The organism is Paenibacillus flagellatus, from assembly GCF_003217775.1.
Classification (GTDB): domain Bacteria; phylum Bacillota; class Bacilli; order Paenibacillales; family NBRC-103111; genus Paenibacillus_AB; species Paenibacillus_AB flagellatus.
The window spans coordinates 345,868-459,177 of the sequence record NZ_QJVJ01000003.1; the positions used below are offsets into that span (position 1 = coordinate 345,868).

Annotated in this window: 111 protein-coding genes, 1 tRNA gene, 1 pseudogene and 2 riboswitches (2 of these 115 cut by a window edge); of the genes and pseudogenes, 29 read left to right on the top strand and 84 right to left on the bottom strand. The window is 60.3% G+C overall.

Features of this window, described 5'->3' with window-relative positions:
* The 16 genes from DLM86_RS08090 to DLM86_RS08165 all read right to left on the bottom strand — a co-directional run.
* Positions 1 to 898 carry the 5' portion of an ABC transporter permease gene (locus DLM86_RS08090; protein WP_110839480.1) on the bottom strand. The gene continues 14 nt to the left of window position 1, outside the view, so only the first 898 of its 912 coding nucleotides appear in the window; the start codon lies at positions 896 to 898; the stop codon falls past the left edge of the window.
* A 12-nt stretch (positions 899 to 910) separates the two neighbouring features.
* On the bottom strand, positions 911 to 1,837 hold the full coding sequence (locus DLM86_RS08095) for an ABC transporter permease subunit (RefSeq protein WP_110839481.1): 927 nt from the start codon (positions 1,835 to 1,837) through the stop codon (positions 911 to 913).
* Positions 1,838 to 1,920: 83 nt separating this feature from the next.
* On the bottom strand, positions 1,921 to 3,522 hold the full coding sequence (locus tag DLM86_RS08100; protein ID WP_110839482.1) for a glutathione ABC transporter substrate-binding protein: 1,602 nt from the start codon (positions 3,520 to 3,522) through the stop codon (positions 1,921 to 1,923).
* Between the two features lie 90 nt (positions 3,523 to 3,612).
* On the bottom strand, positions 3,613 to 4,617 hold the full coding sequence (locus DLM86_RS08105) for an asparaginase (RefSeq protein ID WP_110839483.1): 1,005 nt from the start codon (positions 4,615 to 4,617) through the stop codon (positions 3,613 to 3,615).
* A 44-nt stretch (positions 4,618 to 4,661) separates the two neighbouring features.
* Positions 4,662 to 5,819, bottom strand: a complete 1,158-nt coding sequence (locus tag DLM86_RS08110) for an ROK family transcriptional regulator (protein WP_110839484.1) — start codon at positions 5,817 to 5,819, stop codon at positions 4,662 to 4,664.
* 291 nt (positions 5,820 to 6,110) lie between these two features.
* Positions 6,111 to 7,448 carry an MFS transporter gene (locus DLM86_RS08115; protein WP_245954410.1) on the bottom strand — a complete coding sequence of 446 codons (1,338 nt, stop codon included), beginning with the start codon at positions 7,446 to 7,448 and terminating at the stop codon, positions 6,111 to 6,113.
* Positions 7,449 to 7,589: 141 nt separating this feature from the next.
* On the bottom strand, positions 7,590 to 8,399 hold the full coding sequence (locus DLM86_RS08120) for a helix-turn-helix domain-containing protein (RefSeq protein WP_211326501.1): 810 nt from the start codon (positions 8,397 to 8,399) through the stop codon (positions 7,590 to 7,592).
* 182 nt (positions 8,400 to 8,581) lie between these two features.
* Complete coding sequence (locus DLM86_RS08125; protein WP_110839485.1) at positions 8,582 to 9,004, bottom strand: VOC family protein; 423 nt, start codon at positions 9,002 to 9,004, stop codon at positions 8,582 to 8,584.
* Positions 9,005 to 9,413: 409 nt separating this feature from the next.
* A complete protein-coding gene (locus DLM86_RS08130; RefSeq protein WP_110839486.1) occupies positions 9,414 to 9,965 on the bottom strand; it encodes a pyridoxamine 5'-phosphate oxidase family protein in 552 nt (183 codons plus the stop codon).
* Between the two features lie 118 nt (positions 9,966 to 10,083).
* A complete protein-coding gene (locus DLM86_RS08135) occupies positions 10,084 to 10,383 on the bottom strand; it encodes a spore coat protein (protein WP_110839487.1) in 300 nt (99 codons plus the stop codon).
* A 12-nt stretch (positions 10,384 to 10,395) separates the two neighbouring features.
* Entirely contained in the window at positions 10,396 to 10,596 is a 201-nt protein-coding gene (locus tag DLM86_RS08140; protein WP_110839488.1) for a hypothetical protein, read from the bottom strand.
* Between the two features lie 41 nt (positions 10,597 to 10,637).
* Entirely contained in the window at positions 10,638 to 11,774 is a 1,137-nt protein-coding gene (locus DLM86_RS08145) for a zinc-dependent alcohol dehydrogenase (RefSeq protein ID WP_110839489.1), read from the bottom strand.
* 19 nt (positions 11,775 to 11,793) lie between these two features.
* A complete protein-coding gene (locus DLM86_RS08150; RefSeq protein ID WP_110839490.1) occupies positions 11,794 to 12,156 on the bottom strand; it encodes a spore coat protein in 363 nt (120 codons plus the stop codon).
* Between the two features lie 21 nt (positions 12,157 to 12,177).
* Positions 12,178 to 12,384 (bottom strand): spore coat protein, encoded by a 207-nt coding sequence (locus DLM86_RS08155; RefSeq protein WP_110839491.1) that lies wholly within the window; start codon positions 12,382 to 12,384, stop codon positions 12,178 to 12,180.
* 139 nt (positions 12,385 to 12,523) lie between these two features.
* Entirely contained in the window at positions 12,524 to 13,375 is an 852-nt protein-coding gene (locus DLM86_RS08160; RefSeq protein ID WP_110839492.1) for an NAD-dependent epimerase/dehydratase family protein, read from the bottom strand.
* Entirely contained in the window at positions 13,372 to 14,310 is a 939-nt protein-coding gene (locus DLM86_RS08165; protein ID WP_110839493.1) for a DMT family transporter, read from the bottom strand. Before DLM86_RS08165 ends, DLM86_RS08160 begins: the two co-directional genes overlap by 4 nt.
* A gap of 137 nt (positions 14,311 to 14,447) precedes the next feature.
* Here DLM86_RS08165 and DLM86_RS08170 point away from each other — a divergent pair, with 137 nt between their 5' ends.
* Positions 14,448 to 15,794: an aminotransferase-like domain-containing protein gene (locus DLM86_RS08170; RefSeq protein WP_110839494.1), complete on the top strand. Its 1,347-nt coding sequence runs from the start codon at positions 14,448 to 14,450 to the stop codon at positions 15,792 to 15,794.
* An 82-nt stretch (positions 15,795 to 15,876) separates the two neighbouring features.
* Here DLM86_RS08170 and DLM86_RS08175 read toward each other — a convergent pair whose 3' ends face one another.
* The 6 genes from DLM86_RS08175 to DLM86_RS08200 form a co-directional block, all read right to left on the bottom strand.
* Complete coding sequence (locus DLM86_RS08175; protein ID WP_110839495.1) at positions 15,877 to 16,806, bottom strand: DUF6612 family protein; 930 nt, start codon at positions 16,804 to 16,806, stop codon at positions 15,877 to 15,879.
* A 143-nt stretch (positions 16,807 to 16,949) separates the two neighbouring features.
* On the bottom strand, positions 16,950 to 17,450 hold the full coding sequence (locus DLM86_RS08180) for a hypothetical protein (RefSeq protein ID WP_110839496.1): 501 nt from the start codon (positions 17,448 to 17,450) through the stop codon (positions 16,950 to 16,952).
* A 253-nt stretch (positions 17,451 to 17,703) separates the two neighbouring features.
* A complete protein-coding gene (locus DLM86_RS08185) occupies positions 17,704 to 19,038 on the bottom strand; it encodes an MFS transporter (protein WP_110839497.1) in 1,335 nt (444 codons plus the stop codon).
* Positions 19,039 to 19,119: 81 nt separating this feature from the next.
* Positions 19,120 to 19,716 (bottom strand): SLOG family protein, encoded by a 597-nt coding sequence (locus DLM86_RS08190; protein WP_110839498.1) that lies wholly within the window; start codon positions 19,714 to 19,716, stop codon positions 19,120 to 19,122.
* Between the two features lie 226 nt (positions 19,717 to 19,942).
* A complete protein-coding gene (locus DLM86_RS08195; RefSeq protein WP_245954417.1) occupies positions 19,943 to 21,142 on the bottom strand; it encodes a metallophosphoesterase family protein in 1,200 nt (399 codons plus the stop codon).
* A gap of 178 nt (positions 21,143 to 21,320) precedes the next feature.
* Entirely contained in the window at positions 21,321 to 22,205 is an 885-nt protein-coding gene (locus tag DLM86_RS08200; protein ID WP_110839500.1) for a DMT family transporter, read from the bottom strand.
* A 121-nt stretch (positions 22,206 to 22,326) separates the two neighbouring features.
* On the opposite strand from DLM86_RS08200, the gene DLM86_RS08205 reads away from it, so the two are divergent.
* Both DLM86_RS08205 and DLM86_RS08210 read left to right on the top strand, forming a co-directional pair.
* On the top strand, positions 22,327 to 23,232 hold the full coding sequence (locus DLM86_RS08205; protein ID WP_110839501.1) for a LysR family transcriptional regulator: 906 nt from the start codon (positions 22,327 to 22,329) through the stop codon (positions 23,230 to 23,232).
* Complete coding sequence (locus DLM86_RS08210; protein ID WP_110839502.1) at positions 23,229 to 26,567, top strand: DEAD/DEAH box helicase; 3,339 nt, start codon at positions 23,229 to 23,231, stop codon at positions 26,565 to 26,567. The genes DLM86_RS08205 and DLM86_RS08210 overlap by 4 nt, the downstream gene beginning before the upstream one ends.
* Before the next feature lie 87 nt (positions 26,568 to 26,654).
* Here DLM86_RS08210 and DLM86_RS08215 read toward each other — a convergent pair whose 3' ends face one another.
* Both DLM86_RS08215 and DLM86_RS08220 read right to left on the bottom strand, forming a co-directional pair.
* Positions 26,655 to 28,046 (bottom strand): MFS transporter, encoded by a 1,392-nt coding sequence (locus tag DLM86_RS08215; protein WP_110839503.1) that lies wholly within the window; start codon positions 28,044 to 28,046, stop codon positions 26,655 to 26,657.
* Positions 28,047 to 28,238: 192 nt separating this feature from the next.
* Complete coding sequence (locus tag DLM86_RS08220) at positions 28,239 to 31,493, bottom strand: OmpL47-type beta-barrel domain-containing protein (protein ID WP_110839504.1); 3,255 nt, start codon at positions 31,491 to 31,493, stop codon at positions 28,239 to 28,241.
* Between the two features lie 218 nt (positions 31,494 to 31,711).
* Here DLM86_RS08220 and DLM86_RS08225 point away from each other — a divergent pair, with 218 nt between their 5' ends.
* Positions 31,712 to 33,100: an extracellular solute-binding protein gene (locus DLM86_RS08225; protein ID WP_158289389.1), complete on the top strand. Its 1,389-nt coding sequence runs from the start codon at positions 31,712 to 31,714 to the stop codon at positions 33,098 to 33,100.
* Positions 33,101 to 33,158: 58 nt separating this feature from the next.
* On the opposite strand, the gene DLM86_RS32030 is transcribed toward DLM86_RS08225, so the two are convergent.
* From DLM86_RS32030 to DLM86_RS08310, 18 genes are all read right to left on the bottom strand, one after another.
* A complete protein-coding gene (locus tag DLM86_RS32030) occupies positions 33,159 to 33,323 on the bottom strand; it encodes a hypothetical protein (RefSeq protein WP_158289390.1) in 165 nt (54 codons plus the stop codon).
* A gap of 101 nt (positions 33,324 to 33,424) precedes the next feature.
* Positions 33,425 to 33,573: riboswitch (cyclic di-AMP (ydaO/yuaA leader) on the bottom strand.
* Between the two features lie 166 nt (positions 33,574 to 33,739).
* Positions 33,740 to 34,072 (bottom strand): DUF4870 domain-containing protein, encoded by a 333-nt coding sequence (locus DLM86_RS08230; RefSeq protein ID WP_110839506.1) that lies wholly within the window; start codon positions 34,070 to 34,072, stop codon positions 33,740 to 33,742.
* A 214-nt stretch (positions 34,073 to 34,286) separates the two neighbouring features.
* Positions 34,287 to 34,979, bottom strand: coding sequence for an ankyrin repeat domain-containing protein (locus DLM86_RS08235; protein WP_245954419.1), 693 nt, complete (start codon positions 34,977 to 34,979; stop codon positions 34,287 to 34,289).
* A 103-nt stretch (positions 34,980 to 35,082) separates the two neighbouring features.
* Positions 35,083 to 35,385, bottom strand: coding sequence for a DUF6509 family protein (locus tag DLM86_RS08240; RefSeq protein ID WP_110839508.1), 303 nt, complete (start codon positions 35,383 to 35,385; stop codon positions 35,083 to 35,085).
* Positions 35,382 to 37,352: an ATP-dependent DNA helicase gene (locus DLM86_RS08245; protein WP_110839509.1), complete on the bottom strand. Its 1,971-nt coding sequence runs from the start codon at positions 37,350 to 37,352 to the stop codon at positions 35,382 to 35,384. Before DLM86_RS08245 ends, DLM86_RS08240 begins: the two co-directional genes overlap by 4 nt.
* 68 nt (positions 37,353 to 37,420) lie before the next feature.
* A complete protein-coding gene (locus DLM86_RS08250; RefSeq protein ID WP_110839510.1) occupies positions 37,421 to 38,239 on the bottom strand; it encodes an alkaline phosphatase family protein in 819 nt (272 codons plus the stop codon).
* A 239-nt stretch (positions 38,240 to 38,478) separates the two neighbouring features.
* A complete protein-coding gene (locus DLM86_RS08255) occupies positions 38,479 to 40,344 on the bottom strand; it encodes a heparinase II/III domain-containing protein (RefSeq protein ID WP_110839511.1) in 1,866 nt (621 codons plus the stop codon).
* 245 nt (positions 40,345 to 40,589) lie between these two features.
* The gene (locus DLM86_RS08260) at positions 40,590 to 40,883 is read right to left on the bottom strand and encodes a Dabb family protein (RefSeq protein ID WP_110839512.1); all 294 of its coding nucleotides are present in this window, start codon (positions 40,881 to 40,883) and stop codon (positions 40,590 to 40,592) included.
* Between the two features lie 114 nt (positions 40,884 to 40,997).
* Positions 40,998 to 42,353: a sulfatase family protein gene (locus DLM86_RS08265; protein ID WP_110839513.1), complete on the bottom strand. Its 1,356-nt coding sequence runs from the start codon at positions 42,351 to 42,353 to the stop codon at positions 40,998 to 41,000.
* Positions 42,354 to 42,440: 87 nt separating this feature from the next.
* Positions 42,441 to 43,973 (bottom strand): type 2 periplasmic-binding domain-containing protein, encoded by a 1,533-nt coding sequence (locus DLM86_RS08270; protein WP_110839514.1) that lies wholly within the window; start codon positions 43,971 to 43,973, stop codon positions 42,441 to 42,443.
* 38 nt (positions 43,974 to 44,011) lie between these two features.
* A complete protein-coding gene (locus tag DLM86_RS08275; protein ID WP_158289391.1) occupies positions 44,012 to 44,875 on the bottom strand; it encodes a carbohydrate ABC transporter permease in 864 nt (287 codons plus the stop codon).
* Between the two features lie 11 nt (positions 44,876 to 44,886).
* A complete protein-coding gene (locus DLM86_RS08280; RefSeq protein WP_245954423.1) occupies positions 44,887 to 45,831 on the bottom strand; it encodes an ABC transporter permease in 945 nt (314 codons plus the stop codon).
* A 153-nt stretch (positions 45,832 to 45,984) separates the two neighbouring features.
* Positions 45,985 to 48,282, bottom strand: a complete 2,298-nt coding sequence (locus tag DLM86_RS08285; RefSeq protein ID WP_110839516.1) for a helix-turn-helix domain-containing protein — start codon at positions 48,280 to 48,282, stop codon at positions 45,985 to 45,987.
* A gap of 179 nt (positions 48,283 to 48,461) precedes the next feature.
* Positions 48,462 to 50,138, bottom strand: a complete 1,677-nt coding sequence (locus DLM86_RS08290) for an ABC transporter substrate-binding protein (RefSeq protein WP_245954425.1) — start codon at positions 50,136 to 50,138, stop codon at positions 48,462 to 48,464.
* A gap of 41 nt (positions 50,139 to 50,179) precedes the next feature.
* Entirely contained in the window at positions 50,180 to 51,076 is an 897-nt protein-coding gene (locus DLM86_RS08295; protein WP_110839517.1) for a carbohydrate ABC transporter permease, read from the bottom strand.
* A gap of 24 nt (positions 51,077 to 51,100) precedes the next feature.
* Positions 51,101 to 52,069 (bottom strand): ABC transporter permease, encoded by a 969-nt coding sequence (locus tag DLM86_RS08300; RefSeq protein WP_245954427.1) that lies wholly within the window; start codon positions 52,067 to 52,069, stop codon positions 51,101 to 51,103.
* Positions 52,070 to 52,206: 137 nt separating this feature from the next.
* A complete protein-coding gene (locus DLM86_RS08305; protein WP_158289392.1) occupies positions 52,207 to 54,522 on the bottom strand; it encodes a helix-turn-helix domain-containing protein in 2,316 nt (771 codons plus the stop codon).
* A 184-nt stretch (positions 54,523 to 54,706) separates the two neighbouring features.
* Positions 54,707 to 55,054: a winged helix-turn-helix transcriptional regulator gene (locus DLM86_RS08310; protein ID WP_110839520.1), complete on the bottom strand. Its 348-nt coding sequence runs from the start codon at positions 55,052 to 55,054 to the stop codon at positions 54,707 to 54,709.
* A gap of 190 nt (positions 55,055 to 55,244) precedes the next feature.
* On the opposite strand from DLM86_RS08310, the gene DLM86_RS08315 reads away from it, so the two are divergent.
* Together DLM86_RS08315 and DLM86_RS08320 are read left to right on the top strand one after the other, a co-directional pair.
* Positions 55,245 to 55,970 carry a MerR family transcriptional regulator gene (locus DLM86_RS08315; protein WP_110839521.1) on the top strand — a complete coding sequence of 242 codons (726 nt, stop codon included), beginning with the start codon at positions 55,245 to 55,247 and terminating at the stop codon, positions 55,968 to 55,970.
* Positions 55,967 to 56,584: a TVP38/TMEM64 family protein gene (locus DLM86_RS08320; RefSeq protein ID WP_110839522.1), complete on the top strand. Its 618-nt coding sequence runs from the start codon at positions 55,967 to 55,969 to the stop codon at positions 56,582 to 56,584. Before DLM86_RS08315 ends, DLM86_RS08320 begins: the two co-directional genes overlap by 4 nt.
* A 4-nt stretch (positions 56,585 to 56,588) precedes the next feature.
* Here DLM86_RS08320 and DLM86_RS08325 read toward each other — a convergent pair whose 3' ends face one another.
* The 15 genes from DLM86_RS08325 to DLM86_RS08395 all read right to left on the bottom strand — a co-directional run bounded on the left by DLM86_RS08325 (position 56,589) and on the right by DLM86_RS08395 (position 73,535).
* Positions 56,589 to 57,329, bottom strand: a complete 741-nt coding sequence (locus DLM86_RS08325; protein WP_245954429.1) for a C40 family peptidase — start codon at positions 57,327 to 57,329, stop codon at positions 56,589 to 56,591.
* Positions 57,330 to 57,462: 133 nt separating this feature from the next.
* Positions 57,463 to 58,578, bottom strand: a complete 1,116-nt coding sequence (locus DLM86_RS08330; protein WP_110839523.1) for a Ger(x)C family spore germination protein — start codon at positions 58,576 to 58,578, stop codon at positions 57,463 to 57,465.
* On the bottom strand, positions 58,559 to 59,656 hold the full coding sequence (locus DLM86_RS08335) for a GerAB/ArcD/ProY family transporter (protein ID WP_110839524.1): 1,098 nt from the start codon (positions 59,654 to 59,656) through the stop codon (positions 58,559 to 58,561). The genes DLM86_RS08330 and DLM86_RS08335 overlap by 20 nt, the downstream gene beginning before the upstream one ends.
* A 17-nt stretch (positions 59,657 to 59,673) precedes the next feature.
* Positions 59,674 to 61,035, bottom strand: a complete 1,362-nt coding sequence (locus DLM86_RS08340) for a spore germination protein (RefSeq protein ID WP_110839525.1) — start codon at positions 61,033 to 61,035, stop codon at positions 59,674 to 59,676.
* Between the two features lie 176 nt (positions 61,036 to 61,211).
* The gene (locus DLM86_RS08345) at positions 61,212 to 61,577 is read right to left on the bottom strand and encodes an ArsR/SmtB family transcription factor (protein WP_110839526.1); all 366 of its coding nucleotides are present in this window, start codon (positions 61,575 to 61,577) and stop codon (positions 61,212 to 61,214) included.
* A 236-nt stretch (positions 61,578 to 61,813) separates the two neighbouring features.
* Positions 61,814 to 62,716, bottom strand: a complete 903-nt coding sequence (locus DLM86_RS08350; RefSeq protein ID WP_110839527.1) for a dihydrodipicolinate synthase family protein — start codon at positions 62,714 to 62,716, stop codon at positions 61,814 to 61,816.
* 50 nt (positions 62,717 to 62,766) lie between these two features.
* Entirely contained in the window at positions 62,767 to 63,684 is a 918-nt protein-coding gene (rbsK, locus tag DLM86_RS08355; protein ID WP_110839528.1) for a ribokinase, read from the bottom strand.
* A 65-nt stretch (positions 63,685 to 63,749) separates the two neighbouring features.
* Positions 63,750 to 64,709, bottom strand: a complete 960-nt coding sequence (locus DLM86_RS08360; RefSeq protein ID WP_110839529.1) for a phosphoglycerate dehydrogenase — start codon at positions 64,707 to 64,709, stop codon at positions 63,750 to 63,752.
* Complete coding sequence (locus tag DLM86_RS08365) at positions 64,709 to 65,539, bottom strand: carbohydrate ABC transporter permease (RefSeq protein WP_110839530.1); 831 nt, start codon at positions 65,537 to 65,539, stop codon at positions 64,709 to 64,711. Before DLM86_RS08365 ends, DLM86_RS08360 begins: the two co-directional genes overlap by 1 nt.
* Positions 65,540 to 65,556: 17 nt before the next feature.
* Entirely contained in the window at positions 65,557 to 66,429 is an 873-nt protein-coding gene (locus DLM86_RS08370; RefSeq protein WP_245954431.1) for a carbohydrate ABC transporter permease, read from the bottom strand.
* 70 nt (positions 66,430 to 66,499) lie between these two features.
* Positions 66,500 to 67,837 (bottom strand): ABC transporter substrate-binding protein, encoded by a 1,338-nt coding sequence (locus DLM86_RS08375; RefSeq protein ID WP_110839531.1) that lies wholly within the window; start codon positions 67,835 to 67,837, stop codon positions 66,500 to 66,502.
* A gap of 286 nt (positions 67,838 to 68,123) precedes the next feature.
* Positions 68,124 to 69,782 carry a response regulator gene (locus tag DLM86_RS08380; protein ID WP_110839532.1) on the bottom strand — a complete coding sequence of 553 codons (1,659 nt, stop codon included), beginning with the start codon at positions 69,780 to 69,782 and terminating at the stop codon, positions 68,124 to 68,126.
* 15 nt (positions 69,783 to 69,797) lie between these two features.
* Positions 69,798 to 71,486: a sensor histidine kinase gene (locus DLM86_RS08385; RefSeq protein ID WP_110839533.1), complete on the bottom strand. Its 1,689-nt coding sequence runs from the start codon at positions 71,484 to 71,486 to the stop codon at positions 69,798 to 69,800.
* Positions 71,483 to 72,808: an ABC transporter substrate-binding protein gene (locus DLM86_RS08390; RefSeq protein ID WP_245954439.1), complete on the bottom strand. Its 1,326-nt coding sequence runs from the start codon at positions 72,806 to 72,808 to the stop codon at positions 71,483 to 71,485. Before DLM86_RS08390 ends, DLM86_RS08385 begins: the two co-directional genes overlap by 4 nt.
* Positions 72,809 to 72,983: 175 nt before the next feature.
* Complete coding sequence (locus DLM86_RS08395; RefSeq protein ID WP_110839534.1) at positions 72,984 to 73,535, bottom strand: DUF1697 domain-containing protein; 552 nt, start codon at positions 73,533 to 73,535, stop codon at positions 72,984 to 72,986.
* Positions 73,536 to 73,711: 176 nt separating this feature from the next.
* On the opposite strand from DLM86_RS08395, the gene DLM86_RS08400 reads away from it, so the two are divergent.
* The 4 genes from DLM86_RS08400 to DLM86_RS08415 all read left to right on the top strand — a co-directional run bounded on the left by DLM86_RS08400 (position 73,712) and on the right by DLM86_RS08415 (position 76,560).
* Complete coding sequence (locus DLM86_RS08400; protein ID WP_110839535.1) at positions 73,712 to 74,161, top strand: hypothetical protein; 450 nt, start codon at positions 73,712 to 73,714, stop codon at positions 74,159 to 74,161.
* A gap of 113 nt (positions 74,162 to 74,274) precedes the next feature.
* Positions 74,275 to 75,462 (top strand): MFS transporter, encoded by a 1,188-nt coding sequence (locus DLM86_RS08405; protein WP_110839771.1) that lies wholly within the window; start codon positions 74,275 to 74,277, stop codon positions 75,460 to 75,462.
* A 238-nt stretch (positions 75,463 to 75,700) separates the two neighbouring features.
* On the top strand, positions 75,701 to 76,189 hold the full coding sequence (locus DLM86_RS08410) for a C40 family peptidase (protein WP_425453948.1): 489 nt from the start codon (positions 75,701 to 75,703) through the stop codon (positions 76,187 to 76,189).
* A gap of 149 nt (positions 76,190 to 76,338) precedes the next feature.
* Complete coding sequence (locus DLM86_RS08415; RefSeq protein WP_110839536.1) at positions 76,339 to 76,560, top strand: spore germination protein; 222 nt, start codon at positions 76,339 to 76,341, stop codon at positions 76,558 to 76,560.
* A gap of 93 nt (positions 76,561 to 76,653) precedes the next feature.
* On the opposite strand, the gene DLM86_RS08420 is transcribed toward DLM86_RS08415, so the two are convergent.
* The gene (locus tag DLM86_RS08420; protein ID WP_110839537.1) at positions 76,654 to 77,112 is read right to left on the bottom strand and encodes an Hsp20/alpha crystallin family protein; all 459 of its coding nucleotides are present in this window, start codon (positions 77,110 to 77,112) and stop codon (positions 76,654 to 76,656) included.
* Between the two features lie 129 nt (positions 77,113 to 77,241).
* On the opposite strand from DLM86_RS08420, the gene DLM86_RS08425 reads away from it, so the two are divergent.
* The 8 genes from DLM86_RS08425 to DLM86_RS08460 all read left to right on the top strand — a co-directional run bounded on the left by DLM86_RS08425 (position 77,242) and on the right by DLM86_RS08460 (position 80,742).
* The gene (locus DLM86_RS08425; protein ID WP_110839538.1) at positions 77,242 to 77,484 is read left to right on the top strand and encodes a spore germination protein; all 243 of its coding nucleotides are present in this window, start codon (positions 77,242 to 77,244) and stop codon (positions 77,482 to 77,484) included.
* Positions 77,481 to 77,705, top strand: a complete 225-nt coding sequence (locus DLM86_RS08430) for a spore germination protein GerPB (protein ID WP_110839539.1) — start codon at positions 77,481 to 77,483, stop codon at positions 77,703 to 77,705. Before DLM86_RS08425 ends, DLM86_RS08430 begins: the two co-directional genes overlap by 4 nt.
* Before the next feature lie 32 nt (positions 77,706 to 77,737).
* Entirely contained in the window at positions 77,738 to 78,331 is a 594-nt protein-coding gene (gene gerPC / locus DLM86_RS08435; protein ID WP_110839540.1) for a spore germination protein GerPC, read from the top strand.
* A gap of 6 nt (positions 78,332 to 78,337) precedes the next feature.
* Positions 78,338 to 78,517 carry a spore gernimation protein GerPD gene (locus DLM86_RS08440; protein ID WP_110839541.1) on the top strand — a complete coding sequence of 60 codons (180 nt, stop codon included), beginning with the start codon at positions 78,338 to 78,340 and terminating at the stop codon, positions 78,515 to 78,517.
* Between the two features lie 15 nt (positions 78,518 to 78,532).
* Complete coding sequence (locus DLM86_RS08445) at positions 78,533 to 78,916, top strand: spore germination protein GerPE (protein WP_110839542.1); 384 nt, start codon at positions 78,533 to 78,535, stop codon at positions 78,914 to 78,916.
* 128 nt (positions 78,917 to 79,044) lie between these two features.
* Positions 79,045 to 79,785 (top strand): MOSC domain-containing protein, encoded by a 741-nt coding sequence (locus tag DLM86_RS08450; RefSeq protein ID WP_158289393.1) that lies wholly within the window; start codon positions 79,045 to 79,047, stop codon positions 79,783 to 79,785.
* A 131-nt stretch (positions 79,786 to 79,916) separates the two neighbouring features.
* Positions 79,917 to 80,021: riboswitch (guanidine-I (ykkC/yxkD leader) on the top strand.
* Positions 80,022 to 80,087: 66 nt separating this feature from the next.
* Complete coding sequence (locus tag DLM86_RS08455) at positions 80,088 to 80,426, top strand: DMT family transporter (RefSeq protein WP_110839544.1); 339 nt, start codon at positions 80,088 to 80,090, stop codon at positions 80,424 to 80,426.
* Position 80,427: 1 nt separating this feature from the next.
* Complete coding sequence (locus DLM86_RS08460; RefSeq protein WP_110839545.1) at positions 80,428 to 80,742, top strand: DMT family transporter; 315 nt, start codon at positions 80,428 to 80,430, stop codon at positions 80,740 to 80,742.
* 97 nt (positions 80,743 to 80,839) lie between these two features.
* On the opposite strand, the gene DLM86_RS08465 is transcribed toward DLM86_RS08460, so the two are convergent.
* The 13 genes from DLM86_RS08465 to DLM86_RS08525 all read right to left on the bottom strand — a co-directional run bounded on the left by DLM86_RS08465 (position 80,840) and on the right by DLM86_RS08525 (position 91,612).
* Entirely contained in the window at positions 80,840 to 81,229 is a 390-nt protein-coding gene (locus DLM86_RS08465; protein WP_110839546.1) for an MmcQ/YjbR family DNA-binding protein, read from the bottom strand.
* Positions 81,219 to 82,031: a DUF429 domain-containing protein gene (locus tag DLM86_RS08470; protein ID WP_110839547.1), complete on the bottom strand. Its 813-nt coding sequence runs from the start codon at positions 82,029 to 82,031 to the stop codon at positions 81,219 to 81,221. The genes DLM86_RS08465 and DLM86_RS08470 overlap by 11 nt, the downstream gene beginning before the upstream one ends.
* A gap of 47 nt (positions 82,032 to 82,078) precedes the next feature.
* Positions 82,079 to 82,864 (bottom strand): arylamine N-acetyltransferase family protein, encoded by a 786-nt coding sequence (locus DLM86_RS08475; RefSeq protein ID WP_110839548.1) that lies wholly within the window; start codon positions 82,862 to 82,864, stop codon positions 82,079 to 82,081.
* A 100-nt stretch (positions 82,865 to 82,964) separates the two neighbouring features.
* Positions 82,965 to 83,819 carry an undecaprenyl-diphosphate phosphatase gene (locus DLM86_RS08480; protein WP_110839773.1) on the bottom strand — a complete coding sequence of 285 codons (855 nt, stop codon included), beginning with the start codon at positions 83,817 to 83,819 and terminating at the stop codon, positions 82,965 to 82,967.
* Positions 83,820 to 83,824: 5 nt separating this feature from the next.
* On the bottom strand, positions 83,825 to 84,439 hold the full coding sequence (locus tag DLM86_RS08485) for a DedA family protein (protein WP_110839549.1): 615 nt from the start codon (positions 84,437 to 84,439) through the stop codon (positions 83,825 to 83,827).
* Between the two features lie 17 nt (positions 84,440 to 84,456).
* Positions 84,457 to 86,409, bottom strand: a complete 1,953-nt coding sequence (locus tag DLM86_RS08490; RefSeq protein ID WP_110839550.1) for an FtsX-like permease family protein — start codon at positions 86,407 to 86,409, stop codon at positions 84,457 to 84,459.
* A complete protein-coding gene (locus DLM86_RS08495) occupies positions 86,384 to 87,154 on the bottom strand; it encodes an ABC transporter ATP-binding protein (RefSeq protein WP_110839551.1) in 771 nt (256 codons plus the stop codon). Before DLM86_RS08495 ends, DLM86_RS08490 begins: the two co-directional genes overlap by 26 nt.
* 73 nt (positions 87,155 to 87,227) lie before the next feature.
* Positions 87,228 to 88,235, bottom strand: a complete 1,008-nt coding sequence (locus DLM86_RS08500; RefSeq protein WP_110839552.1) for a sensor histidine kinase — start codon at positions 88,233 to 88,235, stop codon at positions 87,228 to 87,230.
* Positions 88,232 to 88,930: a response regulator transcription factor gene (locus DLM86_RS08505; RefSeq protein WP_110839553.1), complete on the bottom strand. Its 699-nt coding sequence runs from the start codon at positions 88,928 to 88,930 to the stop codon at positions 88,232 to 88,234. Before DLM86_RS08505 ends, DLM86_RS08500 begins: the two co-directional genes overlap by 4 nt.
* Before the next feature lie 140 nt (positions 88,931 to 89,070).
* Positions 89,071 to 89,952 (bottom strand): ATP-binding cassette domain-containing protein, encoded by an 882-nt coding sequence (locus DLM86_RS08510; protein WP_110839554.1) that lies wholly within the window; start codon positions 89,950 to 89,952, stop codon positions 89,071 to 89,073.
* Positions 89,949 to 90,272 (bottom strand): GntR family transcriptional regulator, encoded by a 324-nt coding sequence (locus DLM86_RS08515; RefSeq protein WP_425453950.1) that lies wholly within the window; start codon positions 90,270 to 90,272, stop codon positions 89,949 to 89,951. Before DLM86_RS08515 ends, DLM86_RS08510 begins: the two co-directional genes overlap by 4 nt.
* 108 nt (positions 90,273 to 90,380) lie before the next feature.
* Positions 90,381 to 91,112: a hypothetical protein gene (locus DLM86_RS08520; protein ID WP_110839556.1), complete on the bottom strand. Its 732-nt coding sequence runs from the start codon at positions 91,110 to 91,112 to the stop codon at positions 90,381 to 90,383.
* A 5-nt stretch (positions 91,113 to 91,117) separates the two neighbouring features.
* The gene (locus tag DLM86_RS08525; RefSeq protein WP_110839557.1) at positions 91,118 to 91,612 is read right to left on the bottom strand and encodes a small multi-drug export protein; all 495 of its coding nucleotides are present in this window, start codon (positions 91,610 to 91,612) and stop codon (positions 91,118 to 91,120) included.
* Between the two features lie 171 nt (positions 91,613 to 91,783).
* On the opposite strand from DLM86_RS08525, the gene DLM86_RS08530 reads away from it, so the two are divergent.
* From DLM86_RS08530 to DLM86_RS08545, 4 genes are all read left to right on the top strand, one after another.
* Complete coding sequence (locus DLM86_RS08530) at positions 91,784 to 92,383, top strand: sigma-70 family RNA polymerase sigma factor (protein ID WP_110839558.1); 600 nt, start codon at positions 91,784 to 91,786, stop codon at positions 92,381 to 92,383.
* Positions 92,367 to 93,041, top strand: a complete 675-nt coding sequence (locus DLM86_RS08535) for a DUF4367 domain-containing protein (protein WP_110839559.1) — start codon at positions 92,367 to 92,369, stop codon at positions 93,039 to 93,041. The genes DLM86_RS08530 and DLM86_RS08535 overlap by 17 nt, the downstream gene beginning before the upstream one ends.
* On the top strand, positions 93,038 to 94,519 hold the full coding sequence (locus tag DLM86_RS08540) for an ABC transporter substrate-binding protein (protein WP_110839560.1): 1,482 nt from the start codon (positions 93,038 to 93,040) through the stop codon (positions 94,517 to 94,519). Before DLM86_RS08535 ends, DLM86_RS08540 begins: the two co-directional genes overlap by 4 nt.
* A gap of 194 nt (positions 94,520 to 94,713) precedes the next feature.
* Entirely contained in the window at positions 94,714 to 95,772 is a 1,059-nt protein-coding gene (locus DLM86_RS08545; protein WP_110839561.1) for a cation diffusion facilitator family transporter, read from the top strand.
* 101 nt (positions 95,773 to 95,873) lie between these two features.
* Here DLM86_RS08545 and DLM86_RS08550 read toward each other — a convergent pair whose 3' ends face one another.
* From DLM86_RS08550 to rpoD, 7 genes and pseudogenes are all read right to left on the bottom strand, one after another.
* The gene (locus tag DLM86_RS08550; RefSeq protein WP_110839562.1) at positions 95,874 to 96,686 is read right to left on the bottom strand and encodes an SDR family oxidoreductase; all 813 of its coding nucleotides are present in this window, start codon (positions 96,684 to 96,686) and stop codon (positions 95,874 to 95,876) included.
* Positions 96,687 to 96,786: 100 nt separating this feature from the next.
* Positions 96,787 to 97,752 (bottom strand): hypothetical protein, encoded by a 966-nt coding sequence (locus tag DLM86_RS08555; RefSeq protein ID WP_110839563.1) that lies wholly within the window; start codon positions 97,750 to 97,752, stop codon positions 96,787 to 96,789.
* Between the two features lie 16 nt (positions 97,753 to 97,768).
* Positions 97,769 to 98,764 carry a hypothetical protein gene (locus DLM86_RS08560; RefSeq protein ID WP_110839564.1) on the bottom strand — a complete coding sequence of 332 codons (996 nt, stop codon included), beginning with the start codon at positions 98,762 to 98,764 and terminating at the stop codon, positions 97,769 to 97,771.
* Positions 98,765 to 98,844: 80 nt separating this feature from the next.
* Entirely contained in the window at positions 98,845 to 99,699 is an 855-nt protein-coding gene (locus tag DLM86_RS08565; RefSeq protein WP_110839565.1) for a helix-turn-helix transcriptional regulator, read from the bottom strand.
* A gap of 131 nt (positions 99,700 to 99,830) precedes the next feature.
* Positions 99,831 to 100,019 carry a hypothetical protein gene (locus DLM86_RS08570; protein ID WP_110839566.1) on the bottom strand — a complete coding sequence of 63 codons (189 nt, stop codon included), beginning with the start codon at positions 100,017 to 100,019 and terminating at the stop codon, positions 99,831 to 99,833.
* A 118-nt stretch (positions 100,020 to 100,137) separates the two neighbouring features.
* A complete protein-coding gene (locus DLM86_RS08575; RefSeq protein WP_110839567.1) occupies positions 100,138 to 100,383 on the bottom strand; it encodes a hypothetical protein in 246 nt (81 codons plus the stop codon).
* 25 nt (positions 100,384 to 100,408) lie between these two features.
* A pseudogene (rpoD, locus tag DLM86_RS08580) lies at positions 100,409 to 101,350 on the bottom strand (RNA polymerase sigma factor RpoD); the annotation flags it as partial.
* Between the two features lie 396 nt (positions 101,351 to 101,746).
* Between rpoD and DLM86_RS08585 the strand changes: the two are divergent.
* Positions 101,747 to 102,973: a M50 family metallopeptidase gene (locus tag DLM86_RS08585; RefSeq protein WP_110839568.1), complete on the top strand. Its 1,227-nt coding sequence runs from the start codon at positions 101,747 to 101,749 to the stop codon at positions 102,971 to 102,973.
* A gap of 278 nt (positions 102,974 to 103,251) precedes the next feature.
* Entirely contained in the window at positions 103,252 to 104,421 is a 1,170-nt protein-coding gene (locus tag DLM86_RS08590) for a HesA/MoeB/ThiF family protein (protein WP_110839569.1), read from the top strand.
* 289 nt (positions 104,422 to 104,710) lie between these two features.
* Here the strand turns inward: DLM86_RS08590 and DLM86_RS08595 are convergent, their stop codons facing one another.
* Positions 104,711 to 106,069 carry a DHA2 family efflux MFS transporter permease subunit gene (locus DLM86_RS08595; protein WP_170143700.1) on the bottom strand — a complete coding sequence of 453 codons (1,359 nt, stop codon included), beginning with the start codon at positions 106,067 to 106,069 and terminating at the stop codon, positions 104,711 to 104,713.
* A 233-nt stretch (positions 106,070 to 106,302) separates the two neighbouring features.
* Here DLM86_RS08595 and DLM86_RS08600 point away from each other — a divergent pair, with 233 nt between their 5' ends.
* Both DLM86_RS08600 and DLM86_RS08605 read left to right on the top strand, forming a co-directional pair.
* Positions 106,303 to 106,917 carry a TetR/AcrR family transcriptional regulator gene (locus DLM86_RS08600; RefSeq protein ID WP_110839570.1) on the top strand — a complete coding sequence of 205 codons (615 nt, stop codon included), beginning with the start codon at positions 106,303 to 106,305 and terminating at the stop codon, positions 106,915 to 106,917.
* Positions 106,918 to 107,085: 168 nt separating this feature from the next.
* Complete coding sequence (locus tag DLM86_RS08605; RefSeq protein WP_110839571.1) at positions 107,086 to 107,400, top strand: metal-sulfur cluster assembly factor; 315 nt, start codon at positions 107,086 to 107,088, stop codon at positions 107,398 to 107,400.
* A gap of 91 nt (positions 107,401 to 107,491) precedes the next feature.
* On the opposite strand, the gene DLM86_RS08610 is transcribed toward DLM86_RS08605, so the two are convergent.
* Positions 107,492 to 108,235, bottom strand: a complete 744-nt coding sequence (locus DLM86_RS08610; protein WP_110839572.1) for an AAA family ATPase — start codon at positions 108,233 to 108,235, stop codon at positions 107,492 to 107,494.
* Positions 108,236 to 108,340: 105 nt separating this feature from the next.
* Here DLM86_RS08610 and DLM86_RS08615 point away from each other — a divergent pair.
* From DLM86_RS08615 to DLM86_RS08625, 3 genes are all read left to right on the top strand, one after another.
* Positions 108,341 to 108,417, top strand: a tRNA-Asp gene (locus DLM86_RS08615).
* 131 nt (positions 108,418 to 108,548) lie between these two features.
* Positions 108,549 to 109,511, top strand: a complete 963-nt coding sequence (gluQRS, locus tag DLM86_RS08620) for a tRNA glutamyl-Q(34) synthetase GluQRS (RefSeq protein ID WP_110839573.1) — start codon at positions 108,549 to 108,551, stop codon at positions 109,509 to 109,511.
* 149 nt (positions 109,512 to 109,660) lie between these two features.
* The gene (locus tag DLM86_RS08625; protein WP_110839574.1) at positions 109,661 to 110,182 is read left to right on the top strand and encodes a hypothetical protein; all 522 of its coding nucleotides are present in this window, start codon (positions 109,661 to 109,663) and stop codon (positions 110,180 to 110,182) included.
* 27 nt (positions 110,183 to 110,209) lie between these two features.
* Here the strand turns inward: DLM86_RS08625 and DLM86_RS08630 are convergent, their stop codons facing one another.
* The 4 genes from DLM86_RS08630 to nagA all read right to left on the bottom strand — a co-directional run.
* Positions 110,210 to 111,952 carry an SDR family NAD(P)-dependent oxidoreductase gene (locus DLM86_RS08630; RefSeq protein ID WP_158289394.1) on the bottom strand — a complete coding sequence of 581 codons (1,743 nt, stop codon included), beginning with the start codon at positions 111,950 to 111,952 and terminating at the stop codon, positions 110,210 to 110,212.
* A complete protein-coding gene (locus tag DLM86_RS08635) occupies positions 111,949 to 112,653 on the bottom strand; it encodes an HAD family hydrolase (RefSeq protein ID WP_158289395.1) in 705 nt (234 codons plus the stop codon). The genes DLM86_RS08630 and DLM86_RS08635 overlap by 4 nt, the downstream gene beginning before the upstream one ends.
* A 198-nt stretch (positions 112,654 to 112,851) precedes the next feature.
* Positions 112,852 to 113,031: a hypothetical protein gene (locus DLM86_RS08640; RefSeq protein WP_110839577.1), complete on the bottom strand. Its 180-nt coding sequence runs from the start codon at positions 113,029 to 113,031 to the stop codon at positions 112,852 to 112,854.
* A 56-nt stretch (positions 113,032 to 113,087) separates the two neighbouring features.
* Positions 113,088 to 113,310, bottom strand: partial view of an N-acetylglucosamine-6-phosphate deacetylase gene (gene nagA, locus DLM86_RS08645; protein WP_110839578.1) — the end only. 962 nt of this gene lie beyond the right edge of the window; 223 of the gene's 1,185 nt are visible here — the last part of the coding sequence; its start codon lies off the right edge, out of view — the gene reads right to left on this strand; it ends in the stop codon at positions 113,088 to 113,090.

A 113,310-nucleotide genomic window follows, 5' to 3' on the forward strand; every position in this document is an offset into this window, starting at 1 on the left:
TGGGATCGAGAGCATCGCGGAGTCCGTCCCCTACCAGGTTAAACGCAAGCACGGTTAAAAAGATCGCAATTCCGGGAATATATACGATATGCGGAGCGATGCTCAAATAATCCCGGCCCATGCTGAGCATGGCGCCCCAATCCGGCTCGGTCGGCTTCGCGCCCATCCCGAGAAAGCTGAGCGAAGATGCGGCCAATATCGCGCCGCCGATTTTCATCGTGACGTTGACGATGACGCTGGGTACCGTCTCCGGAAAAATATGTTTCCAGATGATGCGTCCGTTTTTGGCGCCCATCGATCGGGCCGCTTCAACGAATAGCGTTTCTTTCGCAGACAGCGTCACGCTCCGGATAATCCGGGCGAACGACGGCGTGCCGAATACGGCGACCGCGATGACCACATTGGACAAGCCCGGTCCGAGAATGGCGACGATGCCGATCGCGAGCAGCAAGTCGGGAAACGAGAACAGCACGTCGCTGCTCCGCATGATGAGCCGGTCCCACCAGCCGCCGTAATAGCCGCTCAAAAGTCCGAGAATCGTCCCGAAAATCGCCGCGATCAAAACGGCGCTCAAGCTGACCGCAAGCGTCAGCTGCGTTCCGTCGATCAGACGGCTCAATATATCCCGGCCGTATTCGTCCGTGCCGGCCCAGTGAGCGGCCGAAGGAGGCGCCATGAGCGCGTCGTAGTCCGGCTCGTTCGGGTCGAACGGCGCAAGGTACGGGCCGAATAAGGCGACGATCGCCAGCAATACGATGAAGATGCCTGCCGCGAGCGACAGCCTCTGCTTGCAAAACTTGCGGAAAAATTCCGCCGCGCGGCCCTTGGCCGGCTTAGCCTGTTGCACGTCTCCGGGCCCGGAGGAACCGGCCCCCGCAATCGTCGAATTGTCGTTCATCGCTATCTCCTCCTAGCTCGACGCATACCGGATTTTCGGATTCAGTACACCGTACAGCAGATCGACGATCAGATTGATCAAAATAAATTGAGTGGCGAACAGCAGCAGCAGCGCTTGAATAACCGTATAATCCCGGAACGCGATCGAATCGACCAGCAATCTCCCGAGACCCGGAATGCTGAATACGGTTTCCACCATAACCGAGCCGCCCAGCAGGAAGCCGAATTGAAGTCCGGCGACGGTGACGACTTGAATCAGCGAGTTGCGCAGCGCATGGCGGCCGACGACGACGAATTCCCGCAGCCCTTTCGCCCGTCCCGTCCGAATGTAGTCCTCTCTCATCGTCTCCAGCATCGACGAGCGGGAAAACCGAGCCAGCATCGACATAATGCCAGCGCCTAGCGTCAGCGACGGAAGAATGTACGATTTCCAGGAATCGATGCCGCCGGTCGGAAACCAGCCGAGCTCGACCGAGAAAATTTGAATGAGCACGAGTCCGAGCCAGAAGCCGGGAACGGAAATGCCGGAAATGGCCGTCAGCATGCCGACGTAATCCGGCCACCGGTTCCGGTTCACCGCCGAGATCGTGCCGATGAGCAGCCCGATGACGAGCGCCCAGCCGAGACTCATGAACGTCAGGATGAGAGTCGGCATCAGCCGGCTGTGCAGCATGTCGGATACCGGCAAGCCGGAACGCAGCGAGCTGCCCAAATCGCCGTGCAGCAGGCGGCCCATATAATCGAGATATTGCTGCCAAAGCGGCAAGTTCAGTCCGAGCTGCTCGCGAATGCCGTTAATTTCTTCCAGCGTGGCGTCCTTGCCCGCCACAAGACGCGCCGGATCGCCGGGGATCAAGTGAATGAACATGAACACCAGAACCGATACGACAAACAGAAGCGGAATGACGCCAAGAAGTCGTTGCAACGCGTATCTGCCCAACGCGTGAGCCTCCCTTCGTGTCCATAAAAAACAAGGGCCGTTCCGCAGCAACTTTCCGAAACGGCCCCGTTATCATACGACGATTATTGCTTCACTTCGGCATCGCGAACGCTGATCGAGCCGTCCGGGAATACCTTCACGCCGTTCAAGTAGGCGCGTTTGCCCGAGATGACTTGGTCGACTCCCATGAACGCCCACGGCGCGTCTTCCCAAATTTGCTTCTGGATGTCCGCGTAGATCGAGCCGGCTTGCTTCGGATCGACCGCCTTGTTGGCGTCGGCGATCCATTTGTCGACGTTCGCGTTTTTGTAGTAAGCCGTGTTCGCTCCGGCCGGAGGGAACATCTCGCTGCTGAACAGGCCGCGCGTCGCGCCGTCCGCGTCGCCGGACGACGGGGACCAGCTGACGTACCACATTTGGATTTTCGCCTCTTGCGGCGTCTTGGCCGAGTTGATTTGCTGCGACAGCGTGCCGCCTTCCATCGACTTCACTTCCAGCTTGATGCCGACGAGCGCGAGCTGCTGCTGGATGAACTGCATGCCTTTCATCGTTTCGGAGTCGTTCTCGCCCCAAATTTCCGCGCTGAAGCCGTCCGGGTAGCCCGCTTCGGCAAGCAGCTTTTTCGCTTTGGCCACATCGTAATCGTAGCCGGCTTGCTTGGAGTAGTATTGCGTTTTGGACGACATCGTCGAGTCCAGCTTCGCGCCGAGCCCGGATTTGACGACTTTAATGTAAGCGTCCTTGTTGATGGCGTAGTTGATCGCTTGGCGAACCTTCACGTCGTCGAACGGCTTCTTCATCGTGTTCAGCGTTACGTAGCGCACGATCGTCGAATCGATCTTGTCGACGACGATGTCCTTCTGTCCTTCCACCTCGGATACTTGCTCGGTCGGCATCGGATAGATGAAGTCCGCTTCGCCCGTCTTCAGCATCGCGATCCGCGAGCCGTTTTCCGGTACCGGCTTGAACGTAATGCTGTCGACCTTCGGCAGCTCTTTTTGGCGGTAGTCGGCGTTTTTCACGACGACGAGACGGTCGCCCTGTACCCATTCCTTGAATTTGAACGGACCGGTTCCTACCGGGTTTTTGCCGATGTTGTCGCCTTGCTCCTTCAGCGCCTTCGGGCTGACCATGAGCGCCATCGCCATTTTGTTCAGGAACGCGTTGTACGGCTCGCTGAGCGTGATGACGACCGTTTTGGCGTCGGAAGCCGCCACGTTGGTCACTTTCGCGAAGCTTTTGCGCAGCTTCAGGTTGTTTTTCTCGTCGCGAATCCGGTCCAGGTTCACTTTGACCGCTTCGGCGTTGAAATCGGTGCCGTCGTGGAACTTGACGTTATCCTTCAGCGTGAACGTGTAGGTCAAGCCGTCGTCGCTGATTTTGTACGAATCGGCCAGCACCGGCACGACATTCATATTTTCATCGAAGCCCATCAAGCCTTCGTACATCGTTCTGGCCCCGGTAATCGAATGCGTGTCGCTCGTGTTGTGGGGGTCCAGCGTAATAAAGTTGGCGTTGATGGCGATGACGATATCTTTATTGTTTTTCGATACCGTCTTCGTATTCTCGCTCTTGCCGGCGTCGGCCGCATTGTCTTGGCCGCCTTTGCCGCCGCAGCCTGCCGCGACCAGCGCGATGGCCAGCATCATCAGCAGGATCGACCCCAATCTTCCTTTGCCTTTCATTCGGTTCACTCCCCTAAGATGTTGTTATTTAGAATGCCCCTTGTCCCGGATTCGCTTGCCAATCGGGATGCCGGAGGTTATTCTCGTTGTTCAGGCGTTCCATTCGAATACCGCTCGGCGATGACCGACTTCCGTCCCGCCGTCGTTGACGATCGTATTCGGTACGAGCTCGTACAGCCGGTCGATCGTCTCCCGGTTGCCGTATTGGAGCCGTTCCAATATGGAAGCGATGATGCACGGCCATACTTGCTCGGAGCCGTCGGACACTTTCAGGGAAATGCCGATCCGTTCCTTGCGCAGGCCGATGCCATAGACGCCCTTCGCCCCGCCCTTGGCGGACAAGTTCGGATCCTTGAGCAAGGCCGAGCAGACGAACCGCGTATCGGCGATCATATCCGGGTGCTCGTTCATGAGCTTGGCCATTCGGGCCGCCGCCTCCCGCGTAGCCGCATCTTCGATGAGGTCGGGACAGGCGAGCTTCAGGAACGAGTAGCCGATTTTATGAAGAGGGAGCGCGAAGATCGGCAGTCCGCAGCCGTCGACGCCTTGCGGAATCGACGATTCGGGCACTTCGGCGATGTAGGCGAGCGCCTGCACGATCTCCTTCTGCACCGGATGCTCCGGATCGTAGTACGAGCTCTCGTCCCAGCCCATATGCTTGCAGAGCGCCAGCAGGCCGGTATGCTTGCCCGAGCAGTTGTGGAATATTTTGCGCTTCGCTTCATGCGCCCGATGCCGCTCCGCCTTGGCGTCTTCGTTAAGCGGGTACGTCGCGCAGCAGTGAAGCTGGCGCTCGTCGATGCCGATTTTGCGCATCATCGATTCCAGCGCATCGATGTGGAACGCTTCTCCCCGGTGCGACGCGGCGAACAGCGCGGCTTCATGGCCGGCCAGCCCGTACGCCTCGTCGATGCGACGCTTCATGACCGGAATCGCCTGGAACGGCTTGGCGGCCGACCGCAAAAAAGTGAGGTGCTCGGGATCGCCCGCCGAGTACAGCAGCCCGCCGTTCTCGTCGACGACGGCGATCGCTCCGTAATGCACGTTCTCCAGCACGCCGCCCCGATATTCTTCAACCAATGGTGTAAAACGCATCTTGTACCCTCCTCGTTATCGATGAGCCTTGCCCGTCGACCCTTCTACTCCAGCGCGAAAAAGCAATTTTGCGACATCAGCCCGGAGCCGATGACGACGCCTTGTCCGCTCAGCTCGGACGGGCGAATCGCAAACGTCCCCCGCAGCGGCTCCCAGACGAACCGCTTGATGCAAAGCTCGGCTACTTCCTCGTAGATCTCGGGAAATTTGTCCGTCAGCTCGCCGCTCATTATAACGGTGTCCGGATTGTGCATGCATACGACGTTATTGATCGTGATGGCCATGTACATGAGCGCTCGGTCGACCAAGTAAACCGCCCATCGTTCTCCCGCGCGTCTCGCCTCGAACAGCTCCTCGATGGTGCGGACCGGGCGTATTTTATTCGCTTCCGACAGCAGCGAGTGGATATTAATGTACGTTTGCAGGCAGCCCGCCTTCCCGCAGTCGCACATCATGCCGTTCGGGTCGATCGTCGTATGGCCGATTTCGCCGGCGCTGTTCGTCTTCCCTCGATCGATTTCTCCGTCGACGATCAGGGCGGAGCCGACGCCGTTGCCGAAGCCGAGCATCGCGGTCCGGCTCGAGCCGATGGCGGCGCCCTTCAAATGCTCCGCAAGCGCTTTCACCTTGAGCTCGTTGTCGATGGCCACCTCGTAGCCGGTTATCGCCTTCAACTTTTCGGCGAGAGCGACGTTTTTCCAGCCGAGCTGGACGGAAAAGACGACAACCCCCTTCTCGTTGTCCACGATGCCGGGAAGTCCGACGCCGATGCCGATCAATCGGCCGCAGTCGATTTCGTTCGACTTCGTCAGCCGGTCGATCTCGGCGCCGATCCTCTCGAGCGTCGCGTTGACGCTTTCATCCGTCGCCCGGGCGTAGTCGGTTTTCGCGACGACGTTCCCTTGAATATCCACGATGCCGATATGGATCCGATGCCGGTCCAGCTCGACGCCCACGGAGAGAACGGCCGCGTCGACCATCGCCAGCAGCGTCGACTTGCGTCCCAAACCGGCGGACACCTGCTCGGTTTCGAGCAGGTACCCCTCCTCGGTCAGCTCGGCGACGATCCGGCTTACCGTCGTGGGGCTCATTCCGGTTTGCTTGGCGATGGCTGCACGAGATATCGGCTGCTGGCTTTTGATGATTTCAAAAACCGTGAGGCGGTTTTGCCGCTTCATAAAGTCTTGATCGTGCTTTTTCATCAGAATCGCTCCATTATTTTCACCAATGAATTAAATAATTCATTTTTGAAGTGGATTATCGTGGAAATTCACCCTAATGTTAAGAATTTGTTTTGTTTTCGCATTTATATTCTCCAGTGATATTAATAATAGGGGATGCGGCGAGAGGATGTCAACACCAAATGAAAGCGATTTAGATTGGGAATTGCTTCCGGCAGGTCGACGATGGAAAGGAATGGAGCCGTTTGGGCCGTCAAAATAAAAGAAGGCTTCCGCTATAAAACGGAAGCCCTCTTGAACCGTACCCGCAGGTCACGCCGGCTTGTGCGCCGGCTGCGGCGCTTTTTTGCCGAACGATGCGAAATAGAGCAGCGCGCTCGCTGCAACGACGAAGCTTAACAACAAAATCAAATTACCGTATAAGTACGCGTTGGCGTTCGCCAGCAGCGGATGAAGCGGAAACGCGAACACCTCCCGCTCCATCGCCTTCGCGACAAGCGCCGTCACGACTGCTCCGGAAATCGTCGACGTCATGTTGAACAGCCCCATGCCGACGCCGATCTGGGGACCGGGCAATATTTGCGTGACACTCTCCGTCAACGCCGTCTGTACGAAGGAAAAACCGATATACATCAGGATAAGCGCGACGCCGATGTACCATACCCATAGCCCGATCGCGGACGATTGAAGCAGCAAGCTCGTCGCGACCAAGGCGAGCCCCACGTACACGACGAAATGGCTCCCCCGCTTCACCGTCAAATTGCCGGCGACCCGTCCGAAGACGACGGCGCTGATCGCGCCCGGGAACATGACGAGACCGATGCTTTCCGTGTCGAGTCCGTATAGGTTGCTGAGCATGAGCGGGATGACGAACATGACCGACATGACGGTGCCGAAGATGAGAAAGCCGATGAACAGCGCGTTCCGGTAGCGCGCATTCGCGAACAGGGACGGCTCGACGAACGGTTCCTTCGCCCGGCGAATATGGACGATAAAGACGATTAGCGCGAGAAGTGCGGCGAGCAAATAGAGCAAGTTCGTCTCCGTCGTGAACAAAATGACCATCGAGACGACGACGCCGAGCAGCACCGCGCCGATGACGTCCAGCTTGCCGGATCCGCGGTCCTCCGCCGGCAAAAGCTTCCGGAAAAACGGAACGGCTACGATGACGGGCAGCGGGACGAGAAACAGAAACGACCAGTGGAACGAGCCCGCGACGTATCCGCCCAGCACCGGACCGATCCCGACCGCGAACGATACCGTCGACGTAATGACGCCGAACAGCCTCCCCCGCTCTTCCGCCGTGAAGAAGCGGGCTACCATGACGAAGACGAGCGCCGGGATGGCGGAGCCGCCGGCCCCTTGAATCGCCCTCGACAAAATAACGGCGGGATACCACGCTTGCAGGACGAACCCGAGCAGCGACCCCGCGCTGTACAGGACGATGCCGATCGTGATCAGCTTCTTGACGCTGAACATGTCGGACAGCTTGCCGAAGATGACCATCCCCATGCCGAACGCGATGAAAAAAATCGTCACCACCCAGCTGACGCCGGAGGCATCCAGCCCGAACTGCTCGGCGATGTTCGGCGTCGAGACGTTGAATACCGATTCGTTCAAAACGGCGAAAAAAATGACGTAGTAATCCACAGCACGCTCTTCTTCACGCCGGGATCGGTTGCCGCGGGTGCGGAGCGGCTTTCCGCAACATTCATGATTATGCTTCCTTTCCGATTGGGTTAGGTTCTTTAAACCTTTCCCATTGTAGCACCCGTTGCGGAACCGGGTTTCTTATCGATTGCTATTGTGCTGGCCGATCCGGCTCACCCGATTGATGAAGTTGTTCATCAACAGCGGCAGCGAGATCAGAATCGGCGGATCGTCCTGCCGGGGCGGGTGCAGCGTGACAATCTGATAAGGGACGGGCGCTCGGGCTCCGACGACGATCGGCTCCCTCGAACGAGTGCGCAGCGTAGCGTGCGGGAGCAAAAAATCGAGCGCCTTCATCCCCCAGGCAACGGACGTCGCCATCAAATAATAAACGCCCGGCTTGACGTTCGTAAATCGAAACTCCCCCAACGACGACAGCAGCGTTCCGTATAAGGGAAGCCCTTCCGGGATCGGCTTCGGAAACAAGCCGATCAGCACGACGCCGTCGAACGGCACTTCGGCCCGCACGGTTCCTTCGACCGTTCCGTGCTGGGGCACGTTCGGGCGCATATCCGACCAATCGTCCAACGACTGCAGCGCGCGAAACAGATTGTCCGCCTTCTTCGCCGAGTTGCGAAAGTCGGAGGGCGTGACGCCGACCCGTTCGGTAAACCGGGTCGTGAACGTGCCCAGGCTTTGCTGGCCGATCTCGAGTCCGATGTCCCGGATGCTCAGGTTCGTGCGCAGCAGCAAATCCTTCGCCTTTTGCAGCCGGAGCGACGATACGTAATATTGAGGGGACAAGCCGATTTTCTCCTTGAAAATGCGGGCGAAATGGTACTGGCTGTAAGCGACGTGGCTCGCCAGCTTGGAAAGCGTGATCGGCTCGTGAATATTTTGATGGATGAAAGCGATGGCCTCGTCGATCTCCGAATAACGGTCCGTAATGATCACTCTTGCACCTTCCTAACCATCCGAATCGATCTGAGAACAATTGTTCGCATCCATCATATCACATGTTCAGCCGGATTAGAATGCATCATACAACTATTTCCAACGCCCGCCGCCCCTCCGGATGAACGCGGAAAGCCCGTTCGCCGAGGCGGGACGGGCTTTCGCGGTTCGCGGGAGATTCAGTCCCGCTTGGTGAAAATTTGGAAGACGACGCCGAACTTGTCCGTCACGACGCCGAAGCCGGGGCTGAAATACGTCGGTTGCAGCGGCATATCGACACGACCGCCCCGGCTCAACGATTCGAACAGCCGTTGCGAACGGGCGACGTCGGCCGTCGAAATACAGACGCACACCAGGCTTCCCGGCCGCTCGGACGATTCCGTTTCCGAATCGGCCACGAACAGCTCCGCGTCGCCGACTTTCAGCACGGAGTGAGCTACCCGGCCTTTAAGGGAGTCCGGCATCGGACGTTCCGGGTCGGCCGGCGCGTCTCCGAACGTCTGCTTGAACACGACTTCGGCTTCGAGCGCCTGCTCATAGAAGCGGATCGCTTCCTCGGCCTTTCCGTCCAACTGGATAAATGGGGTCAATGTCAACGTCATGACGAATCCTCTCCTTTTTTTCATACCTTTTTCGGTTACAGGTTCAGTGTAGCCGATGATAGTGACAAGGCCTGTCATGGATTATGAAATAAATCGTTAAGATTCGGGACAACGGTTTATAACAGCACCCCACCATTTTCTTCCTCGTACCCAAATGGATTTTATCCAATGACGAACCTTCTTCGGCGGGCAAGACCGGGATTGGATTCATCCGGTAGAGTTGTCCCCAAAAGGCGAAATGGAGCCGGTTGGCCGCCATTCTGCCGGTCATGTTCCAATGGCCCCCTCGTTCAGCTTCCCTTCGAGTTCATTTTTTGGATGGATTTCGGTCGGATGCACACGATGCGATGATACGCGAAAACGTGCGAAGGACCCGCTCCGCTTTCGCGAAAGCGAGTCCTTCGCCTCGTCACTTCAACCCCAGCGGGGTCGGCAAGCCGTCGATGCTCGACGCGTTTTTTTGTTCGCGGTACCGGACTAGCCCTTCCTCCCCTTTTTGAATCGCCCAACGGGTCAACGTATCCCGCTCGCCGCCGTACTCCATGAACGGCACGGCGTATCCGCATGACGTCTGCACTTTATGAACGTCGACAGAGACGATTTGTCTCGCTCCCGGCAGGGGCGGGAATAGCGGGAAAAGCGACTCCCATTCGGGGGAATCGGGCAGGTGGACCGAACCGGTTCCATACAGTCTCATAATGTTCGGCGGTCCTTCGAACGCGCAAAACATGATCGTGATTCTTCCGTTCTCGAGCAGATGCGCGCTCGTCTCGCTGCCGCTACCGGTCAAGTCCAAATAAGCGACCCGGTTGGCGGACAATATGCGCAGCGAATCGTAGCCTTTCGGCGACAAATTGACGTGCCCTTCCGCGGAAAGCGGCGCCGTCGCCACGAAAAACAGATGCTGCCTGCGGATGAACGCCTCGTGCTCGGGCAGCAGGGCGGCGAATTGTTTCCCCATACTCCGTCTCTCCTTTTGCGACTCCGATTGGTGATGCGCATGCGGACGATCCGATACCATTATAATACAATTCGGCCGGATCGTGGACGGAATCGCGTACGGAGAGCCGCCTTTTCCGTTACGGGGAAGGAATGGCCAGCGCCGTTTTCGCGTTTTGAAGGTCGAGCCGGATTTGTTCCGGTACGTCGCGTGGGATATAGAACCGCTTCCTAACCACATAGTCGGTCAGCTGTCCGTACAGCTCGATCGCCTCCTCGAGCTGCCGGGCCAGCACCTCCCGGATGTCGGGCGAAGCCGTCTCGGTCAAGGCGACGGCGTAATTGTGGACTCCCGATTTGGCCGCGATCAGCATGTCCATCGCGATGACCTGGTCGGTCAGCGTATCGACGCCCATCAGCCGTTCGATTATCGTATTCATATACCGATCCTCCTATTGGACCGTCTTCGCGAGCAATCCGGTCAGCTCCTGCAGCTGTCTCGTCGACACGTCGACGTCCTGCTCCATGATCGCCTTGAGCTCGGGGTCCGACACCAGCATGTGCATCGTTTTCGACTTCGTCATGCAAATCGTCTTGAACGCAACGATCTCGTGCAAATCCAACGTTTCGTGCAAGGCGTAATGATCGGTCATCGTCGAATCGCCTCCTTTTCCTTCGTACCGCACGACGGGAGCTACGGCTTGAGCACCACTTTGATGCAGCCGTCCAGCTTGCCGTCGAACAGCTCGTACCCTTTCTTCGCTTCGGACAGCGGGAGTACGTGGGTGATGACGTCGCCGACGTCGACCTTGCCTCCCGAGATCAATTCGTACAGATAAGGCATGTAATGGATGACCGGCGCCTGCCCCGTCCGAATATTGACGTTGCGCTGGAAAATGTCGCCGAACGGAAACCCGTTGTACCGCATCCCGTATACGCCCGTCACTTGAATCATGCCGCCTTTGCGGACGGCTTGCGACGCCGTGACGAGCGCGCCCATGGCGCCGCCGTGCAGCTTCAGACCCGACGCCAAAAATTCGAGCGGCGTCATTTTGCCGTCCATGCCGACGCAGTCGATGACGACGTCCGCCCCGCCCTTCGTCATTTCTTTCAGATGATTGCCGATGTTTTCCTCCGACTCGAAATTGACGATTTCGACGTTGTTCGTCCGTTTGGCGTGGTCCAGCCGATATTGGACGTAATCGACGGCGATCACCCGCTTGGCTCCTTTCAGCCACGCGAATTTCTGCGCGAGCAAACCGACGGGACCGCAGCCGAGCACGATGACCGTGTCGCCGTTCTTTACGCCCGCATTGTCGACGCTCCAGTAAGCGGTGGACGCCGCATCGGAGATCAGGCACAGCTTTTCGTCCTCGACCTCGCAATTTTCCGGCAATTTGAACGGAGTAAAGTTGGCGTACGGCACCCGCAAATATTCGGCTTGCCCTCCCGCATAGCCGCCGGCCGTCTCGGAATAGCCGAAATAAGCACCGATCTCGCCGTGCGGATTCGAGTTGTCGCATTGGCTTTCAAGCTGGTGCGTGCAATAGTAGCAATGTCCGCAGCTGATCGTAAACGGTACGATGACCCGGTCGCCCTTCTTCAAATTCGCGACTTCCGGTCCCACCTCCTCGACGACGCCCATCGGCTCGTGCCCGATAATGTAATCGGTCGGGAAGTTCGGGATCATGCCGTGAATGAGATGGAGATCGGAGCCGCAAATCGCCGTCGTCGTCAGCTTGACGATGATGTCGTCCGGTTTTTCGATTGTCGGGTCCTGAACTTCTTTGACTTGCACGTTTTTGATGCCTTGGTACGTTACGGCTTTCATCGGTCGGGCTCCTCCGTCGTCATTTGTTGGGCGTCGCGAACGTGCCGAGTCTGGACGTATCGTCGGGGAACAGCTTCATCTCGGCGATTTTGAGCGTGGTGTCGGCCGCGTTCAGGTCCAGCTCCAGCTGCTCTCCCACGTCATAAGCGCGGAGCCATCCTCTTTCCGTCATGAGCCGGCTGATGTCCTCGTGAAGCCGAAGCGCCTCGCGAAGCTGCCGGCGCACGACCTCCCGGGCTTCGGGACTGACCGTCTCCGTCAAGGCGAACGCACAGTTGCGGACCCCGCTCTTGGCCGCCAGCAAAAATTCCATGGCGAACGTCGCGTCCGCTCGGTGCGGCATCCCTTCGGCGTTGATCGGGTCCAAATAATCGTTGTTCATGGTCGGAACGTGCACCTCCGTTTATTGGATGGGCGCTTTCGGATACAACTGCTGCAGCTCCCGAATCGCTTGCATCGACTGCTCGACGTCTTTTTGCATGAGTGCTTTTAAATCTTTGTCGAAAACGATTCCTTGCATGAGCTTCGATTTGGCCAAGCAAATCGTCTTGAAGTTCATCAGCTCGTGAATTTCCATCGTTTCGTGCGGAGCCAAAGCGGGCTGATTCATACGGTCACCTCCGTTTGATCGACATCGGTATTTTCACCTAAACGTGGGGCGTTATACCGCAACATCACCCGGAAAAAGAGAAAAGACCTTATGCCGTTTCCGAACGACAATAAGGTCTGAAGTTGAAAAACGTTCCGGGTCAGCCGAGCCGATCGCGGAACCCCGTTCGCCATGTGGCTGCCTCGGGTACCCAACCGTATCGCCGCGCCTTCGCATTGGAGGCTCCGCGCTCGCCCCGGTTGGCTCCGCCTCGCGCGTCGGGGAAAGGCGCCCCCACCGCCTCGGCGAAAACCGGCAGCCAGTCGGTACCGGGGGCCGGCTCGTCGTCGACGACGTTCACCGCCCCGGACGGCCAATCGAGCGCAAGGCGGGCGGCGCGGGCCGCGTCCGCCACGTGCACGAACGAGCTGACGCCGTCCGTCGCGGCCAGCTCGCCGCGCCGTGCTTGTTCGGCGAACAAGCCGTCCTTCGCATACCACGTCCCCTCCCCATAGAAGAGACCGTAACGGAGAATGACATGCTCCGGCATCTCCGCCGTTTGACGCTCCAGCGCATATACCCCTTCGACCGTCGCTCGGCGCGGAGGCGGAGCGTCCAGATCGAGCGGCTCCTCTTCCGTCGCCGGCCCTTCGCCCGGCGCATACGCCCATGAGATGCTTTGCGCGATCATTTTGCGTACGCCCGCGGCAAGCGCCGCATCGACCAGGTTTCGCGTGCCGACGGTGCGGATGTTCGCATTCGCCGCGAAATCGCGGTCGCCCAGTGCGGTCAGCTGATGAACGACCGCCTCCGGCTTCGCCTGCCGGATCGCCTCGAACAAGGCGTCCCGATCGTATACGTCGACCTGTACGGGGCGCGCCCCCATTTTCTCGAGTACCGGCGCCAAGGCCGGGTTGCGGATCAAGCCGACGACCTCGTGCCCCGCTTCAACCAGCATCGGCACGAGCGCCCTTCCGATGACGCCGCTTGCGCCTGCCACAACAATGTTCATCCCGTTTTTCCCCTTTCCATAATCGTTTCTTCCGCCCTGCTTCGCGTCCGAACGCGGATGCCCAGTACGCCTCCGATAATAAGCGCGGCGCCGACGATATGATAATAGGCCAACCGCTCGTCCAGAAACACGATGCCCGCCGCGATCGATACGAAATTGCCCAGGTTGACGAACAAGCTCATGGCGGTCGCCTCCAGCTTGGACAAGACGTAATTGGACAGCAGCGAGGAGACGAGCGACGACAGCAGCCCGATATACAGTATCGACACGACGAAGCCGGGCTCGGCCAACGGCCCGAACAGCTCCCGCATCGTCCCGGACGCCGCGTGCTTGGCGACCGCCAGCGCGTCGAAGCAGATGCAGCCGATGAGCATCATCATGAAGCTCATCTCGACGGCGGAGTAGCCGTTCCGCATGAAACGCGCCATTACGTTGTACGACGACAGCAGGACGGCCGACAGCAGCATCATGACGATGCCCGCCAAGCTCGTGCCGTGCAAGGACGCACCTCCCATGACAAGAATATAGACGACGCCTCCGACCGAGCACAGCACGGACAGCTTTTGGACCCACGACGTTTTTTCGTTCAGTGCGATCGAGGCGAGGACGAGCGTGAATATCGGCACGGAAGCTTGAAAGATGCCTCCTTCGGACGAAGCCATCCGTTCGAGCCCGAACGCCTGAAAGCCGAAAAAGGCGGTCGGGTATACGAGGCCGATCGGTACAAGCCGCAGCCATCGGCGCCATTGCCATTGGAGCCGGACCCGGCCGATCAGGACGGGAATGCCGATTGCGGCGAACGACACGGTGAACCGGTACGCCAGCGTGTCGATCGGATCGGCGTATTGCAGCGCCACTTTCGTAAACAAAAAGGAAAAACCGATGATAAGCGAGTATAATAGAGCCAAACCGTATATGGCGCGTTGTCCGCCCATGCGATGTCCGCCTTTCGTATTCACGGGGTTGTCAAGCCGGCCGGCTTATGGATTCAAGCATAAGGGTGGCGGAGTCGCCGTTCAATTGAAAAATAGCGAAACTGTACCGGTACAGTTCGTCGATGGGAGTGAAACGAATGAACAAATATGCCGAACTGATGAACGAAATCGAGCGGCGGATCGAGGACGGATCGATTCGCGGCGGGCAGAAGCTTCCGTCGATCCGCGATCTGTCGGACCGATACGGCTGCAGCAAAAGCACGGTCGTCCGCGCTTATGCGGAGCTGGAGAAACGCCATGTCGTCTATTCCGTTCCGCAAAGCGGATATTATGCCGTCTTGAAACGGGTCGAGGCGGACCGCCGTACGGAGACGCCGGTTCTCGACTTCTCTTCGCCCGCGCCCGACCCCGAGCTGTTTCCTTACCTGGATTTTCAGCATTGCCTCAATAAGGCGATCGATACGTACCGACATCATCTGTTTACGTACGGCACCTCCCAGGGTCTTCCGTCGCTGCTCGCCGTGCTGGTCAAACATTTGGCGGACTATCAGGTATTCGCCCGTCCCGGCCAAATCGCGATCAGCTCGGGCGTCCAGCAGGCGCTGTCGATATTGTCGACGATGCCGTTCCCGGGCGGCCGAAGGACCGTTTTGCTGGAGCAGCCGAGCTACCGGATTTTGATCGAGCTGCTCGGGCTGCACGGCATCCCGGCCCAAGGCATCGTCCGCACCGAAAACGGCATCGATCTCGACGAGCTGGAGCGACTGTTCCGCACGGGCGACATCAAGATGTTTTATACGATTCCGCGCTTCCACAACCCGCTCGGCACGTCGTATGCGGAGAAGACGAAAAAGGCGATCGCCGAGCTCGCCGAACGCTACGGCGTCTATATCGTCGAAGACGATTATTTGGCCGACCTGGAAACCGATTCGAAATCCGATCCGATTCACGCGTACGCGCCGTCCCGCGTCGTTTATTTGAAAAGCTACTCCAAAATGCTGTTCCCCGGGCTTCGGGTCGGCGTCGTCGTCCTTCCTCCGGAGCTGCAGGAGACGTTCGCCTTGTACAAGCGGCTGTCCGACATCGACAGCTCGATGCTCTCGCAGGCGGCTCTCGAAATTTATATTCGAAGCGGCATGTTCGAGCGGCGCAAGCAAGCGATCCTCGCGTCCTACCGGGAACGCCTCGCGCGGCTGAACGAAGCGCTGGACGCCTGCAACGATACGAAGGACGTCCGCCACGCGCGGGTACGCGCCGGCGTCCATACGCACATCGAGCTTCCGGGGAGGGTCCATCTCCCTACGCTGTTCGACCGGCTGTACCGGCAAAAGCGGATCGTGCTGAAAGGGATCGACGCCGGCTATTTGGCCTCGTTCGAGAAACGCCCGATCGTGAAGCTGAGCATTACGCAGGTGGCGGAGGACCGGATCGCGGACGGCGTCGCCGCGATATTCGACGAGATCCGCAAGTTTAAGAGCCGGTAACCCGACGTTTCGATCCGTCATCGGAAAACAAAAAAAGCATGGAACGAAACGTCGTTCGTCCCATGCTTTCGCCGCTTCCGGCTTACTGCGCCGCACCTACGGGCTTCGCTTCGAGCGCTTCCTTCGGCACCGCGATTTCCTTGATATTGTTGTAGCCGGTATACGTGCCGTCGATTTGCTGCACGAGCTTCACCGTTTGGCCTTGCACGTCCATATCGAGGTCCATGCTGACGTTCATCGTTTTCGGATAAAACGTCTTTTTATCGATGCCGAACGCGTATTCGACCTTCTTGATCTTCATCGCGTCCGCGCTCTGCTTCAGCATCTCCCCGAGCTCGGGATCGCTGCCCATATTGGCGGCGATCTCGTTGCGGATGAATTCGTTGAACTTGTCGCCGCTGGCCGACAGCTTGACGACGTATTGGTCTCCGCTTTCGTCCATCGTGAAATCGTTCGCGAACGGCTTCATCTTCTCCAATTGCTTCGTCGGATCCATCTGGTTGCCGGACATGGCGCTCATGATCTGGTTCATCTGCTCGGCCGGCAGCTTCATCCATTGACCGGTAGTCGGCTCTTTCATGAAAAACCCGTCCTTCGTCAAGTACATCTCCATCTTGACGTCCTGGCCGGCCATGTTCATCGAGATCGCCTGCTTGAACGACATCGTCGGCTTCATGACGACGTCCATGTCGATTTTCGACTGAATATCCATTTTATCGGCGCCTTGCTCGATCGTCTGCTTCATATTCATGTTAACCGTGACGCTTTCCAGCTTCGCGCTTTCTTCGACCGTCTTCGCGTACACGTCGGCGGCCGTTTTCAAGGCCGGCGTTTGCGGCGCTTTCGACTGGTCGCCCGATTTGGCCGACGTCTCCGCATTGGGCGCGGATGCGACCGGTTTCGTCTCGCCCGGATCCGCGGGCTTCTGGCCGCATGCCGAGACGACGGCGATGCAGACCGCGCACAGGACGGTTCCCGCCGTTTTTTTCCATGCTTTTGTTTTCGTTGTCATCTGTAGTTTCTCTCCTCTCTCTATCCGAAGATGAAGTTTACCATAGGTTGGAAATGGGGCGCATGGGGCTTTTGCCCCAAAAAAAAGGGAGGCCCCGGCCGGAGCCTCTCCGTTTCCGGGGCTGCAAGACCCGGCTTGAGCCGTTACGTCTCCTTCTTTCGACCGACGAGCAGCAGTGCGCCGAGCACCAAAATCGCCACCGCGGCGAGCGGCTGGCCCGCTAGCCGACCGAGCACCGCTCCGGCCGAAAACACGACGAAAAACAAGACGGACAGCACGACTAAGATGTTGATCGGAATCAACAGCCATTTGTTTCGGCCGCCGAACCAATAAAACTCGAACAGCCCGACCGCGACGGCCATAATGAACCCAGGCCACATCGTTCCCCAGCTGTCGAAAATCATCGATATTTGACATACGATTCCTGACGTAAACAGAATGCCGCCCGGGATAAGAAGCCCGATTCCTTTACGCCCGACCATGGAGAAGTACATCCAGTGAAAAAACAACCCGAGCGGGATGACGAACAAGCTTGGCCAAAAATAAGCGAATATCGTGCCCGGCCCGTATGTATCCCCACGATTCAAAAACAAGTAGGCGCCCAGCAGCATGAGCACCGCCCCCGCAATCGCCCTGAACTTCATGTTCCCACTCCTCCTTTCTCCGATTTGAATGAACCACGTGTGGATTGTATCATATCCCGGTGCAATCGGTCCTCCTTCTCGAGGGGATGCCGGCACTGGACCAAAGTCCAGTATCGCGGGCTGGGGTCCGGCGAGCGAGACGGCCGGCATTCGCCAAGGAAAAAAGACCGCGGACATGCGGTCTTCATTAAGCGGCGCCATCGTGTTCGAGGATCGGATTCGTTTCGATTAATGCCATTAAACATTCATCGCATTAACCTTCGGCTTGGACGCCTTCCGCCTTCGCCGCGCGGTTTCCCCGCAGGAAGAACAGCGCGATCAGCGCGAACGACAGCACCCCGTAACCGATCACCATCCGCTTCAAACCGATCGTATCGAGCAAAAGCCCGGTGCCGAGCAGGACGACCTGGAACATGACGCGATCGAGCATCCCGCGGAACGAGAAAAAGCGGCCGTGAAACGGTTTCGGGATATGTCGCTGAAACATCGTCGAGGCAACGGGAAAAAAACAGCCCGCCGCCAACCCGAACAGTCCGAACGATACCATCGACCATAGGCGCGAGTCGGCAAACGCCAGCAGGCACAGGGCGGCCGCCACGAGTGCCGCGAACGCAAACAAACGGGTTAAAGGGTTGCCTCCGTCGCCGAGCTTTTTCACCAAAAAACCGGCCGCGATAAAGCTGATTCCTTCCACGGCGTACAGCAGACCTTTGATTTGGGAGTCGTGCTGCAGCTCGCTTATATTAATGATCATCAGATTAAAAGCGCCTATGAACAGCGTCGGCACGAGCGAAAGCCATAGCACGGCGACGACGATCGGCTGCGCGCGAAGCACCGGCAGCAGCGCCTTGAAGCCGCCGCCGCTTCGGGCCGCGGCATCGGCATCGGACGAGTCTCCCGCCTCGCCAACTGAAGCCTCCTCTTCTTTCCCCAAACTCTCCGTCGCTTCCTTCCGGTTTACGGCGGCCGCTGCTGATATTTGCGGCTTGGCCATTCGTTCGGACCCGCTCGTTCCCGCTTCTTTCCCGGCTTCCGGCACGTTCAGGAACCAAGTGGCCGCCAGCAGCGCGATATAAGCGATGAAGGAGCCGATATACAATCCTTTCAAGCTCATGACTGCCAGCATCAGCCCTGCCAGCGTCGTACCGAGTATTCGCGCCAGCGTGCCGGCGTTCATATGGACGCCGTTCAGCGCCAGCAGCTCGCTTTCCTTGACGACGAGCGGTATGACCGACTGCAGCGCGGGAAAATAAAAGGCGGCGGCCATCTGCAGCGTCACCGCGAACAGCACCATCCACCAAACCGAATCGAAATAAAGCGCCGCGAACATGAAGCAAACGCTGACGATCCGTCCGGCGCCGGACAGCATCAGCACCTTCTTTTTCGATGTCGAGTCGATGACGCGTCCGGCCCATGGCGCGATCAATACCCCGGCGAGCAAGCCGGTAAACAAAATCAGCGACTTCACAAAGTCGGATGGGATTTTTTGCTGCATAAACTCCAAATTGGCGATGATCGACATCCACAGCCCGAGCCCCGCCACGAACTCGCCGGACAAGACGATCCAAACGTTCCGGTTTCTCCACATGCGGTCCTTTTCTCCTTCTCTTGCGGCCTGCGCCTCTCGCTCCCGGCATCGTCCTTCCCGCTCCTCGGGGGGAAGCGCGCCTCAATCCGGCTCGAAATCCGGCTCTCCCCGTTCCGGCGGCGGTTCGTCGTACCGGTCCGCTTCTTCATCCGCGATGGCTTGCACGTCCTCCGACACGATGCCGATGATGCGGTACCCGTCGCGGGCTTGTTTTTTCAACGCTCTTTCCTTGTAAAACCGCGGACTTCCTTCCCCCGCGTCCTCGTCATAAAACAAAATGATGCCTTCGGTTTTGCGGAACAGCAATTCGTCCCGCGCCTGCAGCTGCCACGCCCCGGCATACGGCTGCTTGCTGACGGCGCCGTAATAGTCGACACGCTTCAAAATATCCCGATAGTACGTTTGCCTTTCTTCCTTCCACTTCTCTTCCGGGTTCGCGTAAGCCGTCAAAATCGACAGCTTCAGCTGCGGAAACCGCTTTTTCAGCTCGATGACGACCTCGCACGCCCATAAGTCGACGCCGTACTGGCCCGGCGTAACGACCCATTCCAGCCCTTCCTCGGCAAGCGGAACCAGCTTGCGGGCGATCGCCTTTTTAATGTAGACGATCCCTTTATGCTTTTCGTCGAAAATTTGCAGCTCGTGGGCGCGATAGCCCGTGACGAGTACGTTTTTCATCATTCGAATCCCCTTGCGGCGGCAAACTGAAGACAGCCCGACCGTTATCAGTATGACTATACCGGACGCCGCCTCCCGTGACAACACCCAAAAAACGCGACCGCGGCGAGAGCGGACGATCACGGGTGAGCCGATGCGATCGGGGAAATACCGGCGCCGATTCGAAGGTACGCCGTTTTAGGCGAACAAAAAAACGCCCGGATCTATTCCGGGCGCCTCGCGCCGATTAATCGGCCGTCAAATCGATGCCGTAGTCTTTGGCGAACACCATATGCGTCTCGACGTCCACGTCCGGGCCGGCCATGCGCAGGTTGAAGACGCGCGCGCCCCTCAGCCGGTTTTTGTCCGCCCCGGGCAGTCCGTACGTGCCGAAGCCGACGCTGCCCGCATACCCGAGCAGGATGCCGAAATAGTTGCCCGCATACGTATTGACGTGATCGTGGCCGCAAAACACGCCCTTCACGTCGCCGCGCTCGAGCATCGCCGCGAACATGCCGCTATTGAACGGCCCCGGGCATTCGTCCTCGTTCCGCTCGCCCGTAATCGCATGCTTCGCCGCCGCCGCGGCGTGATGCGCATCCGTCCGACCGTCCACGCTGCCGTACCACATATGGCGGAATTCCCACAGCGGGATATGGATGAACAGCAGCGACGGTATTTTGCGGCCGTACTGCCGCTCGAGCTTCTTCGACGTTTCGCAATACCAGCCGACCTGGTCGTAGCGAAGCCAATCCCACGTCGGATATCCATCGAAGCCTTGCCCGGCGATCGACTCGGGCGCATACCGGCCGCTGTCCATCAGCCAGACGTTGAACGCCGGCTCGCCTCCGCGAGGTCCGCCGATCAGCACGTTCATGTTGCCGGTTCCGGTCACGCCGCCGGCGCCGGGCTCGTTCAAATTGTACTTGTACGCCATGTAAAGACGCAGCATCGCTTCCTCGTTCAGCCCGCTGTTCGGCGTCGAATCCTCGTCATGGTTGCCGAACGTAATCGCCCACGGAATGCCTCGCTCCTCCATCGGCCGGGCGATATGCCCGATCGCCCGCTCCACCTCGGACGGCGTGTCGGTGCCGCCCGTAATGTTGTCCCCGTTCAGCACGACGAAGCCGGGCTTCTCCGCGTCCAGCACCTTCTCCATCAGCTCCACCGTGCGCGGGTCGATGTCCTCGTCGTCCTGTGAATCGTTAAACTGGACGATCTTGAACGTTCCGTCATCCGCGAAGCGGAGCTTGATGTTGCCGTGCGGCTTGTCGCGGTCCGGCTTCCGCCCGCCTTCCGCTTCTTCGTCCGGCTTCGCCGCGGCCTGCCCGGGAAACAGCCCCGAGGTCAGCCCGGCGGCGCCCGCCGTCAGCGCGATCGCGCTCATCCCGCCCATTTTCAAAAAGCGGCGCCTGCCCACCTTCTTCAAGTCGTCTCCGTGCATCATCCCGATTCCTCCCGCTCGTTCGTTTATCGATGTCTGTACGCCGCTGTCCGACCTAATGCCAGCATAGCCGACGACATTCACGATGCTGTTAACGGGAAGTGAAAGGTTCGTAAAGACGGAGAAATGAATCGGACGTCCCGGTTCCGGGGAACCAAGCCGCCCGACCGAAATCGGCGCATTAGGTCCGCCCCGCCGCATGAGCGGCCGAACCGGCGCTCTTCGCCCGATTGACCCAATAAATGCCGACGCAGATAAGCGCTCCGCCCGCGCCTACGTACCAGTCCACCTTCTCGCCGAGCAGCAGCCAGCTGAAAAAAACGCCGAACAGCGGCACCAGGAACAAGTAAGCGCTCGTCTTCGCCGGATCGCCGTTCCTCAGCAAATAGTACCACAGCGAAAATTGGACGACGGAGCACATGACGGCGAGCCAAAGCACGACCGCCACCGATGCAGGGGTGAAAATAAAAACCGGGTGCTCCGCCGCCGCGCTCAGGACGAGCAGTGCGATTCCGCCGGCCAGCATCTGATAGGCGGCGAGCACGTTCATGTCGAAGGCGGGCCCCCACCGTTTGACGAGCAGCGTGGCGGCCGCGAAACACGCCGCACCCGCGAAGGCGATCCACGTCCCCGGCTGGATGCTGCCGACGCGGAAGCCGAACGTGACGGCGACGCCGGCGATGCCGGCCGCTACTCCGAGCCATTGCCGGCCGGTGTAAGACGCCTTCGCGAACAGCGTGCCGAACACGATGACGAGCAGCGGATTCGTACACGTGATAATGGCGGATTCGCCGGACGAAATCCACCTCATGCTGTAATAGCAGCAGCCCATGACGCCGGCGGACTGAATCAAGCCGATCGCGGCCGCCTGCAGCCACTGTTTCCCGCCTCGCGGACGCGGCTTGTTCGCGACGAGTGCGGCGAGCAGACCGCCCGCCACGACGAAGCGGATGCCCGTCATCAGAAACGGCGGCGCATAAGCAAGGCCGATTTTGCCGACCGGAAAGGCAACGCCCATCAGAAGCGTCGTAAAGACGACAAGTGTGAAGTAACGGATCGGGTTCATCGGAACGACCTCCTACGCTTGAGATGCTCTTTATTGTAAGGGAGGTCCGGTTTTATGTATAATGATTGTTAGAGATTACGGCAATCAGTTTGAGTGATAGCAAAGACAGGGAGGCTCATTTATGGAAAGCGCGGATTTGCGCGTCTTCCGGGCGGTAGCCCGCGAAGGCTCGATTACGAAAGCCGCCTTGCGGCTCGGCTACGTCCAGTCCAACGTAACCGCACGCATCCGTCAGCTCGAAGCCGAGCTCGATACGGAGCTGTTCGTCCGGCATAACCGCGGCGTGACGCTGTCCGCCAGCGGCCGGACGCTGCTCGCCTACGCCGACAAAATCGTCGGTCTGCTCGACGAGGCGACCCAGGCGCTCACCTCCTCCGACGAGCCGGCCGGCCCGCTCGCCATCGGATCGACGCAGACGGCTGCCGCGGTCCGGCTGCCGAAGCTGCTCGCCTCCTATTACGAATCGTATCCGAACGTCCGCTTGTCGCTGTCGACCGGACACACCCAGACTTTGCTGGAACAGGTGCTTCATTACGAGTTGGACGGCTCCTTCATCGGCTGCGAGTGCGATCATCCGGAGCTCCGGGCCATCCCCGCCTTCGAGGAAGAGCTTGCCATCGTATCGGCGGCATCGGTCGCCGATTGGGCGGAAGCCGTGACGAAGCCGATTCTCGTATTCGCCAAAGGCTGCTCGTACCGGGACGTCCTCGATCGATGGCTGTCGGTCAACGGGCTGACCCAGTCGGTGATGATGGAGTTCGGTATGCTGGAAGCGATCGTGGGCGGCGTGACGGCCGGGCTCGGCATTTCGATGCTGCCGAAATCGGTCGTCCGGAAGCAGGTGGCGGAAGGACTCGTCCGCATCCATGACGTTCCGGAGCCGTTTCGGTACATGAAGACCGAGTTCGTCATGCGCAAAGATTCGTTCGTCAGCAGCGCCCTGCAGGCGTTCATCGCGATGCTGCCCGGCGGCGGCGTGCAGCCGGAATCCCGATTAAGCGATGTCGAGAAAGGAACGGGAACATGAGCTTCCGATTGACACCGCGGCTGATCAAATTGTTGTACAGCCCGGTTTCTTACGCGAATGGAGATCACCTTTACCGCAACGGGCGAGTCGACATCGAGCGCTTCGATCCCGAGGCTCCGTCGTGCCGAGGTACGGTTGACGGATATAAGGCGCAAGTACGGTTCGATCGGAACGGTGACCTGTACGCGGCATGCGATTGCCCGGCTTACGACGCGTCCGCCAGCCGGTGCGGGCATACGGCCGCGCTTCTCCTGTACATGCTCGACGAGACGAACGGCTCGGGGCACGGTACCCCCTCCCGAGCCCGCTCGTTCGTATCGATGCTGCAGACGGAAAGCGGCCCTACGGAAGAGCAAGCCCGGCTGCCGCCGCGGTTCGACGGCTCCAGGACGAAGCCGGACTCGGAGCGTGCGGCCGACGACCGGCTTGCGGGGGAGCTGCTCGGCCTGTTCGCGAACGGCGCGGCGCGTCCGGGCGGCCATCGGCGTCATTTCGAGACGAGAACGCCGCTTGCCGTCGAGTTCCTATGCAAAGTGATCCCTTACGGCTATCGGAACGACATGTTCGGCGTCGAAATGAAAATCGGCCCCCAGCGGCTCTATATCGTGCCAAACATCCGCCACTTTCTCGATGCCGTCGACCGGGGCGGGAGCTTCGCGTTCTCCAAACATTTCGTCTATGATCCGTCGCTCCATTATTTGACGCCGGACCACGAAGCGGTCGTCCGCGAGCTGATCCGCATCTACCGCAACGAACGCATGTACCGGCACACATGGAGCTTGCACGTCCATTCCGACAAGCTGGCCGGCGATCGGACGCTTCCGGTTCCTCCCGCCGGCTGGGAGGCGCTGCTTGAAACGCTTGTCTCGACCGAGGCGGCGCATCTGGAGCACGGCGGTCGTACGTACGACGCGATCCGTCTGGCGGACGGACCGCTTCCGATCCGGTTCGAATTCGATCGGGACGGCGACGACGCCTACCGGTTCGCGGCCGACGGGCTGGACGACATGACCGTCATGGATGCGTACGGGATCGCGATCGCCGAAGGGGTGCTGCACAAGCTGACGGACGACGCGTGCTCGCGGCTCCGGGAGATGCAACGTTTGCTGAATGCGCCGGACGGTCGGCCAATCCGGCTGACGCCGAGCCAGATGGAGCTGTTAATGGAAAAGGCCGTGCCGGGGCTCTCGAAGCTGGGCGGCGTGCGGATCGCCCAAGCCGTCTCCGACCGGATCGTACAGACGCCGCTCAAGGCGAAGCTGTTTTTGGACCGCGTGAAGGACCGGCTGCTGGCGGGACTCGAATTCCATTACGGAGGCACCGTCGTCAATCCGCTGGAGGAACGGCCGAACCGCGACGGCGGGGATCGCATCCTGATGCGCGACGGCGAGCGCGAGCGGACGATCTTGGAGCTGATCGAGCAAAGCGCCTTCGTTCGGACGGAGGGCGGCTATTTCCTCGACGGCGAGGAAGCCGAGTACGAATTTTTGTACCGCGTCCTGCCGCAGCTGGAGAAGCTCGTTACCGTATACGCGTCGTCCGCCGTCAAAATCAGGCTTCACGCCTGGAACGCGGCGCCGAAAGTGCGGGTCGACGTGGATGAGCGCACCGATTGGCTGGAGGTCCGGTTCGACCTCGATGCGATCCCCGTGTCGGAATTACGCGGAGTTTTGCAAGCGCTGGAGGAAAAACGAAGGTATTACCGGCTGCCGAACGGTTCGCTGATGCCGCTGGAAAGCGAGGAATTCCAAGACATTTGCCGGTTTGCCGGCGGATCGGACTTTCTCCGCAGAGGCCATTGGGCCGGGTCGACGTTTCGTCTCCCGTTCGCGGACGGCATCGTCCGGCTGATGGACGCCGACGGCGCCGGAACGTCCGTTAAGCTGAGCAAATCGCTGCGCTCGCTGCTCGACAACGTCCGGAATCCGGACAGCCTCGACTTTCCCGTGCCCGATTCGCTCGCGCCCGTCCTCCGCGACTACCAGAAGTACGGGTACCAATGGATGAAGACGCTCGCCCATTACCGGTTCGGCGGCATTTTGGCGGACGACATGGGACTCGGCAAAACGGTGCAAAGCATCGCCTTTCTCGTATCCGCGCTGCCGGACATTCGCGGCGCCGGACAGCCGGCGCTCATCGTCTGCCCCGCCTCGCTCGTGTACAATTGGCGCAACGAGCTGAACCGGTTCGCGCCGGAACTCCGCGCCGTCATCGCCGACGGCGGCAAGGCGTTGCGCGGCCGGACGCTCGCGGATGTCTCGCGAGCCGACGTCGTCATTACGTCGTATCCGCTGCTGCGCCGGGATATCGAGTCGTACGCCGGCTTGTCGTTTCATACGCTTATTCTGGACGAAGCGCAAATGTTCAAAAATTACGCCACCCAAACGGCGCAGGCGGTCAAGTCGCTTCGGGCGCGGCACCGGTTCGCCCTGACCGGCACGCCGGTGGAAAATACGCTCGAGGAGCTGTGGTCGATATTCGAGGCGGTGTTCCCCGAGCTGTTCCCGGGGCGCAGAGCGTTCAACGACATGCCCCGCGAGGCGGTGGCGAAGCGGGCCCGTCCGTTCCTGCTCCGCCGGCTGAAAACCGACGTGCTGAAGGAGCTTCCGGAGAAGATCGAGTCGCTGCAGGCGTCCGAGCTGCTGCCGGAGCAGAAGAAGCTGTACGCCGCTTATTTGGTCAAGCTGCGCAAAGAGACGTTGAAGCATTTGAACGAGGAGAGCTTTCACAAAAACCGGATCAAAATATTGGCCGGCTTGACACGGCTTCGTCAGCTGTGCTGCCACCCCTCCCTGTTCGTCGAAGGCTACGCCGGAAGCTCGGCCAAGTTCGAGCTGCTGATGGAAATCGTCGAGGAAGGCCGGATCGCGGGGAGACGCATGCTCGTGTTTTCGCAGTTTACCGAAATGCTCGGACTGATCGGGCGCGAACTGGGGGTGCGGAACGTGCCGTATTTTTATTTGGACGGCGCCACGCCGTCCGCCGAGCGGGTCGAGCTGGCCGCCCGGTTCAACGAAGGCGAACGGGACGTCTTTCTCGTCTCGCTGAAAGCCGGCGGCACCGGATTGAACTTGGCCGGAGCGGATACCGTCATCCTGTACGACCTGTGGTGGAACCCCGCCGTCGAGCAGCAAGCCGCCGACCGCGCCCATCGGATCGGGCAAAAAAACGTCGTGCAGGTCATCCGTCTCGTCGCCCAAGGAACGGTCGAAGAAAAGATGGTCGAGCTTCAGCAAAAGAAAAAAAACTTGATCGACGAAGTCGTCAAGCCGGGCGAGGAAGCTTTGTTCTCCCTTACCGCGGAGGACGTCCGGGAGCTGTTGTCGATTCGTTGACGCATGGCGCCAAATAAGCCCGCCGGGAACAAATCCCGGCGGGCTTTAAGACGTCCGGCGCGACGGACGAAGAGCAGGCGGTCGCGCTCAAGATCGCCCCCTCCTCCTTATGCGTTTTTTGTCGTCGCGATCCGTTCTGCCGAAAATAACGTAGTAAAGCATCGCCATAAACGCCAACAGCAGCGCGAGAACGATATACAAATTGCTGTAAACGTAAGCTTCCGGCCGCGAAATCGCCGGATTGAGGCGAAAACCGGCGCCATCGTCGACGATTTTGCCATAGACGGCTGCCGCCACCGCGCCGGCGATGAAGTTGAGCATCGAGAGCAGTCCCATGCCGACCCCGCTATGCTCTTTCGGCAGCGTCCGGGAAATCGCATTGGAGAGCGCGATGTACAGAAACGATTGGCCCACATTGCCGAATAGCAAAAATAAAGCGATGAACGCCGGCGGCGCGCCGGTGAAGGACGTCATCAAGGCGAAGCAGACGACGAGCATGGCCGTCGCGGCGTAAAACAGCACCGAATTGCCTTTCGCGTCCGCGAGCTTCCCGCCCGTTCGTCCGAGCAGCGCCGTCGCGACCGCCGCCGGGAACATCACGAAGCCGACGAGCCCCGGCTCGAGTCGATGGACGCCGGCAAGCAGCTGCGGGGTCAAAAAGACGAGCGAATAGCCGATTGCCGTCGCGACGAAAGCGATGGCGAGCCCGAGCGCATACGCTTTGCTGCTGAACAGCGCGGGCCGAATGAACGGCTCCTTCGCGGCGCGAATTCGGCTTACGAACAAGACGAATGCCGCTATGGCGCCGACGGCCGGAAGCCACTTCCCATACGTGACGGCGAGCAGAAGCAGCGAGACCGTCCCGGCCAACAGCGCCCCGCCGAGCCAGTCGATCGCGCCCGCCTTACGCTCCTCCTCGCGCAAATAGCGGCGGTAATACGGGAGCGCAAGCAGCGTGAACAGCGGCATGGCGAACAGCCATCGCCAATGCGCGACGCCGACGACGAGCGCGGCGACGACCGGTCCGAGCGCGCTGCCGATGGCGAGCCCGGTCATCGCGATGCCGAGGGCGCGTCCCCGCTTTTCCGGCGGGAAGTAGCGAACCGGGATGATCGCGGCCGTCGCCGGAATGACCGCCGCTCCGACCGCCTGCAGCACCCGGCCGATCAGCACCGTTCCGTAATTGGGTGCCGCCAGCCCGACCAACGATCCGGCGGCGAAGAAGACGAGTCCGAACGTGATCAGGTTTTTCAGCTTGTACGTATCCGCCAGCTTGCCGTAGGTGACGGTTCCGATCGCGTAGACGAGCAGAAACGCCGAAGAAACCCAGCTCACCTGAGAGAGCGTCAGCTCGAATTGTTTGCCGATTTCGGGCAGTACGATATTGAACATCGTCGCGCTCATGACGGAGATGACGAGCGTGAACGCCAAAACGCGTATCAGCTTCTCTCCTTCGCGAACCCGCGCTTCGGATTCCATGTGCGATCCCTCCTTTGTCCGATTCGATTCTATTCGATTTGATTCGAATCGACCTTAGGGTTCATTGTAATTGCGATCGCACATAAACAAAAATATATATTTCGCCATACTCCATATATACTCAAGTATATGAATGAAACAACGAACGTCCCGGCCGCACGGGCACGCCGTACGGACGGGACGCGATTTGCGTCAAGGCTGCAGCAAATACCGGATGTCGCGAAGAAGAACGTCGACCGCTGCGGCCGAGATGTGCTTGCCCCGTTGGGCCTCGGCATGATGCAGCATCGCCTGCAGCTCCCCGTTCCCGAGCTGCTCGAGCAGACTGGCGGCGATTCCCGCGTTATCGATCGAGCCGTCCGAGGCGAATTGCCCGATCAGCGCCTTCAGCGATTCGGCGCTCGCTTCCGTGCGGAACGCGAACTCGACGGCGCTCGCGTTGCCCGCCCGATCGACGGCCGTTACCGCAATCGTATGCGGGCCGAGCGGCAAATCGAGCAGGCGGATTTCCGCATCGCCCGCGATCGGCCGACCGTCCAGCGTCACCGACGTCCGCGCCGGATCGGCGCCCGATCCGGCATCCGTCACGGCGATACGCAGACGGATCGTTTCCGAATCCGGGTACGCCGCCCCGGGGACGACGTTCGATTCGACCGACGGAGGCGCGGCATCGACCCGGAACGCGACGTCCCGCGGCTGCTCTTCATTGCCCGCCCGGTCGACGGAACGGTACGAGACGGCGTAATCGCCTTCCCGTGCGAACGTCAACGGGCTGTCGTAACGGTTCCATACGGTCCCTCCGTCGAGGCTGTACACCGATTCGGCTGCGCCGGACGAATCGTCGGTCGCCTCAAGACGCAGCGTGACGGGAGATACGTGCCAGCCGTCCCGCCCGTCCGGCGTATCCGGCGACAGCTGCGCCGACGTCACCGGAGGAGCCGAATCGTTCGAGGACGGTACGTATTTCCACAAGTCGGAGCTGTTGTCGGAGAAGTACAAATTGCCGAACCGGTCGCGGTTCAAATAATTGCCGTAAGTTCCGTTGAGCACGACAAATTCCATCGTATCGGGCTTCACCGTCCAAAACTGCCCCCGCGACGTTCCGTAAACGTTGCCGTCCGCGCCCGTCTGCATGAACGCGTACGTCCACGTCATGCCGTCCGTTTTGTACCGTCTCAGCTTCGCCGCCTTGTATGTGAACTGCCGGGTTGTCGGATCGAATTTGAAAATCGTGTCTTCCGCCACGCCCCAGATCATGCCGTCCGGACCGGCGTGGAGGCCCGTCACGCCCTTCCTTCCGGTAACGGGGACCGTTTCGAACAATTTCGTCTTCGTCGCCGGGTCGAAGACGATCAGCTTGGCGTTCGTCTCCGTCGGTCCGCTCGTGCCGAGACCGCCGTAGACCGTCGTTCCCGCATACAGAAGGCCGTCCTTGTAAATCATCGAGACGATGCTCTGGTTCGGCACGATATTGCGGAACACGTCGAGCCGCCCCGACGCGAAGTCGTACATCGCGATCGCGCCCTGCAGCGAGGTCGAGTTCGGCACCGTGCCGACGAACAGCGCATCCCGGTCCGCGGCGTACGCCATCGCGAACGGCCGGTCCTGCTCGTAGGCGCGAAGATCGAACAGCTGCCGCGGATTCGAGGCCGACCAAGGCGCGTTCGGGTCGTATTCGAGGACCCGCGCTCCCGCGTAGGCGCCGATGAGCATCTTGCCGTTGCGCACGGCCGACGATTCCACCTGCCCGAGCGTCGAGGTGTCGGATATCGCCCCGGTCACCGGGTTATAGGACGTGAAGCCCGACATGTAGCCGGCTGCGTAGATGTCGTCGCCCGGTCCTTGGTGAATGCTTTGGATGAGGGTTGGCGCTCCCCCGTAGTTCGCCGGCTTCACTTCGGCGCGGTCGGTCGAGGGGTTGTAATACACGATATTGCCGTATTTTCCGCTCGCGACAAAGGTCAAGCCCGGCCATTCCGGCGTACCGAGATCGACGAATTTTCCTTCGTGGAAATTGACTCCGTCCTGCACTTGCTTGACGAGTGTAGCGGTGCGGGTTTGCCCGTCATAGACGTACAAATTGCCGGAATAGCTGTACAGGACGCGGCCCGGCTGCCCGGGTACGGCGGTTACGCGCTCCGAATGGATGTCGAGCCCGGCCGGATCGTAATATTCGACCGAATCGTCCTGCGCGCGGACGACGAGCAAATCGCCGTTGGAAAATTTGACGAACAGCCGGTCTTCCGCAAACTCGAGCCCGTACGGCCACGCGTACGTATCTCCTCCGCCGGGTACGAGCGTCGAGAGCAGCTCCTTGCGGCTGCCGTCCGGACCCACTTTGAAAACGCGGCTTTTTGTGCCGCCGACGCCGACGTACAGCACGTCGCGGCTCGAATCGTAGGCGAGCGACCGCACGTACTTTTGCTCCGGATCGAACGCTCCGAGATCGCGGATCGTTCCGTCCGCGGGGTCGTACACGTACAGCTTGCCGCTCGGATACGTCCCCGCGTACATTTTGCCGTTCGGCCCCGCGACTAAGGAGAATACGTGCGTCTCGCCGCCGAAGCGGCCGATGTAGTCGAACGTTTTGCCGTTCGGCGCGTACCGGTACAGCCCGCCGTCGTAATGCGTGCCGACATAGACGCTGCCGTCGGACGCCACCTTGACGCCCCATGCCGCTTCGACGCCCGGCATCGAGAACGTGCGCAGCACGTCGCGGGTCGCCGCGTCGATGACGGCGAAGGCGGTCGGCACCTCGCCTCTGCCCTTGAAGACGGTATACAGCACCGGCTTGCCGTCCTCGATCCCGATCGCCCCGTCTTCATTGATCATCCCTTTCACGATGCCGCCGATATTTTGAAACGTGCCGATCTTGTTCGTTTCGATCCGGACGGCGTCCGCGTAGCCGCGCGTAATGCCGGCTGCGGACGAATAGAGCAGCACCGAGGCGGTCGACGCTGTTGCGGGGACGACGGTGGACGTTGCGTTTTTCGTCCATTGGCCGTTCGTCGGGGCGATGAAGTTGCTGGACTCGCCCACTTTGACCCCCGCCGCGTCCCAAAAACGGATGTAGATCGCCATGGAACCGTTTACAACTTTCATCATCGAAGAGACCGAATAGCTCTCGCCGGGAACGACGGAAAATCGGTCGCTCTCGAGCCCCAGCGCGCGAGAACCGTTCGCGTCATCCAAGTACAAGCTTTTCGCCCCTTCGTACGATTCCGCGGAAGCGACTTCGAACCGCATGCCGCTCTCTCCGGCTCCGAACGTTTGCGTCCATCCCGGAATCGCCGTTCCGGCGGAAGGCTCCTCGAACCCCGCATTATAGACGACGGGCGGCGGAGGCGACACGGCATCCGCAGCGGCGGAAGAGACCGGACACGCTGCGGCGGCCGCACATACGGCGGCTAGCCCGCCCAGCAGCAGGCGGAATCGGTTCGTTGACATGAAAGCATCATCTCCTTCGAATTGTTATGACTCACATCTGACTCACTTCTCATCATAAAAACAAAAACGACTCCGTGTCAATACGCAAATCCGCCATGACGGATCGCGACCGGCACGAAGCTTGCCCGTCTTGCTTCGCGCGGACAAGTTCGCTATGCTTGGGGGTGGAAAGTACGAGTTCGTTCAATCGCGCCGCCGCGGTCGCGAAGGAGGTTCGCATGTCCGACCAACCCAGCCGCAAAACGTTTCGCGCCAGACTTGACCATATGACCGCCACGCTTCGCGGGGATATCGTGACGGGGAAGCTGCGCCCGGGCGACTTTTTGCCGTCCGAGCGGGATATGACCAAGCAGTTTCGGCTGAGCAACAAGCTCGTGCGGGCCGCACTCGAACGTCTCGTCGAGGAAGGGCTGATCGAGAAAATTCCGCGCGTCGGCAATCGCATCGCCGATCGGCTCCCGGACCTTGCCGTCACCCTCAAGTTCGGCTACCACGCTTCGCTCGCCCGCGACGCGGAGCTTGCCCGTCTGCTGGACGACTTTCACCTGGCGCATCCGTCGATCCGCGTCCAGCCGATCCCGATCGCATTCGACCATTACGCCGAGACGGTCGACTCCTATATCGAAAACGGGCTGCTCGACGTCGTCTCGATGAATTACAACAACTTCTACGAGTTTCGCGCCCGCGGAAGGCTGGACCTGCTTCAGCCGCTCGCGGCGGACGAAGGCGCTTATCCGTTTCTGAACGACGCTTTCACCTTCGAGGGCAAGCAGTACGTTCGTCCGTTCGTCTTCTCGCCGCTCGTGCTCTGCTACAATATCGACCATCTCGAGGAAGCGGGATTGCCCGTCCCTTACCGGCCGGACGGCTGGCGGACGCTGCTCGGCGACGCCTCCCGGCTGACGGTGGAGAACGAACGGTTCGGCTTTTATTTTTTCCTCCATTCCAAGAACCGCTGGCCCGTCTTCGTCCTGCAGAGCGGCTTGGGCGAAGACGCCGCGGCTTCGGCGTCGGACGATCCGGAACGCTTCGCCGCGCGGATTACCGAAGGTCTCAACCTGTGCCGTGAAATCATTTACGCGCCGAACGCGTTTCCAACGTTTTTGTCGGGCAGCGACGCCGATGCGGAGGAGCTGTTCGCGCAGCGCAAAGTGTCGATCATCATGACCTCGTACTTGTCGCTCAACGCGCTCCGCGAATCCGACATCCGGTACGACGTCGTCCCTCTGCCGGTATGGCGCGAGGACGCCACCATCCTGATGGCGATCGGCTTGGCCGTCGGCGCCCGGTCGGAGGCGAAAGCCGCCGCGACCGCGTTCGTCGAATTCATGACGTCGGAACGGGCGCAGCAAGCGCTTCGCTCGCATACGCTGAGCATTCCCGCCCACGCGCGGGCGGCCGAGCGGGAAGGAGCGGAAACGATGTACCGTCCGCCCGGCTACCGACGGTTTAAGGAGATGATTCCGTCGATGCGGCTGTTTACCGATATGAACGTATCCCCGGACAAGATGAACGCGATCATGAACGAAGCGAAGCTGTACTGGGCCAAGCTGCAGAGCGAGACGGGCATGCGGCGGAAAATCGCCGACTTGTTGCGGGGCGGCTGAACAAAAAAAATCCCCCTTTCGGGGGATCGCGGATTCAAGCGGGGGGTGCGGCGGTCGGTCAATCCGAAACGACGAAGAAGTTTTTGCCGTGCAGTTTCACTTCCTCGCTTTCGATCGGCTCTCCGCTGCGGCGCGCCAATGATTGTATGAATTCGAACGCTCTCTTCTTATCGGTTTCGTTTAGTTTGTCGAACAGGCAAACGAGCTTTTCTTTATTGGCCATCGGTAAATCCTCCTCTCGAAATATCAAACCGTAATTCGGGGAGTTTACGTAGCGAAAAAAACGCAAAAAACACAAGGCTAGACCTTGTGTTCATACTCAATCTATCCTCCCCACATTCGCCTACGAGGTTAGCTGACGGATTCGGACGGTGAGAAATCGCCCTACGACGCATCGGACCGACGCATCGATTCACCCCACAAAATTTGGTTCCCCCGCTTTTCTAAAAAAGAAAACTCAGCGATTGAAACGAATATTCGTTTGTATAAACTATTGTATGCCGGGGAACGGCTATTTGTAAAGCCCCATTTTTTCACATCGGCAAGCGGTAACGGCCCGCGGAACGCGGATATGGCAAAAAAGCCGCGGCGTCCGCGGCTTGTTCGGCGTCTTCGGCGGAGCTTTCCGCCGAAACGCCTTTATTGGATCAGCTTGAAATCGCCGATGAACGGCAGCGGCTTCTTCTGCCCCGACGCCGCCCGCACCATGCCGAGCACGACGAACGCCACGATGACCAGGTTGACGACCGGCAACAGCAGCCATCCGATAATCGGGATGATCCCGAGTACGACGTTGGCTACAAGCGCGACCAGGAACAGCAAAAAGCCCTGATTCGCATGGTACCTGGCGTACGGCGATTCTTTGGCCGCCAGCAAGGGGACGAAAAATAACAGGTAAGCCAAAATGGCCATCCCTTTGTTTTGTTCGATATCCGACGACTCCGACGCCGGTCCGGTTGGTTGATGCTGCATGACTACACCTCGTTTTCGATATGAAGCGAACGATTGCGCGCTGTATTCCATTATGGATCGTCAGGGAGCTGCGCGAAAGGGACGGCCTTCCTATATTCGGCATGACCCGGTCATCGGAATTGTCATATTTTGCGATTATGCGACAAAAGCCCCGGACATTCGATGCCGGGGCTTCGGATTTTCAGTGGACATCGTCCGCCGCACCGCCCGCGCGTCATCGAGCGCCTGCGGCGATCAGCAAGCCCGCGATGGTATCGTACCCGCGCTTCTGCGCATGCTGCAGCGGCGTGACGCCGTCCTTGTCCGCCAAGTTGACGTCGGCCCCGTGCTCGATAAGCAGCCGGACGATTGCCTGATGACGCGGACCTCCGTCGCTTAAGACGATCGCCTCCAGCAGCCCCGTCCAGCCCAGGTGGTTCACATGGTTCACGTCGATGCCGGAACGCTCGAGCAGCTCCTTCACGACTTCGACGTGACCGCGTTCGCAAGCGGGGATCAGCGCCGTCCCCCCGTACCGGTTCGTCAGCTTCGTATCCGCCTTCGCCTCGATCGCCAGCTTCAAAATATCCAGCAGCCCTTCGGCTCCCGCATACAGCAGCGGATTGTCCGAACGGTCGTCGCGGATGTTGATGTCCGCTCCGGCTTCGACCAGCGCCCGGAACGTATCCGGCTTGTTGCCGTGCGTCGCCGCCATCGCCGCCGTCCGGCCCCGGCCGTCGCGCGCGTCGATTGACGCACCCGCCTTTAGCAGTCGGGTCACCTCCCCGGTGTCGCCGCGCTCGGCCGCCTCGATCAATTTCGCATTCAAGCCGCTCTCCTCCTTCCTTACTTCGGTTCCGCAGCCGGCCGTCAACAAGGCGACCGTCGCCGCGGCGATCATCACCCATACGCTCCATCGTCGTTTCATCCGGTTTCCCGCCTCCCGCTCGAACGTTTCACGGCTTGCCGTCTCGTACGTCCAGTTTACCGCATCACCATTAAGCGGGAAGAAACCGGAGATTAACGATTTCTTAACCGTTCCCGTCCGCTTCCGACAGACGGTCCCGGCAAAAAGCGTCGATCGCCTCGACTTCGTCGTCCTCCAAGTCGAACGGCAAATACGTTTCGGTCGTCCGCTCGAAGAGCTCGTACTTCACGATGCCCGTCCGTTCGGGCTCTACGGCGTATATGACCCGGACGAACAAGCCGTTCTCCGAATGGATTTCGTCTTCCTCATCCACTTCGATATCCAATACGAATTCGTACCGCTGCCCGGGCAGAATGCCGAACGGGTCTCGAACTCGCTCCACGCTGTAAGCGGTAATGTCGATCATGGCCACGTCCTTTCCACGGCGTGGGGGACGAGCAGCCGTACTTGCTCCCTCACGTTCCGTTCCCGCAATTCCTTGCCGATTACGGAGACGGTTCCCCGATCGTCGCGGGTGCGGATCAACCGTCCGATTCCTTGCTTCAGCCTGAGCAGCATGTACGGCATATCAACCTGCTCGAACGGGCGCTCCGCATCGTTCCGTTTGGCCGCGAACACCGGGTCGTCCGGGGGAAACGGCAGCGACCAGACGATCACGTGGGATAACGAAGGCCCGGGAATATCTAGCCCTTCCCATAGCGTCGCCGCGCATAGAACGCTCGGTTCGTCGCGTTGGAACTCGGAGACGAGGTGGCTGATTTCCGCCGTTCCCTCGAAAAGCAGCCGGTACTCGCCCGCCTCCGGGATTGCCGCCGAATGCTTCCGGAATTCGGCAAGCTCCTCTTTCGTCGGGAACAAGACGAGCGCCCTGCCTTCCGACTGCCGGATCAGGCTCAGCACCGCTTTCGTTTTCTCGGCGGCGGAGACGTCCGCCTCCGGGTACAGTTCGGCCTTCATCTGCCGTTCGTAATCGTACGGCGACGGCACCGAGAACGATAAAAAGTCGTCGAGGCCGAGCCCGCGCGCCATGTAATCGAACGAGCCGTCGACCGAGAGCGTCGCGGACGAGAAGACGATCGGCATTTTTTTCGCAAACACCCGTTCCTTCAACACGTCCCGGACGTTTCGCGGCATAATGACGAGGGCGAGCCCGTCCGGTCGATACTCGCCCCAGACGACGGGACGTTCCGTCTGCCGAAGCAGCCCCAGCGCATGCTGGATCATGTCCAAATGCTCCTCGACGATTTTCAGCCCGTATTCGTTCAACGAGTACAGCCCGCTTTCGTAGACAAGCTCTTCGTCGATGACGGCCAAGCGCTCCCGAAGAAGCTCGGTCTCCCGCAGCAGATCCCCTTCCGTATCGATTTCCCTCCGGTCCGAGCCGGGAACCGGCCGGCTGCTCCGCTCGAGCAGCGCGAACAGCGATTCGCTCTGCGCGATGGACGCCTCGATCGCGACGGCGAGCGATTCGCGGATTTCCCCCTCGAGCAGCCGGGTCACGATCGCCTCGAACAGCGCATGGTTCCACCGGTACGTCAAGGCGCTCTGGGCGGCCGTCTCGAGCAAATGCCCCTCGTCGAAGACGACGGAGCTGTGCTCGGGAAGCAGCGGCAGCTGGCCTTCCCGCTTCCTCGATTCGTACGTCCATACGTGCTCCATATAAAAATCGTGGGAGCAGACGATCAAATCGGCGGACTTCCGGTAGTAATCCCGGGACAGCGTCTGTCCGCACCGGTGCCGGTTGTCGCAGACGAGGCAGTCCTGGAACACGTCCCAGCCGATTTTGCTCCACGCCTCGTCCGTCAAGTCCGGGTAATGCTTCCGGTCTCCGTAAGGGTGGAACGTCTGCAGCGTGTCGGGCTTGCGGACGAACTCCGGGAGGCTGCGGTACACGTCGCGAAACCGGTCCGCGTCGTCGTCGAACGCGGTCTGCGCCTCATCCAATTTGTTCAGGCAAATATACTGATCCCGGGACTTGCCCAGCCGGGCGTCGACGGTCAAGTTCAAATGCCGGGACAGCTTCGCGATATCGCCCTCCGGCTTCACGAGCTGCTCGATCAACGACTCGTCCGCGCATGCGATGACCGCCGGCTTCCGGACGTACCGGGCGTAAGCGATCGCGTAAAGCAAATAGACGAGCGTTTTGCCGGTGCCGACGCCGGCTTCGGCGAATATCGGCATCTTCTCGGCGTAAGCGCGCTCCAGCTGAAACGCCATAAAAATTTGCTCGTCCCTCACCTCGAAGCCGGCCTCCGGCAGCACGTCGTAGAAGACGTCGGCGATCCAGTCGCCGGCTTGCCGGACGAACGGCTTGGCGGGGTCGAACGGAAACGGATAAGTCGCAGTCAATCGGGCATGCCTCCAATGGTTCATTCGGATAGTTTGGATTCCATCCGTCCATTATACCGCAAACGGGGGCATAAAATCCTGTTCTTGCCGATTTATTCCGCGAACAGCCGCTCCGGCAGCTTCGATTCCCACGATTCGGGCGGCTCGATGCCGAGCGCGCGGACGACGACCGCCGCCGTGTCGACGATCGACATCGTGCCCGGAATCGCCGCTCCGCGCGGAATACCCGGCCCGACACAGCCCCAATAGATCGTCTTGTCCATCGGATGATCGCTGCCGTGGCCGCGCGGATTGGCGCCGCCGCCGCCATGATCGGACACGAAGACGAGCAGGCTGTCGTCGAGAAGCCCCGTTTCTTCGATCGCCTCGAGGATATGGCCCGTCAAGCCGTCGGTTTCCTCGATCGCTTGCAGCTGCCCGGGCGTATTGTACCCGTACTGGTGACCGGCCGCATCCGGCAAGTCGAACTGAACGAACAGCAGCTTCACCTCGGGATGCTCGCGGATGTAAGCGGCTGCGGCGAGCGACAGATCCCGGTCCTTCATCGACACTTTATGCACCCCGATCGACGGCTCGATGATGCCGTGATTGATCGGGTACCATGCGCTGAATGAGGCCATTGCGGCATCCGGGTACGCTTCGCGCACGACCCGGAATATCGAAGGATACGGCGAGCCGTCCGGATACGGCGTATGGCTGACGATTTCGTTCGTCAAGCCGTGCTTGTCCGGCGACACGCCATGCAGCAGCGTTCCCCAGCATTGCGCGCTGATCGTCGGCGTCGCCGCTTGCGCCTGAAAGTCGAACGTCCCGTTACGGACGCACCGGTCCAAGTTCGGCGTGTTCGCGGACGCGACAAAGCTGCCCGCCCCGTCCCAGCCGATAATAAAGACGCGGGAAATCGGTTTCATAAGAAAGCACTCCCCTTCAATTCGATACGTCCATCATAAGGGCAGCCTCCCACGAAGGTCAACAATTATTCAATCAAACACAATTAAACACACATTCCGGAGAACGAAAAACGGCCGCCGTCCGGAATTTAGAGCGTTCCGTCCGAGCGACCGTTCCATTTCCCCGCTTCTCGTTCGTGCGGTCGAACGTCATTCCGCCGTTCGCCGCAACCCCGTCCCGACCTTCCCGATCCGGGCGGTCATTCGACGACGATCCGCCACTCTCCTTCGAGCTCCGGCGCTTTCACGTCGAGTGCGATACGGTATACCGCCTCCCCCCAAGTCCGCTTCAGCTTCTCGTCGCCGATCGCGATCCGTTCGACCGTGCAGCCCATACGCTCGCCGTCGAATGACAAACGTCTCCGTTCGTTTCCGCTCCCGAGCAGCAGTACGCCGTTCGTCTCGAGCTGCGGCGCATCCGCCGCCATCAGATGCAGCGCGATACGTCCGTTCGCATGCCTCAGCTTGTACCGATCGGCGATCTCGACACGGGACCGATCGCCGCGCTGCAGCGTGCAGGAACGAATCCAGCTGACGATGCCCGCCTCCTCCGGATACGCGCCGGCCAGCTCCATCTCCAGCTCGGAGCGGCCGTCGCCGGTCCGGTACGCGACGCGGCCCGCCGCAAAGCCGCCGCCCGCGGATTGCCCGTATCCATTCACGACGGGAACGTTGTGATACTCCGAACGCATCGTCCATATGTCGTACCTGCTGGCGCTGAACGTCTTCGCCGTATACGTCTCCACGCCGACGTCGATCAGCAGCGGCTTTCCGTCGGCGTATACGATAAAGTGGCCGATATCGTTGTGGTTATGGCTCTCGTCGTTGTGCCCGCCCTTGGCCGCCAAAAACAGGCCGCGTTCCGATCCTTCTGTTTCCCTGGCGGCCATGACCTGCAAGCCGTTCGTCCAGACGTCCCGGAGGAGAGGCGGCTTCGCCCGCGCCTCGCTTACTTCCCGGTACCGAAGCACGGTCTGGGCGTACCGGAACAACGTCACGATGTACCGGGGCCGCAAGCTGTCCGGCGAGATTGCCGCCGCTCCAAGCGCCGACAGCTGCGGATCGCCGATTCGCCTTCCGAACCGCTCCGCCAGCTCGGCGTCGATCTCGACGTTCGCGTCTCCGTCCGCGAAGTTGATGTACGACTTGCCGGCGACATGCACGCGGTATATATATCGGCCGATTTCCCGGATCAACGGCTCGCCGTACACGTCGATCTCGCCGTTCGTCGCGCCGTACAGCTGCTCCAGCGCATCGAAGAGCGATCCGCCGGCGCGGCTCCAATAGCTCGGCCCTTCGTCGCAGCCGCCGTCTTCCGGGTAGACGGCGAGAAACGCGTCCAAGCTGCGCATCGCCTTGGAGACGCCGCGGACGCGCCGGTCGTGGTCGTCCTCCAGCAGCAGGAAGGACGACAGACAGCTGGCGTTCACCCACGGGTTCCAGTTGTTGACTTTGCGGCCGGGTTTAAGACCCATCCACCAAAAGTCGTCGCGCTCGAGATACGGGGTATGGATGCGTCTTCCGACTTCCAGCTTGACTCTATCGCGGACGACGCCGCTGCAGCCGTCGAGCCGCGTGCCGAGCAGGTAGACGGTCCATGCAAGCAGGCTGGCCGTTTCGGCCGCGAACAGGTCGATGACCGGATCGGTTATATCGGGCAGTCCGTCGCCGAAGCCTTTCCGAGACAGCGACATGTGCGCGGGAACGACCCAGCTCGATTCTTCGCAAATCGCCCATATTCCGTTGACGATTTGTTCGGAGAACCGGCCTTCGTATTCCGCGCATTCGGCCATAACGAGCTGCAGCAGCGCCCGGCGCCGTTCGAAGTAAGCATTCTCGTAAACGCTCCGGTTTCCGTTCCGCACATAATCCATATATCGTGCGGCCGGCAAGGCGGGCCATGCGAACGGCAGCCGTTCTTCGCCTCCGCGCACCAGCTCGCGCTTCGCCTCGAGGGGAAGCGCCTCCCACGCCTCGCGTTCGTCCCCCCGCGCGAACGGCCGATATTCCCCGGCCGGTACGAGCCGTTTCCGCAATTGCTCGATCGTTCCCCGTTCAGCCAGCATCGTGCCTCTCCTCCTGCTTCGTATGTTAAAATTAGGTTCGATTGTACCATGCCGCCGCGCTGCGCCGCTTCACCCACATTGTCGAAATGCGTCGGCCATTTGACGCTTATTGGCCCAAGTTCGGATAAACGGTCGCACCCCTCCGGATCGGCGGACGTGAAAAAGCCCCGTTATCGGGGCATTTTCCGATGCCGGGGCTTCTGTAGGACGAATCCGGATTCAACCGGTACCCGTTCGGTTCCCCGTCAAATCTCGATGTCGACGACGATGCTGTCAAGCCGGCCGACCTCGCGAATGAAGGCGGCGACCTCTTGATGACGCGGGTTCGGTCCGTACGCCTCCAAGGCGGCGCGGTCCTCGAAGCGGACCGACAGGACGACCTGGTACCCTTGGTTTTTGCCGGAAAAATCGATGCCGGCTTGCAGGTCGACGACGCCGGTCAGATGGGGGCGCAGCGCCTTGAACCGCGAGACGACCTCGGCCAGCTGCTCCTGCGTGGTGGTGTCGGCGAATTTGACGAGCACGATATGATCGATCATGCGATAAATCCTCTTTTCTATTAGGGAGTCACATCCTACTATACCATCGTCCGGGGACGTTATCCAACCGCCGACGCATCGCCTTCACCTTTCGCGGGCAAGCCCGCGGAAACGTTACAGCTTCACCCGCAGCTCCTCGACGGAGACGCGACGCCCGCCCTTCGGCCGGACGGGCGCCGGCACGATCGTCGGCTCCGCTTCCCCCGCCTCGCGCATTTTGCGCACGAGCCGTTTCCGCAAGTCGGCGACGACCGGCTCGTACGACTCGATGCCGATCAAGTTGACCAATTCGTACGGATCGGCGTGCAAATCGTACAAAAACTCCTCCGTATACGAGTCGGAGCTCGCATGCTCGTAGCCGCGCTTGTCGGGAGCGGACACGCTGTACTTCCACCGGTCGGTCCGGATCGACCGCCCCACCTGCGATTCGCTGATCTGGACGAACACTTCCTCCGGCCACTCTTCCTTCTCTCCGCGCAGCAGCGGCAAGATGGAGCGCCCCGGCAGCGAGGCCGGCACCGGGATGCCCGCGGCGTCGAGCAGCGTCGGCGGCAGGTCGACGAGCGAGACGAGCTGCCGCACTTGTCCGCCCCCGGCAAAGCAGCCGCCGGCGAACGCCGTCGGGACGCGAATCGAGCTGTCGTGGCACGAACGCTTGTATTCGCCGTTGCGCGTCTTGAAATGGCAGCCGTGATCGGACGTGAACATCACGATCGTATTCTCCTCGAGACCGAGGCTGCGCAGCGCGTCGAACAGCCGGCCGAGCGCTTCGTCAAGCCGCTTCACCATGCCGTAATACCCGCCCAGATGGGCGTGGGCGGTTCCGCCGAGCGCGGCCAGATCGGGCGGAACGTAACGCCCGGCGTACTTCTGCTCGTAGCCGATCGGCGCGGGGTAGTTGTCCGTATGGTTTTGGTGATGCGGCTCGATGTACGACAGGAACAGGAAAAACGGATGGTTTTTCTCCCGGTCGATATACCGGATCGCCGCGTCGGTCATCGCGTCGACCCGATAGCCCGGCAGCTTCACCGGCTTGTTGTCGTTGTCGTACATGACCGTATCGTAAGCGTCGGACGAAAATTCGAGCACGTCGGAGGCGAGCCAATAGTCGTAGCCGCCGCGCTTCTCCTCGGGCACGGGCTCCTCATGCGCCAGGTGCCATTTGCCGATATAGCCGGTCCGATACCCGGCGTCGCGGAAATAATGGGCCAACGTCTTCGACGCCGGCGAAAGCGGAATGCCGTTGACGTAGCAGCCCGTTTGCGTGGCGTACAGTCCGGTTTGCAGGCTTGACCGGGCCGGGCCGCATACGGGCTGGCACGTGAACGAGTTGTATACGTGCGCCCCTTCCCGTGCCATCCGATCGAAGTTGGGCGTCAAGTCGAGCGGGTTGCCGTGCGCCCCCGTCGTGTCCCAGCGCTGCTGGTCGGTAAAGAAGACGATTACGTTCGGTTGCTTGTTCGCGTTCAACGAATGTCATCCTCCTTGCCGCGCCTGCGGCAAAAAAGGAAAAGAGACGCGATAATCGGCCTCTTTCCTTCCTGCGGCGCGGACTGCTTATTTTCTCTTCTTCCACTCCTCGTTCGCTTGCTTCTCGATCGTCTGGCCGCCCTGCTGGTAATACTTTTGCACGAACTCGTCGAATTTGTCCACCGGCCACGTGCCGGTTACGATTTTGACGAAATATTCGAGCCACAGCTTCTTCTCGAGATCGGGATAGTCGAGCTCGGCCGGAACCGTCTTCCAGAGCGCGTTTTTGATCAAGTTTTTCGATGCGGTGTCGAGCGCCGCGCGCACGACCTCTTCCGTCCAGCGGCGGTCCGTCACCTGCACGAAACGGATCGGATTCGAGTATCCCTTTTTGTACAGCTCGGTGTACGTCGATTTCATCGCGATGAAGTTTTTCGCCTTATCGTACGTGTAGTCGACGTTCTCTTCGCCGTAAGTAACCAAATTGATGCCGCCTTCCTCGCTGACCGACCAGTCGAGCACCCGGATGAGCTTCTCCGGATCTTTCGCCTTGGCGCTGATCGCGCGAAGACCGCCTCCCGCGTACGGATTCACTTCCGGGTAACCGAGCTTGCCGTTCGGACCCTTCGGCGGAGCCGCGAGCACGAGCTTGGCCGTCGGGGTCGCCTTGAGCAGCGCTTCGGGCACCCCGCTTCCTTTCGGATTGACGTTGAAGCCGTCGCCTTCGAAAATGCCGATCTTGGAATTGATCTGCTTCGATTCGTGCTGCTTCAGCTCCATGACCGGGAACTCGGGATCGATCAGCCCTTCCTTGTACCATTGCGCGAGTACGGCAAGCGCCTGCTTCGCCTCCGGCGTCGTGAACCCTTTGACGATTTTGCCTTCCTTTTCGACCCAATACGTCGGTGAAATGCCGAACGCGCCGAACACGACGTTGAACTTCGAATCTTTGTAGCCGCCGAGGCCGTACGTGTCCTTCTGGCCGTTCTTGTCCGGATCGTTGTTCGTGAACGCCTTCAGCGTCGCATGCAGCTCGTCCAGCGTCGTCGGCATCTTCAACCCGAGATTGTCGAGCCAATCTTGCCGGACGAGCAGCCCTCCCGTATTCGGGGAATTGAGCGAGCCTTCCATGACGCCGTACGGAATCGCGTACTTCTTCCCGTCGAACGTGACGCCTTCCCACCGTTCCTTCGGAATCATCTTCATCAGGTTGGGCGCTTTTGCAAGCAAATCGTCGACGGGCTTGACCAAGCCTTGGCTGACGAATTGGGCGAGCGTCGTCGAATCGACGCTGAAGTAATCCGGCAGCTCGCCGGAGGAGGCGAGCAGGTTCAGCTTCGTCGTATATTCGGTTCCCGCGAGCAGTGACACCTTGTAGTCGACTCCCTTGATGCCCGCTTTCTCCAACGCCCCCTGCACCTTCGCTTTCGCCTCCCCGCCGTTTTCCGGATATTCCGGAATGCCAAGGTTGAAAAGCATGTTGTACGTCACCGGTTTTTCCGCCGGCTGCACGTTGTTCGATCCGGACGCGCCGTCGCCTTCCTTCGCGTCTCCGCATCCGGTTAAGGCGGCGAGGCTGACGACGGTGACGACGGGCAATACGTTTATCCATTTTTTCATACGAGGACCCCCTACGACCTATTCGTCCTGAGCTTGCTTTACGATTTGACGGAACCGAGCATGGTTCCTTTCATGAAATATTTTTGCAGGAACGGGTACACGCACATGACCGGGATGATCGAGACGACGATCGTGGCGGCGATGACCGATTCGGTGGACGACTCGGTCGTCTGTCCCGATTCCGCGACGAGCTGCTGTCCCGCGATAATTTGCTTCAGCAGCAAAGGAAGCGTGTACAGCGATTTGTCGTTCAAATAAATAAGAGCCTGCATGAAGTTGTTCCATAGTCCGACGCACTCCCAAAGCGCGATCGTCGCGAGCACCGGCTTGCAAAGCGGCAAGACGATCGTAAAGAAAATACGCAGCGGATTGGCGCCGTCGATCGTGGCCGACTCCTCGATTTCGTCCGGAATCGTCCTCATGAAGCTTTGCATGACGATGACGTTGAACGCCGAAATCATGCCCGGTATAATAAGCGCCCACAACGAATTGATCAACCCCAAGCTTTTGACGAGCAGGTAGGTCGGAATCAGGCCGCCGCCGAACAGCATCGTGAACAGGACGAGAAACGTGATGACCTTTACGCCCGGCAAGCTGCTCCGGTTCAGCGGATATGCCGTCATCGCCGTGAGCAGAACGTGCAGCAACGTGCCGCAGACGGCTACGATAATGCTATTGCGGTACGCCAGCCAGATGAAGCTCGATTCGAACACGCTTTCATAGGCGGCCACCGTAAACTCCCTCGGCCCGAGAAACAAGCCGCCCCTGAGCGCTCCCGCCGTCGAGCTGAACGACATCGAGATCTCGTGCCAGAGCGGGTAAAACGTAACGGCGCAAAAAACGGTCAAAAACAGCGTATTGCCCCAGTCGAACAGTCGACTTCCCGTACTTTTCCTTATCATTGTGCTCATCCTCACCAAAGTCCGCGTTCGCCCATCCGTCTGACGAGCCAGTTCGTAAACAGCAGAAGCGTCAATCCGACGACCGATTGGAACAGCCCTGCGGCGGCCGCGAACGAATACCGGCCCATCGTCAAGCCGACACGGTACACGTACGTATCCAGCACGTCGGATACCTCGTAGACGAGCGGATTGTACAGCATGTAAATTTGATCGAAGCCGACGTTCAAAATGTGGCCGGTCCGCAAAATAAGCAGGACGACGATCGTCGAAGCGATACACGGCAGCGTAATGTGCCGCACGAGCTGGAACCGGTTGGCGCCGTCGATGCGGGCCGCCTCGTACAACTCCGGGTTGACGCCGGCGATCGCCGCCAAATAAATGACCGTACCCCAGCCGACCTCCTTCCACATCTCCGATCCGACCAGAAAGCCGCGGAACGTATCCGGGTTCATCATCGGCGACGTCGTCATCCCGAGAAGGCCGAGCAATCCCGTATCGGTCGAAAAAACGGAAAACAAAATGCCGCTCAGCACGACCCACGAGACGAAGTGCGGAAAATAAAGGATCGTTTGTACGACCCGTTTGAACGTGCTGTGGAACACTTCGTTCAGCAGCAGCGCCAGGACGATCGGGGCCGGAAAGTTGAAGACGAGCTTGTAAAAGCTGATGATGATCGTGTTACGGAGCGCGACCCAAAAGTCGGGTGCGTCGAACAGGATGCGAAACCACTTCAACCCCGCCCACGGGCTCGAGAACACGCCGCCGGCGATTTTGAAATCTTGGAACGCGATGACGATTCCCGCCATCGGGACGTACCGGAAGATGACGAAATAAACGACGCCGGGCAGCAGCAGCAAATAATAATATCGATGCTTGCGAAACGCTTTCATGAACTTCGACCGGCCGCCCGGCGCTCCGGCTGCGAGCGGGCCGGGCGCTTCGATCCGATTAAGCAATGGGTTTCCTCCTTCCTTGAAAACGTTACACCGCTTTCCTGTGTACGCTTTCATCGTAATAGAGAGAGGAGGCGAAAAAAAATCCTCAGTTTGCGACAAACATGAGGAATAACGGATAACGGCGCGTCCGATGTTATGAATTTCGTACGAATATCACGTTTTTACGATGCTTTTGCGGTATTCGCCGGGCGTCACGCCCTCGTATTTTTTGAAAAAACGGATGAAGCTTTGCACGTCGTTATAGCCGAGCGCTTGGCTGATCTCGTGCAGCGAGTCGTTCCGGCGCGCAAGCAGCTCCTTGCTTTTCGTCATCCGGAATTCGGTCAAATATTCGAGCATCGACTTCCCCGTCTCCGCCTTGAACGTGCGGCTCAAATGACCGCCGCTGACGCCGACGTGCTCGGCGATGTCGGAAATCGACATATTGGTCGAGAAATGCGTTTCCATATATGCGATCGCTTTGGACACGTACCAGTTCGTGTTTTTCCGATCCTGCCACGCCTCGAGAAACGTAATGACCCGGTCGATGTGCGCGCTCAAAAATTGGCGCAGCTCGTCGTTGTTGCGGCAGCGGTCCAGCTTGAATATGCCGACCTCTTCGTTCAAGCTCCAGACGTCGTAGCCTTCCTTCAACAGCTCGTTCACGATGCTGCCCATCAGGACGACGATCATCCCCTGCAGCTTCTCGTGCGAATATTTCGAGTCGTAAATGTACTGCTCGAACAGCTCCCCGATGCAGGCTTCCGCCCTTTCCCGATCCAGCGAAACGATCCGTTGAATGAGCTGCTTTTGCATCGACAGCGGATAGACGAATTTCGATTCGTTCTGCTGCTCCTGTACGAAAATGACTTCGCTGCTGGCCATGACCGCCTTGTAATTCAATTCTCTGCGCAGATGCTCGTAGGAAGTATGGATCTGCCCGACGGGACATACTTCGCCGACGAACAGCTGCAGCGAAGCGTTCAGCTGCTCCCGGGCCATCGCGCTCATATCGGCATAACAGGCGTTGATGCGGTCCTTGAGCTCGTCATCGAGACGCGACGCGTTCAAGTTGACGATAAAACCGAGCTTGTTGCCGTCCAAAATCGTCCCTTCGCACGAAAACCGCTTCTGGAGCGACTCGGAAACCAAACTGAACATGACAAGCTTCCGCTGCGGATCGTCGGCATGCTCGGGCACGGCGAAGTCGAAGACGGAGACGATGACGAGGTATCCGGGCTCCGCGAACGATAGGCCGAGCTGCTCCAGCCGAATCGGAATCGACTCCTTGTCCAGCAAATTGTTTTGCAAAATGTCCGAAATGAGATGGTCTTTCACGACGGGCTCGTTTCGCTTGATCGTCTCGATCATGCTGTCGATCGCGCCGCTTACGATCGAAATTTCGTCGGAGCCCGCTCTTGCCGGCGGCATGAGCCGCTTCCCGGCCGTCCCGGTCAGCGCCTCGACGATTTTTTTCCACGGGTTGTACATTTTGACGGCATACCCGTACGAGACGGCTAGCCCGATCAGCGATACGAGCACGACGATGAGCGCCGAATCGGTCAGCTTCCCGAACAGCCGGTCCTGATACAGCCGATACGGCGTCAGGCTGACGACCTTCCACCCGTTGTAAGCGACGGAGTACGAACGGGCGAAGTACGTCGTCCCGTCGATCCGGACTTTGCCCATGTGCGCCAAGCCGGAGCCGGCCGCCCTCTCGGCCAGCGCGTTCAGCTCCGCGTCCGGCGCCGGCCCGAACCGCGAAATCGGGAAGCCGTCGCCGTCCAAAATCACCGTCCGGCTATCCGCCCCGTTGCTCATGCTGGACAAGGTGCTCAGGAAGACGTCCTTCGGGATGTTGATGACGAGCGTCCCGAGCGGCTTGACGGCCGTAACCGGTATCGATTTGTAAAACGTCACGAACTCCCCGCCGTTGTCCGAAGCGGCAGGGGTGCGGAACGCTTCCGCGGGCGGCTTCCGCACCTGGTACCACCAGGTCGAGCTGCCGCTTTTCTCGTGAATTTGTTCGACGACGTAATGGTCGTAAAAGGAGGAAGCGTCGAACAACCCTTCGTTCGTCGTAATGACTTTGTCTCTCGCCGAGGCGAAAATATAGACGGAATGGAACAAATTGTTCGGTACGATCTGATTGCGGACTTGTTCTTTTAATTGGTAATAGTCGAACATGGAAAATTCGCCGGCATTTTGCAGCCACGTGTTCACGGACGGGATGAACGACAGCTGCAAAGAAAACGAGTTGATTTGGTCGATCACGGTTTCGATATTTTTGGACACGCGCTGCGTGCCCGCTTCGGACGACTGTTCGATTTGCGCGAGCAGATCTTCCTTCATCGTATAGGCGTATACGGAGATGATCAGCAGCGTCGGAATGAGGATCGTTACGAAATAGGAAAGCAGCAGTTTCCGGAACAACGATCGGTTGAAGTATACTTTGGTTGCAAGCCCTTTCATAATGCGGCACTCCCTATCGACTTACTGGTTCATGCATCGGTGAAACCAGTGTACACCATATCGTGCGAACTTTGAAGCGTTCGCCGAAATCGGCCGGAATGACGTCGGCTTCGTTACGGTCGGCCGCTTCCCCCCCTCACGCACGAAAGGCCGCCCCTCGACGGAGGCGGCCTTCCTACCTACTTCTTCTTGAACTTCGTGTCGTACGCCTGCTGGTAAATGTCCAAATACCGCTTCAGGTTCATGTTGTCGAGATTTTTCACGTACGAATCCCACGTTTTGTCGATATCGGCGTCGCCCGTCACGAAGCGGGCCATCATTTCTTTGACGTGATCGAGAATCGTTTTCTCCAAATCGGCAAGCTCCGCCGCTTGGTCGGCCGTGAAAAAGACCGGCGGCATTACGTTGTCCATCGGCATTTGGTACGGCTCCATCTTCTGCTTCGTCTCGTTGTACAAAATGACCTCGAGCGGCTGGTCCGGGTTTTGCACTTCGCCGAGCCGGAAGTCGTTCGACCGGTAGCCGGGGCCGGTCTGGCTCCAGTTCACGTTCTGCACCCCGCCCCACGGCGTAAGCTGCTTCCAGATCGCCGGCTTGCCGTTGATGCCGATTTCCGACTTGTCGGCATATTTCCATTCGACGCCTTCGCGGCCGGCGTACCAGCGCAGCGTCGTTTCCGGCGAGTTGAACAGGAAGTCGGCCAGCCGGAACGCCACCTCCGGGTTTTTCGCCTTGTTCGTGATGATGTATTGGCCGTTGCCGACCACGTACGGGTGATACGCCGCGTTTTGAAAGCCGTTCGGACCTTTCAGCGGCGGGACGGCGACATACGTGAGCCAGCGGCCGCTCTTGCCTCCCAGCGTCGCGACCGACCCCATATTGTGGCCGGAGGAGGCGCCGAGAATGACCGTGTCCGGGTTTTCGCCCAGCTTCTTCAGCTGGTCGTTGTCCTGCGTCAGCGCCTGCGGGTCGATCAGCCCTTCGGCGTAAAGCTTTCGCAAATATTTGAGCCCTTCCTTCCATTCGGGCTTATTGTAGGGCACCGTCACTTTTCCGTTCTCGAGGTACAGCTTCTTGTCGCCGTGATCGTAGACGAATGCGTTCATCAGGAACGAGTCGATCATCGAGGGCGAGAACAGATGGCTGCTCGACGCCTGCACCGAGCCCGACAGCGCGATTTCGTCCGGCTTGCCGTTGCCGTTCGGATCCCGCGTCTTAAACGCTTTCAACACCTCGTAAAACTCGTCGGTCGTCGTCGGCATCCGGAGCCCGAGCTTGTCGAGCCACGGCTTGTGAATCCACATCCGCTGGTGGTACATGCAGTGATAGCATTCGTTGACCTGCGGCAGCGCGTAAATGTTCCCGTCCGGCGCGGTAATCAAATCTTTGTAGAACGGGCTCGCGTCGAACATTTTTTTCATCTCCACGCCGTACTTGTCGATCATGTCGTTCAGCTTGAGGAAGACGCCTTGCGTACCGTAAATCATCATCTGGGTCGGTGAGACGCCGAAACCCATTATGACGTCGGGGTAATCGCCGCTCGACAGGACGAGATTCAGCTTCTCCGTCGCCGACTTCTCGGGCGCGACCTCCCAATCGATATGGACGTTCGTCTTCTGCTCCAGCCATTTCGTAAACTCGTTCGTGGCGAAATCTTCGACCGTCGAATTGCCTCTTACCAATATTTTCACCGTCGTTTTCTCGTTCGTAATCGGGAGCTGACCGGGCGGATTCGTGACGACCCCGGTGCCGCCCTCTCCCTCCTGCGTCGCCGCCTCTTCTTTCCCCGAGCAGCCGCTTAACGCCAGCATCGTGCCCAGCGCCAGCGACAGTACGATTGCCGCAGCTTTGTTCAAGCGCTTTCCCTCCCGGAATGGATTCCGCGTTTCCGGCCCGCTCATCCTTTTAACGAGCCGATCATGATTCCTTTCACGAAATACTTCTGCACGAACGGATAGACGATCAACAGCGGTACGGTCGCTACGACGATGAGCGAATATTTGAGCAGCTCCCTTAGCCCTTCCCGCTTCGCCTGCTCGGCCACGTCGGTCAGCATCGTCAGATCGACCTCGTTTTGCACGAGAATGTCCCGCAGGACGAGCTGGAGCGGATACAAGCTTTGGTTTTTCAAGTAAATGAGCGCGCTGAAGTACGAGTTCCAATGACCGACCGCATAAAACAGCGTAATGACGGCGATGATCGGGCCCGAAAGCGGCAGCACGACTGACCAAACGAATCGAAAATCGTTGCAGCCGTCCAGCTGCGACGCCTCCAGCAGCTCGTCGGGGATCGTCGTTTGGAAGTACGTCCGCGTAATGATCATGTTCCATACCCCGAGGGCGCCGGGCAGCAGCATCGACCATGCCGTATTCAGCATCCCCAGCTCCTTGACAAGCAAGTACGTTGGAATGAGCCCGCCGGAAAACATCATCGTGAAGACGAACAAAAACATGAACGCGTTTTTGCCGTAAAAGTCTTTGCGCGACAACGGATACGCCGCGAGAATCGTCATCGCCACATTAATCAGCGTTCCCGCCGCCGTATAGAAGACCGAGTTCGCAAAGCCGCTCCAAATGAGCTTGTGCTTGAAAACGGCGGCGTACCCGTCGAGCGTCGGGTCGACCGGCCACAGCCACACTTCGCCGGAAATGACCGCATCCGCGTCGCTGATCGAGGCGCTCGCGACGTAGACGAGCGGATATAGAATCGTTATCGCGAACAACGACAAGACCCCGTAATTGACGGCCGTAAACAGCCGATCGCTTCTCGTTTCCCGAATGGCCGAACGTTTCACGGCTCCCTCCTTTCCCGTCCCCCCCTACCATAAGCTCGCCTGCTTCGTCTTTTGGGCGATCTTGTTGACGGCGACGAGAAGGACGAGGTTGACGACGGACTTGAACAGACCGATGGCGGACGAATACGAATAGTTCATCGCCTGCGACGCCAGCCCGACCTTGTACACGTACGTGTCGATCACTTCCGAGGTCCGGATGTTGAGCGGGTTTTGCATGAGCAGCACCTTCTCGAAGCCGACGTCGAGCATATGCCCCGTATTCATGATGAGCATGATGATCGCGATCGGCATAATGCCCGGCAGATCGATATGCCACATCCGTCTCAGCTTCGTCGCCCCGTCGACGACGGCCGCTTCGTGCAGCGACGGGTCGATGGAGGCCAACGCGGCCAAATAAATGATGCAGCCGAAGCCGACGTTTTGCCAAATGCCCGACCAGACGTAGATCGACTTGAAATAGCCGGGTACCCCCATGAAGTTGATCGTTTCGAAGCCGAGCGCCCGCAGCACCGTGTTGACGATGCCGTTGCGAGGGTCGAGCAGCTCGAAGATGATGCCGACCATGACGACGACGGAAATGAAGTAGGGCGCGTACGTAATCATCTGCACCGATTTTTTGAACATCCGGCTTCCGACGTAATTCAAGCCGAGCGCCAGTATAATCGGGAACGGGAAGCTCGCCGCCAAGCTGTACACGCTCAGCACGATCGTATTGCGCATAAGCCGCCAAAAATCGTAGGAATGGAAAAACCTCGCGAAATGTTTGAACCCGACCCATTCGCTTTCCCATATGCCTTTCGTGACCGAATAGTTTTTGAAAGCGATCTGGGCGCCGTACATCGGCGCGTACTTGAACAGGACGATGTACAGGACGGGCAGTGCGATAAGCGCGTACAGGCGCCACGACTTCCTCATGTTCCGCCATGGCGTGGCGGCCCCGGTTTTCCAAACGCCTCGCACGGCGTTGTCCGCTGCTCGTCTGGACGTCTCCAAACGTTCACCTCCCTCCGATTCCACGATAAATCGGCCGGGCGGGCCCGTATAGTGGAAACGTTTCGACTCGATGTGCACCGCTTCATATCGGCGATGTGCAATCGTCCGCGGCATGTGCACCGCTCAAGAATGCGCTTTCAAGAGGGCGGCTGCGGCTGTCGGAATACCGATGCGCTTACCCCGTTGATCCGCTTGAACGCCCGGCAAAACGTATTGGACGAGCTGTAGCCGACCCGCTGCGCGATTTCGTAGACGGGCAAGTCCGTCTTCGCCAGAAGCGCCTTCGCTTCGTTCATCCGCAGCTGCTCCAGGTAGTCGGAGAAGTTGACCCCGGTCTGCTCCTTGAAAAATTGCGACAAGTACCCCTTCGATATGTTCATCCGGTCCGCCACCGAGTCGAGGCACAAATCGGCTTGCGCGAACCGTTCGTGCACGTACGAGACGATATCCTCCAGCAGCTGCACGTTTTGGCTTTTTTTGTGCTCGCCCACGAAGTCGCAAATGCGCCGGTACGTCGTCTCGATCATCCGGTATTGGCGCTCCAAGCTTCCGTACGAGGCGTTCTCGGAGGAAAACGTCTGAACCTGCTCCGCGACGGCCCCGTCGTCCATCGCCAGCTGCGGCAGCAGCTTGACGACCGTCCCCCACATCTCGCTCACGAACAGCCGCAGCATCGGCACCGACAGCCGCCGGTCCTCGAAATTGATTTGATGCAGCTCGCCAAGCAGCGTCTCCACCGCATCCTTCTCCCCCGCCCTGGCCAAATGGCCGAGCCGCATCTCCAGGTCGGCCGGATAGTAATAGCCGCCGTTCTCGACGGGCAGCTCGTCGAAGCGCATCGTGCCGTTGCGGTTGCGCCACGTCAAATATTCGATCACCCGCTTCGCTTCCTCGTACGACCGGGAGACGCCCATCAAGCCGGCGTACGTTCCTCCGATCGCGAACCGCGTCGCGACGTTCAGCTTGGAGCGGATAAGCTCGCTTGCGTCCGGGACGACGTCCGCGATCGGATCGGCTCCCTCCGCCGGACCGTCAGCGTCGAAGGCGAGCAGCAGCGCAATCTGGTCCTCCGCCGTATCGTGCCAATACGCCTGTCCCGGCATCCGCTGGCGCAGCAGCTCCTTCACCATAACGCGCTTGACGTCCAGCTCCTCGAGCGTATCGGCGTCCAAGCCGCCGTCGTAGCCCCGCAATTGAACGATCGAGGCGACGAAGCGGCGCCCTTGCGTATCGATGCCCACGTGGCGCAGAAGCGCGTCCGTATCCGGCGAGGGGACGTACTCCCCTTTCAGCAGCCGCTCGAACAGCGCGGCCTGCAGAAGCGGCGCCTGCTCCTTCAGCTTCTTTTCCAAATCGCGGTTGCTGTCGATCAGGCGCGACACGTTGTCGCGCACGAACCGATACGCGTCCGAGCCGAAATAGCCGTCCCCGTCCGTCCGCTCGACGATCGTGTCGAGGATGCTTTTCCACGGCCGGCTGTTCCGGTAGGCGATCAAGTAAGCGGCGATCAACCCTAGCGCCAAAAAGACGAACGCCATCGTCCACGTCGTCCTCTTGATGTACAGCAGCTTCTCCAGGACGACGGTCGCGGGCTGGGCGACCAAATAAATCCATCCGTTGTACGCGGACGTCGTATACGTGATCATCATGTCGCGCTCGCCGAGCTTCATCATGACCGTGCCCTGCTTGCCGGTCAGCCGGCCGCGGTCGATCCGGTAGGACGTTCCGTCGGGAGAGACGGAGCTGACGATGCTGCCCTCTTCGTCGATAATGTGCGCCCACCCGCCGCCGGATAAATCGAGACTGCCGAGCAGCTTTTCGATTTCCCGGTTGTCCACGGTGACGACGACCGCTCCTTGCGGGTAGCGCGGGTACCCGAGCGATTGGATGTACGTGACGAGCGACCTGCGGGTGCCGTCGACCTCGACGTCTCGGGCGGGCAGCACCTTGCGCTGATGGTACGTCCCGATGACGAGCCGCTTCCAGCTTTCGACGTCGAAGCCTTCGTACCGGAACTTTTCGTAAAATTCGGCGATTCCGTACGTCGAGCTGTCCTTGAAGACGAGCCCGCTGTTTTTGTAGACGACGAACGTGTTGAAGATGAAGTTGTTCGTCAAGTTGAAGTTATAGATGCTTTTGCGCGTTTCCAGCACGCGGTACGTATTCGCCCCGACGAACGGCTCGGTGACGGGCTGGAACTGGATGATTCGGGTGTCCCCCGTCAGCTGAAGCGCGATCGACGCCACCTCGGCGAACCGGCGGTCGAGCACGTCCTTGTTTTGCCTAAGCAAATTCATGTTGCTCGCCGTCAGCTCTTTTTCCATCTCCCGCACCGTTTTCCCGTAAAGGACCCAGCCGACCAGAAGCGGAAGCAGCAAGAACAGCATGTTGGGCGCCAATAGGCGCACAAACACGCGATGGCCGCCCGCCAGGCCACGTTTCGGTTTCCGCATCGTGCATCCCCTCCGTCCGATAGGACCGCTCCGTCGGATCCGCGCTTGCTTCCGTCTGTTCCTATGCCTATTGTGCGGAATGCCGACGCGATAAAACGGTTCTCTTCCCAGCATAGCAAGTTACGGAACGTGCGCCATGCGGCGGGAGATTCGTTTTGTCCGACAAAAAAAGCCGGCCTCTTCGTCAAGAAGATTGGCTGGCTTTATCGGCTTCCGCTTGGCGTCCGCCCCATTTGAGCACCCATTTCTCCATTTCCTTCAGCGCCGTCTGGAAATCGCTGCCCTTCTCGGTCAACGAATACTCCACGGTAACCGGTACGGTCGGAAACACTTCCCGGCGAACGAGCCCGCTCTGCTCCAGGTGGCGCAGCGTATCGGTGAGCGACTGGGTTTTGATGACCGCCACGTTGCGCTGCAGCTGCTTGAACCGCTGCGGCCCTTTTTTCAGCAGCTCGTCGAGGACGAGAAACGCCCACTTGGCGCCGAGAATTTGCAGCACCTCGCAAATGCTGGAGCCCGTATTTTCGCTCATCGCGTCACTTCCTCCCGTTTCAAAATGGGAATCGTCCGGGCGGTCGGCCGACGTTCGACGACAGTCCCTTCCCCCCATACTATGACGTCCGACATTTCGTGTCAATCGGGGAGGCTTGCCGTTCCGTCTTCTTTGACATCGGTTGCGCGTCTTGCTTTAATGGAAATGAACAAAAAGCCGAGGTGGTTCCATGCAAGTACGGCCGATCGACGTCGCCCGAAAACTGAACGTCAGCACGAGCGCGCTCCGGCATTACGAAGAATGGGGCATCGTCCCGCCGATCGAGCGCGCGCCGAACGGATACCGGGTATACACCGAGGAGCATATCGCATATTTCGAATGCATCCGGGCGATGAATACGGGCTACGGCATGACGCTGACGAAGGAAGTGATGCGTCTGCTGCAGCGCAAGGAAGCGGATGCCGCCCTGTGGAAAGTGAACGAGGCGCAAGCCGCTCTCCATCGGGACAAGACGATCGCCGAGAAGACGATCGAAGTGCTGGAGACGAAGCAGCTGGAGGAATTGGACGCCCGAGGCAGACAAAAGTGGATGACGATCGGCGAAGTTTCCGAAGAGACGAACATTCCGGCGTCGGCGATCCGGCATTGGGAGAAGATGGGGCTGCTTACGCTCCCCCGGGACCCGGAGAACGGCTACCGGCGGTTCAACCGGTCGCAGGTCAGGCAAATTTTGATCATCCGCACGCTTCGTTCCGCCGTCTACTCGCTGGACATCATCAAGCGGGTGATCAAGGAGCTGGATCATAACAACGTCGAGCAGGCGAGGAAAATCGCCCGGGATTCGCTCGAATTTTTGAACCGGCTCAACCGGAACCAGCTTCGCGGCGCTCACTACTTGTACCGGCTGTGCCGGCTGCTCCATTTGGTCGACGATCACTGGGAGTTTTACGCATGAAGGGGTGGGCGATCGTCCTCGTATACGCCGCGGCGATAGCCGTCTGCCTGTTCTATCGGACGGAGCTGTCCGACTGGATGCGGCAGTCCCCTTCGATCGTCGTCAGCTTCGCCATTGCGCTGGCGCTTCTGTTGTTCCCCGTGCTGCCCTTCAAAATCGTGATCGGCACGCTCGGTTATATGTACGGGCCGCTGCTCGGCGCCTTCATCAGCTGGACGGCCGCTTCGGTCGCTTCCGTCATCGTCTTCGTCGTCGTCCGCGCGACGCTTCGGGAGCGGGCCGCCGCCTACTTGTCGAAGTTCGGGCAAGCCGAGAGGCTGCGGGTGCTGATGGAGCGCCGTCCGTTCGCGACGATTCTCGCGGCGCGTCTCGTTCCGGTGTTCCCGCAGACGCTCGTCAATATATACCCGGCTTTCCTGTCGATCCGGCTGTCCACCTATGCGGTGGCGTCATCGTTAGGCAAAATCCCCGCCATGCTCGTCTTCGCCTATCTGGGAGACCGGCTGTTCGCCGATCTCCGCAGCGCGATCGCCGTCCTGGCCGTATACGGCGCTTTCCTGGCCGCGACGTACGTCGGCTATCGGCTTTGGGCACGCCGGCATACGCCCGAATGAGCGGCTATTCGAGCACCGAGCCGCCCAATACGAAACGCCATTGCAGATGATTGCCGAACACGTCGTCGATCCGCACCCCGCCCGTCCGTACGGAGGCGGTATGGATCATCTTGCCGTTGCCCAAATAAATGCCGGTATGGCTGATGCGGTCGATCGTTTTCTCCGCTTCGGGATACGATTCCGGATTCGAGCCCCGGTACCCGACGAAAAACAGCAAATCGCCTCGCCGCGCCTGCCCGATGTCCCGGTACGACCGGCCGGAGAACGCTTCGACGTACCTCGCCTGGCTGCGCGAGTCTTTCGGCAGGTCCATGCCGAGTGCGGACAAGAACGCCCAGCGGGTAAAATCCGAGCAATCGAACGTGGACGGATCCGCCCGGTCCGAGCCGTATTCGTACGGCGTGCCGAAATACATCGCGGCCGCCGACACGACGTTTTCCGCATATCCTCCCTGATACGGGGCGATGGCGGGATTCGGGTATGCTTTCACCGGCTCCCCGAGCGCCCTCACTCCGCCCGTCCCGTTCGCCGCCGCGTTCGACGAAGCGAACTCGAGACCCGCGTCGCCTTGGCGCAGCAGCAAATCACCGTTCGTCACCCGCGTATCGACGAGCCGTCTATCGATGCCGTTACCCGCCTGCTGCGCTTCGGATGTCGGCTCCTGTCCGGCGTTTTGCCCGGCGCAGCCGACCAAGGCGAACAATAGGCCGATCGCCGCCGATTTCCTAATGAACCGTCTTCCCAATATAGTCCCCCCTTGGCATGGATGGCGTACGCTACTACTGTTGCCGATCGACGACCGGTCCATTCGGAGAGCGATAAAATAAAATGCGATCGAGCCGGTGACGGGATGACGCAAACACCGCGGGTTCGATCCGTCAATCGATAATGCCGCTTCCACGGAGGGCGACCTTGGCGTTCACGTCGAATTGGACGTCCGGGTAAAGGCTTTGCCACCGGAGCCATTCCTTGCGGTCGGTCCGGTGCATCGCTCGGAAGCGAAGCCCGAAGCCGATCGGGTCGACGTGCGCCTTTTGAAGCGTCGACAGCAGCGAGCGGATGCGGACGGATATTTCCTTCGCGGCCAACGCTTCGAACTTGTCCAAGTCGGTCACTTTCTCCGACGACTGCGTCTCCTCGATCGATCCTTTGACCGTCATGGTTACCGTGACGCGCGGCTTCTCGCTCCGGATGTCCCTCAGCTTGTAATTGACCTTGACCTGGTCGGCCGACAGGAGGACGTATACCCCCTTCTCCTTCACCTTGATATCGACCTTGCCTATATTGTTATAGAAAGCGTTGAATATTTTCGTCTGCTGCGGGTCGAGCTCGAGAACCCAGTTTTTTTTATTGAACACGGCGGTTCGGTTAATCGTCAGCTGATCGCCGCTCCGCTTCTCGATAATGGGCAAAATCGGATCCAGCCCTCTCTCCGTCAGCCGGCGGCGGAAGTCGAACAAATATTCCGACACGACGTAGGCCGTCTCCGTGCCGCTTTGCCCGAAAAACATGAACAGCAGGTTGGACGGCAGCCGCTCCGAAGGAGGTCCCGCCTCCAAAATCGTCATGGCGTCGGGACGGCCGATGCCGACCCACGCAATCATCTGGATATCGCGGCGGCGGATGAACCAATCGAGCAGCGGGCCGGGATCATTCATCTCCCGCATGAGCTTCTCTCCGAGCACGATCGCTTTCGCCTGTCCGAAATCCAGCTCTTTGTCGATTTTCGACTTGATGATCCGCACCGCCTCGGTAATCGAATCCGCTTCCTCGGTGACAATGATGAACTTGTTCGATCCGAACCGCTCCTGGGGCGTCGGAATCGCCAGCTTCAGCTCCACCTTGTACGTTTTGCCGTTCTGCCCTTTGTCCACGCCGATCGTAAAGACGAAAAAGCGTTTGTCGATATCTTTGAACCCGCAGCCCGACGCCGTCGTCACCATCGTTAGCAGCGATGCGGCGAGCAGCAGAACTTTAAGTCGGTTGCGCGGCATGCTTCTTCCTCCTTGCGGCGTAGGCTACGACGAAAACGAGAACGAATTCGGTGAACATGCGGACGACCAGCCAGATCTCCCCGATGTCGAAAAATTGCCGGTAGTCGAGCAGCGAGCCGGCCATGATACCCGCGCTGAAGACGGTCAAGACGACGATGCGCAGCACCCGGTCGGCGGTCTTGCTTTCATTTCGTTCCGACCGAAACACGGCCTTCAGCAAATCGAGGGCGACGTGCCAATGCACGATTACGCTGACGAAGGCCACTTGGCCGTAAAAATAAATGAAAATAAACATGACCCGCTCGACGAAGCCGAGCTCGATTCGCATCGAATCGGACGTGCTCACCCATGCGTAATGGAAATCGCCGACCCCGTCCGCCCCCTGGAACCCGACCGGAACGAACAGCGTCGTAATCGACGTGATCAAGCCGATGATGCAGATCGTCCATAACCATTTCGGCTTGAAGCCGGTAATCGCCTTGTTCAAAACGACGAGCGCGGCGTAGCCGCTGTATATGTAGGTGGCCGCAGCCAAGCTCCCGAGCTTGGGCGGCTCTCCGTAAAACATCGACACGGCCAGCACGGAGTTCCAGTCCATTTGCCGGTTGAAAAACGCCTTGAACAAAATAAACAGCGTAAGCGGCAGCGCCAGCAGAAGAACGATTTCGAGCACGCGCAAAATTTGCGTCGATTTCAGCCCGACGACGAATACCGCGACCCCCAGGTACAGCATGATGACCGTCATGTTCGTGATGTCCGGGTTCAAAAACTTGCGCGTGAAATCGCCGAAGGCGAGCAGCGTCAACCCCCCCGCGGCATATCCGTTCAAGCTGAAAAAAAGAAGCAGCGCCTTGTTGAACGCGCGCGGGAAGCAGCCCTCCATCACATCGGCCAGATCCTGCTTCGGGAAGCGGGCGATCGACTTGACGAACACGGTCAACAGCGTCATGCCGATGGCGAACGCGACGGGCAGCGCCATGACCGAGCCGTCGTACCGGTCGCGGATCAGCAGCCGGGGCACGAACACCAAAACGTTGACAAGCATATTGGTAATGACGAGATAGTAAAAATAACGCACCCCTCCGCCTCCTTCGCTTACCGTTTCGCCCTGCTTCGGGAAGCGGCAGGGGATTCCATGAACAACTTTAAGTACGGCTGGCCGAAGCTTTCCAGACTGGCCAAATGGGAGACGAGCCCGACGAAGCCGACCATGAGGCCCATGATGCCGAACATCGTCGTGACGAGAAGCAGCACGTACTTGGTCAGCCTCATGCCGAACGTCATCGCGGTGATCGGGATGACGAAGTTCGAGATGGCGACGGCCGACACGATGATGATCATGATGTTGCTGATCAGACCGGCTTGCGTAGCCGCCTGTCCCAATATGAGACCGCCGACCGTCGTCGCCGTCGAGCCGATCGACTTCGGCAGCCGGATGCTCGCCTCGGTCAGCATTTCCATCATGAGCAGCATGAACGTGACCTCGAAAAAAGACGGGTACGGCACGGGAGCGCGGCTGCCGGCGATCGACAGCGCAAGCTGGATCCGGAGTATTTCCGGATTGTACGACGTCAAGGCGACGTACAGCGAGGCGAGCGTCAAGCTGAGAATCAATCCGACGTACCGGATCGTGACGATAAACTTGCTTACCCAATACGTCTGGTAGATGTCGTCCATCGCGGACATGAAATCGTAAAAGACCGAAGGGAGCACCAAAACGAACGAGGTGCCGTGCAGCAAAAAGACGATCTTGCCTTGCGACAAGTTGAACACGGTCCGGTCCGGCCTCTCCGTCACGACCATCGTCGGAAACAGCGACCGCTTCCGCTTCGTCAAAAACCGGTGAAGCTGCCCCGCCGCTTGGACGACGTCGGCATCGATTTCGGACAACGCCCGGCGTACGTTTTCCAGCACATGCGGGTCGACGTAGGCCTCGTCGTACACCATCGCAATCGGCGTTTTGGAAAGGTTGCCCACGACGTGCCGTTCGACCGTCAACGTTTCTTGCGGATACCGGTTGCGGATCAAATTGAGATTGACGCCGATATCTTCGGAGAACGCTTTGGTCGGCCCCATCACCGTCGATTCGAAGGTGGAGTCCGGTATACTTTTGTTATCGTTTTTGGGGAAGCCGATCAAATACAGCGTTCCGTCGAGCAGAACGGCCGCGGAGCCGCAGAGCAGCAGCTCGAGCGACTTATCGTCGCTCTCGTAGGCCCGGCAGCCGTTCAGCGCGTTCAAAAAGTTGCCGAACGGTTCCGTCCGGGGCCAATCGTAAAACGGCCGGATCAATTGCGACTGGATCGCTTGCTCGTCGCAAACGCTGCTGATGTACAGAAGCCGAACCGTCTCCCCCGCAAAGGCGAACGACCGGCTCTCGATGTCGTCCGATTCGGGAAGACGGCCGCGCAGCCGTTCGAACGCCCTCGCGGCTTCCGTGTTGTTGTCGGTATTCATGCGTCTCACCTGCGGCACGATGAAAATAGAGGAAGCACGGCTTAGTCTTTCCTCCGCAGGGGGAATTATGCCCGCAAGAATCGTACGTTGGCGCGGAACACAGCCGCCGCATACAAACGCAAAAAGGCCGCACGATCGGCGGCCTTCCTTTGCCGGCACTCGAGAGCGCCCGGGTATTACGAATGCGTCAAATGCTGAAGCGTCTGTACGAAAATTTGCTCGATATGGCTGTCGTCCAACGAATAGTAGACGGTTTTCCCCGCCTTCCGCCGCTTCACGATGCGCATATTGCGCAAATAACGGAGCTGGTGGGAGATGGCGGACTGTCCCATCTCCAGCAGCTCGGACAAATCGTGCACGCACAGCTCCTTGTCGAGCAGCGCGTAAATCAGCCTCACCCGGGTCGGATCGCCGAGCGCCTTGAACACGTCGGCCATGCCGGCGGCGACCGGTTCGGATACCATGTTCCGCTTCAAACTGAGCAGATCGGAATCCGACCCCGTGCAGCTGTCGTCGCAAGTATCTTGGATCAATTTTTCCATGTGATGGCCACCCCCCGGTTTGAACGTAATAACGCTCTACGGATCCATTATACCAAATCGGGGAGGGAATGACGCCGCCGTTTTTGCAGTCGACCGGAGGCGCGCAGGACGGCCGGAAGCCGGTCCCCTACCGCACTGCACTCGCCTGCCCCAATCGGAACGGGCGTGAACGCGAAAAGCCCGGTTTCCCGGGCTTTCCGCTTCCATTCGCGATCGCTGCGCCGGCCGTTCCGGCTTCAGGCGTAGCCGGTCGCCGCGTTCAGCTCGTCCAGCCGCGCTTTCAGCCGGACGATTTCCTCCTGCGGCAAATCGAGCTGCGGCGCCCGCATCCGGCCGGCATCCACGCCTCTCAGCTTGAGCGCTTCCTTGAAATAAGACATGTTGCTGCCGCTTTTCAACGTTTCGCAGTACTTAACGGCGATTTGCTGCAGCCGTCTCGCTTCGTCCAAGTCCTTCGCCCTATAAGCGTCGTACACCGCGACGAACGGCTCGGGGTAGACGCACGAGACGCCGGAGATGACGCCGTCGCAGCCCATCGCGAGCGCGGCCAGGAACAGCCGGTCCGAGCCTTGCATAACCGAGAAGTCGCCGCCCTTGATGTTCAAATATTCGTTCGTCCGCAAAAAATCGGGGAAGCTGTACTTGATGCCGACGACGTTGCGGCAGCGCTCGGCGACCCGCTCCGCCACGTCGGTTTTCAAGTCGTTGGCCGCGCATTGCGGAATGTTGTACAGATAGACGGGGAACTGCTCGGATACGCTGTTCGCCACCGTGACGAAGTAATGCTCCAGCTCCCGGTCGTTCGCGCCGAAAAAGACCGGCGTCACGACGCCGATGCCGTCCGCGCCGATCGACTCGGCGTGCTTCGCCAGCTCGATCGTCTCGTCCTGCGTAACCGCGCCGACGTGAATGAAAACGGTCACCCGACCGGCCGCCTGGCGGACGACCGTCTCCGCGACCTTCTTGCGCTCCGCGACGGACAGCCGGAGCATCTCGCCGGTCGTGCCGAGCGGGTACAGGCAATGGACGCCTTTGGAAATGAGAAACTCCGTCAGCTTCTCCACTTTGCCGTAATTTACGCTGCCGTCCTCGTCGAACGGGGTGACCATCGCGGTCGTAACGCCGTACAATTGTTTCATGACAAGTCCTCTTTTCGAATGGATTGTGTATGCGGAATCGGAATGCACGATCAGGACGAAGCGGCGAAGGCGGCGACTTCCACCATCGTCGGCAGCGAGCTTTGCGCGCCCGCTCTCGTCACGGTGACGGCCGCCGTCCGCTGCGCCAGCCGGATCGCCTCGCCCGCGTCCCCCGACGCGATATAGCCGGCGACGAAGCCGCCGATGAAGCTGTCGCCGGCGGCGGTCGTGTCAACCGCCCGCACCCGGTGGGCCGGGTACGTCCGGCTGCCGTTGCGGTCGGCGTAGTAGCAGCCGTTCTCGCCCAACGTCACGATAACGGCTCCCGCTCCTTTGCCGAGCAGCTCCTTCGTCGTTTCGGACAGCGAAGCTTCGTCGATCCGTTCGACGCCAGCCATCGTCTGAAGCTCGTGCTCGTTCGGAATAAGGAAGTCGACGTAGCGGAGCGTATCGTCGCTTAAAGGCGCGACCGGAGCCGGATTCAGCACCGTCGTCTTGCCGAGGCGCTTGGCGAGCCGAAGCGCGTACTCCACCGTGGCGATCGGCACTTCGAGCTGAAGCACGACCACGTCGCACTGCTCGATGACGTCGAGCCGGCGATCGATATCGTCCGGCGTCAGCTCGGCGTTCGCGCCCGGTACGACGACGATATGATTGCGCCCCGCCGCGTCGACGGTAATGACCGCGATCCCCGTCGGCCGCGTACCGGTGTCGACCGGGCCGGCGTCGACGCCCGCCTGCCGCAGCGAATCGCCAAGGGCCGCGCCGAACGCGTCCGGCCCGACTTTGCCGATCATGGCGACGGGCGTTCCCAGCTTGGCGACGGCCACCGCCTGATTGGCCCCTTTGCCGCCCGGTATTTCCGACATGCCGCTGCCGAGCAGCGTTTCGCCCTCCCCGGGAAGCTTATTCACCTTGACGACGATGTCCATGTTCAAACTTCCTATGACCGCAACTTTCGGTTTCATCGGCGACTGCCACCTTCCTCTGCAAACTTCGAGCCTCGCTTACCGGTCGGCGTGACCGCCGCGCTTTACAGCAAGTTGTCCGGTTGTTTCCCGGCGAACGCGTCGAGCAGCGCTTGCGCCGTAACCAGGCCGACGCGCCGGTACGTTTCGGCCGTTTCCGCCGCCGTATGCGGCGTCGTAATGAGATTGTCGAGACGGAACAGCGGATTGTCCGCCGACACCGGCTCCTGCTCGTACACGTCGATCGCGGCACCCGCGATCGTCCCGGATTCGAGAGCGCGATACAGCGCCTCCTCGTCCACGAGAGCTCCCCGCGCCGTGTTGACGAAATGGGCGGTCGGCTTCATCGCCGCGAACTGCGCGTCGCTCATCATGCGGCGCGTCTCCTTCAAGCTCGGCAAGTGCATGCTGACGACGTCGCCGCGCTTCAGCACGTCGTCGCATTCGACCAGCTCGACGCCGAGCTCCTCCGCTTTCGCGGGATTCGGATATTTATCGTACGCGATCAGCTTCACGTCGAAGCCTTGCAGCTTCTTCGCGACCATCTGGGCGATGTTGCCGAAGCCGAGCAGGCCGACCGTCTTCCCCGCAAGCTCCTCGCCGACGCGGCGGTCCCAATAACCCCGTCTCGCCGACTGATGCAGGGCGGGAATGCTGCGGATGGACGACAGGATGAGACCGACCGTCAATTCCGCGACGGCGTTGGCGTTGCCTCCCGGCACGTTGGTTACCTTGATCCCGTATTCGCGCGCCTTCGGCAAATCGATGTTGTCGACGCCTACGCCGAACCGGGCGATCGCCTTCAGCTTCGGGGCGAGCTTGAACACCGCCTCGTCCCACGTGTCGACGCCGGCTACGACGCCGTCGATGTCGCCCACGAGCGGGACGAGCTCCTCGAACGTATGCGGACGCCCGACCCGGTTTTCGATAATTTCGCAGCCATTCTCCTCCAGCAGCCGTTTCGCTTCCGCGCACAGCAGCGAATAGTTCGTCGCCGTGACGAGCACTTTTCTCGTTGCGCCCATTATTTGACTCCTCCTACGGTCATGCCGCTGACCATATATTTCGAAGTGAACAGATACATGATGACGACCGGTATGGACGCGAGGATCGAGCCGCCCATGAGCGGTCCCCAGGCGAAGACGTCGCCCACGATCATGTCCGACAGGCCGAGCGTCAACGTCTTGTCCGTTCCTTTCGTGACGATGACGAGCGCGTACAAATATTCGCTCCAGCACAGAGTGAAGGCGAAGATGAACGTCGCCGCCACGCCAGGCGCCGCCAGCGGGAATATGATGTTCAGCATCGTCCGCGCGCGGCTGCAGCCGTCGATCATCGCCGCCTCCTCGATTTCGACCGGAATCGATTTGAAATACGAGATGAGCATCCAGGTCGCGTACGGAATCGTAATCGTCGGATAGACGAGCATAAGGCCGTATACCGAGTTGCCGACGCCCAGCGCGGTGACGAGCATGTACAGCGGGATGAACAGTACGGCGCGGGGCATCAGATACGCATACAAAATGCCGCGCGAGATGACGCTTCTGCCGCGAAACTTCAGCTTCGCGATCGCATACGCCGCCAGCATGCTGACCGCGATCGACACGAGCGACACGAGCAGCGAGACGAGCAGGCTGTTCTTGATATTGACGAGGAAATGTTTCTCCGTAATCAGCTTCTCGTAAGCGGACCACGTGAAGTGCTTCGGCCAAAACGACGGCGTCATGTTATAAATTTCGCCCTGCGACTTGAACGACGTATTGAACATCCAATACAAGGGGAACAAGGCGAATATAAGCAGGATGACCAGAGTGGCGTAGACGACGATCCGATTGGCGATCGATTTATGCTCCATGCGTCATTTCCACCCCTTTACTCGTTCGACGAAAGCGAACGCTTCGTGACGAAGTTGATCAGCATGATCAACGGAGGCATCGTCAAAATCGCGATGGCGATCGCTTTCCCGAGACTCATATTCAAAAACCCGATCGTATAGCTGAGCGTGGACAGCACCTGCGTGCCGTTCGACGGCCCGCCTCGCGTCAACAGCCAAATGATCTCGAAATCGTTCAACGTCCAAATCGTCGTCATGACGGCGGCGAGAACGGTCACTTCCTTGACCGAAGGCAGCGTCATGTATAGAAACCGTTTGACCGGACCGGCGCCGTCCAGCATCGCCGCTTCGTACATCTCTTTGGACAGCGTCTGCAAGCCCGCGAGAATGGCGATGCCCATGAACGGAATACCGCGCCAAACATTGACGAGAATGACCGAGAACATCGCGAGCTCGGGCGTCGCCAGCCAGCCTACGGGCTGGGACACCAGTCCGGCTTTGAGCAGCAGGAAGTTCAGCACGCCGCCTACATCGGAGTATATCCATTGCCAGGTGAAGACGGAGACGATCGTCGGAATCGTCCACGGCAGGAACAGCAGGACGCGAAACAGGTTGCGGCATACGATTTTCTCGTTCAGGACGAGCGCCATGACCATGCCGAACACCGTCTTGCCGATCACCGCTACGAGCGTAAAGACGAGCGTATTCCACGCCGCCTTCCAGAACAGCGAATCTTTCATCAGCTCGATATAGTTGCCGAGCCCGATAAATTTGGCGGGCACGCCCACCACCTTGTTCGTGAAGCTCAAGTAAATGGCCCATCCGAAAGGCAATACCATAACCGCAAGCAAGTAAATCAGTACGGGACTCATCAGCGCGTAGGCCAGTCTGTTGTCCGTATTCGTTCTCAAGATTATCCCGCCTAACTGTAAGGCTGCGGGGCGACGGCGCGAACGTCGTCATCCCGCAGCCGAGATTGGATTATTGCTTTTTGTACACTTCTTCGATTTTCGTCTGCAAATCTTTGATCGCCGCTTCCGGCGTATAATTCGTCTCGAGCAGAAGCTTTTGGAACGTGTCGTTGACGATGCGGAGGTTGAACACTTCGCCAGCCTTCGGGTTATATTCGCCCGGATAGCCGAGGAAGTAGAACCCTTTGACCGAGTCGACGAACGCTTTGTTCTTCTCGTCCTGCCATACCGGCTCGCTCGCCAGCTTCCCGTATACCGGTCCGGTAAGCGGAGCGCCCTTCTCGATCCACGTCTTGTACCAATCGGTCGTCAGCATGTATTCGACGAACTTTTTGGCCAGCTCTTTGTTTTTCGAATCTTTGAAAATGCCGAGATTGTTGCTGATGCCCGGAATGAACGTTCCTTTCGGTCCGGCCGGATAAGGCGCGATGCCCGTCTTCTCGTACAGGTCCGGGTTATCCTTCTTGATCGTGCTGAGCGTGCTGCCGACATTGAAAATCATCGCCGCCTGGCCGCTCAAATACGCCTTGTTGTTGCCGCTGTCGTCCCAGCCGAGCGCGCTTGGCGGCGTGCTCTTGTCGGTGAGGAAGATGTCGCGGATGAACTTCGTCGCTTCGACCGTTTCCGGCGAGTTGGCGATGACCGTCTTGCCGTCCTTCGTGTCGACCGAACCGCCGTACGACCAGATGATGCCGCGGGTCAAAAACTCGGCGTCGGAGTTGCCTTTGCCGTAGCCCAAGCCCGCGCCGTATACGCCTTTGCTCGGATCGGTGAGCGCCTTCGCCATTTTGCGGAACTCGTCCCACGTTTTCGGCGGAGCGTCGAAGCCCGCGTTTTTCAGCAAATCCTTGCGGTAGTACAGCACCTGCGATTCGGTCCAGAACGGAATGGCGTACTGCTTGCCTTGGAACGTGATCGCCTTCTTCATGCTGTCCTGCATGTCGCCGTTCGTACCCTCGATCTTCTTGACGACGTCGCTGACGTCCTCGAGCACGTCTTTGGCGTAAAACTGTCCGACTTCCTGGTACCCGAAGAACGAAACGTCCGGGACGTTTTTCGAGACGATCGCGGCGGACCATTTCGGATAAAAGTCTTCATAGGCGATCAATTCGACGTTCACGTTTACGTTGTTATCGACGCCGAACTGCTTGGCCCGGTCTTGAATGAGCTTGTTCTGATCTTCGAACAGCTGCTTCTTCATCCAGAACGTCAAGGTCGGCTTCTCGCCGGAGGCGGTTCCCCCGGTATTGCCGGATGTGGCGTCCGTGCCCGAGGATGCGCTGCCGCATCCCGCGACGAGCGCGGTCAACAGCGTGGCGGCGACGGTTTGTTTGATCCAAGGTTTCATGCGGATTGACCTCCCGTTTTCTCGTTTTGTTTCTGACGTAAATTGTCGAATATTATTCCTTCGGTGACGCTCTTCCCGGGAAGGTGTTGGCCTTCTGTCCTTATAGTAAAGCGATTTCCCGTCCGTGAAAATGACAACAATTTAACCTCGATGATACATTATTAGCATGTTGCTTTGGACCCATGTCGGGCAGCCGTCCAAGCCCAAAACCCCCATCGCGGATCGAAGGGGGTTTCGCGTTATCTGAACATGGCGAGCGGAGCATCGGCCAAGGAGACGCAACGGATCAGCTTCCGCTTTCGAGCTTCAGCCGATACTCCTGCGGGGTGACCGAATAATACTTTTTGAACACCTTGATGAAATAGTTCGGATTTTGATAGCCGAGCTTGAGCGACACCTCGTAGTTTTTGAGCGACGGATCGGCGAGCAGCGACGCGGCCAGCTCCATCTTCAGCCGGAGCACGTAATCGCTGATGTTCTCGCCCGTCTCCAGCTTGTAGATGCGCGAGACGTGAACCGGGTGCATGTACATGTGGTCGGCGATCGCCTGCAGCGACACGTCCTCGACCAAATGCTGCTGCACGAACGATTGAATGCGCCGGACGGCGCTTTCGCGGTCGTTTCTCGTCTCGTTCTCCATGCATTGCTGGAGCAGCGCGAACGATTGGAACATCCATTGCCGGAGAGATGCGGCGGACCGGCACGGCGTCAGCCCGGTGACGTCGGCCAGCAGCGGACCGATCATGTCGGCGAGCTGGCGTCCGTTTTTATGCGCGAACGAGCTGTACGAGGCGTACACGGAGAAAAACAGCTCCATGACGTGCTCCTGCGATTCCGCCCATTTCTCGTTCAGCTCGTCCCAAATTCCTTCCAGCTTGTCCTGCGTCCGTTCCCAATCGCCCGATTCCAGCAAATGGACGAGCAGCGGCGGCTCGTACAGACGCTGCAGCGAATGGACGGGCATTCGTTCGGTTTCCTCGGAAACGTAGACGAGCAGTCCGCTTTGGTTGCCGATACTGCGGCGAAGCGACAGCAGGCAGTCCTCGTACAGCGGCTTCACGTCTTGCGGAAACGTTCCCCACCGGCCGATCAGAACCGACACGCTTCCCTTCAAATACCGGTTTACGTTCAATTGCAGCTGGGAAGCGAGAAACCGAATCCGGCTTTCGGTCGATTCCCCGCCGCGGTCCGTCTCCGCGCCCCCGTCGTCGTCCGATCGCCCGTCGGCCGCCGTCACGAGAAACGCCAAATAGCCGTGAATGTCTTTGCACGACCATAGCCGAAATTCGTCCTCGAACAGCTCCTCGGCCATGTTCGCGACCGCGTATTCCATGAGCGACAGGCTGTAAAAATCGAGCTCGGCGAAACGCTCCTCCAGCCGGACGAGCATGAGCGCGAACCGCTCTCCTTCTTTTATTTCGACTTTGAGCGACTCCAGCTTTTGCGCCAGACGTTGGGGAGAGACGACCGTTCCTTGGAGCAAATCGCCGAGCAGCTCGCCTCTCAGCTTCGGCAAATGCTCCTGAAACGCCTTCACGACGCGCTGGTACGTCATGCGCTCGTCCGTTTCGCGGCGCAGGGCGTCGACGAGGCCGGCGACCTTGGCCAGAACGTCCTCGTCGCTGATCGGCTTGAGCAAATATTCGTGCGCTTCGTGGCGGATCGCTTGCTGGGCGTAGGCGAACTCCGCGTGCCCCGACAGCAGGATGCACTTCATCCGCTTCCAGTCCCGGCGCACGTGCGCGAGCAGCTCCAGCCCGTTCATGCCCGGCATCCGGATGTCGGTCATGAGAATATCGATCGAGTTCATCCGCATGATGTCAAGCGCTTCCGGCGCCGAATAGGCTTTGAATACGGCGGTTATGCCGATGTCGGCCCACGGCAGCGTGTCGGCCAAGCTGTCGACGACGCCCGCTTCGTCATCCACGATAAGCAATTGAAACATGGGCCTTCCCTCCTCCTAACCGGACTTCGATTCCCATACGAGCTCTACCCGTAAGCCGTTCAGCGGCGACGGGGAAAAGACGAGACCCGACCTGCCTCCGAACAGGTGCTGCAGCCGCTGGTGCGTGTTCCACAGCCCGAAGGAATTTCCTTCGAGCGGCATCGCTACTTTGCGCTGCAAGGCGGCGATCCGCTCCGGATCGAGCCCGGGACCGTTGTCGTCGACGATGATGCGGTTCAGTCCGTCCGACTGCTCGCCGTGTATCCGGATGATTCCGAAATGCGTGCTGTTCTCCACGCCGTGCAGGACGGCGTTTTCGACGAGCGGTTGAATGAGCAGCCGCGGAATGTCCAGCCCCATCATCGCCTCGGGAATCTCGATTTCGTAATGAAAGCGCTGAATGCGCAACGACTGGATCGTCAAGTAGTTTTCGATCAGGCGGATTTCCTCCGCCACCGAGGCCATCGTCTGCTCCAGCCGCGTCGAATACCGGTAATATTCGCCCAAATTGAGCGCCATCGCGACAACCGCCTCCTTGTCGCCCAAATTCGCCATGCTCTTGATATAGAACAGGCAATTGTACAAGAAGTGCGGATTGATTTGGGATTGCAGCTGCTTCAAGGTCGCTTCCTTGGAACGGAGCGTCTCCTCGTACACCTGCTCGATCAGCTCCTGGATTTGCGCCGACATTTCGTTGAAGCTTTCGAACAAATAATCGAACTCGTTGTTCGATTGGCGCTTCAGCCTCGACGAATATTGGCCGTCCTTGATTCGTTGGACGCCGCGGATCAGCTGCTGGATCGGGCGCTGCACATTCCGGTACAGAAGCAGCGTGACGAGGACGCTGAGCGCCATGAGCAGGCAGATCGACGCGTAAAACCAGTTGCGGCTCGTCACGATCGGCGCGAATACGCTTTCCACCGGTACGGCGTCGATCAAATACCAGCCCAAGCTTTCCGAGCGGATATAGTTGACGATATACGCCTCCGAATCCAGCGACACGGTCACGCTGCCGCTGTGAGCCAGCTTCGTGCCGTTCAGCCGCTCGGCGACCCGGCCGACCAGCGTCTGGTCCGCCGTATAATTCACGATCGGCTCGGTTCCGGCTTGATACAGGAACGGCTCGTGCCGCCCGCCCTGTTTCAGCAGGTTGAGCATATTCCGGATGTTGTCGTCGGTAAACCGCACCTCGACGAGCAGATCGGGCCGGTCGCCCTCCTTGATCCGCGAGAAAAACGTCTGGCTGATGCCGTACGTGATCGCACTCCGATGCATCCACTTCCGCATCTCGGGATCGCGAATGTAGCTTTCGTCGTATTGGACGGAATAGTCCGTCGACAATATTTCTTTGGAATCGAGCAAATATAAAATGATTTGGTTGTTCCAAGGGCTCGTGGCGATTTGCATATTGAGCATTTCGACGATTCGCTGGCGCCGCTGAAGCTGGACGAGCGGCTTGTCCGTATGGCGGCCCTCCAAATATTCCTTGATGCTGTAATCCCGGCTGGCCGTCACCGAATATTTCGTCAGCTGATCGATCATGATTTCCATCTGGCTCATGAAGAAGGAAAGCCGGTTCCGGTTCCCCTCCTCCAGCGTATCGCGGACGACGTTGACGCTCGTCTGATTGGAATACCCGTACAGCAGGATGATCGGCACGAGCAACGACACGACGAGCAAAATCACTTTCCCGAACGTGTTCATCGGCTTTTCTCCCGGTCGAGCAGCGCTTGGAATTCTTGGTTCGCCTTGTCCGCCGCTTCGCCGACATCTTCGTCGAGCAGCCCGCGGACGACGACTTCGCCTACGATGTCCCGGGCTTCGCCGACATTGATCAGCTGCGGCCGGTCATGCCCGACGCCGACTCTCATCGATTCCGTCACGGCGTCGATGTAATCCTGCGGGAAGCCCGATACGCCCTGCGGGTCGTCCCAGACCGACCGGCGCGCGCCGGGGTTGCCGAGCATCTGCGAACGCATGACGACGTCCTTGCTCGTAGCCCACCGGATAAACGTCCATGCGTCGTCCTTGTTCGTCGATCCCGCGTTCATCGCCAGCGCCCAGGCGGTGATGTTGTACGGCTTGGCGCCGGCCGATCCCGCAGGGAACATCGCCAGACCGACGCGGTCGGCAATCGACGAGCGGTCCGAGCCGATCGCGATCGTATAAATGGCGCTGGCATCCGTATACAGCGCCGCTTTTCCTTGGGCGAACAAGCCCGCGGCTTGCTGCCACCCCATATTGAAAACGCCCGGTGGACCGTATTGCTTCAGCAGCGACACGTAGCGCTTCATCCCCCGAACCGATTCCGGCGTGTTGATCGTCGCCCTGCCCCCTTGCTGGAAGCCGCCTCCTTCCGAATAGAGGAAGGACGAGAGCTGCGTAACCAAGGCGTTCCGCTGCCCGCGGGCCACGTAGCCGTATACGCCGCCGCCGGGATCGTGAAGCGCCCGGGCCGCCGTCTCCAGCTCGTCCAGCGTCCGGGGGACGGACAGACCTGCTTTTGCCAGCAAGTCTTTGCGGTAGTACAAAATTTGCTGCTCGGTCGAAAGCGGTATCGCGGACAGCGTGCCTTCCGCCTTCACCGTTTCGACGGCCGATTCCGAAAAATCGGCGAAATCGTAGTCCGCATCGCTAGCGACCCGATCGTCCAACGGCTGCAGCCAGCCGCTTCGATGAAACCGGTTCAGCTCTTCGAGCGGACGGATCATGAAGACGTCCGGGCTTTTGCTCCCCGCCGCAAGCGTAACCGACAGCTTTTGGCTGAGCTGTTCGTTCGTGAAGCTCGTCAAGTCCACCTTCAAGCCGGTCGACGCTTCGAATTCCGGCAGCAGCGATCGGATCGCGTTCGCCGCCGGGCTGTTCCCCATATATACGGTAAGGCTGGGCCGCACGAACGTTTCTCCGTCCTTGCCGACGTTCGGGTCGGTGTCGCTTCGTCCGTTCGTGCCGCAGCCGGTTAGAGCGGCGGCCAAAAGTATCGCGCCGACAGACCGCGCTGCCGATCGGAATCGTCTCGTCATCATCGTTGTACTCCTCGCTGAATGCCTTACCTTCTCATTATTATTTCTATTTCCCGCTTTGGGTATAGCAATGTTTTAACGTCATGGTACGATCTTAACGCGGCGACGCCGAATAACCCGCCACATGGAGGGCGGGTGCGGCGTGGACCTGCCGATCCGGACCGGCCGGTGCCGTTCGTCAGCCGTTCTCCATCGCCCGTCCGAGGGCGACGAGCTTGGTCATCGTTTGCCAATTGCGGTTCGTCGCCGCAACGCCGAGCTTCCGTTCGAGAAAGCTGTTCGAAAATTTCGATTGGCCGAATCCTTTCCTGCACAAAATGTACACGTCCCGCCCGGCGATCCGGTATTCGTCGATGTCGTCCGAATAGCCCGGCAGCTTGTCGATCGCTTGCGGCGAAGGCGTATCGGCAAGCAGGGAGACGTACAGGGACTCTCCTTCCTTCAGTGCATCGGCCGGGAACGGGCAGGAGCGGACGACGCGTTCCATATCGGCCGTCGTTCTCAGAACGACCGTCACCTCGAATCCGAACGATTCCTCGATTCCGCGTTCGATCTCGCGGCGGATCGTCTCCGCCTCCCCCTCGGCCTCGAACAGGACGTTGCCGCTCTGAATGTACGTTTGCACCCGCGCGAATCCCATTTCTTCGAACATCCGTTTCAGATCCGCCATTTTGATCGGCTTTTGACCGCTTACGTTAATTCCGCGCAGAAGCGCGACGTATCGATTCACTCCGCACCTCTCCTTCTTTTCCGGCGATCGTTCCCGTTCGCCTACGCTTCGTTCCAACCTTAGATTCTCCGGCAAACGGGCGGATTCCTCCCCGTCATCCACCCACTCGGTCCGAGCCGTATGCACATAAGGTGTACCGTGGGAGTCGACTATCCGCGAAGAGGGTGCTGCAAACGATGGCAAAGCGAAAAGGCGGGAACCGGAAGCGGACGTCCCGGGCCGTTCCGATCGGTACGGAACACGGTTCTTCCGGACCGTATCTGAATCAGCAAAACGTGCCAGGGCTGTTCGGCGGCCCGTCCCCCCAACCGGTCGAAGGTCAGCAATCGGGGCTGCAAGGCTTCGCTTCGTTTCTCGATCGGATGGGCGGGATCGACGGCATCATGTCCACGATGGGAAAAATTCAAAGAATGGTGCAAATGGCCCGGCAATTCGGGCCGATGCTGAAGCTGCTCGGTTCGTTCGGCAACTTCGGCTCGTTGTTCGGCGGGCCGCAGGCGGCGACGAAAAGCTTGCCGCCTGGCCGCCAAGCGTCAGGCCGGGCGAAGCGCGGCCTTCATGCACCGAAGCGGCCGCAGCCCAGCGCGGACCGCTCCGCCAAGCGCCGTAACGGCCGGGAACGTTAATCCCGGCCGTTTGTCGTCGTCCGGCGACTGTTTATCGTACATATTTCCCCCTCTCCAATCGTTCCTCCATTTGGTATGATCGAGGTATTCCATGAGGAAGGGGTCGGATGCGGATGAGCATACGTTCGGATTTCCGGTCGTTTTTCGCGATCGAAGGAGCGGGTCCGCTTATCGCGGGCATGTTCCTGTACGGCATCGGCACGGGTATTCTCGCTCCGATGAACGCCGTCTATATGCGGGACGGAATCGGCTTGAGCAAAGGGGAGATCGCCTCCATCTTCTCGATCGCGCTTCTGCTCAACATGGCGACGACGATCGCGGTCGGGACGATCAGCGACCGGATCCGGCGGAAGAAGGCGCTGCCGATCGCCGCCAGCGCGCTTTGCATGTGCGGCTTGTCCGTCTATATGCTCGCGGACGGCTACGGCTTGACGCTTGCCGGGATGATTCTCGCCGTCGCGCCGTCCGGGCTGATTATGGGCCAATTGTTCGCGATGGCGCGCAATCATTTTTTGCGCAAAGCGCACAGCTTCTACGAAATGGCGCAAATCTGGCTGCGGGCGACGCTCAGCGTCGGTTTTTTCACGGGGCTGCTCATCGGGGCCAACGTTTATTTGATTGCCGGATTTCGGGGCATTCTATGGGGAAATTGGCTCGGCTACGCCTCGCTTTTCGCGCTGCTGCTCGTCTACCGGGAGCACGAGACGAAGGCGGACTCGCCGGCGAGCCGGAGCGAGCCGTTCTCCGTCTTGATGCTGCTGGCGCTTCTTTTGCTCAGCTGCGGAGACGCCCTGCGCGGGCTGTACCTCCCGCTCGTCGTCGTCCAGCTGTTCGGCAAGCCGCAGACGATGTCGTACTTGTGGAGCGTACAAGCCGTCTTCGAGCTGCTGTTCATGACGCTGGCCGGCTATTGGGCCGCCCGGTACGGCAGCCGGCGCGTCATCGCCGTCGCGAGCGGTTTCGCCCTCGCCGTCTACATCGCGTATTCGTTCAGCCCGCCGCTGGCGGTGTTTTTCGCTGTGCAGCCGCTTTACTCGTTTTACGTGTCGGTGCTGTACGGCGTCGCGATGGGATACGTGCAGCGGATGTTCCATTCGCGAATCGGCTTCGGCTCCAGCCTGTATGTCGCCTTGTCGCAAACCGCCTCGCTCGTCGGCTACTTGCTGCCGTTCCTCGTGACCGGCTATTCGCCCGCCATCTTCGTCATCCCGGCCGCACTCGTCGCATCCGCTCTGGCGCTTATGGGGATCGCGACGGCGGCCGACCGGAGACGGTCCCGCAACAGCGCGACGGCGGTCTGACGCATCCGTTTCCGACAGATGAAAGCAGACCGTTTCATGCGCGAAACCCAATCGTAGTGCGGGATGCAGGCTGTCAAGCGAAAACTGCGTTCCTTTTCTAATGAAATTCTCATGAAAGCGGTGTAACCCGCGCCGGTCAACGATTCGCGCCCCCTCTTCCAATTATTCGGCGATTCGACTTGTGTTAGGCTGGATACAGGTCGACAGCACGACCCGACAATATTCGGAGGAGGTCGTTATGAATATGACGAAGAAAAAATGGGCGAAATCGTTGGTCGTCGTGAGCATGAGCCTTTCGATGATGTTTTCCGGGAGCCTGATGCTGACTCCGCAATCGGCGCACGCCGCCACCGTAACGGCATCCAAATCGGCAAGCTCCATTATCGCCACAGGCAAAAAATATTTGGGCGTTCGCTATCAGTTCGGGGCGAAGACGGGCCATACGTCCTCGTTCGACTGCTCTTCGTTTACGCAGTACATTTTCCGCCAACACGGCGTCTCGATTCCGCGTTCGTCCGCGCAGCAATCGAAGGCGGGCAAATACGTTCCCCGCAGTCAGCTGAAGCCGGGCGATCTCGTCTTCTTCTATTCGCCGATCCATCACGTCGCGGTATATATCGGGAACGGCAAAATCATGCATACGTACGGCAAGCCCGGGGTCACGATCAGCAACCTCAATTCCGGCTGGTGGAACTCTCATTACACGACGGCACGCCGCGTCCTGTAACGACGTCTTCTTCAAGCTTTATACGCGGTACGGCTTAGGCGCTTCGTGACGGGTGCAAATGGGCACGCCGTCCGATCCGCCGAACACGCATGAATCCGGGGGCGCGCTCATATAGTGGGTAAAGACTTTAATGCGAAGGAGGCCCTCGCATGCCATCCATCATATTGGCGCCGATCAAAATAACCGGGGCCGAAGGGGCGGTCACGTTCGGGGACGTGCTGCAAATCGCCCCGAACAGCACGACCAAAAGCTACTCGGGCGCCGGCGGCGGCAACACGGGGGATTTTTTGCAGACGATCTCGCTTCTAAGCTACACGATTACGTACGACCCCGATGTCGCGGATTCGATGACGGCATTGAACAACCCCTGAAAAAGATGACTAAAAAAAGCGATTGGCGCCGGTTTACGGGTTCCGTACGGATGCGCCGAATCGCTTTTTTTCGTGCCGCGGGCCGATCCTCGCCTAATCGGGAAAGCGGACGTTCACCTCGCGCATTTGCTCGTTCATTCTTACTTTGCGCATATGGAGCTGCAGCACGCCGTTTTTGTATACCGCCTTGGCGCTCTCCGGCACGACGTACGAGCTCAGCTTGATCGTTTGCGACTTCCGGTCGGGCAGTCCTTCCAGCTTCACCTGACTGACGCCGATATACGTGCGCAAGTCCCGGGCGACCGATTTGTCGGGGATATTGATGCGGACGACGACGTTGTTGTGCGTCTCGAACACCTCCGCCCGAAACGGCTTGTTGAACAAGTCCGCCGATTGCGGAAACACCTGTTTCATGACGTCCTGCACGTACCCTTCGATCCAAGCCGTATCGTTCTTCCGGTCGTGCGGAATCAAGGGAAGACGGCCACCGAAAAACTGTTCGAAGCTTTTCCAGTCGAAGTTGGCGAAAAAGTCTTTTTTCGGATCGTCCACTCGCTTCCCCTCCTTCTCTACATGCAGTATATGAGGCACCTCGCTCCCGCATGATCGATCGATGTATCATACCCGCCCGGACGTCCACATACAATGGGAACAACGACATACTCGACAAGGGTGTTCCGCATGCCAGCCATTGTGGGAAGCATCAAAATATTGAGCGTCGGTCCGAGCTCCATCGTCCATATCGGCGATTCGCTCCAGCTGGCGCCGCAGAGCACATCCAAAACGTTCGCCGGCGCCGGCTCGTTCAATACGGGCGACGGCGTGCGCACCTACAATGCCGTAAATTTAACGAATACGTACGACGGCGATATCGCCGATTCGAATGCGTTATCCATCGACAAGGCGGGTGTTCCGTTGCCATGAACTTGATCGTCCACCAGAGCATCGTCATTCATCAATTGCGGGTCGATTCGGTTTCCAACTCGTCCGTCCTGCAAATCGGCAGCGCCGGCGTCATCAAAGGGCTGTCGAATTTGTACAACACCGGCGGCTTTACCGGGCCGGCTCCCGCCGCCGTCGCCGGCGAGGCGAGTACGGCGGCGTCACTCGTGCCGCTGACCTCCGCCTCGCCGCGCGTCGGATAGAAGACCCGATCCTTTCAGGAAGGAGCAAACCCATGAACACGCTGCCTCCGGCCTCTTACTTTCAACAACTGAACGCGTACTTGAAGTGGCAATCGCGTCAAATGCAAGAGCTGGAATCGAAGATCGGGCAGCTCCAAAAGGAAATCGAAACGCTCAAGCAGCAGCGGACGATGACGGTCGAAAAAATCGAGTACAAGTTCGACCAATTGAAAATCGAGAAGCTGGACGGGACGCTCCATATCGGCGTGTCTCCGGACGTCGGCAAGACGATCGAGGACTTCTCCGTCGACGGAGCCGACGTAACGGACGATGCCGGACAGCAGGAAGCCCGCGACCGCATTCGCGCCCGGCTGGACGATTATTTGAGCGGTGAAGGCGACGGTCTGATTCGCGGGCTGGAGCGGCAATACGGTGTCGACCTCGGAGACGACTATCGAGGCTTCATCGTGCAGGACATCCGGACGCAGCTCGACCGGCGCATCGAGCATTATTGGAATGCCGTCCAGGAGCCCGTCGGATCGGAACGGCCGGGCGACAAGGAGGACACGATCGTCGACAAGCTGTTGACCGACATCCGGACGGCGATCGAGCGCCATATTCGGCAAAAATCGGATAAAGGAGGCTGAACGCCGATGAATTTTAACGTGGAGAACAAACAGCTGTCCGTCGGCTCGATCCGGGTCGTCGGCGTAGCCAGCTCGTCGGTGCTGCTGATCGGCGATACGCAGGTCGTCTGTCTCTCGTCGATTTTCGATACGCCGCCCGAATCGCTCATTATCGGTCCGCTCGTGCCGCTGGCTTCCGGGCGTTAAAGGAGGCTGGCCGCTATGCCCCGACTTTCGGTCGTAGACGACATTTCGGTCAACGAAGTGACCTTTTCCTCGACGCTTCTGGTCGGCGACATCGAAGACGTCAAGCCGCGAACGATGGCGCTCGCCGTCCAGCGGGAAGTCCCGACGTTCCGCGGCGACGAAGGGTCGTTCGAGTCGTTCCCCATCTTCAAGCGGCCGATCCCTCGGCCCGTTCCGGACGAACCGGTCGCCATGACGATCAACAACGCAAGGTCGCTGATCCGGGTCGGGTGGGTCGACGTTCTCTCCGTCTCCACCTCGTCGCTGCTGCAGGTCGGCTCCAGCCGATCGATCGACGCCGAGACGCGGACGAAGCATATTCGTCAGCTGCGCAGCCGCTCGGCCCCGGCGTCCCCATGAACGCGAAACGGACACCCGCTACCGTACGGGTGTCCGTTCGTCTTCGGCGCGATGGACCGCGATGCCGAACCATGGTACACTATTGTCCATCATCGGGAAGCTCCGAGGAAGAAGAAAGGATGGTTGCGGTGAGTCGCAGCGTTGTCGGCGTCGTTAGCCGCCTATACCGGTATCCGGTCAAATCGTTCGCGGGCGAAAGCCCGAACCGCGTGCGCATCGAGCGGTACGGCCTGTACGGCGACCGCAGCCATGCGTTCGTCGACGGGACCAAGCAAGGCTGGGAACGGTATGTCACCGCCCGGCAGCTTCCGCACATGCTCGCATGGAAGGCGGAATTCGTGTTCGGACCGGAACCCCCGGCGGACGAATTTCCGCCGCTGCGCATTACGTCCCCGCAAGGTGAAACGTTCGGCTGGGACGAGCGGCTGCTTCAAACCGTGCAGCGCGGCGCGAAGCCGGTCCTCTCGCTGGAGCGCCATCGCCCCGATAGCGCCGACCTGTTGGCCGTCGACGCCGAGAGCGTGCTCATCGTGACCGATCGCTCGCTGGCGCAGCTCGAGCGGAGCTGGGGCAAATCTCTCGACCCGCGCCGGTTCCGGCCGAACCTGATCGTGAAGACGGACGAGCGCCTCTCGCTCGAGGACGGCGATTGGATCGGCAGGACGGCGTCGATCGGCGAGGCGGAGCTGCTCGTGAGAGGACCGTGCGAGCGGTGTACGATGATCACGATCGACCCCGATACGCTCGAACGATCTCCGGCGCTGCTGAAAACGGTGAACGCGGCATACGGCCTTTGCTTCGGCCTCTACGCCACCGTAGTGAAGCCGGGCGACGTCAAGCTCGGCGACGCGGTCGCGTTCGTCGGATGAGATCATGGCGCAAGCCCGCGAGTTATCGCGGGCTTGTCGGGCGTTATTTCGTCGCTCGGGTCAATCGTTTTCATCGCAAACGTCAATGTATCATTGACGATCGCCGCCGGTTCGGGTATGATGACGGTAATCAATCGGTCTTCTAGGGTTCCGCGATCGCGAGCGATCGGCCAGGTCCGAGAGAAGACGCGCAAGGCGCAGTCTTGCGGACACGGAGGGACAAAAGCCCGGGAGGATATCATGCGGATGATATCTTTCCCGGGCTTTTTTTCGTGTCGAAATCAGATACAAGAGGTGACGTCATGAATCGGCATTGGATTACGGTATGGATCGCGGGATGCTTCGAAATCGCGTGGGTTATCGGATTGAAGCATGCCTACGATGCGACGACCTGGCTGCTCACGCTGGCCGCGATTGCGGTCAGCATGGCGCTGCTCATCCGGGCGTCGGGGAAGCTGCCGGTCGGTACGACGTACGCCGTCTTCACCGGCATCGGCACGGCCGGTACGGTTTTGATGGAAACGATCGTCTTCGGCGAACCGTTGCGCGTCGTCAAGCTGCTCCTCATCCTGCTGCTCGTATGCGGCGTCGCCGGCCTCAAGCTGGTGACGGTCGAGACCAAAACGAAGGAGGCTTCCTGACATGGATTGGCTCGCTCTCGTACTCGCCGGTTTGTGCGAAGTGGCCGGCGTGTCCGGCATCAACCAATGGAATCGCAACCGTTCGATCGGTTCCTACGCGATTATGATCGGCGGGTTCGGCCTCAGCTTCGTTCTGCTGTCCTATGCGATGTCGACGCTGTCGATGGGAACCGCCTATGCGGTATGGACCGGTATCGGCACCGTCGGCGGCGCGCTGCTCGGCATGCTCGTCTACGACGAGTCGAAGGATTGGCGGCGCATGGTGTTCATATCGATGGTCATCGTCGCGGCCGTCGGGCTGAAGCTGCTCGCATGAGCGGTCCATTCGCCCGGGAGGTGCCGCTCGAATCATGGAAGCGATGCACCCGCCATACAGCGGCTGGTTCCGATACCGGCCGCTCCTCCCCCTTCGGCTATCCGTTTTCGCGGCCCGATTCCAGCAGCCGTTTCACAAGCTTTTTCGGCGCCGTTCGCAAATACGCTTCCTTCAATAGATCGGCGAGCGCGTCCCAATCCGGGGGCATCTCCGCCGATACCCAGCCGTGCTGGCCGACGTAAGGCGTCCGGTAGTACCCGCCCTGTTGGATCAGGAGATGCTGCGTCTCCAAGTCCGACTTGAACGAGAGGCCGACATGCCCGTTGTGTTCGCCGAGCCGTACGAACGTTTTGCCCCCGACCTGGAAGACGACGTGGCCGAAGCCGTCGACGTTTTCCGCCACTTCGGGCAGCGGCATGCATATTCGCCGGGTTCGCTTCAGTACGTCGATCCCCCGCTCCGATTTCAGCTGCGAGTCATTGCTCATTCCGATCGCTCCCTTCGACTAAAGACGAGGCCGCCTCCCGCTTCGTCTTGAACCAGATCCAGCCTTCCTTTCGTAAACGATCCGCATCCGCGGTGTCCGGCACGACGCAGTCGCCGTTCCAAAAATCGATCCCGTTCATCGCGCACAAAACCGCGTCCAGCATATGATCCGACCGGATGACCCGCTCGGCTTCCGCGTGTCCGATCCGGACGCCCCGCTCCCGCAGCTCGCACACGATCCGCTCCCGCACGGCGGCAAGCTTCTTGTAGTCCGCATGATCCACCCGCTCGGCGATAAGCCAAGCGGCGGGGTACACCTCGATCATGCCGATCCGCTCGAGCCCGTCCGCGCTCCACAGCAGCTCGAGACCGCCGAATCGGCTCCGCAGCCGGTCGGCCAGCGCCAACGCCCGGAAGGCGGTTCGGGCGATATAATTCGCCGTCACCTCGAGCGGCCGTTTGCCGAGCTCGTCCGAGACGCGCCGGTCCGTCGCCCGCTTGAAGAACGAATCGGGATCGGATGCAATGGCGCCGCCCGCGGCATGGCCGGCCAACTGCTCGGCGAAGGCGGCCGGCCAGCCGAGAGGCGAATCGAAGCATAAGAGCAGACGGCACCCCTCGCTCAAGCTCTCCCCGATCCAATCCGTCAATACGGACTCCGCGGGGAGGGATTGCGAGCCGGTCGACACCCGTTCGAGCCGATAGCCTTCCGCATCCGGCGCGAGCATCGCCAGCCCCGTCTTCTCCTCGCTCGCCGCGCAATCGATGCCGATCAGCCGGATGCGCTCGTTCCGGCAGGCCATCGTCCTCCCTCCCTTCCTCGTTTCGTCGTCCGCCAGACATCGCTCCGTCAATCGAGGACGATGCCGAAATGCGTACGCAGCGCCTCGCGGAATTGTTCGTCCGTCTGCGGCACAAACGTTTGGACGCCGTCGGACTTGAACAAGCGGAATTCGTTGCCCGCTATCGTGTTGCGCCCTTCCTTCGTGCGGATCGCCGCCATCGGGTTCGCGACGAAGATCGATTCCGGAGCGTTCTCGCACCAGTACGTCGCCATCAGGTAGTCACGCGGCAGCTGCGGCTCTTCGGTGAACGAATAAATCCGGCTCCATTCGCCGTGCTTGAATTCGCACAGCACCCAGCCGAAAAACGGATCGCGCTCGAGCCGGTACCGCTCGTCGCCCTGCTGCTGCTCCTGCAGCTCGACCATCGCGACGGGGCGGCGCGGCACGATGCCCCCCACGCCTACGTCGACCAAGTAGACGTCGTCGCCGACGGCGACGCGCAGCACCTGATGCCGGCGCTTCGGAGGCGGATTCGGCTCGTCGCGCCAAAAGCGGGCCATCAAGTCGGTGACGTCGTAACCGAGCCCGCGCAAAAGCCATCCGAACAAGGCGTTCAGCTCGAAGCAATACCCGCCGCGGCGCCGGCGGACGATTTTGTCGTGCAGGTTCGGGATTTCGAGCGACAGCGGGATGCGCTTCAAGATGTCGAAGTTTTCGTAAGGTACCGTATGGAGGTGGCATTCCTGGAGGCGGGCCAACGTTTCCGCGCTGCCGTCGAGCGGTCCGTCGTAGCCGATGCGGTCGAGGTAAGCCCGCACGTCCGGGTGCGGGGATTGGCGATTGTCGGTCATGGGACGACTCCTTTGCGATAAGGTCATTCCGATTATAGCACACGAACAAACCGCCCGGAACGCGACGTTCCGGGCGGCTATCGTCCATGCCGGACGAGACTCAAAAATAAAAGAAATAGACGACGACGGCCAGCGCGATTCGATAGAATGCGAACGGCGCCAGCTTGATCCGTCCGATCAGCTTCAGGAAAAAGCGGATCGACACGAGCGCGAACACGAACGCGCTGACGAAGCCGACGACGAAAAACGGCAGCGTCTCGACGGTAAAATATTCCCATTTCTTGAGCAGGGACAAGAAGCTTGCGCCGAGCATGATCGGAACGGCCATAATGAACGTGAAGTCGGCCGCCGCGCGATGGCTCATCCCGAGCAGGACGCCGCCGGAAATCGTCGAGCCGGACCGGGAAAAGCCCGGCCACAGCGAGAAGCACTGGACAAGCCCGACGAGAAACGCCTGCTTGTGCGTCATTTGGTCGACCGTCTCCGTCCTTGGCCGCTTCGGGGCGAACCGGTCGGCCGCCAGCATGAGAAGCGCCCCGACGACCAAGCCGATCAGCACGGTGGACGTCGAGAACAGATGCTCGTCGATGGCGTCCTCGAACAGCAGCCCCAGCACGCCGGCCGGCAGCAAGCCGACGATGACTTGCGACAGCTTCAGCCGTCCCGTCCTTCCCCCCCGCCCGGACCGAACGGCGCCTTCTCCCTCACCGTCCCGGCGTCTCAAGCCAAGCAGCTCGATAAACCGGTCCTTGAAGACGATCAGGACGGCGAGAATCGAGCCGAGTTGGATGACGACCTTGAACGTGTTCGCCACGTATTCCGTCAAAAACGTCTTCGACTGCAGCCACATATCGTCGACGATGATCATGTGTCCGGTAGACGAGACGGGAGCGAACTCGGTCAAGCCTTCCACGATTCCGAGCACGACCGCTTTCCACAGCGTCGTCCAATCCATCGCCGTCACACCTTCTTCCTTCTAAGCCGACGCGTCCAGGCGAACAACACCGCAAGCAGGCCGAGGCCGATGATGGCGTAAGCGATATTGGAATAAACGTCCATGAAGCCGACGATGTCTTCCCACGACTGTCCGACGGCGGCGCCGACCATGACGAGGACGACGTTCCAGATCAGCGTGCCGAGCGTCGTGAACAGCAGAAACAGCGAAAACCTCATGTTGGACATGCCGGCCGGGATCGAGATCAAGCTTCGGATCAGCGGAACCATCCGGCAAAAAAACACGGTCCAATAGCCGTACTTGTCGAACCAGGCGTCCGCCTTGCGAATGTCGTCCCGCTTCACCCGAAGCAAGCGTCCCCACCGGTCGACGATTTTTTCCAGCCGGCTTACGTCGAGCAGACGGCCGATCCCGTACAGGATGACGGCTCCGACGACGGATCCCGCCGTGGCGGCCGCTATGACTCCAGGGACGGTCATGCCCGAGTACGTCGTCATGAACCCGCCGAACGTCAGAATCACTTCCGACGGAATCGGCGGAAACAAATTTTCCAGCGCGATCATCAAAAAAATGCCGATATACCCGTACTGCTCCATAAAATCGGTAATCCAGTTTTGCATGAAAGCCTCCCTACAAGTTAAGTTGAGTGCAAATAGCGGTTCAAATTGCGGATGTACCGGTGGCGGATGACGGCAAAATAGGCCGTCTGCGCCGCGACGAAGCCGAGCAGAACCCCGCCGGTCTCCGCGGCGATCGAAAGCGGAAAGAACGATTGCAGCGCCGCGAAGGCGAACGCGCTGTGCACGATCGCGAACGCGATCGGCGCGAAAAACAGCGTCGCCAGCTGAACCGTTACGCTGCGGTTCAACTCCTTTTCCGTCAAGCCGAGCTTCGAAACGGCGGCGTATTGGCGGCCGTCGTCATCGAGGTCGGCGTACAAGCGGAAGTAAAGCATACTGCCGGCCGCGATGAAAAATACGGTGCCGACGAGCAGCGCGGCGAACAGCATCGTGCCGTACAAGCTTCGCTGAACGGCGGCCAGCGTGCAGCTTACCGTCATCGCATACGGTTGATCCGAATCGTAGCGGACGACGCCGTCCGGGGCGAGCCCGGCGGCCAGGCCGAACGTTCGCTCGTAATCGGAAACGTAATAGCCCGTGAACCGGTCCGTCTTCTCCGCCGCGATCCGCCCGAACAGCTCGTCGGCGACGACGACGCCTCCGAAGCCGCCTGCCGCTTCGCCGGCCAAATCGTCGGACAAGTAGTCCGGGATCGGCACGTGCTTCGTGTGACCGATTTCCCGGACGGACAGCCCGTTCGCCCGAAGCGTGTACGATGCCGGCGTCCGCACGTCCGCGGCTCGCCTGTCCCGCTGAGCGCCGAGCATGACGAGCGCCTCGTCGCCGGTAAGCGGCGGCTCGCCGAAGGCGAAGCCGGCTTGCTCGACCGTCTTCCGGTAGTCCGAGAACGATACGATCGGCATCAGCCGCGGCGGCGATGGCGCGGTCGACGCTTCGACCGCCGCATACTTGATCGGCATCCGGACGACGCCGTACGCCAGTCCTTTGGCCGCCAGCTCCGCCTCGATGTCCGCCAAGTGGCTTCGATCGACGCCGCTGCCATCTTTGGCGATGTAGACGACCGCCGCGAGGTAATCTTCGCGAAACTGCTTGGACAACGATTGGATCGAAGCGAATACGCCGACCGAGCAAAACGATACCGCCGATACGATCGTCACCGCGAACAGCATGCGCGCGTTGTCCTTCAACCGGAACGCCATATGGGAAATCGTCCAAAGCCGGGTTCCCCGCCAGACGGTCCGGCGTCTTCGTCTCATTAGACGAACGAAGGCGACGCCGAGTTGCGTATACGCCAAGTACGTGCCGACGATCGTCATCCCGACGACCGGGACGATGCGGACATAGACCGTGGCGATCGTCGACGTCGCGGCAAGCGCGTATCCGACCGTCAGGAGCAAGGCGCCCAGAACGGCGAGCATCGGCGAAGCGAACGGCTCCGGCTCCGGCTTCCGCCCGGACAGAAACAGCTCGTTCAGCCGTTTGCCGCGGACAAGCCCGGTCGTACAAACGGAGATGACGCCGAACAGGACGAGAAAAGCGCCGACCGTCAAGACGGGCACCCGCCAAGAGAGGTGAAACGGAAGCTCGGCAACGCCCAGAATACCCGATCCGATCAGGAGAAACAGCTTGCCCGTCAACGTCCCGACGGCGAGACCGGCGGCGATCGCACCGCAGCCGATGATCATGTTCTCGACCGCGACCATGGCCGCGAGCTGTCCCGGCGTCATGCCGTGCAGCAGCAATATGCCGAATTCGCGTTTCCGCGTTCGAAGAAACGAGCCGACCGAATACAGCACGAAGCCGAAGCAGAACGCGAACAGGATGCATTCGGCCGCGATCATCATTTGCAGGGCGACGTCGTAGACGATTCCTTCGCGAAGGCCCGGATTGAACGCGATGAGCGCACAGACGAAAAAGATCGTCACCGAAAACGCGCTGCTGCCGAAGTAGGCCGCGTACAGCCTCTTGTTGCGGACGACGTTGTTAAAGGCGAGCCGGCGTAACGTCACGCGAGTCTCCTCCCAACAGCGACAGCATATCGAGAATGCGCTGAAAAAACGTTTGGCGGCTGTCCCCTCTGTACATGTCGTTGACGAGCTTCCCGTCCTTGATGAAAACGACCCGATCGCAATAGCTGGCCGCCGACGCGTCGTGCGTCGCCATTAGGATCGTCGCGCCGTCCCGCCCGCCGAGGGCGGACAGCGTCGTCATGACGTCGTTCGACGCTCTGGAGTCGAGATTGCCGGTCGGCTCGTCGGCGAGCACTAGCGCCGGTCGATGAATGATCGCCCGCGCGATGGCGGTCCGCTGCATTTGCCCGCCGGACAGCTCGTACGTGCGCTTCGCCCGCAGATGGCCGATGCCGAGCGTGCGCATCGTCTCCTCCAGCCTCGTCTCGATCTCGTGCACCGGTACGCGGTCGAGAACGAGCGGCAGCGCGACGTTCTCCTCGACGGTCAGCTTTTCGAGCAAGTTGTAATGCTGGAAGACGAAGCCGAGCCGCCGTCGGCGGAACAGCGCCTTCTCCCGCTTGTCGAGCGCGAACGGACTGCGGCCGTCCAGGACGATCTCGCCCGCCGTCGGCTCGTCGATCGTCGCGATCACGTTCAACAGCGTCGTCTTGCCGCTGCCCGAAGGTCCCATGATGCCGACGAATTCGCCCTCTCCGATCGTCAGGCTGACGTTGTCCAGCGCGGTGCAGCTCACCGTACCTTCGTATATTTTCGTCAAAGCGTTCGTTTCCAGAACCGGCACGCGACTCGCTCCTTCCTTGGATCGTTACGTTCTCATTATAGGCCGCCTTCGTCGCGCCAGCCATCGCGCCAGCTTACATTACCTTACGCGATTGTAAGGTTTGGAAGACGATCCGGACCGTCGTCCCGGCTCCGGGCTCCGACTCGATTTCGAGCCGATGGCCGAGCTTCCGGCATATTTGATTCGCCAAGTACAGCCCCATCCCGGTCGACTCGGGGAACGTCCGCCCGTTTTCCCCCGTAAAATAAGGCTCGAATACGCGAGGCAAATCGCTGCTCGGAATGCCGACCCCTTCATCCCGCACGTCCAGTACGGTCCCGTCCTCGCGGGCATAAGCGTTCAGATGGATGTGCCGGTTCGGCTCGGCCGAATAACGGATCGCGTTCGTCAAAAGCTGCGTCAGCACGAAATGGAGCCATTTGTCGTCCGAGACGACCGCCGGCCGCCCTTCGATCCGGACGACGGGGAACAGCCGGCTGCGAATAAACAACCGTTTCTGGGCGGACACGGCCGTCCGCACGACGGTTTCCAGATCGAGCGTCTCGGCATGGAAATCCCGCTCGAACGTATCGAGCCGAGCCGTAACCAGCACCGTTTCCAGCCCTTTCTTCATCCGGTCGAGCTCGTCGCCGATCGCCGCGAACCGTTCGTCGTCTTCGTCCTGCACGATCAGGTGGATGACCGACAACGGAATTTTCATCTGGTGCACCCATTGGTTGATGAACTGGATATGGTCGTCGATTTTCCGTTTATATTGGTGCAGCTCGGCCCGGTAAAGCCGGTATTGCTCCCGCAGGAGACGCCGCAAGCCGGCGGCGAGCGGAGAAGATTCGGCGTCGCCGCCGTCGGACGCCCAATCGCCGATCGATTCGGGCTTTTTTTCCAGCCGGGCGTAAAACGTTCGGCAGGACCAGTAACGCCAGGCGAGGTAGCCGGCAAGCATGCAGCCGCTGAGCAGCGCCGCATACCAGACGATCGGCGTATGGCGGTAGCCGTCCAGCCGATACACGAGCGTGACGACGAACAGCTGGGCGGCATAGACGACGACGAGAGGAATATGGTCGCGGATAAACAGCTTCATCGCGTCTCCTCCCAGCTCGGGACGAGCCGATACCCTTGCCCCCGAATCGTCTGGAGCGCGTCGTGAACGCCGAGCGATTGCAGCTTTTTGCGGACGCGGGCGATATAGACGTTCAGCGTGTTGTCGTCCACGAACGTCTGATCGTCCCATATTTTTTCGAGCAGCCGGTCCCGGCTGACGATTCGCTCCGGCTTCTCCAGCAGCTCCTCCACGATTTTCGTTTCGGTATGGCTGAGCTCGATTTTGCGCTCGCCGAGCGAGAGCATGAGCCGTTCCGGATCGAGCGTCAAGCCGGCGAACGAGCGCGTCCGCTCGCGGTGCCCGGCGTACGGTCCGTACGCCCGTCGCAGCTGGCTGTTGATTTTCGCGACGACGATCTCGTAATCGAACGGCTTCGTGATGTAATCGTCGGCGCCGTTCTCGAGCGCCATGACCTGATCCATTTTCCCTTCGCGCGCCGATACGAACACGATCGGGCACGTGGAGACGGTGCGGATTTGCCGGCACCAATAATAGCCGTCGTATTTCGGCAAATTGACGTCGAGCAGAACGAGATGCGGGGCGTACGCTTCGAATTCCGCCTTGACGCGGTCGAAGTCGGCGACGGACCTCGTATCGTAGCCGAACTTGCGTAGGTGGCGCTCGAGCAAGCCGGCGAGCGATTTGTCGTCCTCGACCAGCATTAATTTGAACATCGTCGTTATTCTCCTTTTGGCGCGTATCCAAATAAAAGAAAGACCGGGTTGTCCTGAGTCGTCCCGATCTCTATTATAACGGTTCCTCCGGCGCTTGCGTTACGTCCGGCTCGGCATCGTCGACGCTTCGTATTCGCCCGTTAACCCGGCACGCCGTTCAGCAGCTTCTCGAGCAGCTCGTCGGCGGCCAGCGGCTGCTCGCCCGTCACCGCGACGCCGGCGGAGGCCAGGTAGGCCGTCGTCGCCGCCGCATCCCTCGTCACGAGCTGCGGATACGGGGCGTCGTCATACTCGACGGCTCCGGGAATGTCGGATACGGCTGGAATGGAATCGCCGGACAGCCATAGACGCTTCCACGACCGGAACAGCTCGTCCTTCTCGTACGGACCTTCCAGCCGGCCGTCCTTCAACAGCAGGATGCAATCCGCGAATTGACGTATATCCTCGACGGAATGGGTCGTCATCAGGACGGTACGCTCGATCGTTTCGGCTTCGGCGGCGAGCATTTGCTTCAGCCGGTTCCGGCTCGTGATATCGAGCCCGTTCGTCGGCTCGTCGAGCAGCAGGAGCGGCGCACGGGTGCCGAGGGCGAGCGTCAGCGCCGCCTTTTTCCGGTCCCCCTGCGACAGCTTCCCGTACTTCTTGTTCGTCGCGACGCGAAAGGCGCCGGCTCGGCCGAGGAAATCCCGCCGGTCCCATCCGTCGTACCATCCGCCGATCAGCTCGCCCATCTCCTCCAGCGTGAACGACTCGCATCCTTCCAGAGGCTCCGGCACGTAAGCCGCCTGCCGCTTGACGGGCGATTCCCCTTCGTCGTAAGACAGGCCGAACAGCCGCACGCTTCCCGAGGTCGGCTTCATCAAGTTCATCACGCATTTCAGCAGCGTCGATTTGCCCGATCCGTTCGCCCCGACCAACACATACACGAGCCCCGGCTCCAATGCCAAATCGATCGGGCCAAGCGTGAAGTCCCCGGTTCGCTTCACGAACCGTTCCAGCCGGAGCGGCGCCTTCGATGTCATTCGGTATCGCCCCTTTCCTTGAGCACGTCGGCCATTACGTTTTCGAACGTCCGTCGCGTCCGCTCCGGATCGAGCTGCAGCCGGAAGCTCATCTCCACCGCGCTGCGAAACGCCTGGTAGAGCGTCGCATCCGCGACCTGCTTCCTCTCCTCCGGCTCCACGTCCGCCACGAACGTGCCTTTCCCCTGCACCGTTCGAATATATTTGCGATGCTCCAAATTTTGATAGGCGCGGCTTACCGTAATGACGCTGCACGCCAAGTCGCCGGCGAGAGCCCGAATCGAAGGAAGCGGCGTGCCGCGCTTCAACTGCCCGCTCACGATGAGCGAGACGAGCTGCTGCTCGATCTGGTGGTAAATCGGTTCCCGGCTTTGATCGTTAAGGTGAATCGGCAGCCGAATCGCGTCCGCCTCCTTTCGTCGTTACGGTTATTCGTTGCGGGCCAGCCTGCGGCCGAGCGCAAGGCGGAACAGAAGCAGGCCCGCGATCCCCGCCGCGACCGCCAGCGCCGCAGGGACGAAGGCGTCCGCCCGTACCGCACGCAGCAGCCAGACGAACAGCGGCTCGCCCAGCAGCAGGCGAAAAGCGGCCGCAGCCCCCGCCGACAGCACGAGGATGCCGAACGTGCCGGCGAGTACGATTTTGGCGTTCGTTCCGGACTCCAAATACGGGTTAATGCCGCACAAAGCGGCCGAATAGCCAAACCAGACGAGCGCGTACGAGACGAGCGTCCAAACGTTCCCATATTCGGTCATCGCCGACCAGCCGGACACGGCCAGCGCGGCGACGAAGCCGAGCTGGGAGGCGGCGAGGCAGACGAGAGCGTAAACAATCCGGCTCCAAGCGACGACCCCGAGCGGAATCGCCCACATCCGGTAAAACCGCAGCCGTTTCAGAAACGGCTCGTCCATGAACGAGCTCCACGACAAATATTCCTTCGTGAACGGAATCGTGCCGAGCAGAGGCAGTACGGCGACGAGCATCCAGTCCATCGCGTAAAAGGACGAGAAAAAGATCGGCTTGGTGCCGGCTCCCGATAAATAGGCCGTAATCTCGCTTCCAAGCATATAGCCGTTGACGGCCGCCATGAGCGACGTCAAGACAAGCGGGACGAGCCGGCCCTTCAACTCGAACCAGGCGATTCGGCAAGCGCTGCGCATGGCGGTCACGCTCCCGGGAACACGTCGGTGCGGATCAAGCCGAACGTGCCCAAGCCGTAATGGGCCGCGACGGCGAACAGGACGGTCCAGAACGCGAGCGCCCCCGTCATCCAAGCCAGCACAAGCTTGCGCGGCGCCTTGAAGCCCATGGCGAAGGCGGCGGCAATTTCCGTGCCGATGAACAACGGCCCGAGAATCGCCAAGCCGGGCAGCCCGTACTTGATCCAGATCCGGTAAGCGCGCTTGCCCTTCTTGCTCTCCTCCTTCGCACGATAATCCGGGCCGCGGCGTTTGTCAAGCGAGCGGTGCCACCGGTCGAACAGGAATACGACGAGCAGGACGGTCAGCCAATTGCCCGCGAAGGCGAGCACGCCCGACCAAAACGGATTCAGGCCGAACGCGACGGCCAGCGCAACGATGGCCGCGGACTCGAGCCACGGCAGCGCGGATAGGACGAATACCGCCAAGTAACCGAATTCGCGCAAATAGTCCGAAATCATGATCGATTCCACTCCCCAACTGTATAAGTGTTTATGTCTTTATATACAGTAAAACAGGAATCAGCCGTTGTCAATCGCTTCACATGCGTTCTTTCGCTCACGAAATCAAAAATAGTTGAAGCGCGCCGCACGGGTCGCTCGTCTATAGAGGTGTGAACGGAGGTGCTCGATATGAAATCGAACGACGATCGCGACGGCGGCGGGAACGCTGCCGAAGCCGGCGCCGCCGGCCCTTTCGGGCTGGACGGACCGGACGATCTGGCGCGGCTGATGGACGAATTCGGAGACCGGGTCATGCGGATCGCGTTCCTTTATTTGAAAGACGTTCAAAAAGCCGAGGACGCGTTCCAGGAAGTGTTTCTCCGCGTATACCGGAGCCGGGACCGCTACCGCGGGGTTCGCAGCGTGGCGACCTGGATCGCCGCCATTACGGTCAACGTCTGCAAAGATATGCGCAAGAGCGCCTGGTGGAGGCGGATGCTGCTCACGCCGTTCGACTGGACGAAGCCCGGCGCGACCGCGGCGGAATCGGTCGTCGACCGGATCGTCGCGGAGGAGACGAGCCGCGAGCTGCTGCATCACGTCATGAAGCTGCGCGACCCGTATAAGGACGTCGTCCTGCTGTATTACTACGAGGATTTGTCCACCGCCGAAATCGGCGACATCCTGAACGTCCCGGAAGGAACGGTGCGCAACCGGCTCCACCGGGCGAGAGCGCTGCTCAAACCGAAACTGCGCGATTGGAGGGAATTCCATGGACCCGCTCGATAAGCTCCGCCACGCGATCGACGACGGACTGCGCCCGGTCCGGGCGGACCGCGCCGCGAAGGAAGCGGTGCTCCGGCGTGCCCGCGAAGAGGCGGCCGGACGGAAGACTCGGCGAGCCGGACGGCTCGCGGTCCGATACGGCCTCGGCGCGGCATTCGCCGTTGCGGCGATCGTCGTCACGGCCGCATTGGCGACGGACGGCTTGTCCGGCCTCGCCGATCGGCTCCGCCCCCCTTCCGCGGCACTCCCCCCTTCCCCGACCGACCGGGACGGGACGGGGCCGCAGCCGTCAACGGGGGGCGCCCGCACCGCCGTCTTAACCCCCGGCTACGTCCCGGACCGCTTCACGTTGCAAAAGGTCGTCTCGTCCGCCGGCGAGTCCGATCCGTCGCCGACGATTACGGTCCGTTACGCTTCCGGCGACGGCTACTTCGACTTGTCGCAAAGCCGGGTGGAGCTGCCGGTGTCGAACGTGCCGGCGAGCCGGATCGATATCGTCGGGAAGCCCGCCGAGCTGCGCATCAAAAAATCCGGCGAATTCGAAATGACTTGGCGGGACGGCCCGTACCGGTTCAAGCTGACCGGCAACATTCCGCAGGACGAGGCGATGAAGATCGCCGGATCGATCGAAATCGAAAAGATGGGAGACGACGCCTCATGAAACGAATCGCCGCCCTGTTCACGCTGCTCGCCCTCGCCGTCGCGGCGGTATTCGGCTGCGACTCGTCCGCGGTTCCGTCCGCCGGCGGGTCGGGCGGACGGCCGGCCGCCGACGGAAATCGCGACGGCGCTTCCCGGGACGCCGACTGGAAGCCGTACGACGAATCCGGCCCGGCCGAGCTGTCCGTCCTGTACGTGAACGAAAAAGCGTTTTACAACGATTACGGCAACTTGTTCCTGACCCGATTTCCGGACGTGACGTTCCGCGTCATCCCGCTGTCGGAAACGCGCGGCGAAGGCGATACGATCCAAGATTACGTCCGGGCGGTCGAGAAGCTGAAGCCGGATATCGTCGTCATGAACGAATCCCAGTACGAAGCGATGGCCCGGAACGGCGGGCTGTACGACCTGGACGTCCCGGTTCGCCGGTCCGGCTTCGATCTCGATGGCTTCGTTCCGGGATTGATCGAACGGCTTACCGCCAAAGGCGGCGGACGGCTGTACGGGCTCGCCAATACGTTCGACGCGAAAGTGCTGTACTACAACAAAACGTTGTTCGACGCCTACCGGATTCCTTACCCGGAGGACGGCATGAGCTGGACCGATCTGCTTCGTCTCGCCGAGCGGTTTCCCGCCGCCGACGCGGACGGCCGAACGCTTTACGGCTTGTTCCAGCCGACCTTTACGAGCGATCCGTTCGAGCTCGTCTACCGGATCGGGCTCGCCGAAGGGCTGGCGTTGTTCGGTCCGGAGTCGGCGTCGTTCACGCTCGATTCGACGGCCTGGCGGGACGTCTTCGTCCGGGTCGCCCGCGCTTACGCATCCGGCAAGCTCTATTATCCCGAAGACCCGATCAAGCGCCATGCGGACGGCACGTCCACGATCAGCCTCGGCAAAAACAACGTCTTCCTCGACGGCCGGGCGGCGATGGCGATCGACAATTTGCTGACGATGCAAATGCACGATCTTATGGAAAGGATGAAAACGAACGGCCCCGGCCCGATCCAATGGGACACCGTCACGCTGCCGGTCGACCCGTCGCGGCCGCAGACGACGACCGACTTTGCGACGGACGCCATATTCGGCATCCATGCGCGGTCGGCGAACGCCCCGCTGGCTTGGGAGCTGATCCGTTACATTCACAGCGACGAATATATGAAGCTCATCTCGCGATCGACGACGAAGCTTCTCGCCCGAACCGGGTACGCCGCCGATTACAAAGGACGGGACTTGTCCGACTTTTACGCCTTGAAGCCGGACGCCTCCTACGCGGTGCCGCTCGTGCCCAAAGGGTTTACGAAATCGTTCCGGGAGCTGGCGAAGTCGGAGCTGGCTGCCGTCGCAAACGGCTCGCGTTCCGCCGAGGAATCGTTCGCAACACTCGTCCGGCTCGGAACGGAATCGTTCGAACGATCGATGCGGGAGAGCGGCGGCGTCAAGGAGGAGTTCGGGGCGGAAGAGCTTGCCGCCGCACCGTAGCCGTCGGGTCGCCGCCCCCGGTCGGCGGGCTCGGTCGAAGCCGCGCGTCCGAGCGGCGCTGCCATCCCCGCGCGTCCGATGACGCGGCGGGGCTTTTTTTCTCACAACCGGCGCTTGGAGGCTTGCAACGGGGAAAGGAGTGAATTATAATCAATATATGAATAAATGCTCATACGTTGGATGGAGGATTCCGGATGGGACACGACAAAGACGAATCGAAAACGAAACGGCAAGGACACGATCACGCGCATGGCCGCTACTGCGATCATGGACACGATCACGGGCATGAACACGACGAAGGGCACGGTCACGCGCACGGGCATAACCATCACGGACACAGCCACGGCCACGGCCATCACCATGGACACGGCCATCATCACCATGGCCCGAACAACAAGAAGGGGCTGACGATCGCTCTTCTGATTACGGCAGGCATCATGATTCTCGAATTTTTCGGCGGGCTGATCACGAACAGTCTCGCGCTGCTGTCCGATTCGGGCCACATGCTCAACGACGCCGCGTCGCTCGCCTTGAGCCTCGTCGCGATGTACTTCGCCGCCCGTCCCGCCGCGCCGAACAAGACGTACGGGTTTTACCGGTTCGAAATATTGGCCGCGCTCTTCAACGGGGCGACGCTGTTCGTCATCGCCGGCTTTATCGTGTGGGAGGCGTCGCAGCGGCTGTTCGATCCGCCCGAGGTGGCGAGCGGCTCGATGATGGTCGTCGCGTGCATCGGTTTGTTGGCCAATCTCGCCAGCGCCTGGACGCTGATGCGCAAGAGCGACGTCAAAGACAATATCAACGTGCGAAGCGCCTATCTTCACGTCCTCGGCGACGCGCTCGGCTCCGTAGGCGCGATCGCCGCCGGCGCGCTTATGCTTCTGTTCGGCTGGTATTGGGCCGATCCCGTCATCAGCGTCGTCGTCGCCCTGCTCATTTTGAAAGGCGCCTGGGGCGTTGTCAATCACGCCGTACACATCTTGATGGAAGGCACGCCGGTCACGATCGACTGCGAGGACGTAAAGCGGTCGCTGCTCGAAATCGACGGCGTTCGCAACGTGCACGACCTGCACGTCTGGACGATCACGTCCGGCCTCGATTCGCTCAGCTGCCACCTGCTCGTGGACGACGACGCGGACAGCCAAAACGTCCTGCAGCAGGCGGTCCATCTGATCGAGCGAAAATATAATATCATGCATACGACCATCCAAGTGGAAACGTCACAGCTGCAGCACGGCGACATGAAGGTGTAGCCCGATCCGTATATGCCCGGACGATTCGCCGGGGAACGAAAAAAGCCGCGTCCATGCGCGGCTTTTTCGTTTCCGGGAATCGGCTTTTTGCGCTGCGAGCCTTACAGCAGCGACTCTACGCCGTCGATGAAAATTTCCGTACCGGAAATATGCTCCGATTCCTTGGAGGCGAGAAACAGGACGAGGTCGGCCACTTGCTCGGGCTTCCCCGCCCGATGCTCGAGCGGCTGGCTTCCTTCCGGATATTGGACCGGAATCGTTATTTTTTCAAGCTCCTTCGTCTTATGAGTGTTCTCGCCGATGTTCGTCTCGATCGCGCCCGGACAAATGACGTTGACGCGAATTTTGTACCGCGCCAGCTCCAGCGCCGCCATCTTCGCGAAGGCGACCTGCCCCGCCTTCGACGTGCTGTACGCGGAGAAGCCGAAATTGGAAAAGACCCGGCTCCCGTTGATCGAGCTCGTGACGATGATGCTCCCCCCGTGCAGCTTCATATGGGGAATCGCGTACTTGACGGCCAGAAACGTCCCCTTCAAATTCGTCGTCAGCGTATGATCCCAATCTTCGATCGTCATATCCTCGATCGGCGCCAACGTTCCGTTAATGCCGGCGTTGGCGAAAACGACGTCGAGCCGTCCGAACGCCTCCACCATTTGGCGTATCCCTTCCTCGACCCGCTTCGGGTCCGATACGTCGATGTCCGTGATGATCGCTTGGCCGCCGGCCTGCTCGATCGTCCGTTTCACGTCCTCCGAGCGGCTTTCCTTCAGATCGGCCAAGCACACTTTCGCGCCCTCCGCGGCGAGACGTATGGCCGTCGCCCGGCCGATCCCGGAGCTCGCACCCGTGACGAACGCGACTTGATCTTGAAGCCGCCGCGTTCCCGTCTGCGGCTTCGCTTCCGTTTGCAGCATGAATGATCGCTCCTCCCGTTCCCGCTTGTACCGCGGGTCGTTCCCGCATAGGATGCCCCATCCCGCTGGGAAACCATTCCTCGGACGGGAAAATGTCGCGTCACCTCAAGCCGATGTCGTGAAACCGGTTGCCGATCGTCTCGCGCAGCAGCGACCGGATTTCCCGGACCGCCGACGCCTCGATCCCGCGGACCTCCTCCGCCATCGAGGCCAGGCGGGCGGCTTCGCCGCTTCCGGCCGGCAAACGGGCGGCGAGACCGTTCATCTCCTCGAGCACGTCCGCCGCTTCGGCGTAACGTGTCGCGATCGCGCCGCAAGCGGGCCATCGCCTGTGCAGCTCCGCGGTATAATCGGCGATATCGCGTCTGGCCGCCGCAAGCCGGCCGACGATCTGCCGGGCGCCGTCCCGGTCGAAGTCGCCGCTCTCGAACGCGCGGGCCATCGCCTCGTAGGCCGCCTCGCCGCACGCGTAATCGCGCTCCGGGAGCAGGGGGTCGTGCCACTCCCATTTCGCGGCCGCTTGAATGAGCGATTCCTTGTATATCGTCCATTCGTCCGCGTCCATCCGATCGTCGAACGTCTGAACGTACCAGTACGGACTATCGTTGATCCCGAACGCCTCATAGGGCAGCTCGAGCGGCTCGTCCTCCGTCCCGTCCGAATAGAGCAGCGCCCCGATATCGTCCCGGTAGCCGACCGCGACGACGAAGTCGTCTTTCCAGAAAATCGCACCCGTCCCGCGGTCGATCGAAGCTCGGATCGACTCGATCGATTGCCGGGCGTAGAGCGGAAACGTCGGCGCGAACGAGAACCCCGCTTGCTGCGAAGACGCGACGCCGATAAAGTCTCCGGCCAAAAAATGCTCGGCCATCCAGTTGTACGCCGTCGGTGATTCGGCGGTCAGACGGCGGTTGACGGACAGGCGAAAGGCGGCAGCGGTCATCCCCGCCAGCATCGGCTTCGACCGGTCCGTCCAGCCTTTATGCGTCAAGACGGCGTGCATCGCATCGACGTATGATTTCGACTGGATCGTCATGCGCAACCCGTCCAAATAAACGCGTCCCATTGTTGTCGCCCTCGCTTCATCTTGGTATATGGGCCCCCCATCTCGGGACGACGGATCGTCTCGGATCGGGGTATTCGGCGGAAATCTCCCGGAACCTCCTCATCGCCCGCTCCTCCAGCGCCAGCGCGGCGTCCAGCAGCCGAATCAGCTCCCCGATCCGGGACCGGTCGACCCGGCGGACGCCGTCCCGCTGCGCGAAGCAGCTCCCGAAATCGGCGGCCACGTCCGCGAGCTCGCCGTACAGCTCGGCGGCCGAGGCCAGCACGGGCAGCGTCCACGCGAGATCGCGCAAACCGTCCCGAATTTCCGTCCGGCTCGCTCGAAAAGCATCCACAATGGAGACGGCGCCCTTTTCGTCAAAATCGTCCCTGGCCAGCCCTTGCATCAAATAGGTGTAGGCGAGCCTGCCCGAAGCGATATCCGTCTGGGGCGGCGTCTTGTAAGGCGTCTCCCAATCGTCCAGCGCCAAGCGCAGCGATTCGAGCGTCATCTCGCGCTCGTCGATCTCCACTTTGCCGCCGAACCATTGAACGTACCAAAACGGGGTCGCGTTCAGCCCGAAATTGTCGTACAGCAATACCCCGCTTTCCTCCGTCCACCCGTTGTTCACATAAAACACCCGGTCGCCGTCGTCGTAGCCGTGAATGACGCCGAATTCCGGAATCCAATACACGGCGCCGACGCCGCGGTCCAAGCTTGCTTTCGTCGACCGCACCGCGTCCTGCTGATAATAACGGAACGTCGGATGCCGGGTGCGCCCTCCGTCCCAAACCGTATAGACGCCCAAATTGTCGACGGCCGGACCGTGCTCGACTCCCCATTGACCGTAAGCGGTTACGGACAACGGCAGCAGTCGTTCATGCACCGTAAACTTGTAGGCCATCCCGCTCAAGACGGACAGCCGGTACTTCGGCCCGTCGAACCGTCCTGCGGCCGTCAGGACGGCGTGCAGGCTGTCCGTGAACGATTTGGACTCGCGCTTCATCTTGATATCCAATACAACCGAACCCATCGCTTCCGCTCCTCTCACCGATCGTCCGTCCCCAGCCGGTCCATGGCGCGGAGACAGCGGCTCCGCAGCTTGTCGATCAGCTACTTCGGCGACAGCAGCTTTTCCCACTCGGCGACGAGCAAATGCTGCACGAACGAATCGATATCGTAAAATTGCACCTCGTAAACGGACGCCCCCTCCAATCGGATCGGGTAGCCGCTCCACGACCGGCCGGTCGGGGGCCGCGCCAGCTCGACGCGGGCCGTAAACGGCTTGCGGACGGGTGGTCTTCCCGGCTCCTCGCCGCTATGCCCCGCCTCCCCGTCCACCGGCTCGAATCGGCGATCCGTCATGGCCACGCGGCCGACCGCATCCAGTCTGAGCGTCATTCGTTCGCCCGATCGCTCGTCGAGGGCGGTCAGGAAATCGGCTTCGTACCGGGATTCGAGCTGCAGCGGCCGCAGGTCGAGCCGGGATTCCCGCTCCCCTTCGCGATAGTGGACGTGTACGACCCGGTGCTCCCGGATCGCGCCGGAGAGCAGCTGAATCGCTTCGACGGTACGCGGCTCCGCTCCGAATACGGGCAGACGCACGGAGGCTCCGTCGTTTCCGCTCCCCTCGTCGGTAAATTTCTCGAGCAGATGGGCGATCCGGTTGACGGATGCGGCGTTGTCGTAGCTGTATTGCTTGTAGCGAACCGCGAGATATTTCAATATTTTTTTCTCCTCGTCGGTCATGTATAGAAGAGGCAGCACGTAAGCTTTATCCTCGTACGCATATCCGCGCTTGCGGGGAACGTACGCGAGCGGGGCGCGCAGCGACGATTCCATGTATTCGATGTCGCGCTGCGCCTGCCGTTTCGAGATTTCGAACCGTTCCGCGAGCCGGGAGCTGTTCGGATAGCGGCCTTCCCGCACTTGCTGGTCGAACCATTGAATCCGGTGCATATTGCTCATGCGGCATCGTCAGCTCCTTTCGACGGGACCTCTGGCCCTTATCCTCCTATTACAACATCGGACCGCCCGGCATGCAAACAGCCCGCGACGAATCGCGGGCCTTCGTACCGGCGGCAGGCGGAGCCGACCGCTCATCCGTTGGCGGCGTCCACCCGAGGCTGCGGCGCAGCGGCGCACCGCTTGCACACCTTGACCGCCGTGCCGTCGGTTTTCGTGCGCGGATACAGCAGCTTGATTCGCGTGGCGGCGCACACCGGACATGTGCCGCGCCCGCGCGAAGGCAAATTCCAGAGGACGCGGCCACGTTTCGTTTTCGGCATATGCTTGGTCCCCCCTTTCGTTTTCCATTGTAAAGGGGGAGGTGCGACATAAAATGTCGTACCGGCATATCGACGCAAAAAAAGACGGCCGCACTCGGGTACGGACCGCCTAATCGCTTTACGCGTTTTTCGCCGCCGTCGGCTTCGCCGAAAGCTCCCGCCATTCGACGACGAATTCGCTATCGAACTGCTTTCCTTCGAACCGGCTCCATTCCTCGAGCGCGTTGCCGCATTCGCAAGAAATGTGGTCGGCCCCGTAATTGTCGGTTCCGAACACGATCCGTTCGTTCCGGTACGGCCGGCGGCCGGGGACGATACGCTGCTCCTCGCCGCAGTCCAGGCAGCGAATTACAAATCCGGGCATCTTCGTTTTCCCTCCGATCGTCTCGTTATTCCAAAAAATCTTTCAGCCGCTTGCTGCGGCTCGGGTGTCTCAGCTTGCGAAGCGCCTTCGCCTCGATCTGGCGGATGCGCTCCCGCGTAACCCCGAACTCGCGGCCTACTTCCTCGAGCGTTCTCGAACGCCCGTCGTCGAGCCCGAAGCGGAGTCGAAGCACGCTCTCCTCCCGCTCCGTCAGCGTGTCGAGCACGTCTTCGAGCTGCTCCTTGAGCATCTCGTAGGCGGCCGCGTCCGCCGGCGCCAGCGCGTCGGGATCCTCGATGAAGTCGCCCAGGTTCGAGTCGTTTTCTTCGCCGATCGGCGTTTCGAGCGAAACCGGCTCCTGCGCGATTTTCATAATTTCCAGCACCTTGTCCGTGCTGAGCTCCATCGCCTTCGCGATTTCCTCGGGCGTCGGCTCTCGGCCAAGCTCCAGCACGAGCTGTCGCGTCACGCGCATCAGCTTGTTGATCGTCTCGACCATATGGACCGGAATCCGGATCGTCCGGGCTTGGTCGGCGATGGCGCGCGTGATCGCCTGGCGGATCCACCACGTCGCGTACGTGCTGAATTTGAAGCCTTTCCGGTAATCGAACTTCTCGACCGCCTTCATCAAGCCCATGTTGCCTTCCTGAATCAAATCGAGGAACAGCATGCCGCGGCCGACATACCGTCTCGCGATACTGACGACGAGGCGCAAGTTCGCTTCGGCCAGCCTTCGCTTGGCGAACTCGTCGCCCTCCTCGATCCGCTTCGCCAGCTCGATCTCGTGATCCGCCGACAGCAGCTGGACGCGGCCGATTTCTTTCAAATAAAGACGCACCGGATCGTTCATCGTAATGCCGGGCGGCAGCGACAAATCGTCGTCGGCGCGAAACGGTTCGTCGTTCGGGTCGGTGCCGGTGCGTGTCTGCTCTTCGTACGACATGTTCTCTTGCCGGTGCGCGCCTTCGGCGTTTACTCCCGGACGCTGCTCGTTCGTCATAGTCCAGCTTCCTCCCCCTGTAGCTTCGAATCGGATTGAAGGTTGACAAAAAGTTGTTGATGTGATATTATAAGTTTGGTACATTGCAAATAATAACTGATACTTTAACTATTATGATATATTAACATAGGTTTTTTTCGAATGCAAGAGCTTCGCCCATTTTTTTTCGACCGTACAAGCCGTCCGATCCGGACGGCTTTTTTGCGTCCCCGGCTTCCGTTCCGAAACCGTCGTTTCGGTATGACGACGTCACGAATGCGGCATGACCGGTCATCGGGAAACGCGTCACAAAAGCGGGCCGAAAGCTGCATGCTCCGTCCCTTTCTTTCCATTACAATGGGGGCGTACGGAGGGGAATCGGCGATGAGCGCGAAGCTGGGCAAAGACAGCGTCCTCGTCCTGCACGAGCTGGCGATGCGGGCGGAGAGCGAAGAGGAATACGTCGTCGGACGAACCGACGTCGGGGTGTTCGTCGCGATCCCGCGGGTCGGCTGGGAAGCGCTCGAGCTGATCCGCGCCGGGCATACGATCCGCTCGGCGGAGTCGCTGTTGGCCGAACGATACGGGGAGCCGGTCGACGTCCAATCGTTCGTGGAGGAGCTGACGGACGAGTACCCGTTCGTCTACCGCATCGACGGGCGGATCGTGCACGACCGCGCTTCCGGGCGGGAGCCGTTCGCGAGGCTCCCCGGCCGTTGCGGCCGCCTGCTGTTCCATACCCCCGCCGCGTTCGCGGTCTATGCGATAGCCGCGGCATTCGTGCCGGCGGCGTATGTGTGGCGTCCCTCCCTTCTTCCGCGGACGGACGATTTCTTCGCGACGTCGTCTCCGGCATGGAACGTGCTGGCGGCGATCGCGCTTTGCTGGCTGCTGCTGGCCCTGCACGAAACCGCCCACCTGCTCGCGGCGCGCTCGCTCGGCGTCCGCTGCCGATTCGGCGTCGGCCACCGGCTGCTGTTTCCGGTCGCATTGACCGATATGTCGGGCATTGTGCTTGTCCCGCATCGGCTGCGTTATGCCGCTTACTTGGCGGGCATGTTCACGGACGTGGCGCTGCTGGCGGCGGGAACGGCCTTGCTGGTCCTGCACGACGCCGGAGCGCTTCCACTGGGCGAGACGGGAAACCGGATCGTTCGTATGGCCGCCTTTCATTTGCTCCAGCTGCTGCTGTTTCAATTTCTCTTTTTCATGAAAACCGATCTGTATTACGTGTTCACCACGTTTTGTCGCTGCGACCGGCTGCTCGAGCATACGCGGCTACGAATCGCCGTCTTGTTCCGCCGCCGGGACGATCGTCTTCGGGAGTCGTGGGCGAACGTCCCCGCCCGCGAAAAGACGATCATTGCCGGATACGTCTGGTTTTATGTCATCGGCGTCGCCGCAGCGCTGGCTTGGGTCGGGCTCGTCCAGCTTCCGATCGCGCTCCGGTTCATCCTTGACACGGCTCGGTCGCTGGAAGGCTTTCCGCTTCTCTCCGCGCACGCCGCGGTTCGCGTGATGCTGCTGGCCGCCTGCCTGCTCCCGTTCAGCGTGCTGATCGGCTCGTGGTGCCGATCGATCGTACGCCGGAAAGGAGGTGATGCGACATGAAGAAAATTAAGGTCAAGCCGGTTCCTTCCGTCAAAACGACGGGTCTCGCTTTCAACTGACGCCGATTCCGCTGCCGAAGAAGGAGGTGACGGCCGTGAAAATCGTCATCAAAAAAATCGAGTCAGTCGTCCTGACGGGCCGCAACTTGAACTGAACGCCGATCGAATCGGGATAGCGACGTTTACGTTTATCCCGACTGAGGGTGTTCCAAAGCGTACTTTTGGGACACCCTCTTCGACTTTGTGGCGGCACACAAGCTCTCCAAGGAGGTCACGCTCATGACATTCGCCGTACAACCGCTATTCAAGCCGCTGTTTACGATCCGGAGGACAGCCGATGGGGCGCTGCGGATCGGGGAAACGTTTCCGGGACGGGCTGTCGAAATCGACGACGCGGACGGCGCCGTCTACGCCCTCCTTCGTCGGATGGACGGCACGCGAACAATGGACGAGCTCTACGCGGCGACGGCGGCCGATGACCCGGATACGACCCGGGAGGCGTTCGACGAATGCGTCCGCGCGCTGGATGAGGCCGGCTTGCTCGACGATGCGGCGGCGGCGAAGCGTACCTCCCTGTCGCCGCCCGAGCTCGACCGGTTCCGGGCGAACGCGGGCTTTTTCTCGTACCGATCGAGCTTGACGCGAAGCGGCTGGGAGATGCAGGAAAAGTTGAAGACGGCGCGCGTAACGGTCATCGGAGCGGGCTCCCTCGGCTCCGGCGTGCTGTTCCAGCTGGCCGGCTGCGGACTTTCCGCCGTACGCGTCGTCGACTTCGACGTCGTCGAACGCAGCAACCTGAACCGGCAACTGCTGTACGGGGAACGCGACATCGGTCGCCCCAAGCTCGAGGCGGCAGCCGACTTTATGTCCCGGTTTCGCCCCGATCTGCGGTTCGAGGGCGTTGCCCGCAAAATCGGCTCGGCGGAGGACGCGCTAGAGGCGGTACGGGGAAGCGAGCTGGTCGTGCTGGCGGCCGACGAGCCCTACTTTCTTTTGGAACGGTGGGTGAACGAGGCTTGCGTCCGGCTCGGCATTCCTTTTATCGGAGGAGGAATGAATGTCGCCGAAGGTCATTGCTACACCGTCGTTCCCGGCGAGACGGGCTGCATCGACTGCAACCACCTGCTCCAAAGCCGGGCGAACGAGCTCTATGCAGCGACGATCGAAAGCTGTCTCGCTTCCGGCTTCCGCATGCCGAGCGCGGCGATCCCGTCCGTCTACATGATGCTGGCGGGAATGGTCGGCACCGAAATCGTCCGCCGTCTGACCCGATACGAACCGCCGCAAACCGAAGGCAAAGTCGTAAGCCTCAACTTCGATACGTATACGTCGTCGGTCGTCATGGCCTTTCCGGCTCCCGTGGCGGAATGCCCGACCTGCGGCGGCGGCGGCGGCGAGGAGCCGGTCTTCCGCCTGTTCGGAAGCGAACCGGCGGCGCGGCACCCATAAAGAAAGGCGCGAGGACGATCGTCCCCGCGCCTTTCGCCGTAAGATGCCGGATCAATGGCTCATCATCATGCCGACTTCCGTCTTCTCCGCCTCGCCTTCCGGCTTCCGTCTCGGACGGCGCAGCAGGAACGCGATAATCGTTCCGCCGATGGCGATTGCACGCCTTTCGCCGTAAGATGCCGGATCAATGGCTCATCATCATGCCGACTTCCGTCTTCTCCGCCTCGCCTTCCGGCTTCCGTCTCGGACGGCGCAGCAGGAACGCGATAATCGTTCCGCCGATGGCGATTCAGGACAGGATCAAGTACGTATCGCCGTAAGACGACGACATCGCGTCCAGCGGGTTTGCCGCCGTCGGCCCGTAATGCTTCATCCGGCTCGTCAAAATCGTCGACAAGCCCGCGATGGCGAACGACGACATCACTTGCTGGGCGGCGCCGGTCAGCGACGTCACCCGGCCGACCAAATGGGCCGGAGCCGACTGAATAATGTGCGTGTTGAGCGGCATCATCGACAAGCCCATGCCGGCGCCCAGCATCGCGAGCGGAATCATCAAGCCGAAGACGGTCGTGTCGGCCGAAACGCGCGACAGAAGAAACGCGGCTCCGGTGACGATCGCAAGTCCCGTCATGACGACCGGACGCGCGCCGATCTTGTCGAACAGCCGGCCGCCGATCGGCATGAAGATGGCGGCGCTCAGCGCTTGCGGGAGCAGGATGAGACCCGTCTCCAGCGCGTCGTACCCTTTCGCCTGCTGCAGGAACAGCGGCACGAGGAACAGCGTCCCGAACAGCGCGATTTGGGAAACCCACTGCACGACGATGCCCCGCGTGAAGTTGACGGAGGCGAATACGCGCAGCTCGAGCAGCGGCTGCGAGCGCCGAAGCTCGACGATGACGAAGGCGATCAACGCGACCCCGCCGAGGATCAGGCCGCCGATCGTTTTGGCCGACGTCCAGTCCGTCCCTCCTTCGCTGACGCCGTAAGCGAGTGCGGCGAAGGCGATCGGTCCGAACAAGATGCCGAGAAGGTCGAGCGACGGCACCGCCTGCCGCGCGATGTTCGGCAGCGTGCGGACGGCGATGATGACGCCGAGGATGCCGATCGGAATGTTGATCAGGAATATCCAATGCCAGGTCGCGTTCTCGACGAGCCAGCCGGAGATGACCGGTCCGAGCGCGGGCGCAAGCAGCATCGGGATGCCGATCATCCCCATAACGGCGCCGACTTTTCCCGGCGGACTGAGCCGGTATGTAAAAGCCATCGCGATCGGAGCGACCATCCCGCCTCCGAGTCCTTGCAAAATCCGGTACACGATCAGCTGTTCGACGTTGACCGCCAATGCGCAAAGCGCCGAACCGATCGTGAACAGAATGACGGACAAAATGAAAATGCGCTTCGCCCCGAACCGGTCGGACAGCCAGCCCGCGAGCGGGATGACGGCCGATTGGGCTAGCGCGTAGCCGGTTACGGTCCATTGGACCAGCGTGATGGAGCTTTGAAAATCGTCCATCAATTTCGGCATGGCGACGTTCATGGCGGTCCCGTCCAAAATGACCATGAACATGCCCACGATAATGGCGATGAGCGGGGCGACGATTTCTTTCATCGTCATCGGCTTGCCTCGATCTTGCGATGGTGCGGACATAATGATTTCTCTCCTCCTACGGTTCGTACGCCCGGTCCCCTTGGGGCGGAAATTGACCTGTGCGGCGGGCCGCGATACAATAAAGGTGATTTCCTTATCGCCCGAGCGGCGTCCCTTTTTTGCGGACAATTGTCCGCTTCTGTTTCTATTTCTGAATATTAGCGGACAATTGTCCGGTTGTCAACGACGAATACGTACGGCCCGTCCGATGGAAAGGAACGGAGTGAGAACCCATGTCGATGAATCCGAAACGAAAAGACGCCCGACACGTCAGCGACGTCATCCTGAAGACGGCCCGCGAGCTGTTCGCCGAGCACGGCGTCGATGCCGTCAGCATGCACCAAATCGCCAAAACGGCCGGCATCGGCCAAGCGACGCTGTATCGCCGTTTCGCACAAAAAGGCGAGCTGTGCATGGAGCTGCTGCAAGAGCATTTCGATCGTCTGACCGTCGAAATCCGCGACATTCTTCAGCGCGATGCCGACAAAAGCGCCAAAACGCGATTGGAGGCCGTCCTGCGCATGCTGATCCGCTTCGTCAACGAGGAGTCGACTTGGCTCAGGGCGATTCAAGCCGATCTGCTAAGCCGGACGTGCGCGGAGGAGCGCGAGCATTTTTTCCAATCGACGCCGTATCGGTTTATGCACGACCTGCTCTGCGGGCTGCTGAAGGAGGCGCAGGAGCGCGGCGAAACCGGTCCGACCGACGCCGTCTTCGTCGCCCATGTGCTGATTTCGTCCCTCGCGCCCCCCGTCAACCTGCATTTGCGTCAGACGTACGGCTATACGGCCGAGCGGATCGCCGATACGTTCATCGCCTCGTTCGTCGAGCCGTTGTTCAAGACATAAGCGGCAGTCGCCGTAATCCCGGAACTCCCGTTCCGTATAAGCGCTTACCCGACCCATTCCCGAAAAGCCGCTGCCTCCGCAAGCGGCTTGTTTGTCGTTCGGCTCATGTTTTCCCGTCCGCTGGAAATAATGGTGACGTACGATATTCGCCAACCGGAGGAAAACGCCATGGACTTGAAAGAACGGATATGGACGGTGCTGGAAGACGTTCTCGATCCCGAAGTGCATGTCAATATCGTCGACATGGGACTTGTCTACGAGGTGAACGTCGATGCGGACAACCGCGTCTCCATCGAAATGACGCTGACCGTCCCGGAATGTCCGATGAAGGACGAAATCGTGGAGGACATTACGGAGAAAATCGGGGCGATCCCCGGGGTACGCGGCGTCGACGTGAAGTTCGTATGGGAGCCGAAATGGACTCCCGCCCGAATGAACGACGCGGCGATCGAGGAGTTCAAGCGTCAGCGCTCGCCCGTCTGACGCGGAATAGCCCGGACGCCGATTGGCTTCCGGGCATTTTCCCGCACGGCCCGATACCGCCGTATCCGCCGCACCCGAATGAAATTTTCCGTCAATCCCGAAACAACGTGCGAAAGTACGCTTCCCTGTCGTTCAGAAAATGCTTGGTCAGCCGATAATGCTCGGTATCCTCGTATTCGATTTCGCGCACGGATGCGTCGTCGAACAGAAACAGCCTCGCGCCGGGGTACGCCATCAAGATCGGCGAATGCGTCGCGATGACGAATTGCGAGCCGCTTCGCTCGACCGCTTCCCACACGATGCGGAGCAAGGCGAGCTGATTTTGCGGCGACAGCGCCGACTCCGGCTCGTCCAGCAAATAAAGGCCTCTCCGTCCCATCCGGTTCGTGAAAAACGTTAAAAACGACTGGCCGTGCGACCGTTCGTTCAACGATACACCGCCGTACGGCGCATAAGCGGAAGAACCGATCGTCGGCTCCTTGGCCAGCTCGTCGATATAGCCCGCAAACGTATCGAACGTCTCCGCCCGGAAGTAAAGACCGTTGTTCACCTTCGGCAGCCACGACAGCTTCAGGATGGAGGCCAGCTTCGCGTCGTCCTTTTCTTTGCCGATGACGAGGTCTTTGCCACCGACGATGCTGAAGCCGCACGCAGCGCCGATCGCCTCGAGCAGCGTCGACTTGCCGGAGCCGTTGTCCCCGGTAAAAAACGTAACGTCCGCGTCGAACGACAGCTCCGTCAAGCTCCGAATCGCCGGCAGTGCAAACGGATAGCGCTCCCGCTCGGCATCGTCGAGATTGGACCGGTCCAGCGTTACTTTTTTCAAAAAGGGCAACCGGTTCGCCTCCCTCCGGGCTTACAAGATTTTTTTGAACAAACTATTGCGCATACCGGCATGTCCGTGTTATGATACGACTTGTGTTTCGGAAATAAGTTTCGCGGAGCTGTGGTGTAGAGGCCTAACATGCCTGCCTGTCACGCAGGAGACCGCGGGTTCGAATCCCGTCAGCTCCGCCATTTATCTTCCATTTTCGTCGCTTGCCCTCGGGTTCGACGAACCGACCTTCATAGTGAAAACCCGGACAGGTGCGCAAGCATCTTCTTTTTTTATGTCCGCAAACGTTTCGACAGGAAAGGCGTGGTGTACGATGAGACGAGGCCGATTCGCTCCCACCCCGTCCGGCCGGCTGCATATCGGCAACGCCCGCACCGCCCTGCTCGCCTGGCTGCAGATGCGCGCCGCGGGCGGGGAATTCGTGCTGCGCCTGGAAGATATCGACAAGCCCCGCTGCCGGCCGGCCTTCGCCGAGCTGATGATCCGCGATTTGCGCTGGCTCGGTCTCGATTGGGACGAAGGCCCGGATATCGGCGGCCCGTACGCCCCGTACGTGCAGAGCGAACGCGAAGAGGAATACGACCGGCTGTTCGGCCGTCTGGAGCGCGACGGCCTGCTGTACGCTTGCACGTGCAGCCGGGCCGAGCTGGCGGCGATCGCTAGCGCCCCCCACGGGCTCGCTTCCGAAGGCCCGGCCTATCCGGGCACGTGCCGGCATCGGACGCCGGAGGAGCAAGCCGCCCGCGCCGCGGTCAAGACGCCATCGTATCGGTTCGCGCTGCCGGACCGCCCGGTCTTCTTCCGCGATGCGGTCGCGGGCGAACAGCATTTCCCGGCCGGCTCGGGAGGCGACTTCGTCGTGAAGCGCGCCGACGGCGTGTACGCGTATCAGCTGGCGGTCGTCGCCGACGATGCGGCGATGCGCATCACCGACGTGCTTCGCGGGTCCGACCTGCTCGATTCGACGCCGCGCCAGCTGCTGCTGTACGAGGCGCTCGGCCTGGCCGCTCCCGCCTTCGCCCACATTCCGCTGCTGTACGGCCCGGACGGACGGCGCCTCGCGAAGCGCGACGACGCCGTCATGCTCGTCTCGCTCCGCGAAAACGGCGTTCCGCCCGAGCGGGTCGTCGGCTGGCTCGCCTACTGGAGCGGCCTGATCGAGCGGCCCGAGCCGGTCCGGCCGGCCGAGCTCGTAGCCGGCTTCTCGCCGGATCGCATCCCGAAGGAGCCGATCGTCGTCTCGGAGGAAGCGCTTCGGCACCTGACTTCCCGTTAAACCCATACGCCGCACAGGCCAACCGTCGAACGGACGGTTGGCCTTTTTCGTATCCCGGCCGGATCCGCTGCCGAACGAACCGAAACGCCCACGCCCGCATACGCTGAACCATATGTAGCCAGTTACAGCATTGGAAGGGAGTGACAATCATGAAACGAACGTCGATCACCGTCTACCGGGATGCCCGATACGGCTTTACGCTCCGGTTCCCGCTTTGGTGGAAGCGGTACGTCGCGGTCGACAAATCCGTTTTCGACCCGTCGGCGGAATACGAGGTGCACTTCGTGTTCAAGTACCGGGGCCGCCGATACGGCGACGTCCTGACGCTGTACGCGTTCCGGATGACCCGCGAGCAATGGGAGAAGGAAGGATACGACGATTCTCCCCTCATCCTGCTGGCCGAAAGGAACGGAACGATATTCGCCTATTCGACGCCGGAGGAGCTGCCCGGCGAGTTTATCGATCCCGATACGGGCGACTTCGATTACGCGAAATACGGCCGCCCCATCCGCCTTATGAAGCGGATGGTCAACACCGACGTGCCGCGCATCGTCCGGACGTTCCGCTTGCCGGATAACCGCCCGAACGCGAGAACGGTCCCGTATTTGTCGGACGCGGTCAAAGGACAGCAATGCGGCCGCAAACGTCGCGTCACGCGGAGACGGGGATAGCGTCCCGCGTGGCGTCCGACCGTACCGTTACGTCGCCGGCCCGGCCGCCGGCTCGGGCACGTATTCGTCCGCCAGCATGGACAGCACCGCGAGCGACACGTACCGTCCGTCCGCGTAATCGGCGTCGCGAAGCACGCCTTCGATTTGAAAGCCTTCCGATCGGTACAGCCGTTCCGCACGCGTATTGCCGGCCCGGACGTCCAGCCACAGACGCCGCGCCCTCCATTCGGCGAACGCGAGCCGTTTCACCAACCGGACCGTCTCGCGGCCGTAGCCGTTGCCGGGCTCGGTAACGACGAGCCGCTTCAGCTCGATCGAACGTCCTTCCCGCAGCCCCTGCGCGATGACATACCCGATCCGCTGCCCGTCGCCGAGACGGACGATCACGGCATGCATCGCGTCGGGGTCGTCGATCGCTTCCGCATGCCGTTCGCGCGTCCATTGGCCGACATACGGACGGCTGCCTTCGGCGGTTTCGGCATCCACGACGAAATCGAGGTCGCCGGCGCCGGTCGGCCGAAGCCGAATCCGGTCCGTAGCGGCGCCGCTTCGTCCAAACGACGACTTTCGGCTAAACTCGTCGAGCGGGCTCGGGGCCGCGGCATTCGGCTTCGGGTCCTCGATCGCCCACCAGCGGTTGCCGAACGGATCGTCGATCCGCATATCCCGTCCGCCTCCTCCTCCCCGCAGGATCGGGCCGAGACGCGCGCCGCTGCCGGTCAGCCTCTCGGTCAGCTTCTCGAGGTCGCCGACGACGAGCTGCACGGAGTAGTGCGGATGCGCTTCGTAATCCCCCGCGTACCAAATGCTATCCGGGTCGTCGTCGGGATCGAACACGAGCAGCTTTTGCCCGTTCGGCATCCGAAGCTGGGCGACGCCCTTTTTCCAGACGAGCTCGAAGCCCAACGCGCCGACATACCAGTCGATCGCGCGATCGTAGTCGCTTTTCGCTACCGGGATGCCAAGCACCAGCGATTGGATCGGACCGCTCCTCATTCGAATACGACCTCCTCCGCATCGTCCGGCCTTCTGATCAAGACCGGAACTTCCCCCTTCGACTCCAGCAGCCGAACGATCCGTTCCGCCGCCCGTTCCGGGGTCGTCAGCCGCCCCTCCTCGAACGCTTCGCGAAACCGTCCCGCCCCCGGCAGCTCGTCGCTTCGGCTCGTCCGGGCCAGCCGCTGCATGTCGGTCTCGACCATGCCCGGGTAGACGGCGAATACGCGTACGGGAATTATCGACGTCCTGCTGCTCGAGCGCGACGCATTGCGTAAACGCGTTCAGTCCGGCTTTCGAGCTGCAGTACGGCGCCATCCCCGCCATCGGCCATTCGGCCGAGCCGGACGACACGTTGACGACCGATTTGACGGCGTTCCAGCCCGCCGTCCGGCCGACGAAATGCTTCGTCAGCAAAACGGGCGCGAGCAAGTTGACGGCGTAATGCCCGGCGATTTCCCGATCGGTACAAGCATGGATCGGCCGAAGCGGGCTAAGCGACGCGGCGTTGTTGACGAGGGCGACCGAACGGGCCCGTCCGCGGTCGATCGACCGGAACAGCTCGTCCATCAGCCCGTCGATGCCCGTCGTATCGGCCAAATCGAACGGAACGAACCGGTAGCCGCAGCCTTTCGCTTCGGCCGTCGCCCGAACCGCTTCATTGTCGTTTCTCGCGATCCCGATGACGAGCCGGTCCGGTCCGAGCAGCCGCTCGGCCAGCGCGGCACCGATTCCTCTGGATACGCCGGTCACGATCCGGTAATGCACGATCACGAAAGCCCCTCCCCGCCGAGCGCGACCCGGACGACCTCCATCGGTCGGACCAGCTGCGGGTAACCGAAGTCGCGCTCCCGCATAGCCTGGGGCAAATACCAGACGGCCCGGCGAGCGGTCATGCCGGCTCGCGCCGCTCCGTTCAGCTCGTCGGAGCCTCCGTCGCCGACGAACAGGCAATCGCCGGGGCGCACCTCCAGCCGTTCGCAGGCAAGCCCGTAAATGGCCGGATCCGGCTTGGCGCAGCCGACCCGGTACGAGAACACGACGTCGTCGAACCATTCGGCAAGCTCGCTGTTCTCCCAAGCACGCACTTCTTCCTCCGTGCAGTTGCTGACGAGACCGAGACGCAAGCCCGCCCGCTTCAGCTCGCGCAGCATATCGACCACTTCGGGATCGTTGCCGCGAAAGGCGGCCGCTTTTTCGCGAAGCCGTTCCTCGTACATCGCCTGAAGCACCGTTTCGTCCGGCGCCGCATTCTGCGAGTGCAAAATGTCGCGCATAACGGCGAAATAGTCGGGAAACGCTCCCGTCATCCTCCCCTCCCGACGCGCTCCCCATTCGCGCCGGTACGCGTCGTGCTCGAGCCCGAGCCGTGCCGCGTCGCTGCGGTTCGCCCGGTCGACCTTGCGTACGCCGTCGGCGTACTCGCTGATTAACGTTTCGAACAAATCGAACAATACCGCCTTCGTTCCGGCCATAGCGGCTCCCCTCCCGTCTGCGCATCGCCAAATCCGGGCGATGCGCTTCACCCGTATCATAACCGAGCGTTCGCCAAAAAAGAAGACGGAAATGACGCGAACCGCCTATTCGCCTAAACGGAGCCGTTTGTTTGGCCGTCCAACAAGCTGCAAAAAAACGCATGACCGCCCCCGGCGGCCATGCGTCTTTTCGCTACCTTACGATTTCGGGTCGTTCTCGTCTTCGAACGTTTGCCGAAGCCGGTCCATCCCTTCCTCGACCGCTTCGGCAAGCAGGTCGGTCGGGGAGACGTCCTGCTGGTTCGCGGGCGTCGTAATGCCGCCGGCGGTGTTCGTCGTTTCGTTGTATACGTCCGGTTGTCCGTCGTTGCCGTTCATGCCGTTCAATCCTTTCGAGATGGAATCGGCAATAGCGTACGCATTCGCAAGCCGCTTTATCCCCCGGACGACCCGCGCTTGTACACGATGCGGCCTTCGATCATCGTCCATTCGACCTCGAATCGGTCGTCCAGCAGGGCGACGTCGGCGTCGGCTCCCGGAGCGATCCGCCCCTTGCGCGGCAAGCCGAGCAAATCCGCCGGCGTCCGGCTCGCCATCGTCACCGCGTCATGGAGCGGAATGCCGGCCTCGACCGTATATTTTAACGCCTGGTTCATC

What these genes read in the sequence shown, in the direction of transcription:
- DLM86_RS08555 (WP_110839563.1), bottom strand. Translation starts at nt 97,752, where the DNA reads ATGGGACGCGTTTATTTGGACGGGTTGCGCATGACGATCCAGTCGAAA.
- DLM86_RS08150 (WP_110839490.1), bottom strand. Translation starts at nt 12,156, where the DNA reads ATGAACAACGATTATTTGGACCCGATCAACGCCGAAGGGATGCCGCAC.
- DLM86_RS08480 (WP_110839773.1), bottom strand. Translation starts at nt 83,819, where the DNA reads ATGGATTGGACGACGCTGTGGAAAGCGGTCGTGCTCGGAATCGTGGAA.
- DLM86_RS08500 (WP_110839552.1), bottom strand. Translation starts at nt 88,235, where the DNA reads ATGAAGCTGTTTATCCGCGACCATATTCCTCTCGTCGTCGTCTATGCC.
- DLM86_RS08215 (WP_110839503.1), bottom strand. Translation starts at nt 28,046, where the DNA reads ATGGAATCCGAAGCGCGGGTTCGCGAAGGAGAGAAGCTGATACGCGTT.
- DLM86_RS08540 (WP_110839560.1), top strand. Translation starts at nt 93,038, where the DNA reads ATGAAACGAATCGCCGCCCTGTTCACGCTGCTCGCCCTCGCCGTCGCG.
- DLM86_RS32030 (WP_158289390.1), bottom strand. Translation starts at nt 33,323, where the DNA reads ATGGCCAATAAAGAAAAGCTCGTTTGCCTGTTCGACAAACTAAACGAA.
- DLM86_RS08245 (WP_110839509.1), bottom strand. Translation starts at nt 37,352, where the DNA reads ATGAACCATTGGAGGCATGCCCGATTGACTGCGACTTATCCGTTTCCG.
- DLM86_RS08530 (WP_110839558.1), top strand. Translation starts at nt 91,784, where the DNA reads ATGAAATCGAACGACGATCGCGACGGCGGCGGGAACGCTGCCGAAGCC.
- DLM86_RS08635 (WP_158289395.1), bottom strand. Translation starts at nt 112,653, where the DNA reads ATGGCCGGAACGAAGGCGGTATTGTTCGATTTGTTCGAAACGTTAATC.
- DLM86_RS08200 (WP_110839500.1), bottom strand. Translation starts at nt 22,205, where the DNA reads ATGAACCCGATCCGTTACTTCACACTTGTCGTCTTTACGACGCTTCTG.
- DLM86_RS08180 (WP_110839496.1), bottom strand. Translation starts at nt 17,450, where the DNA reads ATGAAGTTCAGGGCGATTGCGGGGGCGGTGCTCATGCTGCTGGGCGCC.
- DLM86_RS08575 (WP_110839567.1), bottom strand. Translation starts at nt 100,383, where the DNA reads ATGCCCGGATTTGTAATTCGCTGCCTGGACTGCGGCGAGGAGCAGCGT.
- DLM86_RS08380 (WP_110839532.1), bottom strand. Translation starts at nt 69,782, where the DNA reads ATGTTTCAATTGCTTATCGTGGATGACGAAGCGGGCGTCGTCGACAGC.
- DLM86_RS08405 (WP_110839771.1), top strand. Translation starts at nt 74,275, where the DNA reads ATGAGCATACGTTCGGATTTCCGGTCGTTTTTCGCGATCGAAGGAGCG.
- DLM86_RS08190 (WP_110839498.1), bottom strand. Translation starts at nt 19,716, where the DNA reads ATGAAAAACGTACTCGTCACGGGCTATCGCGCCCACGAGCTGCAAATT.
- DLM86_RS08455 (WP_110839544.1), top strand. Translation starts at nt 80,088, where the DNA reads ATGAATCGGCATTGGATTACGGTATGGATCGCGGGATGCTTCGAAATC.
- DLM86_RS08240 (WP_110839508.1), bottom strand. Translation starts at nt 35,385, where the DNA reads ATGATCGACATTACCGCTTACAGCGTGGAGCGAGTTCGAGACCCGTTC.
- DLM86_RS08305 (WP_158289392.1), bottom strand. Translation starts at nt 54,522, where the DNA reads ATGCGGAAACCGAAACGTGGCCTGGCGGGCGGCCATCGCGTGTTTGTG.
- DLM86_RS08225 (WP_158289389.1), top strand. Translation starts at nt 31,712, where the DNA reads ATGTCCGACCAACCCAGCCGCAAAACGTTTCGCGCCAGACTTGACCAT.
- DLM86_RS08155 (WP_110839491.1), bottom strand. Translation starts at nt 12,384, where the DNA reads ATGAATCAGCCCGCTTTGGCTCCGCACGAAACGATGGAAATTCACGAG.
- DLM86_RS08270 (WP_110839514.1), bottom strand. Translation starts at nt 43,973, where the DNA reads ATGAAAAAATGGATAAACGTATTGCCCGTCGTCACCGTCGTCAGCCTC.
- DLM86_RS08285 (WP_110839516.1), bottom strand. Translation starts at nt 48,282, where the DNA reads ATGAAAGGGCTTGCAACCAAAGTATACTTCAACCGATCGTTGTTCCGG.
- DLM86_RS08470 (WP_110839547.1), bottom strand. Translation starts at nt 82,031, where the DNA reads ATGGCCTGCCGGAACGAGCGCATCCGGCTGATCGGCATCGATTGCGCG.
- DLM86_RS08585 (WP_110839568.1), top strand. Translation starts at nt 101,747, where the DNA reads ATGAGCGCGAAGCTGGGCAAAGACAGCGTCCTCGTCCTGCACGAGCTG.
- DLM86_RS08520 (WP_110839556.1), bottom strand. Translation starts at nt 91,112, where the DNA reads ATGCGCAGCGCTTGCCGAATCGCCTGGTTCGAGTTGAAGGGCCGGCTC.
- DLM86_RS08330 (WP_110839523.1), bottom strand. Translation starts at nt 58,578, where the DNA reads ATGCCGCGCAACCGACTTAAAGTTCTGCTGCTCGCCGCATCGCTGCTA.
- DLM86_RS08345 (WP_110839526.1), bottom strand. Translation starts at nt 61,577, where the DNA reads ATGGAAAAATTGATCCAAGATACTTGCGACGACAGCTGCACGGGGTCG.
- DLM86_RS08535 (WP_110839559.1), top strand. Translation starts at nt 92,367, where the DNA reads ATGGACCCGCTCGATAAGCTCCGCCACGCGATCGACGACGGACTGCGC.
- DLM86_RS08475 (WP_110839548.1), bottom strand. Translation starts at nt 82,864, where the DNA reads ATGACCGACAATCGCCAATCCCCGCACCCGGACGTGCGGGCTTACCTC.
- DLM86_RS08145 (WP_110839489.1), bottom strand. Translation starts at nt 11,774, where the DNA reads ATGAAAGCCGTAACGTACCAAGGCATCAAAAACGTGCAAGTCAAAGAA.
- DLM86_RS08310 (WP_110839520.1), bottom strand. Translation starts at nt 55,054, where the DNA reads ATGAGCGAAAATACGGGCTCCAGCATTTGCGAGGTGCTGCAAATTCTC.
- DLM86_RS08390 (WP_245954439.1), bottom strand. Translation starts at nt 72,808, where the DNA reads ATGATGACGAGACGATTCCGATCGGCAGCGCGGTCTGTCGGCGCGATA.
- DLM86_RS08505 (WP_110839553.1), bottom strand. Translation starts at nt 88,930, where the DNA reads ATGTTCAAATTAATGCTGGTCGAGGACGACAAATCGCTCGCCGGCTTG.
- DLM86_RS08510 (WP_110839554.1), bottom strand. Translation starts at nt 89,952, where the DNA reads ATGACATCGAAGGCGCCGCTCCGGCTGGAACGGTTCGTGAAGCGAACC.
- DLM86_RS08205 (WP_110839501.1), top strand. Translation starts at nt 22,327, where the DNA reads ATGGAAAGCGCGGATTTGCGCGTCTTCCGGGCGGTAGCCCGCGAAGGC.
- DLM86_RS08565 (WP_110839565.1), bottom strand. Translation starts at nt 99,699, where the DNA reads ATGAGCAATATGCACCGGATTCAATGGTTCGACCAGCAAGTGCGGGAA.
- DLM86_RS08125 (WP_110839485.1), bottom strand. Translation starts at nt 9,004, where the DNA reads ATGACGTTGACATTGACCCCATTTATCCAGTTGGACGGAAAGGCCGAG.
- DLM86_RS08465 (WP_110839546.1), bottom strand. Translation starts at nt 81,229, where the DNA reads ATGAGCAATGACTCGCAGCTGAAATCGGAGCGGGGGATCGACGTACTG.
- DLM86_RS08175 (WP_110839495.1), bottom strand. Translation starts at nt 16,806, where the DNA reads ATGACAACGAAAACAAAAGCATGGAAAAAAACGGCGGGAACCGTCCTG.
- DLM86_RS08100 (WP_110839482.1), bottom strand. Translation starts at nt 3,522, where the DNA reads ATGAAAGGCAAAGGAAGATTGGGGTCGATCCTGCTGATGATGCTGGCC.
- DLM86_RS08365 (WP_110839530.1), bottom strand. Translation starts at nt 65,539, where the DNA reads ATGGAGCATAAATCGATCGCCAATCGGATCGTCGTCTACGCCACTCTG.
- DLM86_RS08105 (WP_110839483.1), bottom strand. Translation starts at nt 4,617, where the DNA reads ATGCGTTTTACACCATTGGTTGAAGAATATCGGGGCGGCGTGCTGGAG.
- DLM86_RS08400 (WP_110839535.1), top strand. Translation starts at nt 73,712, where the DNA reads ATGGCAAAGCGAAAAGGCGGGAACCGGAAGCGGACGTCCCGGGCCGTT.
- DLM86_RS08545 (WP_110839561.1), top strand. Translation starts at nt 94,714, where the DNA reads ATGGGACACGACAAAGACGAATCGAAAACGAAACGGCAAGGACACGAT.
- DLM86_RS08130 (WP_110839486.1), bottom strand. Translation starts at nt 9,965, where the DNA reads ATGGGGAAACAATTCGCCGCCCTGCTGCCCGAGCACGAGGCGTTCATC.
- DLM86_RS08255 (WP_110839511.1), bottom strand. Translation starts at nt 40,344, where the DNA reads ATGCTGGCTGAACGGGGAACGATCGAGCAATTGCGGAAACGGCTCGTA.
- DLM86_RS08340 (WP_110839525.1), bottom strand. Translation starts at nt 61,035, where the DNA reads ATGAATACCGACAACAACACGGAAGCCGCGAGGGCGTTCGAACGGCTG.
- DLM86_RS08605 (WP_110839571.1), top strand. Translation starts at nt 107,086, where the DNA reads ATGGACTTGAAAGAACGGATATGGACGGTGCTGGAAGACGTTCTCGAT.
- rbsK (WP_110839528.1), bottom strand. Translation starts at nt 63,684, where the DNA reads ATGAAACCGAAAGTTGCGGTCATAGGAAGTTTGAACATGGACATCGTC.
- DLM86_RS08640 (WP_110839577.1), bottom strand. Translation starts at nt 113,031, where the DNA reads ATGAACGGCAACGACGGACAACCGGACGTATACAACGAAACGACGAAC.
- gerPC (WP_110839540.1), top strand. Translation starts at nt 77,738, where the DNA reads ATGAACACGCTGCCTCCGGCCTCTTACTTTCAACAACTGAACGCGTAC.
- DLM86_RS08250 (WP_110839510.1), bottom strand. Translation starts at nt 38,239, where the DNA reads ATGAAACCGATTTCCCGCGTCTTTATTATCGGCTGGGACGGGGCGGGC.
- DLM86_RS08625 (WP_110839574.1), top strand. Translation starts at nt 109,661, where the DNA reads ATGAAACGAACGTCGATCACCGTCTACCGGGATGCCCGATACGGCTTT.
- DLM86_RS08210 (WP_110839502.1), top strand. Translation starts at nt 23,229, where the DNA reads ATGAGCTTCCGATTGACACCGCGGCTGATCAAATTGTTGTACAGCCCG.
- gluQRS (WP_110839573.1), top strand. Translation starts at nt 108,549, where the DNA reads ATGAGACGAGGCCGATTCGCTCCCACCCCGTCCGGCCGGCTGCATATC.
- DLM86_RS08315 (WP_110839521.1), top strand. Translation starts at nt 55,245, where the DNA reads ATGCAAGTACGGCCGATCGACGTCGCCCGAAAACTGAACGTCAGCACG.
- DLM86_RS08385 (WP_110839533.1), bottom strand. Translation starts at nt 71,486, where the DNA reads ATGAACACGTTCGGGAAAGTGATTTTGCTCGTCGTGTCGTTGCTCGTG.
- DLM86_RS08430 (WP_110839539.1), top strand. Translation starts at nt 77,481, where the DNA reads ATGAACTTGATCGTCCACCAGAGCATCGTCATTCATCAATTGCGGGTC.
- DLM86_RS08185 (WP_110839497.1), bottom strand. Translation starts at nt 19,038, where the DNA reads ATGTGGAGAAACCGGAACGTTTGGATCGTCTTGTCCGGCGAGTTCGTG.
- DLM86_RS08460 (WP_110839545.1), top strand. Translation starts at nt 80,428, where the DNA reads ATGGATTGGCTCGCTCTCGTACTCGCCGGTTTGTGCGAAGTGGCCGGC.
- DLM86_RS08485 (WP_110839549.1), bottom strand. Translation starts at nt 84,439, where the DNA reads ATGCAAAACTGGATTACCGATTTTATGGAGCAGTACGGGTATATCGGC.
- DLM86_RS08600 (WP_110839570.1), top strand. Translation starts at nt 106,303, where the DNA reads ATGTCGATGAATCCGAAACGAAAAGACGCCCGACACGTCAGCGACGTC.
- DLM86_RS08135 (WP_110839487.1), bottom strand. Translation starts at nt 10,383, where the DNA reads ATGAATACGATAATCGAACGGCTGATGGGCGTCGATACGCTGACCGAC.
- DLM86_RS08110 (WP_110839484.1), bottom strand. Translation starts at nt 5,819, where the DNA reads ATGAAAAAGCACGATCAAGACTTTATGAAGCGGCAAAACCGCCTCACG.
- DLM86_RS08165 (WP_110839493.1), bottom strand. Translation starts at nt 14,310, where the DNA reads ATGGGCGGACAACGCGCCATATACGGTTTGGCTCTATTATACTCGCTT.
- DLM86_RS08220 (WP_110839504.1), bottom strand. Translation starts at nt 31,493, where the DNA reads ATGTCAACGAACCGATTCCGCCTGCTGCTGGGCGGGCTAGCCGCCGTA.
- DLM86_RS08230 (WP_110839506.1), bottom strand. Translation starts at nt 34,072, where the DNA reads ATGCAGCATCAACCAACCGGACCGGCGTCGGAGTCGTCGGATATCGAA.
- DLM86_RS08550 (WP_110839562.1), bottom strand. Translation starts at nt 96,686, where the DNA reads ATGCTGCAAACGGAAGCGAAGCCGCAGACGGGAACGCGGCGGCTTCAA.
- DLM86_RS08140 (WP_110839488.1), bottom strand. Translation starts at nt 10,596, where the DNA reads ATGACCGATCATTACGCCTTGCACGAAACGTTGGATTTGCACGAGATC.
- DLM86_RS08170 (WP_110839494.1), top strand. Translation starts at nt 14,448, where the DNA reads ATGAACAAATATGCCGAACTGATGAACGAAATCGAGCGGCGGATCGAG.
- DLM86_RS08350 (WP_110839527.1), bottom strand. Translation starts at nt 62,716, where the DNA reads ATGAAACAATTGTACGGCGTTACGACCGCGATGGTCACCCCGTTCGAC.
- DLM86_RS08425 (WP_110839538.1), top strand. Translation starts at nt 77,242, where the DNA reads ATGCCAGCCATTGTGGGAAGCATCAAAATATTGAGCGTCGGTCCGAGC.
- DLM86_RS08195 (WP_245954417.1), bottom strand. Translation starts at nt 21,142, where the DNA reads ATGATGCACGGAGACGACTTGAAGAAGGTGGGCAGGCGCCGCTTTTTG.
- DLM86_RS08410 (WP_425453948.1), top strand. Translation starts at nt 75,701, where the DNA reads ATGAATATGACGAAGAAAAAATGGGCGAAATCGTTGGTCGTCGTGAGC.
- DLM86_RS08360 (WP_110839529.1), bottom strand. Translation starts at nt 64,709, where the DNA reads ATGGGCGCAACGAGAAAAGTGCTCGTCACGGCGACGAACTATTCGCTG.
- DLM86_RS08440 (WP_110839541.1), top strand. Translation starts at nt 78,338, where the DNA reads ATGAATTTTAACGTGGAGAACAAACAGCTGTCCGTCGGCTCGATCCGG.
- DLM86_RS08260 (WP_110839512.1), bottom strand. Translation starts at nt 40,883, where the DNA reads ATGATCGATCATATCGTGCTCGTCAAATTCGCCGACACCACCACGCAG.
- DLM86_RS08320 (WP_110839522.1), top strand. Translation starts at nt 55,967, where the DNA reads ATGAAGGGGTGGGCGATCGTCCTCGTATACGCCGCGGCGATAGCCGTC.
- DLM86_RS08375 (WP_110839531.1), bottom strand. Translation starts at nt 67,837, where the DNA reads ATGAAACCTTGGATCAAACAAACCGTCGCCGCCACGCTGTTGACCGCG.
- DLM86_RS08570 (WP_110839566.1), bottom strand. Translation starts at nt 100,019, where the DNA reads ATGCCGAAAACGAAACGTGGCCGCGTCCTCTGGAATTTGCCTTCGCGC.
- DLM86_RS08235 (WP_245954419.1), bottom strand. Translation starts at nt 34,979, where the DNA reads ATGAAACGACGATGGAGCGTATGGGTGATGATCGCCGCGGCGACGGTC.
- DLM86_RS08445 (WP_110839542.1), top strand. Translation starts at nt 78,533, where the DNA reads ATGCCCCGACTTTCGGTCGTAGACGACATTTCGGTCAACGAAGTGACC.
- DLM86_RS08160 (WP_110839492.1), bottom strand. Translation starts at nt 13,375, where the DNA reads ATGAACATTGTTGTGGCAGGCGCAAGCGGCGTCATCGGAAGGGCGCTC.
- DLM86_RS08275 (WP_158289391.1), bottom strand. Translation starts at nt 44,875, where the DNA reads ATGATAAGGAAAAGTACGGGAAGTCGACTGTTCGACTGGGGCAATACG.
- DLM86_RS08595 (WP_170143700.1), bottom strand. Translation starts at nt 106,069, where the DNA reads ATGTCCGCACCATCGCAAGATCGAGGCAAGCCGATGACGATGAAAGAA.
- DLM86_RS08590 (WP_110839569.1), top strand. Translation starts at nt 103,252, where the DNA reads ATGACATTCGCCGTACAACCGCTATTCAAGCCGCTGTTTACGATCCGG.
- DLM86_RS08415 (WP_110839536.1), top strand. Translation starts at nt 76,339, where the DNA reads ATGCCATCCATCATATTGGCGCCGATCAAAATAACCGGGGCCGAAGGG.
- DLM86_RS08525 (WP_110839557.1), bottom strand. Translation starts at nt 91,612, where the DNA reads ATGATTTCGGACTATTTGCGCGAATTCGGTTACTTGGCGGTATTCGTC.
- DLM86_RS08560 (WP_110839564.1), bottom strand. Translation starts at nt 98,764, where the DNA reads ATGGGTTCGGTTGTATTGGATATCAAGATGAAGCGCGAGTCCAAATCG.